At 38.3% G+C, this 115,343-nt stretch carries 122 protein-coding genes and 6 pseudogenes (2 of these 128 only partly in view); 42 read left to right on the top strand and 86 right to left on the bottom strand.

Annotation, left to right across the window (positions count from 1 at the left end; translation table 11 throughout):
• From HUE98_RS03885 to HUE98_RS03845, 9 genes are all read right to left on the bottom strand, one after another.
• On the bottom strand, positions 1-81 hold the 5' end (the start) of the coding sequence (locus HUE98_RS03885) for a hypothetical protein (protein ID WP_241422560.1). The gene continues 384 nt to the left of window position 1, outside the view; the window shows 81 of its 465 coding nt (coding positions 1-81); its start codon is at positions 79-81; its stop codon lies off the left edge, out of view.
• Positions 54-278, bottom strand: a complete 225-nt coding sequence (locus HUE98_RS03880; RefSeq protein ID WP_241422559.1) for a hypothetical protein — start codon at positions 276-278, stop codon at positions 54-56. The genes HUE98_RS03885 and HUE98_RS03880 overlap by 28 nt, the downstream gene beginning before the upstream one ends.
• A gap of 256 nt (positions 279-534) precedes the next feature.
• Entirely contained in the window at positions 535-1,071 is a 537-nt protein-coding gene (locus tag HUE98_RS03875) for a hypothetical protein (RefSeq protein ID WP_241422558.1), read from the bottom strand.
• Between the two features lie 741 nt (positions 1,072-1,812).
• Positions 1,813-2,454 (bottom strand): CPBP family glutamic-type intramembrane protease, encoded by a 642-nt coding sequence (locus HUE98_RS03870; RefSeq protein ID WP_241422557.1) that lies wholly within the window; start codon positions 2,452-2,454, stop codon positions 1,813-1,815.
• Between the two features lie 145 nt (positions 2,455-2,599).
• A complete protein-coding gene (locus tag HUE98_RS03865) occupies positions 2,600-3,559 on the bottom strand; it encodes a tyrosine-type recombinase/integrase (protein WP_241422556.1) in 960 nt (319 codons plus the stop codon).
• Positions 3,560-4,003: 444 nt separating this feature from the next.
• The gene (tnpC, locus tag HUE98_RS03860) at positions 4,004-5,578 is read right to left on the bottom strand and encodes an IS66 family transposase (RefSeq protein WP_241420449.1); all 1,575 of its coding nucleotides are present in this window, start codon (positions 5,576-5,578) and stop codon (positions 4,004-4,006) included.
• Between the two features lie 71 nt (positions 5,579-5,649).
• Positions 5,650-6,006: an IS66 family insertion sequence element accessory protein TnpB gene (gene tnpB, locus HUE98_RS03855; RefSeq protein ID WP_241420450.1), complete on the bottom strand. Its 357-nt coding sequence runs from the start codon at positions 6,004-6,006 to the stop codon at positions 5,650-5,652.
• Complete coding sequence (gene tnpA, locus HUE98_RS03850; protein ID WP_241420451.1) at positions 6,000-6,314, bottom strand: IS66 family insertion sequence element accessory protein TnpA; 315 nt, start codon at positions 6,312-6,314, stop codon at positions 6,000-6,002. The genes tnpB (HUE98_RS03855) and tnpA (HUE98_RS03850) overlap by 7 nt, the downstream gene beginning before the upstream one ends.
• A 263-nt stretch (positions 6,315-6,577) precedes the next feature.
• Positions 6,578-8,212, bottom strand: coding sequence for an IS1634 family transposase (locus HUE98_RS03845; RefSeq protein ID WP_241421052.1), 1,635 nt, complete (start codon positions 8,210-8,212; stop codon positions 6,578-6,580).
• Positions 8,213-8,556: 344 nt separating this feature from the next.
• Between HUE98_RS03845 and HUE98_RS03840 the strand changes: the two genes are divergently transcribed.
• Positions 8,557-9,555, top strand: coding sequence for a type II TA system antitoxin MqsA family protein (locus tag HUE98_RS03840; RefSeq protein WP_241422555.1), 999 nt, complete (start codon positions 8,557-8,559; stop codon positions 9,553-9,555).
• 415 nt (positions 9,556-9,970) lie between these two features.
• Here HUE98_RS03840 and HUE98_RS03835 read toward each other — a convergent pair whose 3' ends face one another.
• The 6 genes from HUE98_RS03835 to HUE98_RS03810 all read right to left on the bottom strand — a co-directional run bounded on the left by HUE98_RS03835 (position 9,971) and on the right by HUE98_RS03810 (position 21,030).
• Positions 9,971-14,191 (bottom strand): nSTAND3 domain-containing NTPase, encoded by a 4,221-nt coding sequence (locus HUE98_RS03835; protein ID WP_241422554.1) that lies wholly within the window; start codon positions 14,189-14,191, stop codon positions 9,971-9,973.
• Positions 14,192-14,415: 224 nt separating this feature from the next.
• Positions 14,416-14,964: a hypothetical protein gene (locus tag HUE98_RS03830; protein WP_241422553.1), complete on the bottom strand. Its 549-nt coding sequence runs from the start codon at positions 14,962-14,964 to the stop codon at positions 14,416-14,418.
• Positions 14,965-15,673: 709 nt separating this feature from the next.
• Positions 15,674-17,488 (bottom strand): ATP-binding protein, encoded by a 1,815-nt coding sequence (locus tag HUE98_RS03825; protein ID WP_241422552.1) that lies wholly within the window; start codon positions 17,486-17,488, stop codon positions 15,674-15,676.
• On the bottom strand, positions 17,485-18,624 hold the full coding sequence (locus HUE98_RS03820; protein ID WP_241422551.1) for an SIR2 family protein: 1,140 nt from the start codon (positions 18,622-18,624) through the stop codon (positions 17,485-17,487). The genes HUE98_RS03825 and HUE98_RS03820 overlap by 4 nt, the downstream gene beginning before the upstream one ends.
• 51 nt (positions 18,625-18,675) lie before the next feature.
• Positions 18,676-19,740 (bottom strand): hypothetical protein, encoded by a 1,065-nt coding sequence (locus HUE98_RS03815; RefSeq protein ID WP_241422550.1) that lies wholly within the window; start codon positions 19,738-19,740, stop codon positions 18,676-18,678.
• A 126-nt stretch (positions 19,741-19,866) separates the two neighbouring features.
• The gene (locus HUE98_RS03810) at positions 19,867-21,030 is read right to left on the bottom strand and encodes a hypothetical protein (RefSeq protein ID WP_241422549.1); all 1,164 of its coding nucleotides are present in this window, start codon (positions 21,028-21,030) and stop codon (positions 19,867-19,869) included.
• A 129-nt stretch (positions 21,031-21,159) separates the two neighbouring features.
• Between HUE98_RS03810 and tnpA (HUE98_RS03805) the strand changes: the two genes are divergently transcribed.
• The 3 genes from tnpA (HUE98_RS03805) (at position 21,160) to tnpC (HUE98_RS03795) (ending at position 23,497) form a co-directional block, all read left to right on the top strand.
• A complete protein-coding gene (gene tnpA / locus HUE98_RS03805; RefSeq protein WP_241420423.1) occupies positions 21,160-21,516 on the top strand; it encodes an IS66 family insertion sequence element accessory protein TnpA in 357 nt (118 codons plus the stop codon).
• Positions 21,506-21,862 (top strand): IS66 family insertion sequence element accessory protein TnpB, encoded by a 357-nt coding sequence (gene tnpB, locus HUE98_RS03800; RefSeq protein WP_241420424.1) that lies wholly within the window; start codon positions 21,506-21,508, stop codon positions 21,860-21,862. The genes tnpA (HUE98_RS03805) and tnpB (HUE98_RS03800) overlap by 11 nt, the downstream gene beginning before the upstream one ends.
• A gap of 96 nt (positions 21,863-21,958) precedes the next feature.
• Positions 21,959-23,497: an IS66 family transposase gene (tnpC, locus tag HUE98_RS03795; protein WP_241422548.1), complete on the top strand. Its 1,539-nt coding sequence runs from the start codon at positions 21,959-21,961 to the stop codon at positions 23,495-23,497.
• A 69-nt stretch (positions 23,498-23,566) separates the two neighbouring features.
• On the opposite strand, the gene HUE98_RS03790 is transcribed toward tnpC (HUE98_RS03795), so the two are convergent.
• From HUE98_RS03790 to HUE98_RS03750, 9 genes are all read right to left on the bottom strand, one after another.
• The gene (locus tag HUE98_RS03790) at positions 23,567-24,247 is read right to left on the bottom strand and encodes a hypothetical protein (protein ID WP_241422547.1); all 681 of its coding nucleotides are present in this window, start codon (positions 24,245-24,247) and stop codon (positions 23,567-23,569) included.
• A gap of 579 nt (positions 24,248-24,826) precedes the next feature.
• On the bottom strand, positions 24,827-25,246 hold the full coding sequence (locus HUE98_RS03785; protein ID WP_241422546.1) for a very short patch repair endonuclease: 420 nt from the start codon (positions 25,244-25,246) through the stop codon (positions 24,827-24,829).
• 65 nt (positions 25,247-25,311) lie between these two features.
• Entirely contained in the window at positions 25,312-26,265 is a 954-nt protein-coding gene (locus HUE98_RS03780; protein ID WP_241422545.1) for a HaeIII family restriction endonuclease, read from the bottom strand.
• A 1-nt stretch (position 26,266) separates the two neighbouring features.
• Positions 26,267-27,229, bottom strand: a complete 963-nt coding sequence (locus tag HUE98_RS03775) for a DNA cytosine methyltransferase (protein WP_241422544.1) — start codon at positions 27,227-27,229, stop codon at positions 26,267-26,269.
• A 202-nt stretch (positions 27,230-27,431) separates the two neighbouring features.
• The gene (locus HUE98_RS03770; protein ID WP_241422543.1) at positions 27,432-28,397 is read right to left on the bottom strand and encodes a PD-(D/E)XK motif protein; all 966 of its coding nucleotides are present in this window, start codon (positions 28,395-28,397) and stop codon (positions 27,432-27,434) included.
• Positions 28,390-30,537: a Z1 domain-containing protein gene (locus HUE98_RS03765; protein ID WP_241422542.1), complete on the bottom strand. Its 2,148-nt coding sequence runs from the start codon at positions 30,535-30,537 to the stop codon at positions 28,390-28,392. The genes HUE98_RS03770 and HUE98_RS03765 overlap by 8 nt, the downstream gene beginning before the upstream one ends.
• Entirely contained in the window at positions 30,530-32,173 is a 1,644-nt protein-coding gene (locus HUE98_RS03760; protein ID WP_241422541.1) for an ATP-binding protein, read from the bottom strand. The genes HUE98_RS03765 and HUE98_RS03760 overlap by 8 nt, the downstream gene beginning before the upstream one ends.
• A gap of 243 nt (positions 32,174-32,416) precedes the next feature.
• Positions 32,417-32,692 carry a phage integrase SAM-like domain-containing protein gene (locus HUE98_RS03755; RefSeq protein ID WP_241422540.1) on the bottom strand — a complete coding sequence of 92 codons (276 nt, stop codon included), beginning with the start codon at positions 32,690-32,692 and terminating at the stop codon, positions 32,417-32,419.
• A 470-nt stretch (positions 32,693-33,162) separates the two neighbouring features.
• On the bottom strand, positions 33,163-33,624 hold the full coding sequence (locus HUE98_RS03750; RefSeq protein WP_241422539.1) for a hypothetical protein: 462 nt from the start codon (positions 33,622-33,624) through the stop codon (positions 33,163-33,165).
• Positions 33,625-33,907: 283 nt separating this feature from the next.
• Here HUE98_RS03750 and HUE98_RS03745 point away from each other — a divergent pair, with 283 nt between their 5' ends.
• Positions 33,908-34,294, top strand: coding sequence for an HIT family protein (locus tag HUE98_RS03745; RefSeq protein ID WP_241422538.1), 387 nt, complete (start codon positions 33,908-33,910; stop codon positions 34,292-34,294).
• A gap of 49 nt (positions 34,295-34,343) precedes the next feature.
• On the opposite strand, the gene HUE98_RS03740 is transcribed toward HUE98_RS03745, so the two are convergent.
• The 5 genes from HUE98_RS03740 to HUE98_RS03720 all read right to left on the bottom strand — a co-directional run bounded on the left by HUE98_RS03740 (position 34,344) and on the right by HUE98_RS03720 (position 38,278).
• Positions 34,344-34,658 (bottom strand): nucleoside triphosphate pyrophosphohydrolase, encoded by a 315-nt coding sequence (locus HUE98_RS03740; RefSeq protein ID WP_241422537.1) that lies wholly within the window; start codon positions 34,656-34,658, stop codon positions 34,344-34,346.
• Positions 34,659-34,706: 48 nt separating this feature from the next.
• The gene (locus HUE98_RS03735; RefSeq protein ID WP_241423494.1) at positions 34,707-36,110 is read right to left on the bottom strand and encodes a DEAD/DEAH box helicase; all 1,404 of its coding nucleotides are present in this window, start codon (positions 36,108-36,110) and stop codon (positions 34,707-34,709) included.
• Between the two features lie 40 nt (positions 36,111-36,150).
• On the bottom strand, positions 36,151-36,822 hold the full coding sequence (locus HUE98_RS03730) for a DEAD/DEAH box helicase family protein (protein WP_407080298.1): 672 nt from the start codon (positions 36,820-36,822) through the stop codon (positions 36,151-36,153).
• 269 nt (positions 36,823-37,091) lie between these two features.
• Complete coding sequence (locus tag HUE98_RS03725) at positions 37,092-37,961, bottom strand: IS3 family transposase (protein WP_407080286.1); 870 nt, start codon at positions 37,959-37,961, stop codon at positions 37,092-37,094.
• Between the two features lie 29 nt (positions 37,962-37,990).
• Positions 37,991-38,278 carry a transposase gene (locus HUE98_RS03720; RefSeq protein WP_241420515.1) on the bottom strand — a complete coding sequence of 96 codons (288 nt, stop codon included), beginning with the start codon at positions 38,276-38,278 and terminating at the stop codon, positions 37,991-37,993.
• 348 nt (positions 38,279-38,626) lie between these two features.
• Here HUE98_RS03720 and istA point away from each other — a divergent pair, with 348 nt between their 5' ends.
• Positions 38,627-39,535 carry an IS21 family transposase gene (gene istA / locus HUE98_RS03715; RefSeq protein WP_241422536.1) on the top strand — a complete coding sequence of 303 codons (909 nt, stop codon included), beginning with the start codon at positions 38,627-38,629 and terminating at the stop codon, positions 39,533-39,535.
• Positions 39,536-39,929: 394 nt separating this feature from the next.
• Here the strand turns inward: istA and HUE98_RS17945 are convergent.
• Positions 39,930-40,240: pseudogene (locus HUE98_RS17945) on the bottom strand (helix-turn-helix domain-containing protein); the annotation flags it as partial.
• Positions 40,241-40,308: 68 nt separating this feature from the next.
• On the opposite strand from HUE98_RS17945, the gene HUE98_RS03705 reads away from it, so the two are divergent.
• Positions 40,309-41,468 (top strand): IS3 family transposase gene (locus HUE98_RS03705; RefSeq protein ID WP_241422524.1). Its coding sequence is split into 2 segments (ribosomal slippage): positions 40,309-40,567 and positions 40,567-41,468, totalling 1,161 coding nucleotides; the frame shifts between segments, so codons are not numbered across the junction.
• A 396-nt stretch (positions 41,469-41,864) separates the two neighbouring features.
• Here HUE98_RS03705 and HUE98_RS17845 read toward each other — a convergent pair.
• The 6 genes from HUE98_RS17845 to HUE98_RS03680 all read right to left on the bottom strand — a co-directional run bounded on the left by HUE98_RS17845 (position 41,865) and on the right by HUE98_RS03680 (position 46,997).
• Positions 41,865-42,476 (bottom strand): phospholipase D-like domain-containing protein, encoded by a 612-nt coding sequence (locus HUE98_RS17845; RefSeq protein WP_320415656.1) that lies wholly within the window; start codon positions 42,474-42,476, stop codon positions 41,865-41,867.
• Positions 42,427-43,884: a TOTE conflict system archaeo-eukaryotic primase domain-containing protein gene (locus HUE98_RS03700; RefSeq protein WP_320415655.1), complete on the bottom strand. Its 1,458-nt coding sequence runs from the start codon at positions 43,882-43,884 to the stop codon at positions 42,427-42,429. The genes HUE98_RS17845 and HUE98_RS03700 overlap by 50 nt, the downstream gene beginning before the upstream one ends.
• A 959-nt stretch (positions 43,885-44,843) precedes the next feature.
• A complete protein-coding gene (locus HUE98_RS03695; protein WP_241422534.1) occupies positions 44,844-45,482 on the bottom strand; it encodes a hypothetical protein in 639 nt (212 codons plus the stop codon).
• A 131-nt stretch (positions 45,483-45,613) separates the two neighbouring features.
• Positions 45,614-46,090: a hypothetical protein gene (locus HUE98_RS03690; RefSeq protein ID WP_241422533.1), complete on the bottom strand. Its 477-nt coding sequence runs from the start codon at positions 46,088-46,090 to the stop codon at positions 45,614-45,616.
• A 222-nt stretch (positions 46,091-46,312) separates the two neighbouring features.
• Entirely contained in the window at positions 46,313-46,738 is a 426-nt protein-coding gene (locus HUE98_RS03685; protein WP_241422532.1) for a PIN domain-containing protein, read from the bottom strand.
• Positions 46,722-46,997 (bottom strand): AbrB/MazE/SpoVT family DNA-binding domain-containing protein, encoded by a 276-nt coding sequence (locus HUE98_RS03680; RefSeq protein WP_241422531.1) that lies wholly within the window; start codon positions 46,995-46,997, stop codon positions 46,722-46,724. The genes HUE98_RS03685 and HUE98_RS03680 overlap by 17 nt, the downstream gene beginning before the upstream one ends.
• A gap of 637 nt (positions 46,998-47,634) precedes the next feature.
• On the opposite strand from HUE98_RS03680, the gene HUE98_RS03675 reads away from it, so the two are divergent.
• From HUE98_RS03675 to HUE98_RS03650, 6 genes are all read left to right on the top strand, one after another.
• Positions 47,635-47,775, top strand: coding sequence for a hypothetical protein (locus HUE98_RS03675; protein WP_241422530.1), 141 nt, complete (start codon positions 47,635-47,637; stop codon positions 47,773-47,775).
• A 21-nt stretch (positions 47,776-47,796) separates the two neighbouring features.
• Entirely contained in the window at positions 47,797-48,585 is a 789-nt protein-coding gene (locus HUE98_RS03670) for a helix-turn-helix domain-containing protein (protein ID WP_241422529.1), read from the top strand.
• 296 nt (positions 48,586-48,881) lie between these two features.
• Entirely contained in the window at positions 48,882-49,976 is a 1,095-nt protein-coding gene (locus HUE98_RS03665; RefSeq protein ID WP_241422528.1) for a plasmid pRiA4b ORF-3 family protein, read from the top strand.
• A gap of 13 nt (positions 49,977-49,989) precedes the next feature.
• Entirely contained in the window at positions 49,990-50,745 is a 756-nt protein-coding gene (locus HUE98_RS03660; RefSeq protein ID WP_241422527.1) for a hypothetical protein, read from the top strand.
• 80 nt (positions 50,746-50,825) lie between these two features.
• Positions 50,826-51,302, top strand: a complete 477-nt coding sequence (locus tag HUE98_RS03655; protein ID WP_241422526.1) for a UPF0158 family protein — start codon at positions 50,826-50,828, stop codon at positions 51,300-51,302.
• 531 nt (positions 51,303-51,833) lie between these two features.
• Positions 51,834-52,424: an alpha/beta fold hydrolase gene (locus HUE98_RS03650; RefSeq protein WP_241422525.1), complete on the top strand. Its 591-nt coding sequence runs from the start codon at positions 51,834-51,836 to the stop codon at positions 52,422-52,424.
• Between the two features lie 192 nt (positions 52,425-52,616).
• Here the strand turns inward: HUE98_RS03650 and HUE98_RS03645 are convergent.
• Positions 52,617-53,776, bottom strand: a protein-coding gene (locus HUE98_RS03645) for an IS3 family transposase (protein ID WP_241422524.1) whose coding sequence is annotated in 2 segments (ribosomal slippage) — positions 52,617-53,518 and positions 53,518-53,776 — 1,161 coding nt in all. Because the reading frame shifts where the segments join, the coding sequence is not laid out codon by codon here.
• Positions 53,777-53,843: 67 nt separating this feature from the next.
• On the opposite strand from HUE98_RS03645, the gene HUE98_RS03640 reads away from it, so the two are divergent.
• Together HUE98_RS03640 and HUE98_RS03635 are read left to right on the top strand one after the other, a co-directional pair.
• Positions 53,844-54,365: a hypothetical protein gene (locus HUE98_RS03640; RefSeq protein ID WP_241422523.1), complete on the top strand. Its 522-nt coding sequence runs from the start codon at positions 53,844-53,846 to the stop codon at positions 54,363-54,365.
• A gap of 30 nt (positions 54,366-54,395) precedes the next feature.
• On the top strand, positions 54,396-54,851 hold the full coding sequence (locus tag HUE98_RS03635) for an ATP-binding cassette domain-containing protein (protein WP_241422522.1): 456 nt from the start codon (positions 54,396-54,398) through the stop codon (positions 54,849-54,851).
• Between the two features lie 373 nt (positions 54,852-55,224).
• Here HUE98_RS03635 and HUE98_RS17560 read toward each other — a convergent pair whose 3' ends face one another.
• From HUE98_RS17560 to HUE98_RS03620, 4 genes are all read right to left on the bottom strand, one after another.
• Positions 55,225-55,356: a hypothetical protein gene (locus HUE98_RS17560; RefSeq protein ID WP_277623703.1), complete on the bottom strand. Its 132-nt coding sequence runs from the start codon at positions 55,354-55,356 to the stop codon at positions 55,225-55,227.
• Positions 55,357-55,792: 436 nt separating this feature from the next.
• On the bottom strand, positions 55,793-56,212 hold the full coding sequence (locus tag HUE98_RS03630) for a VIT domain-containing protein (protein ID WP_241422521.1): 420 nt from the start codon (positions 56,210-56,212) through the stop codon (positions 55,793-55,795).
• A 13-nt stretch (positions 56,213-56,225) separates the two neighbouring features.
• Positions 56,226-56,699, bottom strand: a complete 474-nt coding sequence (locus tag HUE98_RS03625; protein ID WP_241422520.1) for a MerR family transcriptional regulator — start codon at positions 56,697-56,699, stop codon at positions 56,226-56,228.
• A 271-nt stretch (positions 56,700-56,970) separates the two neighbouring features.
• A complete protein-coding gene (locus HUE98_RS03620) occupies positions 56,971-57,198 on the bottom strand; it encodes a hypothetical protein (RefSeq protein ID WP_241422519.1) in 228 nt (75 codons plus the stop codon).
• A gap of 212 nt (positions 57,199-57,410) precedes the next feature.
• Here HUE98_RS03620 and HUE98_RS03615 point away from each other — a divergent pair, with 212 nt between their 5' ends.
• Together HUE98_RS03615 and HUE98_RS03610 are read left to right on the top strand one after the other, a co-directional pair.
• Positions 57,411-58,292, top strand: a complete 882-nt coding sequence (locus tag HUE98_RS03615; RefSeq protein ID WP_241422518.1) for an ABC transporter ATP-binding protein — start codon at positions 57,411-57,413, stop codon at positions 58,290-58,292.
• 1 nt (position 58,293) lies between these two features.
• On the top strand, positions 58,294-59,094 hold the full coding sequence (locus HUE98_RS03610) for an ABC transporter permease subunit (RefSeq protein WP_241422517.1): 801 nt from the start codon (positions 58,294-58,296) through the stop codon (positions 59,092-59,094).
• A 70-nt stretch (positions 59,095-59,164) separates the two neighbouring features.
• Here HUE98_RS03610 and HUE98_RS03605 read toward each other — a convergent pair whose 3' ends face one another.
• On the bottom strand, positions 59,165-59,371 hold the full coding sequence (locus tag HUE98_RS03605) for a Rieske 2Fe-2S domain-containing protein (RefSeq protein ID WP_320415654.1): 207 nt from the start codon (positions 59,369-59,371) through the stop codon (positions 59,165-59,167).
• A gap of 283 nt (positions 59,372-59,654) precedes the next feature.
• Positions 59,655-60,497 carry a CPBP family intramembrane glutamic endopeptidase gene (locus HUE98_RS03600; RefSeq protein ID WP_241422516.1) on the bottom strand — a complete coding sequence of 281 codons (843 nt, stop codon included), beginning with the start codon at positions 60,495-60,497 and terminating at the stop codon, positions 59,655-59,657.
• A 145-nt stretch (positions 60,498-60,642) separates the two neighbouring features.
• On the opposite strand from HUE98_RS03600, the pseudogene HUE98_RS17940 reads away from it, so the two are divergent.
• From HUE98_RS17940 to HUE98_RS03580, 5 genes and pseudogenes are all read left to right on the top strand, one after another.
• Positions 60,643-60,875 (top strand): annotated as a pseudogene (locus tag HUE98_RS17940) (IS6 family transposase); the annotation flags it as partial.
• 42 nt (positions 60,876-60,917) lie between these two features.
• Positions 60,918-61,001: pseudogene (locus HUE98_RS17935) on the top strand (IS6-like element ISPmar1 family transposase); the annotation flags it as partial.
• 905 nt (positions 61,002-61,906) lie between these two features.
• Positions 61,907-62,071 (top strand): hypothetical protein, encoded by a 165-nt coding sequence (locus tag HUE98_RS03590; RefSeq protein ID WP_241422515.1) that lies wholly within the window; start codon positions 61,907-61,909, stop codon positions 62,069-62,071.
• Between the two features lie 128 nt (positions 62,072-62,199).
• On the top strand, positions 62,200-63,120 hold the full coding sequence (locus HUE98_RS03585) for a cation transporter (protein ID WP_241422514.1): 921 nt from the start codon (positions 62,200-62,202) through the stop codon (positions 63,118-63,120).
• A 410-nt stretch (positions 63,121-63,530) separates the two neighbouring features.
• The gene (locus HUE98_RS03580) at positions 63,531-64,103 is read left to right on the top strand and encodes a DUF3795 domain-containing protein (RefSeq protein WP_241422513.1); all 573 of its coding nucleotides are present in this window, start codon (positions 63,531-63,533) and stop codon (positions 64,101-64,103) included.
• A gap of 227 nt (positions 64,104-64,330) precedes the next feature.
• On the opposite strand, the gene HUE98_RS03575 is transcribed toward HUE98_RS03580, so the two are convergent.
• From HUE98_RS03575 to HUE98_RS03545, 7 genes are all read right to left on the bottom strand, one after another.
• On the bottom strand, positions 64,331-65,506 hold the full coding sequence (locus HUE98_RS03575) for a phosphoribosylaminoimidazolecarboxamide formyltransferase (protein WP_241422512.1): 1,176 nt from the start codon (positions 65,504-65,506) through the stop codon (positions 64,331-64,333).
• A gap of 146 nt (positions 65,507-65,652) precedes the next feature.
• Positions 65,653-66,186: a DUF3788 family protein gene (locus HUE98_RS03570; protein WP_241422511.1), complete on the bottom strand. Its 534-nt coding sequence runs from the start codon at positions 66,184-66,186 to the stop codon at positions 65,653-65,655.
• Positions 66,187-66,255: 69 nt separating this feature from the next.
• Positions 66,256-67,140 (bottom strand): SPL family radical SAM protein, encoded by an 885-nt coding sequence (locus HUE98_RS03565; RefSeq protein WP_241422510.1) that lies wholly within the window; start codon positions 67,138-67,140, stop codon positions 66,256-66,258.
• A 181-nt stretch (positions 67,141-67,321) separates the two neighbouring features.
• On the bottom strand, positions 67,322-67,582 hold the full coding sequence (locus HUE98_RS03560; RefSeq protein ID WP_241422509.1) for a GyrI-like domain-containing protein: 261 nt from the start codon (positions 67,580-67,582) through the stop codon (positions 67,322-67,324).
• Positions 67,583-67,767: 185 nt separating this feature from the next.
• The gene (locus tag HUE98_RS03555; protein WP_241422508.1) at positions 67,768-68,574 is read right to left on the bottom strand and encodes an ADP-ribosylglycohydrolase family protein; all 807 of its coding nucleotides are present in this window, start codon (positions 68,572-68,574) and stop codon (positions 67,768-67,770) included.
• 73 nt (positions 68,575-68,647) lie between these two features.
• Entirely contained in the window at positions 68,648-69,067 is a 420-nt protein-coding gene (locus HUE98_RS03550; RefSeq protein ID WP_241422507.1) for a type II toxin-antitoxin system VapC family toxin, read from the bottom strand.
• Complete coding sequence (locus tag HUE98_RS03545; RefSeq protein WP_241422506.1) at positions 69,060-69,299, bottom strand: DUF1778 domain-containing protein; 240 nt, start codon at positions 69,297-69,299, stop codon at positions 69,060-69,062. Before HUE98_RS03545 ends, HUE98_RS03550 begins: the two co-directional genes overlap by 8 nt.
• A 135-nt stretch (positions 69,300-69,434) precedes the next feature.
• On the opposite strand from HUE98_RS03545, the gene HUE98_RS03540 reads away from it, so the two are divergent.
• Entirely contained in the window at positions 69,435-69,575 is a 141-nt protein-coding gene (locus HUE98_RS03540) for a hypothetical protein (protein WP_241422505.1), read from the top strand.
• Complete coding sequence (locus HUE98_RS03535) at positions 69,562-69,939, top strand: hypothetical protein (RefSeq protein ID WP_241422504.1); 378 nt, start codon at positions 69,562-69,564, stop codon at positions 69,937-69,939. Before HUE98_RS03540 ends, HUE98_RS03535 begins: the two co-directional genes overlap by 14 nt.
• A 275-nt stretch (positions 69,940-70,214) precedes the next feature.
• Here the strand turns inward: HUE98_RS03535 and HUE98_RS03530 are convergent.
• The 5 genes and pseudogenes from HUE98_RS03530 to HUE98_RS03510 form a co-directional block, all read right to left on the bottom strand.
• Positions 70,215-70,469: pseudogene (locus tag HUE98_RS03530) on the bottom strand (UDP-N-acetylglucosamine 2-epimerase); the annotation flags it as partial.
• A gap of 38 nt (positions 70,470-70,507) precedes the next feature.
• Positions 70,508-71,377, bottom strand: coding sequence for an EFR1 family ferrodoxin (locus HUE98_RS03525; RefSeq protein ID WP_241422503.1), 870 nt, complete (start codon positions 71,375-71,377; stop codon positions 70,508-70,510).
• A 41-nt stretch (positions 71,378-71,418) separates the two neighbouring features.
• The gene (locus HUE98_RS03520; RefSeq protein WP_241422502.1) at positions 71,419-72,267 is read right to left on the bottom strand and encodes an EFR1 family ferrodoxin; all 849 of its coding nucleotides are present in this window, start codon (positions 72,265-72,267) and stop codon (positions 71,419-71,421) included.
• Between the two features lie 1,241 nt (positions 72,268-73,508).
• On the bottom strand, positions 73,509-73,688 hold the full coding sequence (locus tag HUE98_RS03515) for a M78 family metallopeptidase domain-containing protein (RefSeq protein WP_241422501.1): 180 nt from the start codon (positions 73,686-73,688) through the stop codon (positions 73,509-73,511).
• Positions 73,672-73,824 carry a hypothetical protein gene (locus HUE98_RS03510; protein WP_241422500.1) on the bottom strand — a complete coding sequence of 51 codons (153 nt, stop codon included), beginning with the start codon at positions 73,822-73,824 and terminating at the stop codon, positions 73,672-73,674. The genes HUE98_RS03515 and HUE98_RS03510 overlap by 17 nt, the downstream gene beginning before the upstream one ends.
• 402 nt (positions 73,825-74,226) lie before the next feature.
• Here HUE98_RS03510 and HUE98_RS17930 point away from each other — a divergent pair.
• The 4 genes and pseudogenes from HUE98_RS17930 to HUE98_RS03495 all read left to right on the top strand — a co-directional run.
• Positions 74,227-74,376 (top strand): annotated as a pseudogene (locus HUE98_RS17930) (hypothetical protein); the annotation flags it as partial.
• Positions 74,377-75,028: 652 nt separating this feature from the next.
• Positions 75,029-75,421 carry a hypothetical protein gene (locus HUE98_RS03505; RefSeq protein WP_241422499.1) on the top strand — a complete coding sequence of 131 codons (393 nt, stop codon included), beginning with the start codon at positions 75,029-75,031 and terminating at the stop codon, positions 75,419-75,421.
• Positions 75,422-75,434: 13 nt separating this feature from the next.
• Positions 75,435-76,529: a plasmid pRiA4b ORF-3 family protein gene (locus HUE98_RS03500; protein WP_241422498.1), complete on the top strand. Its 1,095-nt coding sequence runs from the start codon at positions 75,435-75,437 to the stop codon at positions 76,527-76,529.
• 69 nt (positions 76,530-76,598) lie between these two features.
• The gene (locus HUE98_RS03495) at positions 76,599-76,898 is read left to right on the top strand and encodes a hypothetical protein (protein WP_241422497.1); all 300 of its coding nucleotides are present in this window, start codon (positions 76,599-76,601) and stop codon (positions 76,896-76,898) included.
• Positions 76,899-77,136: 238 nt separating this feature from the next.
• Here the strand turns inward: HUE98_RS03495 and HUE98_RS03490 are convergent, their stop codons facing one another.
• From HUE98_RS03490 to HUE98_RS03465, 6 genes are all read right to left on the bottom strand, one after another.
• Positions 77,137-77,844 (bottom strand): permease prefix domain 1-containing protein, encoded by a 708-nt coding sequence (locus HUE98_RS03490; RefSeq protein WP_241422496.1) that lies wholly within the window; start codon positions 77,842-77,844, stop codon positions 77,137-77,139.
• Between the two features lie 231 nt (positions 77,845-78,075).
• Positions 78,076-79,209 carry a hypothetical protein gene (locus tag HUE98_RS03485; RefSeq protein WP_241422495.1) on the bottom strand — a complete coding sequence of 378 codons (1,134 nt, stop codon included), beginning with the start codon at positions 79,207-79,209 and terminating at the stop codon, positions 78,076-78,078.
• The gene (locus tag HUE98_RS03480; RefSeq protein ID WP_241422494.1) at positions 79,206-79,697 is read right to left on the bottom strand and encodes an RNA polymerase sigma factor; all 492 of its coding nucleotides are present in this window, start codon (positions 79,695-79,697) and stop codon (positions 79,206-79,208) included. Before HUE98_RS03480 ends, HUE98_RS03485 begins: the two co-directional genes overlap by 4 nt.
• Positions 79,698-79,972: 275 nt before the next feature.
• Positions 79,973-80,485 (bottom strand): hypothetical protein, encoded by a 513-nt coding sequence (locus HUE98_RS03475; RefSeq protein ID WP_241422493.1) that lies wholly within the window; start codon positions 80,483-80,485, stop codon positions 79,973-79,975.
• A gap of 46 nt (positions 80,486-80,531) precedes the next feature.
• The gene (locus HUE98_RS03470; RefSeq protein ID WP_241422492.1) at positions 80,532-81,161 is read right to left on the bottom strand and encodes a hypothetical protein; all 630 of its coding nucleotides are present in this window, start codon (positions 81,159-81,161) and stop codon (positions 80,532-80,534) included.
• Positions 81,162-82,077: 916 nt separating this feature from the next.
• Positions 82,078-82,305, bottom strand: coding sequence for a hypothetical protein (locus HUE98_RS03465; RefSeq protein ID WP_241422491.1), 228 nt, complete (start codon positions 82,303-82,305; stop codon positions 82,078-82,080).
• A 222-nt stretch (positions 82,306-82,527) separates the two neighbouring features.
• Here HUE98_RS03465 and HUE98_RS17840 point away from each other — a divergent pair.
• The 3 genes and pseudogenes from HUE98_RS17840 to HUE98_RS03455 all read left to right on the top strand — a co-directional run.
• Positions 82,528-82,934 (top strand): annotated as a pseudogene (locus HUE98_RS17840) (ATP-binding cassette domain-containing protein); the annotation flags it as partial.
• Positions 82,908-83,408, top strand: a complete 501-nt coding sequence (locus HUE98_RS03460) for an AAA family ATPase (protein WP_407080297.1) — start codon at positions 82,908-82,910, stop codon at positions 83,406-83,408. The pseudogene HUE98_RS17840 and the gene HUE98_RS03460, both read left to right, overlap by 27 nt.
• Before the next feature lie 104 nt (positions 83,409-83,512).
• Positions 83,513-83,776, top strand: coding sequence for a hypothetical protein (locus HUE98_RS03455; protein WP_241422490.1), 264 nt, complete (start codon positions 83,513-83,515; stop codon positions 83,774-83,776).
• A 44-nt stretch (positions 83,777-83,820) separates the two neighbouring features.
• Here the strand turns inward: HUE98_RS03455 and HUE98_RS03450 are convergent, their stop codons facing one another.
• Positions 83,821-84,192, bottom strand: a complete 372-nt coding sequence (locus HUE98_RS03450) for a 5-methylcytosine-specific restriction endonuclease subunit McrB (protein WP_241422489.1) — start codon at positions 84,190-84,192, stop codon at positions 83,821-83,823.
• A gap of 331 nt (positions 84,193-84,523) precedes the next feature.
• On the opposite strand from HUE98_RS03450, the gene HUE98_RS03445 reads away from it, so the two are divergent.
• The 8 genes from HUE98_RS03445 (at position 84,524) to tnpC (HUE98_RS03410) (ending at position 90,276) form a co-directional block, all read left to right on the top strand.
• Positions 84,524-84,733, top strand: coding sequence for an addiction module protein (locus HUE98_RS03445; RefSeq protein WP_241422488.1), 210 nt, complete (start codon positions 84,524-84,526; stop codon positions 84,731-84,733).
• A gap of 246 nt (positions 84,734-84,979) precedes the next feature.
• Positions 84,980-85,141 (top strand): hypothetical protein, encoded by a 162-nt coding sequence (locus HUE98_RS03440; RefSeq protein WP_241422487.1) that lies wholly within the window; start codon positions 84,980-84,982, stop codon positions 85,139-85,141.
• 449 nt (positions 85,142-85,590) lie between these two features.
• On the top strand, positions 85,591-85,998 hold the full coding sequence (locus HUE98_RS03435) for a carcinine hydrolase/isopenicillin-N N-acyltransferase family protein (RefSeq protein ID WP_318036538.1): 408 nt from the start codon (positions 85,591-85,593) through the stop codon (positions 85,996-85,998).
• 180 nt (positions 85,999-86,178) lie between these two features.
• Complete coding sequence (locus HUE98_RS03430) at positions 86,179-86,727, top strand: RNA polymerase sigma factor (RefSeq protein ID WP_241422486.1); 549 nt, start codon at positions 86,179-86,181, stop codon at positions 86,725-86,727.
• Positions 86,711-87,772 carry a DUF4179 domain-containing protein gene (locus HUE98_RS03425; protein WP_241422485.1) on the top strand — a complete coding sequence of 354 codons (1,062 nt, stop codon included), beginning with the start codon at positions 86,711-86,713 and terminating at the stop codon, positions 87,770-87,772. Before HUE98_RS03430 ends, HUE98_RS03425 begins: the two co-directional genes overlap by 17 nt.
• Before the next feature lie 166 nt (positions 87,773-87,938).
• The gene (gene tnpA / locus HUE98_RS03420) at positions 87,939-88,295 is read left to right on the top strand and encodes an IS66 family insertion sequence element accessory protein TnpA (RefSeq protein WP_241420423.1); all 357 of its coding nucleotides are present in this window, start codon (positions 87,939-87,941) and stop codon (positions 88,293-88,295) included.
• Positions 88,285-88,641: an IS66 family insertion sequence element accessory protein TnpB gene (gene tnpB / locus HUE98_RS03415; RefSeq protein WP_241420424.1), complete on the top strand. Its 357-nt coding sequence runs from the start codon at positions 88,285-88,287 to the stop codon at positions 88,639-88,641. The genes tnpA (HUE98_RS03420) and tnpB (HUE98_RS03415) overlap by 11 nt, the downstream gene beginning before the upstream one ends.
• Before the next feature lie 96 nt (positions 88,642-88,737).
• The gene (tnpC, locus tag HUE98_RS03410; RefSeq protein ID WP_241420425.1) at positions 88,738-90,276 is read left to right on the top strand and encodes an IS66 family transposase; all 1,539 of its coding nucleotides are present in this window, start codon (positions 88,738-88,740) and stop codon (positions 90,274-90,276) included.
• Positions 90,277-90,405: 129 nt separating this feature from the next.
• Here the strand turns inward: tnpC (HUE98_RS03410) and HUE98_RS03405 are convergent, their stop codons facing one another.
• The 3 genes from HUE98_RS03405 to HUE98_RS03395 all read right to left on the bottom strand — a co-directional run bounded on the left by HUE98_RS03405 (position 90,406) and on the right by HUE98_RS03395 (position 92,521).
• A complete protein-coding gene (locus HUE98_RS03405; RefSeq protein WP_241422484.1) occupies positions 90,406-90,954 on the bottom strand; it encodes a hypothetical protein in 549 nt (182 codons plus the stop codon).
• A gap of 710 nt (positions 90,955-91,664) precedes the next feature.
• Positions 91,665-92,291, bottom strand: a complete 627-nt coding sequence (locus tag HUE98_RS03400; RefSeq protein ID WP_241422483.1) for a Fic/DOC family protein — start codon at positions 92,289-92,291, stop codon at positions 91,665-91,667.
• Complete coding sequence (locus HUE98_RS03395; RefSeq protein WP_241422482.1) at positions 92,291-92,521, bottom strand: antitoxin VbhA family protein; 231 nt, start codon at positions 92,519-92,521, stop codon at positions 92,291-92,293. Before HUE98_RS03395 ends, HUE98_RS03400 begins: the two co-directional genes overlap by 1 nt.
• Positions 92,522-92,775: 254 nt before the next feature.
• On the opposite strand from HUE98_RS03395, the gene HUE98_RS03390 reads away from it, so the two are divergent.
• Positions 92,776-94,857: a molybdopterin-containing oxidoreductase family protein gene (locus HUE98_RS03390; protein WP_241422481.1), complete on the top strand. Its 2,082-nt coding sequence runs from the start codon at positions 92,776-92,778 to the stop codon at positions 94,855-94,857.
• 37 nt (positions 94,858-94,894) lie between these two features.
• On the opposite strand, the gene HUE98_RS03385 is transcribed toward HUE98_RS03390, so the two are convergent.
• The 9 genes from HUE98_RS03385 to arr all read right to left on the bottom strand — a co-directional run bounded on the left by HUE98_RS03385 (position 94,895) and on the right by arr (position 103,125).
• On the bottom strand, positions 94,895-95,866 hold the full coding sequence (locus tag HUE98_RS03385; protein ID WP_241422480.1) for an ABC transporter ATP-binding protein: 972 nt from the start codon (positions 95,864-95,866) through the stop codon (positions 94,895-94,897).
• Entirely contained in the window at positions 95,859-96,836 is a 978-nt protein-coding gene (locus HUE98_RS03380) for an ABC transporter ATP-binding protein (protein ID WP_241422479.1), read from the bottom strand. The genes HUE98_RS03385 and HUE98_RS03380 overlap by 8 nt, the downstream gene beginning before the upstream one ends.
• A gap of 30 nt (positions 96,837-96,866) precedes the next feature.
• Positions 96,867-97,616 carry a creatininase family protein gene (locus HUE98_RS03375; protein ID WP_241422478.1) on the bottom strand — a complete coding sequence of 250 codons (750 nt, stop codon included), beginning with the start codon at positions 97,614-97,616 and terminating at the stop codon, positions 96,867-96,869.
• A gap of 21 nt (positions 97,617-97,637) precedes the next feature.
• Positions 97,638-98,507 carry an ABC transporter permease gene (locus HUE98_RS03370; RefSeq protein ID WP_241422477.1) on the bottom strand — a complete coding sequence of 290 codons (870 nt, stop codon included), beginning with the start codon at positions 98,505-98,507 and terminating at the stop codon, positions 97,638-97,640.
• A gap of 6 nt (positions 98,508-98,513) precedes the next feature.
• A complete protein-coding gene (locus HUE98_RS03365; RefSeq protein ID WP_241422476.1) occupies positions 98,514-99,542 on the bottom strand; it encodes an ABC transporter permease in 1,029 nt (342 codons plus the stop codon).
• A gap of 102 nt (positions 99,543-99,644) precedes the next feature.
• Positions 99,645-101,462 carry an ABC transporter substrate-binding protein gene (locus HUE98_RS03360; RefSeq protein ID WP_241422475.1) on the bottom strand — a complete coding sequence of 606 codons (1,818 nt, stop codon included), beginning with the start codon at positions 101,460-101,462 and terminating at the stop codon, positions 99,645-99,647.
• Positions 101,463-101,984: 522 nt separating this feature from the next.
• Positions 101,985-102,188 carry a hypothetical protein gene (locus tag HUE98_RS03355; protein ID WP_241422474.1) on the bottom strand — a complete coding sequence of 68 codons (204 nt, stop codon included), beginning with the start codon at positions 102,186-102,188 and terminating at the stop codon, positions 101,985-101,987.
• 146 nt (positions 102,189-102,334) lie between these two features.
• A complete protein-coding gene (locus HUE98_RS03350) occupies positions 102,335-102,520 on the bottom strand; it encodes a hypothetical protein (protein WP_241422473.1) in 186 nt (61 codons plus the stop codon).
• 188 nt (positions 102,521-102,708) lie between these two features.
• Positions 102,709-103,125, bottom strand: coding sequence for an NAD(+)--rifampin ADP-ribosyltransferase (gene arr / locus HUE98_RS03345; RefSeq protein ID WP_241422472.1), 417 nt, complete (start codon positions 103,123-103,125; stop codon positions 102,709-102,711).
• 755 nt (positions 103,126-103,880) lie between these two features.
• Between arr and HUE98_RS03340 the strand changes: the two genes are divergently transcribed.
• On the top strand, positions 103,881-104,345 hold the full coding sequence (locus tag HUE98_RS03340; protein ID WP_241422471.1) for a 3D domain-containing protein: 465 nt from the start codon (positions 103,881-103,883) through the stop codon (positions 104,343-104,345).
• A 127-nt stretch (positions 104,346-104,472) separates the two neighbouring features.
• On the opposite strand, the gene HUE98_RS03335 is transcribed toward HUE98_RS03340, so the two are convergent.
• From HUE98_RS03335 to HUE98_RS03305, 7 genes are all read right to left on the bottom strand, one after another.
• Positions 104,473-104,949 (bottom strand): MerR family transcriptional regulator, encoded by a 477-nt coding sequence (locus HUE98_RS03335; RefSeq protein WP_241422470.1) that lies wholly within the window; start codon positions 104,947-104,949, stop codon positions 104,473-104,475.
• A gap of 285 nt (positions 104,950-105,234) precedes the next feature.
• Entirely contained in the window at positions 105,235-105,840 is a 606-nt protein-coding gene (locus tag HUE98_RS03330) for a YidC/Oxa1 family membrane protein insertase (protein ID WP_241422469.1), read from the bottom strand.
• Positions 105,841-105,905: 65 nt separating this feature from the next.
• A complete protein-coding gene (locus tag HUE98_RS03325; RefSeq protein WP_241422468.1) occupies positions 105,906-106,139 on the bottom strand; it encodes a hypothetical protein in 234 nt (77 codons plus the stop codon).
• 154 nt (positions 106,140-106,293) lie between these two features.
• The gene (locus HUE98_RS03320; protein ID WP_241422467.1) at positions 106,294-106,941 is read right to left on the bottom strand and encodes a hypothetical protein; all 648 of its coding nucleotides are present in this window, start codon (positions 106,939-106,941) and stop codon (positions 106,294-106,296) included.
• Positions 106,942-107,479: 538 nt separating this feature from the next.
• Complete coding sequence (locus HUE98_RS03315; protein ID WP_241422466.1) at positions 107,480-108,871, bottom strand: amidohydrolase; 1,392 nt, start codon at positions 108,869-108,871, stop codon at positions 107,480-107,482.
• A gap of 384 nt (positions 108,872-109,255) precedes the next feature.
• Positions 109,256-109,438, bottom strand: a complete 183-nt coding sequence (locus tag HUE98_RS03310) for a hypothetical protein (protein ID WP_241422465.1) — start codon at positions 109,436-109,438, stop codon at positions 109,256-109,258.
• On the bottom strand, positions 109,426-109,632 hold the full coding sequence (locus tag HUE98_RS03305; RefSeq protein WP_241422464.1) for an ATP-binding protein: 207 nt from the start codon (positions 109,630-109,632) through the stop codon (positions 109,426-109,428). The genes HUE98_RS03310 and HUE98_RS03305 overlap by 13 nt, the downstream gene beginning before the upstream one ends.
• Positions 109,633-110,086: 454 nt before the next feature.
• Between HUE98_RS03305 and HUE98_RS03300 the strand changes: the two genes are divergently transcribed.
• Positions 110,087-110,926 (top strand): YihY/virulence factor BrkB family protein, encoded by an 840-nt coding sequence (locus HUE98_RS03300; RefSeq protein WP_241422463.1) that lies wholly within the window; start codon positions 110,087-110,089, stop codon positions 110,924-110,926.
• Positions 110,927-111,008: 82 nt separating this feature from the next.
• Here the strand turns inward: HUE98_RS03300 and HUE98_RS03295 are convergent, their stop codons facing one another.
• The 5 genes from HUE98_RS03295 to HUE98_RS03275 all read right to left on the bottom strand — a co-directional run.
• Complete coding sequence (locus tag HUE98_RS03295; RefSeq protein WP_241421316.1) at positions 111,009-112,112, bottom strand: AI-2E family transporter; 1,104 nt, start codon at positions 112,110-112,112, stop codon at positions 111,009-111,011.
• 61 nt (positions 112,113-112,173) lie between these two features.
• Complete coding sequence (locus tag HUE98_RS03290; protein WP_241422462.1) at positions 112,174-112,629, bottom strand: hypothetical protein; 456 nt, start codon at positions 112,627-112,629, stop codon at positions 112,174-112,176.
• 19 nt (positions 112,630-112,648) lie between these two features.
• The gene (locus HUE98_RS03285) at positions 112,649-113,059 is read right to left on the bottom strand and encodes a YtxH domain-containing protein (RefSeq protein ID WP_241422461.1); all 411 of its coding nucleotides are present in this window, start codon (positions 113,057-113,059) and stop codon (positions 112,649-112,651) included.
• Between the two features lie 201 nt (positions 113,060-113,260).
• Positions 113,261-114,442, bottom strand: a complete 1,182-nt coding sequence (locus tag HUE98_RS03280) for an HD domain-containing phosphohydrolase (protein ID WP_241422460.1) — start codon at positions 114,440-114,442, stop codon at positions 113,261-113,263.
• Between the two features lie 192 nt (positions 114,443-114,634).
• A protein-coding gene (locus HUE98_RS03275) for an ice-binding family protein (RefSeq protein ID WP_241422459.1) crosses the window boundary here: on the bottom strand, positions 114,635-115,343 show its 3' portion. It continues 1,880 nt past the right edge of the window; 709 of the gene's 2,589 nt are visible here — the last part of the coding sequence; its start codon lies beyond the right edge, outside the window; it ends in the stop codon at positions 114,635-114,637.

Genomic DNA, 115,343 nt, shown 5'->3' with positions numbered 1-115,343 from the left:
TCCACCATTTATCTTTAAATTTTCTTTTGTATGTAGTGAATTTTCAGGTGTGTTTATGCTATGTCTAAGACACGACGCCATTTGACCAGCACCCCCATCAAAATAGCAGCTGTGGCTCTAATAAGGTAAGGCACTACCATATTATCGGCTTGCAATCTCTGATTGGCTTCCATGAGTTTAATATTAGCAGAAGCCATCAATTGCAATAACAACACCCCTAATAGGAATACTGCTATATAAGCACCAATTTTCTTAAAAGTAGAGTAGTGATGTTTCAAGTTTTCACCCCCCACATTACAATTATAATCTGCAGCTTCCGTACAAAAACTAACTTATCTAATCTCCAAACGTCATATTATAAAGATAATATGTCTCAATTAATTTAGATAATTCTGCTCCATAAAAAGCCAATGGCCCAAATACAAAAAAAAGTTCAATTGGATAAAATATCAAAGTGTTGTTGATGTAATCCCCCTTGATTACCTATTACTTTCAAAAAAATCCCAAAGGACAATAATATTACAAAAGTATTCGTTAATGAAAATGTTCAGTTTTTAAAAATCTCTCCAGTAAGAAATCTTTTAAATCTTGAGAAATCTTTACAGTGGTTACTGTATCAATACTCCAAGGCAACAGAAAACGATTTTCCTGCTGGAATAATATCTCATTGCCTTTTAACTCCAGCAGCACTGATCCACTCTCTAATCGCCTCACCGCTACCATCAATGCTTTATTGTCTTCAGAAGGAAAATCCATATCGTACAGCATTTTAGAAACCTCTATATCACCAATTTTCATATTTTTATTATAATTATTTGGTTTTCCTCTGCTGAATTCTTCCAGTATAAAGTTAACCTCATCTATATCAGCTGACTCAAAAACAGACCAGCCTCCATTATCACGCACGTAATACTCTACCTGCATCGGATGTTTATATCTTTCCACAGGTAATGGCAAAACCTCATTCTCTTTCAGTGCAGGTCTATCTTCATTACAGCCCGCTAAGCAAACAGCTAACAGTAAAGTAAAGCATAGCACTGTTAAAACTATCACTCCTGTTCTTTTTAACATTATTTATCTTTAGTGTGAGTGAGTATTACAAGCTATAAACCCACACTAATCTAACCTCCTTTCAAGCAATGCCCGGAGATTCAGGCTCTTACCTTATTGCAATTTGCAGAATCTCCTAATTGGGTAGCAATCCCCAGTCCCCCACCAATTTAATGTGTTAAAGCGTTATCCGGAAATGTTCCACAATATTAAAACACTAACTTCACGTTTGTTAAAAAAGATAAAACAATTTTAGCTCCGAACTCTTCACTGATTCCAAGTGAATAATTAATAGATAATTATTCTAATTACATCTTATTTCTGCAAACTTGCCGTAATCCCTGTGCAGTAAATTGTCTAGTTTTGTCATTTATTGCCCGAAGATCCGGCCCCTGTCTTCGGTATTTTCAGAATCGCCAACAAAGGGCTATTAAAACAATTTCTTGAAATTGACAAGGGGAAATAGTCGGAAACTTTCGGGCACCAGTTATATGATTAGTAGAAGGTGTTTCCAGGGAGAAACACCTTCCAGCAGGATAAAGCTTTAAAATGTGTGATATACTTATTGGCATTTCTACTCAATCACCCATGATTTTTTATCCTTATTAATAGGTAGTTCATTGGTTCTTGATAATTTCCGAGGCCCAAATATCATTACAATAATCAAGGTATATAGTGCAAAAACAAATACTAGCAATGGAGTTGCTATAGGATCAATCATACTTACCCCAAAATTTAAAAAGAGGTGAAATAAACTGGCGATCAGCATACTGCCTCTGGTATTGTGCAGGCCCAGGTAACCAGTATGGAAAAAGAGATACCGATGATCGTGTAAGCCCAGAACGGAAAAGACTCGTGACCAATTCCGGCAAACCATAAGGGAATATGCCAGAAGGACCAGATCAGTCCCAAAACTATACTGGAAAGCAGAGCACTCATTTTAGTTTGAAGCCAGGGCAGTGCAAAACCCCTCCAACCCAGTTGCTCTCCGGTAGCCCCGGTTAGAATAAGCATTAATAACAGCGGTAACACTAACGTCGGATTTGCAAATACTTCTGTAGTTGGAAAGACACCGTATAATACTCTATAGATGCCAAGGGTGGTTACGCTTAATAAAACGGGTGATAAAGTAACCAGATACCATAGGGGGCTTACTTTCCATTTAGCCCAGCCCAGAATCAGGTGTTTTATACCCTCTCTCCTTCTAACAATTAAGCCCATTACTAAAAATGCTGCAATATTCGGCGTCCAGGATCCAAGAATAATGAATGGTTCTAAGGGTATGTAAAAACGTATTAATCCGTAGTTCTGCACCACCCCAATCGACATAAGCAACCAAGCGAGAATAAAGCTAAGAATGAAGAAATACACCAAGGGTTTATCCCCATCAATTTTAGTTTTCAATTCGCTCGCTCCTCCTACTATACCTTTTTGATTTAAGTCTTATTAAAAAGAGTCTAGCGTGTACACTAGCATGATTACCTGCCATCTTCTGGTCCCGGGCATGTGCTACTTGCCAAGAAGCTTCACTGCAAAGGTAATATATTCATCAACAAACATTGTAAACTTCATAAGCCATCTCTCTAATCAGTTGGCTTTCCGTATCACTATCTATTACTGCTAACGGGTGCTTTTCCATCTGCTTTCGAATATCTTCCCCGGCTACATGAGTGTAAACCTGGGTCGTAGAAATATCCGCATGTCCGGCGATTTCCTGCAAACAGCGGATATCCACACCCTCTTTTAAGAGTAATGTTAGTGAAGTATGCCGAAGCTTGTGGACGCTCAAACCGGGACGGTAAACCCCTGTTTTTTCTGCCATGTCTCGAAAATTTTGCTGGATTCCTCTTTTGGAAATAGGTTTTCCATGGGTGCTTAAAAACAAATAATCTGTTTCTACCTTGGGACGCCTGACATCGAGGTAGCCCTGTAGCGACCGGCAGGTATCCCCTGTTAAAGGCACTATTCTTTCCTTATTTCCCTTTCCTAGAAAGCGTACGGTTTTTTCCTTTAAGTTAAGATCTGATAATTTCATCATCTTTAGTTCCAACAGACGGCAGCCGCTCTGTAAAAACAATAGAAACATAGCATAATCCCTCTCTGGAAAAAGACTTACCTGTTTAATTCCTTTTAAAAATGTTTTACATTCCTCCAGGCTTAAAATCTGTGGAAGCTTGCGGCAGGTTTTAATAGTTGCCAGCTGAATTGCCGGATTATAATCTATCCCATAAATTCTCTCCCGGCAAATAAAGTTGTAAAGAGATTTTATAGTGGATACTTTTCTTTTAACAGTTACCGGTGCATTACCCCTTTCCTTCTTCAGATAAACAAGAAACTGCCTCAAATGCTGTACTGTAATGTCTTCGGCATTCAATGGCAGGTCATTTTGCTTAAGAAAAGATAGGAACAAACCCAGGTCAACCGCATACCCTTCAATAGTATTGGGACTTGAGCCCCGCTCCACTTCTAAGTAATTTAAGAAATCCTCAATGCAATATCCGATCAACATACCTTTTCACCCCTGGAATATTATAACATATGTTGAAACTAAATGCAAACATTTGTTTGTCGCAATAATGTCATAATTTAAAATTTAAAAATATTCACCAGTGATGTATTCTTGATATTATTGCATGCATCAGAGGCAGGTTTGTTGCCTTCATTTCATCAAAAAGTGAATTGCCTGCTTCAAAAAAAGAACTTATTAATGCATAATATTTGACATGATGCATAAAATATAGTATCATTGCATTATATTGAGGTGATGCAATGAGTCAGCATTATAATCAGAACTATACGAGAAAACAGATTTGTTCTGTTTTGGATACTATAAAAGATTGTGTTAGAGAAAATAGATATAGTATTTCAAAAAATCAAAACAGGCAGGAAAATATAGATTTTAAAAATGTAAGCGTAAAATAATCCCCACCTTAATTAAGGCAGGGTATTTAAACTACCTATTTTTTAACCGGCAACTATCAGGTAAAGTATCAGACCATGGTAACAGTTGATCCAGAATATTCTGTTTTTCAATATCTATGTTAGGCAGTTTCTCAAACAAATAGTTCAAGTAATTAAAGGGATTTAATCCATTTTCCTTGGCCGTTTCAACGACACTGTAGATAGTAGCACTGGACTTAGCCCCCCGGGGGGTATTAGCAAATAAGAAGTTTTTTCTTCCGATTACAAAAGGCTTGATGGAGCGCTCAGCACGATTATTATCAATATCCAGGCGACCATCCAGCATAAAAGCTTCAAGCTTATCCCACTGGTTTAGGCAGTAATTAATAGCTTGACCGAAAGAGCTTTTTGGGAGCACCTGCGGTTTTTGTTGATTAAGCCATGCTAAAAAAGCATCCAGCACAGGACGGCTGCGCTCCAGGCGTTTTTCATAACGTTCATCAAAGGTTTTTTCGCTTAAATCACGTTCAATAGCAAATAGGCGGTTGCAAAAGTCCAGGCCTTTCTTTGCTGCTACTTCAGCATTTTTTTTGGACTTAGGCAGAGCCTTAAGCGTCTCATCAAATTTCCGTCTTGCGTGGCTCAAACAACCGACTAGGGTAACGTCCGATAAACCGTTGTAGCCAGCGTAGCCATCAACCTGCAGATAACCTTTGAAACCGGAAAGGAACTTGTGGGGATGGACCTTGGCCCGTGTCTCTTGGTAGTCATAGAGGACGATGGACGGCCCTTCCCGACCGGTTCGATACAACCACATGTATGAAGTTGATTCTGCTGGCCGTTCCGGTTCCTTTAGCACCTGCAAGGTGGTTTCGTCTGCTTGTAGCACTTCATGATTTAGTAGGTGAGTGTGCATACGGTCGTATAGAAGTTTTAACCACTTATCAGCTCCGTAGACCACCCAGTTGGCCAGGGTCTGACGGGATAATTCAATTCCCAGGTACTTAAACTGCTGTTCCTGCCGATAAAGAGGCATGCTATTTAAATACTTTTGGCTCATAACGTAGGCCATGAACGACGGGGAAACCAGGCTCCCCTTTAGCACAGGGTTAGGCATTGGAGCAGTTACTATAGGACTGTTGTTTGTCTCATTTTTTTCACAGTTTCGGCAGGAATAGACATAGCGCACATGCTTTACTACCTTTACCTGAGCGGGAATGATTTTAAGCTCCTGCCTGACCTCCGTGCTCATCTCGTGCAAAGGATGACCACAAGAGCAGATTTGCTCTTCTTCTGGCAGGCGGTACTCTACCGTCTCCACGGGCAGATCTTTTAACATGGCCTCACGGTGGCCCTTCTTTTTCTTACGTCGTTGGTAAGTAATGGTTTCAATTGTAGGCTCAGCCAGAAGGGGCTGTGCTTCTACCTCTGCTTCATCAAAAAGCTGCATTTGATCTGGATTGGTCTTTTCACTGGATGATCCGAATTGCCGCTGTTTGTTGAGCCGAAATTGTTCTAAAAACCAGTTTACCTTGGCATTAAGCTCGGCATTTTCTTTTTCCAGTTCTTCGCAGCGTTTTTGATAGTAATCTATAGAATTGGCGGTATTTTTAGGTTTTGTTTTCATATATTATTAATTCGACTAATATAAGGCTAATTCCTCCTAAAAACAGTGGTTTTTTGTGAAATTGCTATGTTTTATATGACCGTACGAGCTGTTACTGCCGAATGAGCCTGTTGCTGATCTAAGGACAGACCATCCAGTAACCAGCGCAGCTGACGGCAGCTGATTTTTATCGGCTTAAAGCTGGGCTGTTCCGGCCATTGGAATTTGCCTCGCTCCAAACGTCGATAATATAGCCAAAAACCATTGTGTTCCCAATGAAGAATCTTTAGCTTATCTCTCTTTCTGTTGCAAAATACAAATAAACAGGGGGAGAAGGGGTCCAGTTCAAAGCCTTCTTTTACCAGAACTGCCAATCCGTCGATCGCCTTTCTCAAATCCGTGCTTCCGCAGGCCAGGTATACCCGTTCTACGGTATTTTCGTTCAGCATATGTCTGCTAATGTCATTACCAGGTCTGAGAGTAGCTGTTTGTCAAATCCTGGTTTTACTTCTATGGCTGCTTTGCCTATTCTTACTAGCATGGCGTTCCCAGGGTTGGAACCTAAACTGTCTATTTCTATTGACATCCATTGTGCTGGAGCAGCAGAGTTTTCTATGTTTTTATATTTGCGAAGCCAGTAGCGTAACTGATGAAGTTTAATATCATGTGTAGCGCACCATTCTGTGGTGCTCTGCCCACTGACTCTAAAAGCCGATACCCGTGCTTCCCACATTTTTCTCAGTTCTTCTTTTGTCATAAATGCAAATCCTCCTCACTTGGTTTACTTGAGGAAAATTATCGCATATTTTATGGAAGATTACTATGTGGGCACAGTTTGACGCTTACTTAAAAATGAATACAATCTAACCAGTAGGAAACAAAGTGAAATTTTATTAAAAATTGAACCAGAAGATTTTTGTCATACATTACAGAATACTAATTTAGGATTCGAGCATGAAGTTTTATATTAGATATTCAACACCCTGGGACACAAAAATCTTTAGTTAATTTCTGGAATTTCTAGGAATTATCTTTAACATCAAGATAAATATCCGGCTCAAAACCAGCGAGTGCTAATACTCTGGGCACTTTAAAACTTTTAGAAAAAGCACGGCGATCAGGGTTTGAAGTGGTCATTACCAACACATATTCCAGGCTTTGCAGAATCTTTTTACCGGTTGGATTAAATGTTTTCACTTTTCCAGGGATGACGAGTGGTTCCGTTTCTTTTTTTAATGCTTCCCTGACTCGACGTTCCAGGATACCAAATATAAGTAGAGCAATTAACAAAACATAGGCCAATGCTTCTACCCGTTCCGGGTTCTTCAGGTAAATAGGACCGACAAAAAACGGGTCTTTGAGAAACTTAAAAGAAGTTTCCACACTGCTCTGGGCTTTGTATTCTTTTAAAATCTCAGACGATGTATACTCATTCAGGTTGGTAATTAGCACAAAACAACTCAGACGTTCCTTTTCTTTTTGTATCTCTTTTTCATCGGTGGAATACTGAAGCTTAAGAAAATAGACAATTTCTTTGGGGGTATTCTTCCCCGGTCGACCGGGCTTTCGCTTTTCCCGAGCCAAGACTTCACCTGTTACGGGATAAATTGAATCCCCGCACTGTTTTTTAAAGGCTTTTAGAGCAGCTTCGGCATCAGGTGCACAGGCATAGGCATTTTTCTCTAGTTCGTCAATGGCCTTTTCTAGCTCTTTTTGCCTTTTAAGAAGCTTTTTTTCAAGAGACCGGGTTTTACGACCGTCTAGCTTGGATGAATGCATCACCAGAAAACGATAGCTTTTTCCACAGAGCTCCTCTGTAAATTCCTGAACCCGGTAAACAGCTGAATCTTTTTTATCAGAAAAGGTTCCCAGTTCTATAAAGCTATCTTCTTTCCAGGCCCTAGCCTTGATTTCTTTTTCCAGTGAAAAATTGCCCGGGAGTCGGGAAATAAACTTTAGCTTGTGCTTGTCGATTTGCATCAAATTATTCTCAGTAACCAGAGATGAGTCAGCCACGTATATAATGTCTTTTAAAGTATCTGGGTCAAAATTTTCTGCTAGTTTTTCGATAAATTTAAAGTTCCAGGTCTTATCGCTGGTATTTCCGCTTTTTACCTCCGCACAGACCGGTACTTTGTCTTGAGTTACACTAAGGCCAAATAAGAATTGGTTAAGATCGGGCCTCTTGGCTTTGCTGTGTCCTTGCGTAATGATAAAGTCGTCTCCGTCTTCTTCGTTATAAGCACCGTACACAGATACAGATGTTGTGTCATTGTGTAAATACTTTATTTTAATTTGCTCATGACATATGGCCCTAAGGCATAAGGTGGAAAACACCTCCTGGGGCCCTCGATCTGCAAGTTTATCTAAAGAACGGGCCAGGGTATAGTCCGTCAGATCTTTTTTGATTACACCCTTGCCGAAAAGGTTTTCAATATCCAAATTTGCATAAAATTCATCCATTCGATATAGGGGTTTGCGTCCTCCAAACATATTGATGACCAGTGCTTTAATTCTTGTGCCAGGAGAAAGTCGGCACTGTGCCGGATCCCAGTAAACCATTTCATCAATGGTATTGCCAATCTTCAACTGGTCATATAGAGCTGAAATTAGTGCAGCAGGGCCACAATGGTACATTTCAATATCAGCAGTCATGTTCATCCCCTCCTGTTTTTATCATATAACAGAAGGGAAAATAGTACAAGGCAATATCTGTAAATTAACGCTATTTATGAAAATATTTTTCTTAAATGTGATTATCTAGTATAATTAGCTCGAATGGGAAAAATTAGGTTGTTGAATGTCTATTATATGTGTTTTGTCCTCAGGTTATGCTATTTAATTTTAGCGGCAAAGAAGAATTGGTGGATATATACACGAAGTTTAATATTATTGATTTAGCATCAGGAAATCGAGTAGTTGTTATATCATTCCATAAACGTAACAAGCCGATTGATTATCTACTTAGATAATGGTCGGAATTGAAAGGAGGAAACGTTATGATGGAGAAAATGACATTTTGTGAAACATGCAGAAAGGAAGAGCCTTATTTTTTAAAGACTGTAACAATGAAAAACAATTTGAAAGGCGAAGAATATGAATATGCAGGTAATCAGGCATTTTGTTCGAAATGCTATGATGAAGTGTATGTGGCTGAAATTGAAGATGGTAACTTGAAAGCTTTATACGATGCTTATCGACAAAAGAACGGGATAATTTCTCTTGAAAACATTCTTGAAATACCCCAAAAGTATAACATCGGAAAACGACCATTGTCATTACTTTTAAATTGGGGAGAAATGACTTTTTCCCGATATTACGAAGGAGATATGCCTACAAAACAATATTCAGATACTTTGCAAAAGATTTATAATGAGCCTGAGTTTTATATGTCTTTACTTGAGGAAAACAAAGGGAATTTAAAATCATTAACAGCTTATGAAAAGAGTAAAAGAGCTACATTAGAAATACTTGGTCAGTTACAATCATCAAAATCAAAAGTAGATGAGGTTACTGATTACTTGCTATTCAAATGTGAGGATATTACACCATTGGCTTTGCAGAAAGCTCTTTACTATGTTCAGGGTTTATATTACGCATTCATGGGTAATTTTCTTTTTGAGGAAGATTGTGAAGCTTGGGTGCATGGACCCGTTTACAGAGATATCTATAACCGATATTCCAGTTATCGTTTTGACCCTATAGAGGGAGAAAAGGATTTTGATATTTCTGTTTTTACTGATGCAGAGAAAGCAATTATTGACAGTGTCGTTCAGTACTTCTGCTGCTATAGCGGAAAGATACTGGAGTGCTTTACACATTCTGAAATGCCATGGTTAAAAACTCGTGGAAACCTTCCTGTTGAGGCACAGTCCAATCGTATTATCAGCAAAGAGATGATTGCTGAGTATTTCACTGCTGTAAAGCAAAAGTACAATATGCTTGTGCCAGATGATGTTGAAAATTATGCAAAAGTGATGTTTGAAAGAAATGTTTGAAAGAAAATTTAATTGTGTTTATAGGGAAGGATGATTACCCGCTCCTATATAAACCTCAACAGTTCCCTATATTTGAGCAGCAACCCCATACCAACATGAATTAGCGGAAGAAACAGTTCAAGTGTCATTGTATTGTATCCAACAATCAAAAAATACCATATAAAAACTTAGGGCAGGCTATTAAATGAAGCTCAAGAAGAATATATAGCAAACAATTGTTCTCATTAATCACAGTTTTAGTGCAAGTTGATGATGTTACGTTAATCTCTACCTTGGGTATAGTATTTTGGGTTGCATTTTTTACCACCTTATTTTGGTGCTTGTTTTCAAAACGGTTGGCGGTTATACTAATTTCTTTCTAAAGCCTTTTCATAGTTTATTTCCTTCATCTATTTTGCCGAACACACTTCTTACATTATTCGTACCCATTAAAATACCGAATACTTATAACTCCTATGCTATTTGGCATCGTTTTATTAATTGCTTCCAAAATGTTGAATTTACATACTTTTTCCCACTCTTTACCAACAATAAAATCCATAATATAATATAAAGCAGGTGTGAGTCCTTTTAAATCTTTAAATACCTTATTCAGGTCAATACTTGATAGATTCGAATCATTATTTAACCACTCTGTTAATGGTATTTTCCCAAACAATTCTTGATTGTCTTTTATTTTTATTATCAGTTCTAATATTGGATCATTTCCAGATGCCAATTCTTCCATAAATGGAAAACTATTCGTCTTAGTTGCAAGTAATATTACAGCTGCCAGAAATTTTCTATTTTTTGAAATCTTTTTTTCATCAGATTGTATTATCTTTCTTAAAGATTCCCTCCCTAAGTCTCCATAATTTGCTAAAGCAATCATAGCCGGACCCGCTATTCTATCATCCGCATCACTAGTACAAGTCTTTAATTTTTCATATATTTGATTTACTTTTACTCCGACTAAAGCCCAGACTGCAGCAAAACGTCTTATATACCCACTTCCAGTTTCTGTCTTAATATACCAGTCATCAAGGAGCAACCCAGATAAAAAATCAATAACATTTTTATTTCCTGTCCAATTATTTAAACATATAATTACATAAACATGAACATAAATATCCGGCTGTACTTTTTTCCCTGCCGTTAGAAAATCTAATAAAGGTTGTAGTAACAAGTCGCCATAATTACTAAAATTGCTAATTTGCAAAGCTGCTGTCCGTGCCACATGATGATCCGGTAACTCCCACCCTTCACTTCTATCCCTTTTATCTTTTAACAATTTAATTAAGCCACTAATTCCTTCAGACCAGACAAATTCGCCTATTATACTCAGACAGGTTTCACGAATAAGTGCGCTTGGGTCATTGCAAGCCATGTCAATAATTTTTTGTTTTAATATTGGATTATTATTAGCAACAACAGCAATATTTTCTATTGCGAATTTACGACAGCGATAATGGTCGTCCTCAATTGCTTTTTCTAAAGCTTTATTATATTCTTCCGGGTATTGAATAATGGCTTGTAATTTTACTAGTCTATATTCTTTTTCATCACAATTATACCAATGTTTGATTAACGGAAGCACCTGACCATTTTGCCCACATGCAGCAAATATTAGTGCCCTTTTTGAAATTGTAATATCAGTTGCTCTTGCTAAAGATATTACTTTTTCTTGAAGGATTGTGGCAAGATTATCCCATATGCCTGCAATATCATCGAAATTTGTACCACTTTTAGGTAGTATATTAAGTACTTCCTGTTCATCTTCACTAAAGTTAATATTTATTGCCTGATGATACTCTTTAGGACTTATATACTTATCAGGCCCTTCAAAGTTTTTAGATGCTTCATATAGTCTGCATTTTGAAACAAATCTACATTGGTTTGCTTTTTTATTTATTATTGCCCCAAATTTTTCTGCCTCATATAATTTTGCTAAACCCTCTAAAGCACCTCTTACTTCATCAACATGGCTTGCTTCCATTGCATCCAGTAATTTAGGAACCAAGTTGTACAATTTTGCGGTTCCAATAGCACGCCATGCATTTTTTCGAATATACGTCTCATTAGCATGAGAAAAACATTTTTCAAATGATCCCTCATTAAAAACAGTTTCTAAATTATTTTCAAATGCATTAAAACATGAACTGGTTAATTCACTTCGTGAAGCCAAATATTCTAAATACATTGGATCCTTGCGTAAGGCTAATCCAGCAACTAAAATATCTAAAGTTTCTTGGAGTGGGATAAAAATTTCCCCTGGTTCTTCCAAAAGATGTGCTTCATAACCTGCATTAAAAATTCCTTCACCAATTTTTTTGCCATAATCATTTTGCCATTTGTCATACCAAACACTAGCATCATTATATTCCTGAATAACGTATTCAAGGGCTTGTTCCAATTGTAATTCATTGCCCCATAATTTTAACCCTAGTGCAAATACAGGCAATATCATGTCCTTTCTCTTACTATTTAAAATACCTTCTAAACATGCATCAGGAAAACACCAGTCAAATTGATTAAATTTTATGATTACTTCGTCTAGATTAAAACCTGAGTGATGCTCTGGAAAATATCCTCTTATTATCTTTTCTGCTAAAGTCTTAGATTGTGGACATTTCTTAATTGCTTCAATATCTTCTCTAGTTAAATTATCAAAGTCAATTTCTTCAAAAAATGTCTTTTTTCTTTTTGGCCTCTCTTTATTAATTTGTGATGAAAAGAAAATTCTCGCCAGAATTGCCCAGGGCTTATCCTTTACATGCCAATTACCTAGTGCACGTAAAGCCATAGGAAATTCCTTTTGTTCACATGTCAAGGCATTTTCTGTTAGCCAATCATCTAGTGTGCTTAACATTTTATCAGATGGTCGCAGCTTTTGAGTGATGAGCCCTTCTATCATTCGTAAGATGTCAGATACTCTATCGCATTCTAACAAATTATTAAATATTATCTTTATAATATCTTTACACTCATCAGAATATCGATTAAAAAACCCATCAATAGCCTGCTCAATACGTGGATCCCGTAAGCATAATCCTCGATACTCATCAACTTTCAACCATCCTATATTCAAAAGGTATTTAATTGTTGAGGTTACAGGAATCCCTTCCGATAGCCTAATATTGGAATGTGTTATCCACTCTCTAAAAGTTTCGCTATCTTCTTGCCATTTTTCTGGTGAAGTACGAGTAAGAACCCAAGCCAGTATTACTGCCAACTTTTGATTGTAAGGTTTTGAACAGAGTTCATCGACATAAGTTTGAATTAAATTTTCTTGTTTGCATTTCTCTAGAGTTAATTGGAATTCTTTATAATTCTGAGGCACTTGTTCACTAATTCTTTCTATAACAGCTATAATTTCTACCGGATAAGTAAGCGAATCTAAAATATCCCTCAAGTTTTCTCTAATAAATTTTCTATGATTTAAACTGCTATTTGGAAGATATTTTAATCGCCTTTCAATCATTTTAATCCTTTGTTTTTCCGAATAAGAATCCTTATCAATCCTAAACGCTATTCGTTTAAGTTCTATCGGTAAACTGTCCAGGGGATAAACATCTTCTAAAACTGACTCACGAGAAACAATAATTATCCTTCTATCCTCTCTTGTTTGTCTTAATAGGTTTACAATACTATTACACCATTCCACAGCAGTTTGACCAGGAGTTATTCTTCCCCAAGGATCATCCAAATGTGCAATAACCGGCATTCCACTATTAAAAGCATCCAAGATTCCTCTTGGCATGTCCAATTCTGTAACAACCTGAAATGGAATTTCTTGCTTTTTATATTCATAAGCTAAAGCTTCAGCAAAAAGACTTTTTCCCACTCCGGGTTCACCATAAATCAATATAGCATAATATTTATTGAGAATTTTTCTTGCTTGGGTATGTTCATGTGGCATTACATGATAATTTAAAAAAATATTTGGTTGAGGCAATCCCTGAAATTTTTTTATAATATCTTCTATATCTGTTTTAGTTAATCTACGTGAAGATTTTCCTAGTAGCCTTTTCCTTACTGATTCTGCAATCTCTTGCCGGCAATCCACAATAAATTGCATTGGTACATTTCCAAATTTACGTAAAATATCTTCAGATAGTTTATTAGCATAATCCCAGGTGAATTTTGAAAAAATGGTAAAACGATGAGCTAAAATAATATTTTCCACCGTTGGATTAAGTTTTCTTTTAATTGTGCCTGGAAATTCTTTTGCTTTCGAGAAATCTCCAATTTGCGGCACACAAAAAGGTTGCAAATCTTTCGATACATCGGCATCAGTAACTAGAACATAAATACATTCCTCATTTTTTTGCATAAGTGCAATAGGGCTAACTCGTAATAATTTATTTGGTTTTGTATTACTCTTTGACTTTATTAGAATATTAGATACTTCAACAATAGCCCATGGTCCATTTGACTTGCTTTTAACTTGAACTATCAGTTTTTTACCAGGGGTTGTAGCAATTACTTCACTTTTATCTGATTCTATCTTAAATTCAGCTTCTATATCCTCCAGTGAAGCTGGTTCAATTTCAATATATTCTGCTTTTTCTCTCTCGAAAATCAGATGCAAAGCACACCATACACTTACATCAATTTGGTATTCATAACCTCTATAAATTTTATTAATATTATTCATACACTTACAACCCCATTTATTTAAATTTAAAATCAGTTTTTTAGGGTCAGCTTTTTGAACGACATTTGGTGATTATATCATCCTATCTCTATATGATACTTAAGTTACTTAGTTAACCTTTTTTCCCGCTATATAAATGATATTTAGTTTCCAGAACAACTGCAGATTCCTTTTAATACCGTGGCATGGAACAACAATCAATTTCAACGAAAATCACCTGATCCTCAAGGCCAATTGCAGAATCGCTTCGACTTAAACGTGCAGACAACTAGGCTGCATTTGTTAACTGCATCAATGCGAATATCAACTAACTCACAGTTTTCATCTTTACTCAATCCCAAATTGATGTTATCGTTGATGCGATTCAAATATACTTTCCAACGATTGTCGCATCTTGGGATTGGAAAGAGAACAAAACCAACAATCCCATTGGGGGAATTAAGCTTAATTGCGTCATCGATGATAGACTGAATATTTTTCGTAATTGGTCGGACATTAGAATTTACACCTTCAACTCTCCAATTAGTATTTGGCGTCTTTAATTCTACACTGTAAGGTTCCCCACCATAAAAGAATGTTATGTCCGTTCTATCCCGGCGGCGCCAAGCCTTAGACTCAACCTCGACACTTTTCATACCTATTGCTTCGAGGTAATGAGCAAGCTCAAATTTAAGCCAGCCTTCAAACTTGGCTTTCTGACGTATGGGAATTCTTAGTAAATTCTTGTTTCTCCTGAGAATCTGAACGATTCCCTTTCGGATCACCTTGTCCATTACTTAATATCCTCCAGACCAGGGTGCATGTTAAGAGTGAATACGAGTATCAATACATATTCCGCTGTAAAAATTCGGCCCCTGTTTTCGTAATTTTCTAGAATCTCCTAATAAAGGGCTATCGAAACCCTTTGTTCTTATCTTTCCAAAACGGTTTGTCCAATTCTGGTGGAACTGGTGTCCCATTTAGCCGGAATAAGCACAAGAGTATTAAATATTTACAAAAAGAAAAATACTTTAGTGCTTTAAAGTTGTGGGGGGACTGACCCTGAGAGGGAGTTTCTGGAAATTGCCAAGGGGCAAGGGCCGGAAACTCCCGGGCACCAGTGCCGTAAAACGCTATGGTATAAATATAATGATATCGATTAACTGGAAGACCAGGTTAAATAGGTTATTTCGAATGCTTCTCCTTCATGACCCTCTTCCAAAACTGGAAAGCCCATATCATGGTACTGACTTATCAGATAAGCTGTCATGCGGGCTCTGCAGTTCCCTAAAGGGAGTTGCTCGGTCGGAACGGAAGTCACTTCAGAGCCCTTCCATTTCGTCCCAGAAGGGGACTGGGGACTGGGCCCCGTTTAGGAAATTTGGGAAATTGCCCGAGGGGCAAGAGACGGAATTTCCGAACAAAACAAACACAGATTTAGTATAATTTTATATTAGAAACAACCGTATTAAAGTTATGTTTTGTAAGTGCATTCTTTGTTTTTTACTGCCCTGTCCAACGATTTGTTACCTCTTGCAACTTTTCGTTATCATGAAGAGCATTTACCCAACCTTCAATAAATGAAATATCTGCCGAATCCGGTAATTGGTCCTGGTTAAGTTCCCTGATTTTTATTCTGCTTGGTAATGCTGCTGCTTCACCTACAAACACCGCTTCACGTCTTGTTAAAGACGATAAAATTCTTGTAAGCCCAGATAGGCTATCTGGTAAGAATCTCGCAACCTGCTCCTGATCTCTTGAGTTTGTTAATCTTAACACAATCCATGAATTGCATTGGGATAAAACAGTACTTTCTACGTCAGACGGTCTCTGTGAAATAAGCATGAGTCCAATTCCATATTTACGTCCTTCTTTAGCTATTCTCCTGATCGATTCCTGTGCTTCTTTGTATTGTGCTTCACCTTGGTTCGGTACATATTTATGAGCTTCTTCACAAGCTATTAATATAGGATCCATTTTTCTTTCTTCGGGAGTTTGCCACAGTTTATATTGAAAAAGCAATCGAGCAATAACAGCTGTGAGCGGTCCTGAAATTTCATTCGGAAGGCCAGAAATATCAATAATACGTATATTCTTATTCTCACAATCAGGAACCTGCCCAATGAATTGCGCTAATACTTTATTAATTGATGGTGAATCGGTGGAGTATTCTTCCATTAGAAACTTTAATTGCGGATTGGCTTTAAGGACACGTATCTTTTTTAATACAGAGTCGACTCTTTGCCAAATAGAATCGGAAGCTGTTCTTGAATCTTTTTTACCGGTTTTCCTACCTTGAACCTGTTCAATATGCTTGATGAGTTCTCCCATTTTAAAGGCCAATGGTTTATCCCTATCAAAATTTGATCTATCGTCTTCAATTTTTCCTTCAACCAAATCTGGGATTTGGTCACCATCGGGATTATCTAATGACTTGACAACTCCAGCTTGTACCATACGCGCATAAGTAAGCGCCTCATATACAATATTATTTTGCGAGGTTGCTTCATGCTCTGTTTTGCCAATAATTATGGAACGAAATTCATCTCCAGACATCAACCAATAAGGTAACTTCAATTCTGTTGTAGCTTCACCACCAGCAGATGATTCGGAATATGCCCGGTAAACTATCGCATCATTTGGAAATGCTTTTGCATATTCACCATGAGGATCTATAAGTATTATTCTTGGTGAAAGCGATTTGTCAGTCTCATATTTATATTCAATAACAGAATGAAGAATAGCTGCAACTGTCGCTGATTTACCAGATCCTGTTGAACCTAATATCGCACAATGATTTCCAAACAACTTGTCCATATTAGCTCTACAAACTGCTGAATTTGCTCCAACATAAGTACCTATAGAAAGCATTGGGTCAAGATGACTTTCTGCTGCCTTTTCCGCCGACTGATAGATTTTTTCTAATTCATCTTTTGTTGTCAGATAAGCATATTGCAATGGTAAAGGGTAAGTTTCAACACCTCTATTGAAACTTAATTTGCTTTTTGATTCACTCCAGAAAGCTTCACCAAATAAATCTGCTTCCAATATTCGAGAGTCATCCGAGGGGCTTATCTTTTTTTCGTCTATTAAGTCAACCTCCGAGCTCATTCTGAGCATTTTTACAAATCCAAATATTACTTTTCTACCAAAATGGATTTTTATAACACTTGCCATCTGACCAATAGAATAAACTCTACCATCTATAGTTCTGCTCAAGTTACCTAGTTTGTTGTCCAGTTCAACTTTTATTGAATTGCCGTTTACCTCGATTATTTTACCTATTTTTAAATCATTGTGTTCTTTAAACAAAATCATAATGGTTCACCATCCTTTAGGAAATTTATTAATTCGCTAAATTTCCACCAGTTTAACGTATCCTCTTCCCTTTTGTAGATAAGTGTATCAGAACCATGATATATACCTTTTTTAGTTGCTATAAATATTTTATTTGCAATTGTTTGTTCTTTAAGCCAAGTTGATAATACTTCATTTATATCATCAATAAACACAATTAATGTTGTTTTGTTCCCAATAGATTTCAGAGCTATTTCTATTTCTGAATTTATATGATAATCTCCGAAACTATACCCTGCAAATATAGTAACATGCTCTAAAGGGGAATGTAGTTGTTCTCTAAATTTTGTGAAAAGTGCCGCAAACGGATCTTTTTGTGTTTCTATATATTTTGTAGCTTGGGGATAAATTATGACGCATGAAGAGTGATCTAAATAATTTACACCATATCGATTACGGATCATTCCATCTTTTGTATCTTTGATCCAATCAACAGAACCATGAAGCTTAATAATATTAATACCTGGACTCGTATTGAAAGACACTTCCGGATCCCAAAATCCGATAGCGGCGCCATTAAACCCATCATTTACATTAAATTTTTCAAGGGCTAATGCATCTTCCATAAGGGTGTCATAATTTGTGGTAAAGAATGAAATTGAGGAACGGGGAAGTAGATTAGCTTTTGAAGATACAAGTGCTTTTACAAAATTTCTGTGATTTTTAATATCCACAATAGGATTTTCTATCGAACCTATTCTTTCAGGAATTCCATTTGCGGCCTCTGTATAACCATACCTAATTGTTATTCCGATTTGACTTACTAATTCAAAATGCAGGCTAACAAGTTCTTCTGTTGAGTAAGTTTTATTTTTTAATTCAACACTACTATGCTTTGACCTTTCAGATAGCGTTATAAAATCGCCAATATGACTTAAAACATGTTCAATATGGTAATCATCTGGTAGATCGTCTGTAATATTATTATACATTTCTTTTAAGACACCTTCTGGAAGTAAATTTTCAACTCTTTTCGTTAATGTTTTCATTAATGGAATATTTGCTTCATAGCTAATGCCAGCACCAAATATCCAATTCTGATTTTCACAAGCTAAATGCTTATTCAACTCTTCAACTTTTTCCTCGAATAAATCCATTTTGTCCCCCTTTATTAACTTCTAAATAGTACAGATTGATAGATTGATTTACTACACGCGAAAGTTTTCTATAGAAAGAACTGTACCATCTTGCCTCAAATCAAAAGACATATTTCCTTCTTCATAAGTTATTTCGTCCTCTTTAAAACCTAAAATATTTTGAAAATCCTGTTCTATTAATGTCTCAATTAACCTTTGGGTTACAAAAAAGCCAATCCTATAGCTATCTGTTATAACCATACCCCTATCATCAAATTGAGTGGATTTCGGAATAAACGTCCTAAGTTTCACTCCAAAATCTTGATTAATAATCTTAAAAATATCTATTTCCACGCCTATTTTTCTGACTAATTGACTGTCTAAACCTTTTCTATTAAAAGCAAGATAACCTTGATTAGCTTCTTTTTCAATTTCTATTGAACGATAATATAAACGTTCGGCAAGTTGATAAAAACCTGCCCAGTTCATGCAACTTGAATAATATCTAAGTGCATTAACTATACTAGTTCTTTCGTCACTTTTGGTAAAATCCTGTTCAGGATCATCAATAAAACATGTGCAAGCAGATTGCTCATTATACTTAATTTTAGTTATAAATGAATATTTTGGTCTAGGGTAAGTAGCTAATTGTTCTACGCAGCTATTGCGAACCATTTCAATCGATGCATTTTGCCTGCCTTTTACTTCAAATGTTATTTGATTTAAACCAGGACCGATCACTTGAAAATCAGCTATTTTACTAGAATTGATGTGCCTTATTTTATTTAAATTTGCTGGTTTAATTATATCTGAGGATGATAATATTGATTCAACTCCTATCGCAGTTCCCATAAGTAACCCTATATCTTTTCTTTGATCCGTTGAAGGATCTCTTTTAAACTTTAGTCTTGAAGAGTTTTCATAGCAAGATGAAAAGTTTGCCTTTACTATTCTAATTTTTAATTCTTGATCAAGCCCTGAGTAATCTAAATAATGCATTGCACCAGAATGAATTAGTCTTATTCTATTAGTAATTAAACCTATATTGCATAGTTGATTCCATCTGCTACTATTAATCTCTGGCGGTATATCATTAAATACTCTATTACTACCTTTTTGAAATTCTACCAGAATCATCATTATCACCTCGTGCCCGGAGATTCAGGTCCTTGCCCTTTGGCAATTTCCAGAATCTCCTAATTGGGGTCAGTCCCCCACAACTGTCCCCCACAACTTTAAAGTTATGAAAATAATTTTTTTCCTTTATTTCGTAATTCTTAATATTGCATAGGCTCCCTTTCTTTTAACTGCTATAATTTCATAATCTATGTTTTTAACGCATAATTTTTCTAACCTTGCTCTAAGTTGTTTTTTCCCGGTTGTATGACCATTTACTTCATTCTTGGCTTCAACTATAATTGCAAACTTTTCATTGTGATTCTCATTTGGCAAAAAAATTAAACCATCAAATTCAGCATCTTCAGTATTCGAACTATCCAATATTATCTTTGTCGAGCCTACATAGCACATTATAAAACCTTTAACTTTTAATATTTCTAAAATATAAGCCATAAATTGTAATTCATGAAGATAATCATTGTTGGTTATTCCTTTGGCATTTTGGTTTTTTGCGTATTGCTTTACCCATTGACTAGCCTTTAGCGAACCTCTACCTATAAATGTTGGAGGTAGTATTCTAATATTTGGGCTTTCTAGCTTAATTTTTATTGACCAAGAAAATATTGCTTTTAAAACAAATTTTATACAATTTAAATGATTATTTATTATATTATTCTGAACAACAAAATGTCCGTTTAGTGAATTTTCAAAACTTATTATATCTGATAGAATTGAGCACGCAACCTTTAACTTTTTTATATCGGATATTTGTTCATTAATTCCATAAGCAATATTCAAGTATTTTTTTTCAGCATCAAATTGTACTCCAACTCTACAATAACTCTTTCCGATTTTTATCCTCTTTGCCATTTCTAATTTAACGGTATCTCCAATTTGTTTCTCAATCGTATTGGGGTCCAAGAGATATTCTAAATATATTGTAGCTTTTCTATCCCAATCTGGTTCAGGAGACTGCGAAAGTGATTGAATATTAAAAACTTTTTTGATCTTGTAAAGTTTCCCAGGATTTGAGGGTTTCAATAAATTGCATAAATCATTAATATTAGAGCATTCATCTCTAACTTCATATAAATTTTTGACAGTCTTCTCTGTAACTCTTGAAATTTCTAGTAGAGAAGGTGCGCTCATATAAACATTTCTACGCATAACTGAATCAAGTTGTACTAAAGCAGATTGAAAGCCAGCATCGGATTCAAAAATATCTTCAAACACATCGTTAAAACTTAAAATTATTGAAGCTAGGTTTAATGAAAAAGGTACTGGTGCATAATGAGAATCAAGTGCCAAATAAGAAACTCTGTAAGCGCTCAATAAGTCGGTGTATGGTAACTTCCCTAGTAATATGAGACAATTCTCTAAATTAGAATTTGTAGAGTTTTTCGACCAGGTCGAAAAACTCCAAAAGGAGGTTTAGAGTTGAACACCAGGGAAGTTACTAGAAAGTACCGGCTGAATCAATGGACTCAAATTATCCGCGAATGTCGCAGTAGTGGACAAACCGTCAAGGTATGGTGCGCTGACCATGACATCAACCCAAAAACTTACTACTATTGGTTGCGGAAAGTACGTGAGGCGGCATGCGAAGCCATCCCATCTCTTGAAGAAAATAGTTCAATCGTACCAGTAAACATTCCAGCAAATGCAGACGGTCCAGTTTCAGAGTCGACTTCACAAATTATTCTGCGGTTTGGTTCTGTTACATTGGAGCTTCGCAACAATGCATCCACGACGTTAATCGAAAATACCTTAAGGGCACTACAAAATGTTCGGTGATATCTCCAAAGCCGAGAAAATATATATTGCTTGTGGTTATACTGACATGAGAAAGGCAATTGATGGACTTGCTGCTATCGTCCAACAAAACTTTCAGTTAAATCCCTTTCAGAACAGTTTGTTTCTCTTCTGTGGCCGGCGCCGCGATCGAATCAAAGCACTCTACTGGGAAGAAGATGGATTCGTGCTCCTGTACAAGCGATTAGAAAACGGAAAGTTCCAGTGGCCAATGAACGCCGAAGCAGTTCGCTCTATTACAAATCAGGAGCTTCGGTGGCTCTTGGAGGGACTTTCCATTGACCAACCAAAGGCCGTAAAAAAAGTTAAGATAGAGGGTGGTTTTTAACTAAAAAAAGTGCTAAGAATGCCCATAAACACTGGCTTTCTGGACGTTTTTATGCTATACTAAATATAGTAAAAATACCAAAGGAAACCATCATTTATGAGCGCATCCGAGCAGTTGTTAGAAAAATTAGAAAACCGTATATCCCAACTGGAGCAGGAAAACAAAAAGCTCCACGATACAGTCGAGTATCTGACACGTAAACTTTTCGGGAAAAGCTCTGAGAAGACATCGTCCCTACCCACGGGACAGATGTCTCTTTTTGATGAGGCAGAAATAGAAGCGAATCCGAAGGCCCCAGAACCTGACCTTAAGGAAGTGCAGGGTTATCGAAGAAAGAAATTTAAGGGACAGCGAATGGAGCTATTGAAAGATATCCCTCGCGATAAACGCCTCTGCACTCTTGCTGAAGAAGATCGCTTCTGTGAAGAATGTGACACCACTCTTTTATCAGTTGGTGAAGAATTTATCCGCACCGAAGTTGAGTATATTCCTGCCAAAGTCAGGGTCATTGATTATTACCGTGAAACCTTCGAGTGCCGAACCTGTCGTAAAGATGGAAAACCATACATGGAGAAGTCGCCGATGCCTTATCCGGTAATTCAGCATTCCATGGCGTCTCCATCTACAGTGGCTTGGGTTATGCATCAGAAATTCGTCAATGCCCTTCCCCTTTATCGGCAGGAAAAGGAATGGAAGACACTTGGTGTGAACCTAAGCCGCGCTACCATGTCCAATTGGATTCTGGCTGCATCCCGTGACTGGTTGCGTCCTTTGGTGGAGCTGATGCACCAAAAGCTGATGCAGGAGCATTATATACATGCAGATGAAACGCCCGTGCAAGTAATGAACGAAGTGGGGCGCAAGAACACAACAGATTCCTACATGTGGTTATACAGTTCTGGCCAGCATGCCAAACACCCCATCCGGATCTTCGAGTATCAACCGGGAAGGAGTGGCAAGTACCCGCAGGAGTTCCTGAAAGACTATGAAGGGTATCTCCACTCAGATGCATATTCTGGGTACAAGAAGATTCCAGGAATCATAAGATGCCTGTGCTGGGCACATGTCCGAAGGAAGTTTGTCGATGCACTTCCCAAAGATGCCCATCGACCTGAAGCTACCTTTTCAAGCCAAGGCATTGCCTACTGCAACAAACTTTTTGAGACTGAAAAAAATCTCGAGAAGCTACCAAGTGAACAGCGCAAAGTAGAGCGTCTGAAGCAGGAAAAGCCTGTTTTGGAGGCCTTTTGGTCGTGGATTTATTCCACCAAGAAAAAGGTGCTTCCCAAATCTAAATTGAGCGAAGCCTTGAACTATGCCCTAAACCATAAGAAAGAGCTAACGAATTATCTTGAGGATGGCAACTGCTCTATTTCCAACAACCTGGCAGAAAACAGTATCCGTCCCTTTACTATTGGACGAAAGAACTGGCTTTTTAGCGGAAGCCCTAAAGGAGCTGCAGCAAGTGCAGCCGTTTACAGTATCATTGAAAGTGCCAAGGCTAATGACCTAAATCCATACAAGTACCTATATTTCATCTTTAGCGAGCTTCCAGGCGTACAGTTTGGGCAACATCCAGAGTTCCTTGAAGATTATCTTCCATGGAGTCAGGATGTCCAGGAAAACTGCAAGTAAAGAAAAAGAGGCAAAAACTTAGTTTACACTAGTTTTTGCTTTTTTTATATCCACTGACTTATTAGACGCTTACGAAACTCTTCTTACATTTCCATATAATGTCCATATTTTATTTAGTGCTTCTTTAGTTCCATTATCTCGATTTATATAAGCTCTAATTACATTTATCGGATAAGATACATAGTCTTGTCTTTTACCATATCTTTTATATCTTTGTAACAAAAAAAGAGCAACAATATACTGAACAGAATAAATTTGAAATCCGTCTAGAACTTTTTCAAAATAGGGTCTATCTTCTCTAGCAAGTCCTGATTTAAAAATATTACGTATTTCTTTGTTTGAGTGCAAATAGTGCAAAAATGCTCTACTTGCAGTAAATGTTTCAGGTAGGTGTCCAATATTGGCTAAAAGAATAATCGACTGCAATACTTCAGCTCCAGACGGGTATTTGTCTATTCCTGGTAGTCTTCCAAATTCTTTTCTTTTAGCGCTAAGATTTAGATTACCATTACCGGCACCTTTTAATCTTGAAAGTTCCGTTACTAAGACCCACTGAATAAATACATATTCATAACGAGTATGATGAGCGCCAGGTAGCACATTTCTTAAAACTCCAAGTTGGTTAGTGCTATTTAGTCTGATATCATGACCGTAGTAGCTTAAAAAACGATATAAAATTTTGGTATAGGTAAATAAATTTGCATTAAGAGATCCATACCCGGGTAAATTGTAAGAGATATTTTTAGACATATGCACCTCTTATTTCTTAAAAAGTATTGTGTCTAAATACTACGCTTGTCGTATCAAAATATTTCCTGATTCCTTGGCCATCATATACAGAGGCTTACAGGGCAAGTTCGCAAAGTTACCATTTATATTTTCCGTTCGTAATATCTATTTTACTTAGCTTCTGCACTTTCTTAAAAATCACCTAAATGGGGTCAGTCCACCAATTTAATATGTTAAAGCGTTATCCTGAAATGTTCCACAATATTAAAACACTATTCTTCACATTTGTTAAAAGAGATAGAAACTATTTTAGCTCTGCCCTCTTCACTGATTCCAAGTGAATAATTAATGGATAATTATTCTATTTACATCTTATTTCTGCAAACTTGTCGAAATCCCTTTGTAGTAAATTGTCTAGTTTTGTCATTTAATTGCATGGGTTCTTCCAGAACATCCCGTAAGGTGTCTATCCCCCACCGCGATAAAATAGAATACTGGAAAAAAAATGATCCATGCCCTAAACATATTTTTAGTGAATTAGTAGTAACTAAACAAAAATTTTAATGTTATTATATAAGTATATTGGTCGATCGATTAGTTTCACTGGTTTTCAGTTAAATCAATTATTTTCTGTACGCAAGATTGAAGGTCATTCTTTACTTCTTTTTCCCAAAATCTAATTACTACAAAGCCTAATTCTTCTAATTTTTTGGTATTTTCTTTATCACGTTCAATGTTCCTTTCAATTTTTTTAATCCAATAATCCCTATTAGATTTGATTCTGCATTTCTTTTCTTCCCAATTATGTCCATGCCAAAATTCCCCATCTACAAAAATGGCTATTTTATTCTTAGTTATTAAGATATCAGGTTTCCCAGGTAGTTTATTATAGTTTTTCCTATACCTTATCCCCTTTTCCCAAAGGCCTTTTCTAAGCATCACCTCAGGACCGGTATTTATTCCACGTATTTTTTTCATAATGTTTGACCTTTGAGGAGTTGTTTCAAAGTTATATGCCATAATGCCTCACCTTTAGATTATTTAAAATGAATAACGGCATGTACAGGCACATGCCGTTATAATAATTACCATGGTTCATGGTGCCTGTAAAGCGATGGAGGTACACCAATTAATGTAATATCAAATTTTACACTAGGCTCTACTAATGTTCTGGCGTTATGGAGCCTGGCCGATATTGTCCATCCCTCATCACATACAATAAAAATTGTATTATCTGAGCCTGGTTTATAGTCAATTGAGTGAAAGCGACTAGGCAGCCGAACCCTTGGCATCCTTACTTGAGGCCGTATTCCGCCTGCCTGATTATTTAATGTCCCATATAATGAAAAGCCTTGAATTTCAGTAGTTCTAGTACTTTTATGCGCAATAATTTTGTAAAAGTCATACCTTCCCAATAAATAGCTAAGTAACCTTTGTGGTATCATCGCGCCATGCTGCTCATAAATTGATTGTAACTCCCTAATAAAAGCATCTAGTATAGGAATGTAGTATTCTTGTGCTTTATCGGGGACACTGTTCCATTCTGCCCTCTGCTCTCTCAAAACACTGAGCCTAGTAAAATATGGGTTAATTTCTGTGAAATATTGATAACTACAAGGGACCTGCAACCACTTATCCCCAAAATCTATAGTTTGTGATAACCTGGAATGCTTTACTGCGGCATGATTATGTTTTGCTGACAATCCAATTTCCCAATTATTCTGTCTTCGTAGGGCTAAAATATCCCGGACATCGCCAACTTGTCCCTGGCTGTCTGGCTGGATTTCTAAGTAAAGCGGAATATTTTCCATGAAATTTTCAAGCTGGGGTTCAAGGCGGATTAAAACACGAACAGCAGCATCTGCAGCTAAATCCATGCTTTCCCTTAGCCTATTGCTCAGATTAAAATAGGATTGATGAGCCTTTTCTACGCTTGAAGATGCCACAATCTCCACAGGCTGGGTTCCGTTTAAAAAAGTATAGAGTGCTGACAAACAAGCATACTCAAATGCTTTACCTCTTATGTTTTGAGTAGGCATATTATCCGCTCACTTTTGCTAGTTTTTCAGGTTCGTATATTCGATTTAAAGATTTAATTATCTGTTTGCCAATTTCTTCTGCTAACTTTACCGGTACTGCATTACCGATTTGCTTATACTTTGAAGTTAAATCACCCGCAAAATCCATTCCATAAGGGAACGTTTGAATAACTGCCGCTTCTTGCCATGAAAACCTCCGGGTCTTTCCTCTCCCAAATCTCCATTCATCCCTTCCTAACTTAATCATTTCAGGAGATGAAGGATGAAGCGTAACTTGTTTTGCCATAGCTGGAATAGTATAAGAAACCTCATTCCACCCTCTACGCCTATTTCTACTCATATACCTTGAAGAAAAAGGTGCCTCACAAACATCTTTTGACCTAGGTTCCGGCAACATCCCTATAGTTTCAATGAGTTCTGTTTGTTTTACATGTTTTTCCGGAAAATTATAATTCAAACCATACCCTCTCTTCATTCCTACTAAAATAACTCTCCACCTATCTTGGGGTACACTATAATGTGCCGCATTTAATAATTTATATGTAACATCATAATTTTTCGATTTAAAATCAGAAATTATTGCTTCTAATATAGCACCATTGCCAAGAGTTAACAAACCTTTTACATTTTCAGCAACAAATGCATAAGGCTGCATTTCTTCTACTAGTTTTACAAAGTAACGATATAATGTATTCCTTTTATCATTAATTTTTCTTGGACCTGCTAAGCTAAAACCTTGACAGGGAAATCCTCCTACAATTACATCTGATTCAGGTATTTCTTTGAAATTTATTTTTGATATATCGCCTTGATGTACATAAGCATTTGACCAAGATTTATATGTTTCACAAGCATCTTTATCTATATCATTAGCCCAGATCACATCAAAACCCGCATTTTCTAATCCCAAATCCATGCCACCAGCACCTGCAAAAAGAGATACTACTGTAGGCTTAAGTAACAATTTATTAAATACCCCCTTCCGCTTAATAAGTGCTGTAAAATACTATTAATAGAATTAATTCTATATAAATTAATAAAAACCTCCACAATAAGTTGGATTTTTATATAAATTGTGCCATCTATGAAAATTTCGAAATGGACAACTAATTTAGATCTCATTCGAAATTTGTGATCAACGCAATGCGTTTTTGTTTGCCAAATATTTAAGTGTTTAAAAAACCATTAATAAATGTGTCAAGCTCATCGCCTGCGATTTGAGGGGATAAAGAAAGAACTACGTTATAACGAGCACCCGATACGCCTACAGGTTCTGGAAAAGGGAACTTGGGTACATTTTTAGCAAAAAACCAAGCAATATTTTCCAATGCTTCTTCCTTATCGTAAACTGGACCAGTTACTAAAGGGTCATCCATACCAGCAGATTTAATTGCACGCTCAAGTTTTTTTAGGTTTTCAAAGTCACTAGCCACCTCTTGCCTCGCTGCATCAATTAATCCCTTCAAACTTAACCCTGCTTCTTCTGGTCTAAGCATTATAGATGCTATTGCAATTTCATGACCACTGTTACTGTACAGTTGTTGATGGGAAAATGCATGAACCCTATTAATGCCTGTAGTAGTTTTTACTTCTATTCTTTTGTTCCCACTAGAGAAGTCAAATTTTCTGGTAGATTCTTTATGCCAATAACTAATCATTTCCTTTGTTTTGCCCATGGAATACATAACAAACAACTCGCCCCAAAGCCCCTGCCTTTCTTTAAAAAGGTTTGAGGCAGGCTGAGCCCTAAACAATGTGAGCAGGGAATCAAAGAATTGGTATATTGCATCATGAGAGTTTGGTAATTCCGTAAGACTTGAAACAAAAGCTTGGCATAGCAAGATAAAGGTTTCAACGTGCGCTGGCTCTGTTGATTCACATTGCAAAATATCAAATTTCTTGCTTTCAATTGTTTCTCCTTCTATTGATATGGAGCATTTAATGCTTAACTTCAATGAAACTAAATTTGATTTATATCCGGGAGATACATCCCCTTCGGTAGGGACAAGAAGGGCAAGGCAAAGACCTGGCCCTACTGCCAAATAAATTGGTAATCTATCAAATTGAAAGCCAATAAACTGATGGCTCTCATCATAATTATTAATAATATTTTGAAGCTTCTCCCTAAGCATTTCCTCTCACCAACCGCCCTGTAGCTCTTGCTAAATCTTCTGGGATAAACAAAGCCAAAGCTACAAGTGTTATATTGGTGCTTACTCCAGTACTGCATTGCGTAGGCTTAATAAAATGTGTTTGAAGCTGCGGTCGGTTTTCATGTAAATTAGCATCACCAGCATAATAGTGAGGATCACTAGGAATCCTGCTCTGGGAACGTCCTTGATGAAGTCTTCCAATCACACCATCTATAAAAGTCCTTTCCCGTTCAGCATTCGAAGCCATTCTAACGACATCTAACCCGGTAAATTGCCCTGTCCTTATAAGCTTATTAAATAGATCCATTACAAATGGAAGATCCCAATCAGTCACCTCCCAATTTGACATCTTGCCAATCAACTCTTGAAGAACATAATTCGGTTCGCAATTACGCACAAATTTATGCTCAATATTGCCAAATCGAACAACTTCAGCATGGTTTGAATCAAAAAAATTCTCAGCAATCTTAACATTTCCTCTGGCTATGTTTTCATTATTTGCTGGCAGCCTATTTAGCAACCACTTCCTAAGGTTAACCTCCCTCGCAGACGCTACATTCGCTCTAGTAGGCCTAAATTGTGGACTAAGTTGTAATACTGCTGTCCATTCGTCAAGGGAAATATCTTCTTTTTCCATAAGCCTTAGTGACTCCCAAAGCTCATCTTCATGACCCAATAAAGCCTTAAAATCTTGTCTAATATGTGTAGTAGCCCAAATCCTACAAGTGTCTAAATAGTGCTTCTTGTACCCAAACCAGCGTGCCCTTTGTTCAACAGTGTCAGCCTGCTGGATGTTTGCCCTTCTTGTTATATATGTTACAGCTAAACCCGGTAAGGTTACCCCACGTTCAAGCATACTCCCGCCTACGAAAATATTGTTTCTAAATAGCATGTCTTCACGGCTTAATACCTCTGCATCCCTGTCACTATTTACTTTCCAAACTTGGTAGTTAATCAGCTCCCTAACGATAGCACCTGTAACCTCTTCCCAACTAGGGATGTTTTGGACTGTCCGGCAAAGCTCTTCATAGCCGTCCTTCATTACAGTATTGAAATTCACTCGAGCTGGATCTTGGCTGTCTAACTTGACAATTTGGTTCCAACGTTCAAGCCATAATCTTAGCTTTTCGTCTACATTTTGATGATTTCCACGAAGGCGGCTAGTATGAATAAGCATTGAATGGTTCCCATGGTCGCCACGCAATGTACGTATAGCAGCGCCAACGAAAAAGGTTGAAAGGGCACTTTCTAGGCTCTTAGGAATACCCTCCACGCCCACCTCATCAAAACCAATCTCATCATCTGGGACACTTACGTTATATAGCTCCTCATTCTCACCATGGAATTGGGAGCCTCCTGTATAACCACTCCCTGGCTCAATTAATACACAAAATCTAGGACGGATTTCATCCAAGGTGCTAATAAGCAAATTTGCTTGCGGAGTTGCTGTAAAAGCTATATACGAATGGTTTGAAAACCTAAAGCGTAAATTGCTAATACTACTGTAAATAGTTGACCTTTTTCTCTTCCTCGCTTGAGTATTCAAAGAAGCTTGGTCCCCTTCGTCGTCTATTATTATTGTTGGAAGGCACATTAATTCAGGGTTGGAAAACACTTCCGCTATGTGGTCAATATGGTCTTGATGCTTTAATATCGTTATAACAATACTTTTGCCAACAGTAACCAACCTTGAAATACAGTCACTTCTTATACTTTGAATTCGATCTAAAGTTGTCAGTAATGCCACACCACCATTATTGGAGACCCTTAACTGTTCCTTAAGCCTTTCAGTGGTTTGGTTTAATAAAGTTTTCTTACTGCCTGCTAAAATAATGATAACTTTTATACCATTGTCAATTGCCAAAGCACTAAGGGCTATAAAAGAAGAAGTCTTGCCGCTCTGTACTTTGCCCAGCCCTAAACCTATTGAATCCCCTTGAGTTTCATTAGGATTACTGCATTTTGCTAGCATTTTTGCAGCTGTTGCAAAAATTTTTGACCTTTCTTCATCTTCAATACTTAAAAAGCTTCTTTCTAAAATTTCTCTTTGCTGCCCATCAATAGTTACATCCCATGAAGAAGCTTCTTCATCAATATCGAACCCTAAAAATTCAGTCATCAATACTAACCTCCCTTGTGTTCCCTGTCCACCGTAGAATTTTATTCATAAATAACCTAAAGTCAGCGGGGTCAACAAAACCATCATTATGGACAGTTGACAAACGTGATAATTTCTCAGCCAACGCCATAGCCATTAGAAACCTCTGAAGCAGTTCCAATTCTGCTGTACTGTTTATGTGCCCTGCAAAGAATGGGTGGTTTATATTAAGAAATATTTCTATTTCGTTTTCAGATTGAAACCTAAGGCTCATCCAGTTTGCATCTGTCACATCTTGCCAATAAAGCTTAAACACCCAGTCATGCCCTTCTAGTTGGAGTCGGTATTCAAAAGGGCCTTCGCTAACTTGCCTTATCAGGTCATATTCTTCTTGTTCCTCCGGTGTATTAAATGCATCAGGTAAGTTCTCCTTGGAATTATGCTTAGAATTTAAACCTTCAAAATCCTCTTCCTCTTCATAACTTTTCTCACATAAGAAACCTTGGATTTCTTGTTCCACTTGTTCAGTGAACTGTTTGTTTTCAAATATTTTTTTTGTATTTGCTGCAACACGTTCAAATTCTATTCTCGAGAATTTTCTATTTTCTGATGCCCTAAAATCTATTGATTTTTGAACATAATCTTTGGTAACAGATTTTAAAGCAACAATGAACTCTTCTTCAAGCCCATCGTTCCAATCAAAACCATCTTTAGCCTGAGTTACTGGCCAATCGTCCATGCCCAACTCGCCAACTAAACGTTGAGATGGCGCTTGGTTGGGGTTCCCAAAGATCTCATGAGGCTTGTACCCCTGACCTGGACCGCCAAGTATTACCCTCCCCCTTCGTAGCAACACAATTCCTGCGTCTTGGGCTTTTCCGGGGTTACGTATGCCAATCCAACCCTTGACAGACAGTTCTTTATCTTTACGTTCCCATGGCACTGTAAACAAAACGTTTTTTTTCCATACAAAAACGGAACCATCTGCGTTTTGTTCTTCAAGAAATGGTGTTTCCTTAAATTCCAGCAGTTCTCCATTCCAATAAATCTGGATTTCCCCCGACCTAAGGTCTACCCTATATATGCTACTTAATTGCTCTTTAACTCGAGTGGCTGTCCGGCCACGTATAGGTTGCTGAACATCTTCAATCCTAATTAAAGTATAATGTTCATTATCCTCTGCGGGAAGGACCTTAAAGTCCAAATTATCCTGTTGTGTTTTAGCAAGTTTATCAACATCTACTGTTGCAATAAAGCATCTTTCTGAACCTAATCTGGTAGTTTCTACCATCCACCTTTTCCCAAACCAACATGCTGCCGTCTTGAGCCCCATGCCAAACTCACTTCTGCCGCTACGATCGTCAGGTGGGCTATCTAGTATCAAAGCACGAGAAAAATCTCCAAATTCCATACCAAATGCATTGTCAATTATTTCTAAAGATTTATCTTGCGGGTCATATATTACCTCAATTTTGAGCTTTTTACCGCCTTCTTTATGATATTGTTTGATGAGGGCTTCCCTGTTTTGATAATAGCTTTGAGTTGAATTATCGACAAATTCAGCTATAGCAAACCATGGTTTATAACTTAACCTCTGATATGTTGCATAGACACCTACAGTAGGTCTTATAAAAAGCTCTCCAATTTCAATAGCCATTACCAATTCACCCCTAAAATTAACTTCATTTTTTAGAACTTTCTTTATCCAACACAGACTTAGAATATGAATTAATTAATAAATCTACATCCGTTGGGAAATCTTGCACGATTTTTTTCTGTTATATCAAACATTTTTTTACCATTCTCCGTCTTAGCCGCTATGACTGGAAATTCTTTCAGACAATCTATTAAAATTTCAAAAGAGGACTGTCCCTCAGCACTTAGTATTTTTTTACAATTTTTATTTCTTTAAAAACTGAATATAATAAATAAAAGCCCTACTATACATTCTATGCCCACGCTCATCCTTTTCTCTAAACTGTCTTACTGAGAAATATTTGTCCTTAAGTCTTTCCGCTTCTATTGAATCATTAAGTTCATAGAGAGGCTTTTCCATAACCCCTTTTGACAAAAGCTCATTTGACATTGTTTTTATTGCTCCTAAATATTTTGATATACTGTTATAAGAAAGAGTAGTATTCTCATTTAACCATCTACTAAAATAATCACGGTTCATAATATTTCCGCTCCTTGAACATTACTGTAATATTTTTCTAAAAATCATTTTCATTTATATACCTGTAATTAGAATCTTCTATTATTTATAACAGACTTAAGTAAATATAACGAGGGATTCTTTCTATCCTTTGTATCAGGTCTATTGCCAGTGATAATTAATGGATAATTATTCTAATTACTTCTTATTTCTGCAAGCAAGGATGCAATTCCTTTGCGGTAAAATGTCTAGTTTTGTCATTTAATTAATCCAAAAAAGATAATATGCCCGGAAATTCCGCCTATGCCTTAAGCAATTTCCATTATCCCACAGAAAGTCAGTCCCCATACCACTTTAATGTATTAAAAATTTATTGCATTAAATTGTACTTTTTTGATTAGCCTCTCCAGCTACTTTTTAACCTTGTTGTAAGAGCCTGCATTTTTATCATCAGTTTCATCCTGCAAAGATCGCAAAACAAGGTGGCTTTTTTATTTTTCATCAGGCCAAACGGCCGAAACATTGCACAGGTGCCTCCTGCTTTTTGGAGCAACCTCAAGCATTTGCTCACAGGCTTTAACGAAGTTACCGATATCTTCTTCGGTTAAAGAGGTCAAATCATCGTCTGCCAAAATATATCCCTCTACAGTATTAGGAACGCTCCGCCATACATCGCTGGCCACATTGAACCCTTCGGGCAGCCTGTTAGCAAAAACCATATCCAGGCGCACACTACCTTTTTGTCTTTTTATAGCAGCAGGACGATAATTCCCCGCTAAAAAAGTAATCCTTTCCTTACCCATCCTAATTCCACAGCGAAACGGCAATATTATTTTTAACCATTTGATGAGGATCTTAGCAGTATTAACGTTTTTAGGGTTATCCATAAATATAATTCTTATTGACTCGTCTTCAGAAATTGTATCCTCAGATTGAACCCACAGGGGCCTCATATAAACAACATCCTTTCTTCTTATTGCTAGTGGATAGCCCGGGTAAAACGGCGGGTCTTACCTGCCATTGCCTTAGCAATTCCCATAAATCCCCAAAAGGCAACCGAATCCTTCAACACATTCAGTAAATATTTCGAAACAAATAGAATTATAGCTTTTCTGTATCACAAAAAAAAGAAATAATTTTTGAAATCGTTATGGCTAATAACTTCTTTTTATGAAATAATTAATAAAGTTATTCATCAACTTATATTACAGTAAAGTGTCAAAAAGGAGATTCCTGATGGAAAACTGTGTTTTTTGCAAAAAACCTCAATCAGAGATAATATGCGAAAATAAACTGGCTAAAGCATTTTTTGACCAGTATCCCGTTAACCAGGACCATGTTTTAATTACTCCCAAAAGACATGTAGCTACATACTTTGAAGCTTCTTTTGAAGAGCTTTCCGCCATTAATAAACTAACTTTCAACGTCAAAAAAATTCTTGACCAAAAATATAACCAAGATGGATATAATATCGGTGTTAATGTTAGCTTAGCCGGTGGTCAGACTATCTTTCATCTCCACTTCCACATTATTCCTCGCTATTCAGGGGATGTTGAAAACCCCAGGGGTGGAATACGAAAGGTTAAAAAAAGTATTGTACCCTACCCCTCTGAAGAGGGTTAAAATAGTTATTATCGATTATTTTTTTCTCCAATCAGCTCTTAAAGCCTTCTCATTCATCAACACTCACCAACACAATCATATTATTAAACCCACCCCTTGCATTCTTATTTTCCTCTGCCATTTCTGAAAGATCTTTAAAGGATAACCCGTAAATACTCCCCAGAGCAATGACAACTTCCAGAATATCGGGCAACTCCTGTGGGCTGTCGCTATCGAGAAACTCATCTACTTCCTCCACCAGCTTATCTTTTAAGAGACGGAAATATTCTTCTTGATCAGCAATTCGAATATTGGTTTTTTTCTCTTCACCTTCAATGATTTCAGGGATTCTGTCCCGCACTAACTTGTTGTAGAATATTTTCATTACAAAGCTCCTCCAAACCTTGTTTGATTTGTCCAGCTTGTCCTATGGTCAATCCTCTTTATACCGACGTTGAAAAAAGTATTTCTTTCGATATTTTAAAATGTCCTTCACATGATCTGCCAGCTCGGGAGATAAATTAGGTTCTATTGAAGGATCCAAATACATCTGCTGCTTAATTTCATTAAAATTGAAAAACCGGCCTCGAGATAGGAATTTAACTGGATTGTTTTTGGCAAGTTTCGAAAACTGTTTTTCTTCCCAGCTCTGCCATTTACGGTGTGCTTTATTATTCAAATCTTTTTGATGCAGCGGGTAATCACGGTAAAAATGCATCATTTCCTTACCTATTTCATTCAGGTCAACCTTTGATACTATAGTCTCGTTTTTTATAAAAGCCTTTATGGTTGGAACCTTGTAAGCTTTTGTAAATCTTGTTTGTTCAATCTCTAAAAGAAAGTCTTCAGCTGGGGTGTCCAACCATTCCATTTCTATTTCAGTAAGATCCCCTGCCGATTCTAAGAATCTCAGCCATCCCTCTTTTAAGTATTCTCTTAAAGGAATGTCGCTTCCCTCAAACATATCAAATCTGCCGGGCCTTCTTCCTAATTCGTTTTTTATCCTATAATATGTCTCACGCATTCTGACAGGCAGGGGATCTCTTGCGGCAAGTTGAACGAACAGGTCGATTACTCTAAAATCAAAGCTCACAACGCAGCCTTCTGGAAATTCATAATCTTCTAAACGCGAAAAGCTAGAACTTTCAGCAGTCCATGGGTTTTCTCCTGCCAGCAGTAAAGGTATGTAGTTAGCTCTTTTATAATTTCCTATAAAATCAATGACAGTAAGATGATTTTTCTCTTGATATTTTCTAAGTCCCCGGCCCAACTGCTGTAAAAAGATTACGTATGATTCAGTGGGCCGCAGAAACATCACCGTGTCTAATGAAGGGATGTCAACTCCCTCGTTAAATATGTCCACAGCAAAAATAATATCAAGATCTCCTTTTCCCATGGCTTCTAAAGCACTTTTTCTATCCATTGTCTGGGCATTCCCTGGAGGACCACTATGAACTGCAGCCGAAGAGACCCCGTTATTACAAAAATACTCCGCCATATATTCAGCATGACTTATGGACACACAAAACCCCAGCGTACGTTTTCCCGCTAACTTGTGATATTGAGTTAAAATAAGGTCAGCCCTTTCCTTGTAAGACAGATGTTTTTCCAGGTCTTCAACCACAAATCTACCGTTGGAAGTCTTCACCTTGTCATAATCCGTAGGATCGTACATGGCATTATACCTAAAGGGGACCAGCAGATCCCTTTCAATCGCCTGTTTCAGAGATATTTCATAAATAATGTTGTCATCGCAAAGCGAAAAAAGATCCTGATTATCCATGCGGTATGGTGTGGCAGTCAGCCCCAGCAGGAAACTGGGCTCAAAGTGATTCATTACTTTTAAGTAACTTTCCGCAGCTGCATGATGAAATTCATCAAATTACGATATAGTCAAAATAATTTGGATGGAATAACTCTAAGTTTTCCTCACGGGAAAGTGTCTGCACTGTGCTAAAATAAATGTCTGCCCCCTTGTCTTTCTGTTCTCCGGTATAATAACCCAGGTCGGATTTGGGCCTTAATTCTTTAAAAATATCATAAGCCTGGCTCACTATTTCCCCCCGGTGAGCAATAAATAATATTTTTTTGAACTGCAGCGTATCGAAGGCCGCCAGGTGCGTTTTCCCTACTCCAGTAGCAGCTGCCACTAATCCCCTACTTACTCCTTCTAAACGGGCCTGTTTTAAGTAATACAGTGCTTCAATCTGCGCTCCTCGCGGTTCTGGTTTTGGAAGTATTGGGCCTAATTGTTCTTCTGCCTTCACAAGTTTCGGCTTTTTCCATTTTAAAGAATACTCCTTTAGAAGTTCATCAGTAACAGGGTTAGAGCATCTATTAAACAATTCTTCAAATACTTCGGAAAAATGCCGGTAATCATTCAAGTGCTCGCTTTTAGATAATTTGTAGTTCCACTCTACCCCCGAAGTTAACCCGGAGAAAGATAAATTTGATGAACCCACAAATACTTCTGCCTCATCCTCATAATCAAAAATATAAGATTTTGGATGAAAGGACTGTAAGTGATCACTATAGAAACGAATTTGGATCCCTTTGGAGTTGTCAAATTTGGGTTAGCCCCAAAACTCGTAATTTTTGGATTCGTTAATAAATGGATTCCTTTTGGAAATACTATTTACGGCTCTTATCTACAGGCAGAATAGTGCTCTGCTGGAGAGCAACACGAGCGGCCTGTAGAGTTCTGCCAGGGATAGCCAGGGGAATCGTTTAATAAACCCTGGTTGTCTTCTTTTCTATCCCTGGGAGAACCAAAGCGAAAAAACTCCGGGGGTTCGGGGGCAGAGCCCCTGAATACTGTTTACCCTGCCTGGGATAAGTTTTCCTGATAATAGAGCGAACGCTTGACCAAGGGTGGGTAGCCTCCATTTGTAGTGTAAATTCTTTTTCGGTTGTAGTAGATTTCAATAAATCTAAATATGATGCTTTTGACGGTTTCCATTTTCATGGTTTCAGTTTTAAATTTGTAGATGCTTTCTTTTTTCAGTGTGGCAAAAAAAGACTCCATCCGTGCGTTGTCAAAGCATTTACCTGTGTTGCTCATGCTTTGTATTGCTCCATATCGGGCAAGGGTTTGACGGAAAAGTGTGCTAGTGTATTGACTCCCCCTGTCTGAATGGAAAATCATACCATATGCCTGATGTTTTTTGACACCGGCTGTAAAAGCTTCGACGCAAAGCTCAGCGCGCATGTGATTAGCCATTTTTAGTCCGACAATGCTTCCATCAAAACAGTCCATTACGGCGGCTACATAAAGCTTACCGTCAGCCGTTGGAATTTCTGTAATGTCACTCAGCCATTTTTCATTAGGTGATTCAGCTGTAAAGTCTTGCTGGATCAGGTTTTCACTAGCTTGTGCAGCAAGATCAGCCTTGGTTATCCCCTTGCTGTGACGTTTTTTCTTCAGCATTAGATGGTGTTTTTTACAGAGCGCGAGGATTAGATAATAACTGCCCTTATAGTCCTGAAAAAGTTGTAAATGCAGATATATCCTATACGCTCCATAGTCCGGGTTGTCTGCACGAATTTGAAGAATCTTTGCCAAAAGAGCATCATATTTGTAGGGCCTGGACTGTCTTTTTAACCACTTATAAAATCCGTTTTCACTAACCCCTAATACCTCGCACATGGTCTTTATGCTGTGCTTAGATTTTCCTTGGGTTTTTTCCAGGCATATCCACTTAAACAGTTCTCGTGCAGCTACTTCTTTTGGCTCATTGCGAAAAAAGCCAGGGCTCTTTTCAAAATATCATTGGTTGCTTCAAGTTCCTTGAGTTGTTTTTCTAATGCTCTGATTTCAGCGGTTTTTGGATCTACACGCTTATGACCACTGCCGACAATAGCCATATTTCCATAACGATTTGCATTGCTTCGCCATGTGTAAAGAGTAGTGACTGGAATTCCCAGCTTTTCAGCAGCTACTGTCGGACCTACTTCACCGGACAGCTTAATGGCTTCTTCTTTAAATTCTTTATCATATACTCGCATCTGGACACCTCTTTCTTTTTGGGTTATTATTTCCAGAATTACGAGTTTTGTTACTTAACTAAAATGATACCACTCCACTTCCCCCAATTGATCATACAAGTAATATATAGCTGAGGGCTCAGTTACAGAAAGGTAAAGGCCAGTAATAAGCTGAATGGGAACTGCATATTTCGGCGAACATGGACACTCATTCCGGCAACATCAGGACAGCATGTCGGAAACACTTGGACAGTATATCGGAATTATCAGGACAGCACGTCGGAACATTAGGACACCTCGTTTGATAAATGTGGTAATCTTAAATTAATTTATTAATTTAAGGGGGCCACGAAAATGAGGAGGTTTGAAATGTCCAAAGTTCGTGAAATATTAAAATTTAAAAGAAACATGAATTTATCCATCCGTGATATTGCCTCGGCTACCGGCGGAAGCAAATCTGCCGTTGCTGATGTAATAAAACGGGCAAAGGCAACTGGTTTGACAATTGATGAGTTACTGCCCCTTGAGGACAAAGCCCTGGTGGCCAAACTATATCCACCGGCCCCTTTATCCCGGGAAAAGGTTGAACCTAATCTTGAACACATATACCAGGAGCTCAAAAAGCCTAACGTTACTCTCATGCTGCTCTGGGAAGAATACAAGTCAAAGAACCCTGATGGACTCATGTACACCCAGTATTGCCAGCGCTATAGGGACTTTAAGAAGTCTAACCAAATCACCATGCACAAAGAGCATAAAGCAGGCGAAGACATGGAGGTCGATTGGGCCGGCAAGACCTTGACATACAAAGATACCATAACTAAAACAATTAAGAAAGCCTTTATATTCGTCTCAGTGTTACCAGCCAGTTCCTATCCCTTTGTAAGAGCTTATGAAAACATGAAGCTAAAGAATTGGATCGACGCCCATATCCGTGCTTTTGAATTTTACGGAGGAACACCGAAAATTCTAATACCGGACAACACCAAAACGGCGGTTTTGAAAGTAGATCGTTACGACCCGGTTATCAACCGGACCTACAAAGAGATGGCCATGCACTACAATATCGCTATCATTCCTGCTCGTGCCGGAAAACCAAAGGATAAGGGAGCCGACGAAGGCATGGTAAAAATTGTTTCACAACGGATTCTGGCTGCCTTGAGAAACCGGCAATTTTTCAGTCTTGCAGACATAAACACTGCGATATCAGAAGAGCTTGAAAAGCTCATCATGCGACCATTTCAAAAGATCCCTGGGAACCGCCGGGATGCCCGGTGATTCAGGCCCTTGCCTTCGGCAATTTCCAGAATCTCCTAAATGGGGTCAGTCCCCCACCAATTTAATGTGTTAAAGCGTAATTCGGAAATGTTCTACAATAATAAAACACTAACTTCACATTCGTAAAAGAGGTAGAAACTATTTTAGCTCCGCACTCTTCACTTATTCCAAGTGAATCATTAATGGATAATTATTCTAATTACATCTTATTTCTGCAAACTTGTCGTAATCCCTTTGTAGTAAATTGTCTAGTTTTGTCATTTAATTGCCTGAAAATTCGGCCCCTGTTTTCATAATTTTCTAGAATCTCCTAATAAAGGGCTATCGAAACCCCTTGTCCTTACCTTTCCAAAACAGTTTGTCCAATTTCTGACGGAATTGATATACCAATCAGCCGGAATAAGCACCCTGGCTGAACTAATCCTTCCCATTCAAGGATTTGAATTATCTGAGCTACACTGCGGGTTGGCACTTCACGACGCAGTAGGATTGCTGATCCATGACATGTGAAGGTATGGCCTCGCCTAAGGTAGGCCGGCCTTTTCCCTTTGGTTTTAGTCCTGCAAATCCTTCAGCTCGATATGTTGATATATACCGACGTAAAGTGCGTTCAGATATGCCGGACTGGGTACAAATCTGTTTCTTAATAACTGTTTTTTGGGCAGGGTGTAAATCTTCTGCCAACAATGGGGATATAAGCTTCATTCTGACTTATACCCGATTTGTCGGACACACATGAGTTAGGTATAATAAATCATGTGGAGGAGATATAAATGTCAAATTATTCAAATAGGTATAGTTATGAATTTAAGAATGATGCCATCAAACTTGTTAAAGAAGATAAACGGTCCATTCCAAGTGTTGCAAAGGACCTTGGAATCAATCCCCAGACATTGCGAAACTGGATTAACGAACAAAGGCACCGGGAGAAGCCTGAAACTGCAAGGATTTCAGAGCTTGAAGCGGAACTTAAGGCCGAAAAACGCAGAAATGCAGAGCTTGAGGAGGCAGTAGCAATATTAAAAAAAGCGACAGCACTTTTCGTGACAAAAGACCGGAAATAACTTACGCATTTATTAGTAAGCACAGCTCCGAATTTCCGGTTGCGAATATGTGCACAGTACTTGAAGTAACCCGGAGCAGTTATTATGACTGGGAAAATAAAGAACCTAGTAAACGAGATCTTGAAAATCAGGAAATACTTGAAACTGCCCAAGAAAGCTACAATGATAGCGGCGGCATATATGGACTGGATAAATTACTTGAAGATGTTCGAGAAAAATTCCCCAAATGTGGTCGAAACAGATTGTATAGAATCCAAAAAGAGAACAACCTGTATTCAAAACGTAAGAGAAAATTTAAAGCTACCACTGACTCAAACCACCAGCTGCCGGTAGCAGAAAACCTTTTAAACCAGGACTTCACAACCGACAGACCAAATGCCGTATGGGTAACAGATATCAGTTACTTGGACACCTCAGAGGGCTGGCTGTATTTAGCCACCGTTAAAGACATACATACAAAAGATATTGTAGGCTGGGCCACCGCAGATAATATGAAAACATCACTTTGCAAAAGAGCACTGGAAAATGCAATTAACCGGTACATGCCCATAGAGGGACTGATTCATCATTCAGATCGCGGGGTCCAATATTGCAGTAAAGAATACCAGAAACTACTAAATGAACACGGCATGATATGCAGCATGAGCCGTAAAGGGAACTGTTACGATAATGCCTGTGCCGAGACCTTTTTCAGCACCATCAAATGTGAAATGCTCTACCATAATAAATATCAGACCCACGAAGAAGCCCATAAAGACATATTCTGGTACATCGAGATCTTTTATAACCGCAAAAGGAGACACCAGGCCCTGGGCTACATGACGCCAGCAGGATATAGAGAATCTTTTGCAGAGAAATTAGCTGCTTAAAAGCTCAAACTAACTCAGGCTGTCAAGGGCGAGCGCAGCGAGTTCAACGGAGGCGCAGCCGGAGACCCTTTACAGCCAAGACGATTTATCACCCTATAGAAGGGCTGCCAATGCCGCAATTTGGCATTGGAGCATGACTACAAGAAGGGGGTTTTCGAAATAATCAGCAATTGGCTGAATCTAGGAGAATAGCTAACTTAATAGTGTCCGGTTTAACGGGAAAACCTCATTCGTTCTGCAGCAATCTCTTCGGCTTTCTTTTGATCCTTCATGTTAATTCCTCCTCGTAAAGGTCTTAACATGATTTTATAGCCTGTTTCCACCGGAGGATGGTTGATTCGTCTGCTATTACGTCTAGGTTAGTGAATTTCCGGGCACTCATTAAATATATCTTAATCACTCGTAACCATCTATACTTCTTATTAATTCACTTACGATGCTGGGGCTGTCAAGTCGCATTATGCTCTCTTCAGCGCCTCCAAAACTCAATAGATTAATGCTTCCATACCATAAAAGTCTTTGGTCCATTACCGCAAACTTTTGATGAATATTTGGTTTAGTTATTATTCTGATGCCGGCATTTTCCAGTAAATCCAAAGTGTTCTTTAAGGTGTCTTTATCTCTACCCTTATACTCTTCAACAGGCCTTGTCACAACAAATATTCTTACCTTTTTCCCTAAGGCAACCCTCAGATATGTAAGCAGCTGTAAAGTGCGTCTCTTAGTAATGAAGGGGCTTACAATGAGTATTTCTCTTGCGGCATTCACGATATCATTACTGAAAACCGGTAAAAATTTGCTTTTATCGAAAATAATATCTATCGCCTCTGCTCCCACGGAATCACCTTTTACTTTATATCCAATAGATGCATAACCGGAGAGCCTTTTATTGTACATTTTTCCCAGCATTCTTACATGAACATCCACATAATCATATATCTGCACTTCATTTTTGTCTTTAAACAGCCTGTGCAGCCTGCCTGAATATTGATGTAATGTTCCTTTCACCCTTTTTTTTCTTCTGATTTGTTTCCGGTAAAATTTCATTTATATTTAAAAACTCTTCTAAACTGTCTTTCCATTGTGAAAGCATAAATTGAACATCAATATTTCTACCTAAATTGGTTTTGTCTATCCATTGGACATTTATTTCCAATTCTTTAATTATTTCTTTTAAATCAGCTTCGCATCCTCTTGGCAGATATAGATATTCTTCATTTTCATCAGAACAAGAAATAACTCTGGGTTTGTCAAAAGTTGACAATCGCAAAGCCTGGGCTTTATAAAACTCAGGATTATTAAAAGCAGCTAAACGTTTTAGATGGTTTAATGCTCTCTGTGAAATGCCAAACTTATCGATAAAAAGATTATTAGCCTTTACTATCTCCAATTCCATGGGAAAATCATTTTTTACCAGCTTTACTTTTCTTGTTTCCCACGGCTTCTGAGAATCTTCATCATCTTTTTTCAATACTCCCAATTCATTCCCATGACATAGACTTGATGTATGCTTCTCTACTTCTTCTCCAGTAATTTTTTTAATTTCCGCTAAAAACTTCCACTGGTCATTATATGGTCCAAAATGTTCATCAATGAAAACACTGTTATTTTCCTTTCTGGCCGTCTTTTGAAGCGGTAAAGCAATTAAATTTCCTAAGCCACCCTTCGGCATTATATCTTGATTGGGGAAAAACCTATCATAGGACTTAAAATTAATTTCGTGCCTTTTATTCATGGAGTAAGTAATTATAGCGGCACCAAATTTTCTAGCCTGTCTCGCTAAAATAGGCTTTTCAAAAAAAAGCCAAACATGAGCTCCATTACCAGAACGTGAACGCTCAACTGCAATAGGGATATTAAATTTTAGGCATACTCCTCTCAGGACTGAAATGTACTTTTGCCATCCATCACCATCAAAATCGATGGCTAAAAAGTAACATGTTTCATCAAGAAGCATAGGGTATATTCCTACAACTATGTCACCTACCAAATGTTTTTTAATAACATTTTCATCTAACACAGCATAATTCTTTTGAGTACAATTAGCACATTTTATCTCTGGTTTACCACATAATCCAGGCTTCCACTTATTTAGGCATACAGGATAATACCCAGGCTTTCCCTTTTTGTTCTTCACCATTTTTGCGTAAACATCATTTCGGCCCTTAAAGAGAGACATATACAGCATTATTTTTTTCATTGGGTCTGAAAAACTGTTTATGCTTGAATCCGAAGGTTTTTCTATATCATCCGCGTCATAAAATCCTGATGGTAATTTATTCTCACAAATACTATCGGGTATAAATTTCAGTTCTGCTTCACTCAGTTGAGCTTTCAATCTTTTTATTTCATTTTTTAGATTGCTATTTTCAGCCAGTAATGTCTGATATTTTTCAAGCAATTCTTCAAACTTCATGATTTCCACCTTAATTATTATTTTTTGTTTTAATGCCACTATTTCATCTAATTATACTCAATCAATATTGTTTGCAATTTACACATACACTTTAATGCACTATATATATAATGTTGTATATGTTCAATAAACAGTTTGTCCGAATGCTGGCAAAAATACTGTATCATAAACTGCTTACACAACCAAATAAAATATCCTGCCTTAGTTAAGTTGAGCCTAATTTATGGTAATTATATCAACTAAAAAACCACATTCCTGCCTTCTCTTTTGAGAAGAAACGAATCTGGCTTTTTATTTTTTGAGATTATTTATATTGTTTTTCTAGTTGAAAAAAACGGGAACGAATCCCAAAAGGCATTCCAGTTAAAACTTATCTCTTTATATGAGGTTTGCTTCCATAGATGACATTTACTTCTTACACATTATGCTGAATAGATAATTCAACAAATTGTTCAACTTCGTCGTCCTTCCTGCACAAGATGGAGTAATTTCTGCAGGACCCAGTATTCGGAATTGTAAATAGGTCTTTACTTTCTCTTCCATTACTGACTGTTTATTATTTGAAAATTTTATTAAAATATTCAAACAACCACTCCTTTCAATTTTTTTTACTGTTATCCTGTATTTCACTACCTCCCTTATAAATTATTTTGATAACAGCAACTATAATAATTCTAATATATAACTACAAATAGATCAAGTCCTAAATCAAAGTATTTGATAGTATTTTTAAGAATGAGTGAGTTAATTGCATATTATTTATTTTATTATTCTAATAAACCCTTGGATGTGCATAAACTCCCGCTATTCTGAGAATTTGCCTTGTCAAACTACAAAATTTTAAACTTCAGAAATGAGATTTTGATTATTAATTTTAAAATAATCTGGCTTTTTTATCCGAATGCCCGGAGATTCAGGCCCTTGTCCTAAAAGATTTTATAATCTCCAAACAGCGCTCTTTAATTTGCCGTTATTATCTTTAAATAAGATCCTATATCTTTCCATGCTTTTTGGAAGAAAGTGGCAAAGTCAATAAAAATTAATTGAGATTCGGGTTTTATACCTTCGAAATGTGCATCATCAAGGGTTTTGATTAAATGTCGTGCAATATGTTCTTTCTTGCCATTTGATTTAAGCTTTGATAACTCAGAAATTATTATAACATTATCTGAGTGCAACAATATCTGCTTGAAGGATCTCATTGCTTCAAAGTTAGTTCTGTATGTTCTGTATGTTTCCCCTGTTAGTTGTTGACATAGTTGAATTAATGTTTTTTCTTTTGCTTTCAATAAAAATGGCTTCTTCCCCCACCAGTCCACTGCGTTTCTAATTCCATCTTCTGCCTTTATGATTTGTTCTTCATTAAAAACAATTACGAACCCTGAATCTAAATTCTTATCAATATTCATATTTTCATTAAACAAGGTATGTACAAACAGTTTATATTTATTGAAAATGGTATGAAATTGGTGCCAAGCAATCATTTCCGGTTGTTCTCTAAGGTCCATTTCAAAAACCACTGATAAAGCATCCCTTTTATAGTTATCACCGAGTTTTCTTTTTCTGTAATCTTCAAAAGATACAATTTTATCATTCATATATTTTAATCCTCCTTACCTCCATGTTTAATTCATTTGGCTGTACGAAGTTTTTGTAAATGTTTCTTTCTCAATCACGATACTTTATTATTCTTTTAGAATACCCCTGCTTCCCGCATCAGCCTGGCTGCCTAAAGAAAAGCGTTGTTATATATAATGTCATCTTTTAAATGCTCTAATGAAGCTACCTGCCTGATCCTATCGTTTACAGCATCATGGCTGATCAGGCTTACCGGCAGATTTTCTTTAGCTGCAGCCTCTACCGCATCTATCACCCTGTTGTTTGGAGGTATAAAACACCATATTTCATATAATGCTTTGTATTCAATATTATGCTGAATTACTGCAAATTCTGCATATCGCAGCATCTGTTCTGTTTTATTACGTATCCAGCGAACTCTGGTTGAAGGCTTTACCTTCTCAGCAAATTGATAGGTGCTGGAAAAGTCCATTGCATAAATTTCACTTGTTTTATGTGCAAACGCTACTACAGGGATTATGTTTTCATCCGGAATATCCATACTAACTTGACAATCCTTTACTAATCGGTAGTAGGCATAAATTAAAGCTCTTTCTACATCAGCTTTAAGTAGTTTTGGAACCCTCATCATAACCACCTTTCAAAAGAAAATTACATATAACCTTCAAAATTTTTATAACACAAAATGTGTAACAGCTTTCTATCCATATTTTTTTAGAAGGTAATTATTGAATGTCCTGCATTACTAAGTGTTTTTATTTTTCTTCACCATCTGATAATGCTGCCCGGAGATTCCGGCCCTTGCCTTCGGCAATTTCCAGAATCAATGGGGTCAATCCCCCGCCAATGACTATGAATCAGGAAACACCGCATCCTTCGTAAGCCGGCTGAAATGTTTCTTGTCCAAAGTAAAAATGGTAGGTATATCTGAAGATGCTGCATGGGAGGCTAGATAAGCGTCTATATAATCTACATTAGCATCCAGGTAGAGAATCAGGGCATTTTGAACTGTTTCTTTTTCCGAAACCTCGATGCCTTCTGCATTAATAAATCTTGTAAGAACATTTACAATTTCCTCTTTTTTATATTCATAAAAACTTTCTAAAGTCCATACAAGTTCAGCAATGGTAATAGAGTGAATATATAAGAATAACTCACCTTTTTCAGCTTTTAAAAAAAGACGCCTTACTGCTTGAAACATTTTTTCGTTGTCTTTAATCAAATATCGTAATATAACATTTGTATCGAGCCAACCTTTGTTAATTTCTTTCTTCATTATACTTACCAGCCTTTTCTGCAACTTTTTCTCTAGTTCTTCTCTCCTCTGTTTCAATTCCAGCAAATTTTTTCTTTACCGGTAAAATCCCTGCCAATTCTGATAAGCTTTGTTTTTTTACCAGTTTCACAACAATTTCACCATTATTCTTTTGTTTGAAAATTAGTTCATCTCCTATTTCAGCGCCAATTATTCTGCGAATTTTTGCAGGTAGCTGCATCTGTCCTTTTCCGGTTATGCGACTTTTACCTATTATCATCTATATGACCTCCTTAATTTTCCCCTAATTTTAATTTTATCATGATATTGTGATATTTTCAATGATATTTAGTGCGCAGCATCCTTAGTTTTTGTAATTATATTCTATCCCTGGCAGTAAACACCCCCCACCTACACTTTCAGTTTAGATGTAGGGAGTAAAGACATCCTAAGCTAAGTATAAGAGTATTTAGGTTTATCTTAGAATCCGGAGAGGAAGAAGTCCTTGTAACTAACCTATTTGATAAAAGCCTGGGAATTCAGGAGTTCAAAGAACTATATTTTAAGCGTTTAAACCTGTTTGAAAGGTTTGTGAAAATCTTGTGTGTTTCTTATTTATGTAATACATGATAAATTTTGAGCGTAAACAAGTGTTAAACAAAAAGGTTGAAAGGCGGTACATTTAAACAATGACGGAAATAATGGGGCAAGAAATAATCTGTCTGGCAAAGGAAGTCTGCCTGCGCAAAGAGTTTTTTGGTGGGCTGATATTTAACCGGAACAACGGGCTTTCAAAGGTAGTATGACCAAAATAATGACATGTACTGTTAAAAACTGATTTAACAGGAATTAAATGCTTTGTGAAGAATAACGAAATGACCAAGCTTTTTTAATACGTCTATGGGGGAGCAATTTTAATGGAAAAAAATTATCATAGGCCAAAAGAAATTAATACTAAGGAATTCCAAGGGAAAGAAGTTAACCTGTTCGTCTACGGCACTCTGATGAAAAAAAAAAACGAAAAGGACAGGCGTATGTGGATGATGCAAAATATCTAGGAGAATGTACATTGAAAGGGTATGCCCTGTAAGGTAAAAATTGATTATGAGCATCAGCCGTGGGTTGAAGGCATAACAAAACAAATGGACCTTAAAAATCTTGTCTGGTATGCATCCTATGGGTCCAACGTTAACAAAGAGCGGTTCATGAGGTATATCGTAAACTGCAAAGATAAAACTCCGCCAAAAGATGAGAGGCCATTAATCCTGGAGCATCCAATATATTTCTCAAATCGTAGTTCCACCTGGAATAATCAAGGAGTAGCCTTTCTGGACGTACAAAAAGAAGGAAAAGCTTATGGAAAAATGTATTTGATTACGAAGCAGCAGTTCATGGATATTCATAAACTAGAAGGAAGTTCAAAGAACTGGTATAACGAAGTAGTGGAATTAGGTAATGAAAATGAGATACCAATTTTTACATTTACCCATACACCACACAAAATGAAAGATGTGATTCCAAGCATGGATTATGTTGATGTGATAAAAAAAGGCATTCAGGAAACTTATCCGGAATTAAGTGAAGAGGATATTGATTTATACTTGATGGAAAGATACCTGACTGCAGATATGATTAAGCTTTTAAGATACCTGAGGGGACAGGAACATGGAGTTAAAATATCTAAAATATGTGAGGCTTTTCATAACAATCGATCGCTGGTTATTCATTTAATTTATACCCTGAAGAAGTTGGGGTTAATTAAACAGGACGGCAGGACGGTCAGAGCAGGTATAAATCGGGATTCGAATGATGCAGTCTATTATACTGTGCCTGATAAGAGAACATTCATTGCTAAATTAGTAAATTAGAGAACATAAGGTTATATTTTTAGTGCTACGATTAATATTATATTGGGACAACTATTCATTATTGGCGTCATTTACCCATTTTTTTACCTTTGGGAATCGTGTTTTATTGAGAAAAGACAAACTGCTCAAAAACGGGACATTGTTTCGTGGCTCTGGAAGAAGAGGAAATATATAATGTAGAAACCTGAGTGAATCAGATTTTGGAATAGTGACCGGTTAGTTAAGTTGGCATCCCGCTTGTGTTTTACTCATCCTGTTCGCGGGTTTCGAAGAGATACTGTAACGGAGGCGGAAATATGCAAATATGTCTGACAAAAAAGCTGCAGAGTGAACTGGGAGTTGCTGTTGAAAACGGGTCTGAGGACAATGACTTTTTTTGCTGGAGTGCAAATCTGATTAACGTTAACAGAAGAAAGACTGTTGTTGTGGTAAATGACAGCAACAGGTTCGGTTTTGTGCTGCAGGGTTTAAAAGCAAAGGATTTTAAGATTTTCCGTGAGTTGGTGACTGAAGGGATTAAAAAGTGTCTGCGGGATGAAAAGATTAAGGAAGAAACCATTGAAAGATATATTCAGTCTACCGGGGAGCCGGTATTTACAAAGACCAGGGGCCGCAGTTATGTTGCACGGCTTAACAAGGCCTGTGAATATGTAGGATATTTTGGTGATCTGTTTGACCCAGATATTCCTTATCAAAAGAGGGTTTCAGATAAGATGAATAATGACTATATAACAGTGCGCGAAAAGAAAGACTATGAACATCCGCACATCCTCTTGCTTAATGATTTTGAGAAATTTGCAGGTGATCCGGTTATCAGTTGTGAGGCGGTTGATTTAATGGTTAAGCTTAATCTGAACAGCAATACGGCATGGCGAAGAATTGTTACCCCGGTGGATATTACTTTTAACCAACTGCATGAAATACTGCAGGTTGCTTTTGACTGGAACAGTTCTCACCTGTATAATTTTAGAATCACTGATGAGTCGGGGCAGTGTGTTGTCGAGGTAGTCAGCGAGTATGAGGATATGGATGGATCATTCCAGGATTGTGAGACGCTTTTGGATTATGATGTAAGCTTGAGAGACTATCTCGGGGAGCAGTATAAAATAGTTTATCTGTATGATTACGGTGACAGCTGGGAGCATGAAATAAAAGAACAGCGGGTTATTGCCGGCCATGACAATAATTATCCTGTCTGCATTATGGGTGAGGGCAATGCCCCTCCTGAAGATGTGGGTGGTGTGCATGGTTATGAGGAGTTTTTAAAGATTATAGCTGATCCGCAGCATGAAGAACATAAAAGCACCCTTGCATGGGCCAGAAGTCAGTGGCACAGGGATTTTGATATAGATATTGTAAACAGAAGGCTAAGAAATGTCCTGAGACAATAACGGGGGGCTGTTTTTGCATATTTTGCTGGCGGATAAGACAGCGAAGGATATGGATGTGAACGCAGTGGATCTGGAAAAAAATTGCTCTAGTTGCAGCAACTTTTTTATGGAAGTGGGTGTGGAAAATCTAGGTGTATGTATGAAGGATGAAGCGTTTTTACCGTTTGTAGATGAGATTTATGATAGCAGGGGCTTTGACTGTTGTTATGAGTTGTACCTGGAAAAAAGATTTGACTGTAACCGGGAAGTGTGTTCCCAGTACGTAGAAGCTGAGATTATTGAGATTTTTGAAGAAAAAGATGAGGATGAGTTGTTAGAGAGCTTAAGGACCCGGCCAATGGATGATATTCTCACTATGCTATCCGATCCAGACCGTAACAATATTAATAGGGCGGTAAAAACTTTGTATAACTATATTTGCTTTAATAACGCGAGTGCCTATTTGGGGTTGCTGGATTTCTACAACCGGTTGCCGGCGGCAGAAGAGCTTGAAGATGTTCATACCCGAGTAAAAATAGTTGCTGCAATATCACACGTTCATGATGCAGAAACCGTCAAGGCATTGGTATATGAGTTAAAGCGTTCGACTTCTAATAATGTGACCAGGCAGCTGTACACAGCGATTCTAAAAAAGCTTAGGAGTTTCCCCATGGAGCTTATAAGTGAGCCGGTTGAAAACCTTTTGGCGGAGAAGGAGTTTAGTTATAAGATTAAGAAAAGAATCGAGGAACTGCTTGAGCCGGAATATGATAACTTTTGGCGTTTGTAAGGATGGTGAAAATCTGTAGGATTATTTTATTTCGTGCTCGGAAAGAAGAAATTGAAAGGGCTTTATAGGGAGGTACAGTAATGAAGCCGGTTAAAATTCAGGATTTGGTGGATGTGTTTGATTGCCGGACTCAGGAGACGCAGTATTATCTAAACATAAAAACCGGTGGGATAGTTGCGGTTGAAGATGAATATATGCGGATTGTCTGGGATGAGGAAGAAGATAATTACTATCGGGAATTTCAGGAATGGGAAAAGGAGTGTATCAGACAAGCCGGACTCATTGTGGAGAATGAAGATGACTTTGTAAGTTTGCCGGAGGAATTTGAGATTAATGAATATCAGATTATGGAACAATTTTGCTTCTCGGTTGAAGATGAGAGACTTTCGGCAAAACTGTGTGACTTAATTCAGGGTAGAGGTGCATTCCGACGTTTTAAAGATGCGATTTATCGTTATGGAGTTGCAGATCAGTGGTATGAGTTTAAAGAAAAGGAATTAAGAAAGATAGCTCGTGACTGGTGTAAGGAAAACGAAATCCCCTATGAGGATGTTTAATAAACAGAGCGCAGAATTATTAATGCTGCGTTCTGTTTATTTTATAAAAGCTGATGGCACGGGTATGGCTAGAAGTATTTGACAATATAGGTAATATAAGCTAAAATTATAGGTATATTATAAGTATAATTATCAGGATGGTGAGAGCATGCGCCGTGATGGTTCAGCTATTCCTTTCACGTGGGACTCTTTCATTCCCTTCTCTATGCCGGTTTATCCCGGCGCTTCGGACTGACCCTGAAAGGGAGTTTCTGGAAATTGCCAGAGGGCAAGATCCGGAAACTCCCGGGCAACAGCACATAATAGAAATCAAACTCTGCTTAGAGATAATTACGGTAAAATAATTGGCAACCTAGAAAGATAAATGATTGTAACAGCAATACTTTTAAATGTTTATGAGCTAATTATAGGTATAATCGCTATCAAATCTATAGGAAGGTATAAGGAGCTAGATGAAGGTAAGATAGGTAATATTCACGACATCACGACGGTAATAAGAAGTTGTGCGAAATTCAGGAGGGAAACTAATTTATGACTAGCAGAAAGATGGTAATAGCAAAGATGACTATTATAATAATAATGATAATATTGTCTGTTATACTTGTTTTAGGTAATGTAGTAAACTTTTTATCAAAAGATAGGTCTGTTGACCGATTAATTACAAAAAAAATAGAAATTAACGGATCAATGCAATGGATATCATTAAGCGAAGAGCTTCTTAGTAATGACAAGCCTGTTGTTTTATTTCTTCACGGTGGACCAGGAAGTGCGAATCTTTCTTTGCTGAATCAAGTTTCTCCAGGTTTAAATGATCATGCTATTATAGTGAACTGGGATCAACGTAATGCAGGAAAATCATTTAGTATTTTTCAGCCTAAGACTTCTTTAAACTTTGAACAAAATATTGAGGATGCACATGTACTTACTCAATACCTGAAAGACAAGTTTGATGTAGACAGGATAAGCTTGATCGGATTTTCAGCGGGGACAGCTCTTGGTATTATGCTTATTGACAGGTATCCTGATGATTATAATCTCTTTATTAGTGTTGCTCAGATGATTGATGGACAGCGTGGAGAGCTGTTTGAGGTTTTCCCGTTAAACCGGACACTATTAAGTTAGCTATTCTCCTAGATTCAGCCAATTGCTGATTATTTCGAAAACCCCCTTCTTGTAGTCATGCTCCAATGCCAAATTGCGGCATTGGCAGCCCTTCTATAGGGTGATAAATCGTCTTGGCTGTAAAGGGTCTCCGGCTGCGCCTCCGTTGAACTCGCTGCGCTCGCCCTTGACAGCCTGAGTTAGTTTGAGCTTTTAAGCAGCTAATTTCTCTGCAAAAGATTCTCTATATCCTGCTGGCGTCATGTAGCCCAGGGCCTGGTGTCTCCTTTTGCGGTTATAAAAGATCTCGATGTACCAGAATATGTCTTTATGGGCTTCTTCGTGGGTCTGATATTTATTATGGTAGAGCATTTCACATTTGATGGTGCTGAAAAAGGTCTCGGCACAGGCATTATCGTAACAGTTCCCTTTACGGCTCATGCTGCATATCATGCCGTGTTCATTTAGTAGTTTCTGGTATTCTTTACTGCAATATTGGACCCCGCGATCTGAATGATGAATCAGTCCCTCTATGGGCATGTACCGGTTAATTGCATTTTCCAGTGCTCTTTTGCAAAGTGATGTTTTCATATTATCTGCGGTGGCCCAGCCTACAATATCTTTTGTATGTATGTCTTTAACGGTGGCTAAATACAGCCAGCCCTCTGAGGTGTCCAAGTAACTGATATCTGTTACCCATACGGCATTTGGTCTGTCGGTTGTGAAGTCCTGGTTTAAAAGGTTTTCTGCTACCGGCAGCTGGTGGTTTGAGTCAGTGGTAGCTTTAAATTTTCTCTTACGTTTTGAATACAGGTTGTTCTCTTTTTGGATTCTATACAATCTGTTTCGACCACATTTGGGGAATTTTTCTCGAACATCTTCAAGTAATTTATCCAGTCCATATATGCCGCCGCTATCATTGTAGCTTTCTTGGGCAGTTTCAAGTATTTCCTGATTTTCAAGATCTCGTTTACTAGGTTCTTTATTTTCCCAGTCATAATAACTGCTCCGGGTTACTTCAAGTACTGTGCACATATTCGCAACCGGAAATTCGGAGCTGTGCTTACTAATAAATGCGTAAGTTATTTCCGGTCTTTTGTCACGAAAAGTGCTGTCGCTTTTTTTAATATTGCTACTGCCTCCTCAAGCTCTGCATTTCTGCGTTTTTCGGCCTTAAGTTCCGCTTCAAGCTCTGAAATCCTTGCAGTTTCAGGCTTCTCCCGGTGCCTTTGTTCGTTAATCCAGTTTCGCAATGTCTGGGGATTGATTCCAAGGTCCTTTGCAACACTTGGAATGGACCGTTTATCTTCTTTAACAAGTTTGATGGCATCATTCTTAAATTCATAACTATACCTATTTGAATAATTTGACATTTATATCTCCTCCACATGATTTATTATACCTAACTCATGTGTGTCCGACAAATCGGGTATAAGTCAGTTGTCTCTTGACTACACTCTTAGACAAGCACGAGAACTCAATGATGCGAAAGCAATAAGCGAGCTTAAAAAAATGGAAGTCGACTTTTTCAATCCTCAAGAAATATTGAAAAATACTCAAAAGCAGAGGAAATATTTACTTAAGTACGGAGGAGTATATCATAATTTCGATAGCTATAATCATGAAGCTAAAATTCTTTGGATATCAAGGGAATATACTTTTTTAGATTTTATTTTTTGGCCGATTGCTTCATCGACTTCATTAAATGCCATGTGGGATGAGGTAGTCTTGTTGAAGATAGATGAATTAGTGCCTGCAGTTAATATTCCTATTGTATTTTTCTGTGGTAAATATGATATGAATAACCCTACTTTATTAGTTAAGGAGTATTATGAAGAGTTAGCTGCGCCTGAAGGCAAAGAATTTATAATGTTTGAACATTCTGCACATGGTGTTTTCTGGGATGAACCAGGAAGATTCGAAGCTGAGATCATTAAGGCTTTGGAGAAATATACTAGATAGACATTGAACACCAGGAGTCAAGGGGACGCTTTGTTTGACTTGCTCCATATTTCTATAATACAGCCACCATGTCTTTTACTATGGAATAGGAAGTATAATCATCTGATAAATGATGTAAATATTGCTTTTCCCGAGAATAAAATCACAGCACTCATCGGCCCCTCCGGGTGTGGTAAAACCACATTGCTAAAATCCTTAAATCGTTTATTAGATGAAGAAGTAAGTGCCCAAACCCAGGGCGAAATCACTTTCAAAGATCGATCTATTAAAGATTTTAACTGCGAAACCTTGCGGCAAAAAATAGGGATTGTGTTTCAAACCCCCACTCCGTTTCCCTTTTCCATTGAAAAAAATATGGCTTATGCTTTAGATTATCATTTTACTATGGATCGTCAGAACAAAAAAACCCTGATTTCTGAAAAACTTAAGCTGGCTGGCCTTTATGATGAAGTGAAGGATCGTATGGATTTTATAGAAAAAAAATGATGACAGAAAACACAACTGAAAAGTTGTGTTTTTACTTCTTTGGTAAGTAACTACCCCTTATGGGACAAACTTTCCTTCGCTTTTTCTATCTACTGCAATATATGCAAAACTGCCTTCTAACTGTTTTTTTTTGATAAATTAAATACAAGTTAACGGACCGTTGCCCGGAGAATCTACGATTTTTTCAAAATTCTAGCAGTAAAATAATGTTTTAGCAGGGTCCGATGCAGCTTGCAGCATACCCATAATCGGGACACTCTCCAATGAGATTTCTATTCTTTCATGAATATCTTCACAAAAGAACGTATTTAATTATCTTCTTAAAAAATTCCTTTTCACTTTAACATACTGAGAGTTTGTCCTCGAGCTCATGTTACACTTTTGCCTTGTTTTTTTGGATTTCATTAAGCCATCGGTCTGCATTATATTTGCTTTGCTTGTAATGAAAATACCCTATTATAAACATATAAACCAAGAAGAATATGGCCGTCATTAAGTCCAGCATAATAAACAGCCTCCTTTTTGTTTAATTTACGTGCTTTAAGTGATGGTAATATCCTGTGAATACTATTTAATATAATTTTACTACTGCAACTTCAATTTATTGTAAACACAACGTTAAGTTCAGGTAAAATTACTTGTTAGGCCAATTACCGTTTCTGACAAAAAATAAAACAGCCTGTTGGAGTTCCGTGAATCGAACTCTAACAAGCTGTTTCAAAGTATTAACGTATATCGTATTCATTTTGGTAGCTTATATAAATTTTTTGCTAATGTGCTAATGGATATACAGTAAAAGTCACCCCATCATCTGCTGTCATTTCCAGTCCTGTATTTTTTTATTCTCTATTCTTTTAGTGCTTATTATCTTTTTCAAAACTATCACCTCTATTAGGATTATACTCAAATATAAGTTATAAAACAATTAGGTTTAGGACTATTTAATACGTTCTCGCTTCTACCATATACTCAATTTCAAGTATTATGATGGAGACCTTTACTTCTTCACCGGGAAGAATCTGCCCCAGAGATATCTGAAAAATATTTGGCCTGAACTGTTCCAGCAGGAAAGCGCTGTCCCCATTTCTTACCGCCTTTTCATAGATTTCAAAGGCCTCGTCTTTTTCCCGAACTTCAGACTTAATTACCCTGTCGCCAATACTGGCCGTAAACCCGGTTACCACCGAGGTGTCCGGCAGGGGAAAAGTGTAAATCACTTCAATGCTGTCCCAACTGTCATTGATGTATGTTTGAAATACTGTAAACTCACCATGGAATCCACAAATATTCCCACTTATTTTTACGTGTTTCAGGGGAATATCAACACTGCTGCCATTAGCAAAAACTAATCCCGTTTGCATTATTTCCCTCCTTTTATTCTTCTTTAATCATTTTTTTGGCATACATTACCAGGATGTTAATCAAACCTGGTTTTTCTGCCTCCAGTTTTTTTGGATAGTGCAGTTCCACCCCTGACCCCAATATTACCTTGATATATTCTGTGCTGTCCTCTAAAGTGTGTGGTGCAAGGGACTGCCTGATTACATAATCTGACCGTATCTCGTGCTTTATAAAGTCATGCTCCCCCTCTTCTACAGTGTCCAGCTGCTCAATTACTTCATCCAAAGAAAGCCGGGTGATTATTTCTTTTATCTTTTCAAGGGGTAAATACTTATCCTGCAGCTTTTTGATTAAAAGAATCCTGTATAAGTGTTCGTCGCTGTAGTAACTGCTGACCCCCGCACCTTCAGCCGGAGGCAGTAATCCTTTACTGATATAATAGTGTATCGTCCTCCTGGTAACATTTGCTTTTTGGGACAGCTCTCCGATTCTGTACTGTTCACTCATAAAAATCACCTCGCAATTCTATTATGTCATGATTACGTTATGGTGTCAAGTTTAAAAGAAAAAAAACAATCTATCCATTTCCAATTTTTATAGTTATAACTGGGGATACCGTCATGTTCACCGTAAATCGGCTGAACATACTTTTCCTGAAGGATTCTTGAACTGTTTAAAATCGCCGGTAAAACCTGCTATAAGAATTTACCCACTTCTCATAAAAAAAAGCGGGCAATAAAAACCCGCTTCTTAGCCGTGCAATATTATTATATTCCAGTTATTCCGCTTCTTCCTCTTCGTCATAATCTTCCGCTACTACCTCATCAGTCTCGTCCTCTTCATCATCTTCAACTTCTTCAGTATCTTCTACATCTTCAATTACATCTTCCACCGTATCTTCAACATTGTCTAACTGATCTTCAACCTGTTCCCCACATCCTGCAAAAAGACAACCAATAGTAAACAGCAGGATAAGGCTGATTATTAAGTACTTCTTTTTGAACATTAACTCTTCAACCCCCTATTCATTTTGCACGGTTCCATTCAAAATATGCGGGGGCTTGTAAAAATATAACAAGTTATATTAAATTATTATTTGGCTTGTTGCATAAATCTCCGCATAAAGCCCAGCGCTTTAGCTACGACTGGACTAAAGATTATTATGGTGATAATATAAAATAACAGTTTCTCATTTCAAAACTAAGGGGAGGAGATCATATGATTGAGGTTAAAGATCTTACCATGACCTATAAAAATGGAAAAGGAATCTTTGATCTTTCTTTTTCTGTTGAGGAAGGGGAAGTATTCGGCTACCTTGGGCCTAATGGTTCGGGGAAAACCACCACCATCCGCCAGCTGCTGGGATTTACTAATGCTGATAAAGGAAGCTGTACCATTAACGGACTTGACTGCCGAACTCAGGCAAAGGAAATTCAAAAGTTCTTAGGGTATCTGCCGGGGGAAATTGCTTTTTTCAGCGATATGACCGGCACACAGTTTTTAAAATTCATGAATGAAATGCGGCGATGTAAGGATAAAACCCGTACCAACAATCTCATCCAACGGTTTGAACTGGAAACCGGCGGCAGGATTCGCAAAATGTCTAAAGGTATGAAGCAGAAACTGGGCATTATCACAGCTTTCATGCACGACCCTGAAGTCTATATATTGGATGAACCCACCAGCGGCCTTGACCCGCTGATGCAGCGCTATTTCATTGATTTAATTATGGAGGAAAAGTCCCGGGGGAAAACCATCTTGATGTCTTCCCATAACTTTGGGGAAATTGACCGCACCAGTGACCGGGCCGGGATCATACGGGAGGGCCGGCTTGTAGATGTGGAAGACGTACATTCCCTGAAGGCATCACAACGCAAGGCTTTTGTAGTAACCGTTGCCTCTTTAGAAGATGTTAAACAGCTTCAAAACAGCGGACTGGATCTTGGAAGTATAACGGACAATCATGTTGAAGTCTATGTAAGTTCTAATTATGACCGCTTTATTGAAACGCTGGCTAAATGCAAAGTGCTGGAGATGAATATCCCATCACAAAGCCTGGAACAGGTGTTTATGAAATATTATGGACAGGGGGTACAGTAATATGAATTTCACCTTGTTTAAGGCTACCACAAAATCAAACTGGATTACTCTTGCCATTTTTTTTGTAATTATGATAATGTACATGGGAATAATCATATCCATGTTTGACCCGGAGAGTATTGACAGCCTTATAGCTATGCTGGAAACCATGCCCAAGGAATTGGTTGCCGCTATGGGCTTCGAAGAAATCGGAACAACCCTTACCACTTTCATTGCCAGTTACTATTACGGCTTTCTTATCATTATGTTCCCCATGATTTACTGCATAATCGTTGGGAACCGGTTGGTGGCAAAACATGTGGACAGCGGTTCCATGGCCTACCTTCTGTCAACCCCCAACTCCCGTGTTACCATTGTAACCACCCAAGCCCTTTATTTGATAACCAGTGTCACTGTACTGCTGGGACTGATTGCATTATCAGGAATCGCTTTTAGTGAATCAATGTTTCCTGGGGAGCTTGATATAAGCAGTTTTCTCATACTAAACCTGACCACACTGTTCGCTTTCTATGCCATAAGTGGGATCTGCTTTTTCTTTTCCTGTATCTTTAACGATACCAAGAACTCCCTGGCTTTTGGTGCGGGAGTGCCTATCGCGTTTTTCGTACTGAACATGCTGGCCAATGTAGGAGAAAAATACGCATGGTTGGGTAATCTTTCCCTATTCACCCTGCTGGATCCTTTAAAATTATTAGACGGAAATTCCTTTACCATTACTGCCAACGTAATCTTTTTAATTGTCGCGGCAGTAATGTACGGCGGCGGGATTCTATTCTTCAGTCGCAAAAACCTTCCCATTTAGGTAATATAAATATTTTTTTCTACCGTGTATACAAAGAAAAGCCGCTCAGGCTGTACTGAACGGCTTCTCTTTATGGATTAAATTTGAAACTGTCATCGGTTCTAAGAGATTTTAGCGCCGGGCCTTCTATTATATCGCCCTCGTAAGTAAATCTTGAACCATGGCATGGACAGTCCCATGAAAGTTCTGCTGCATTCCAGGCAAGGTCACATCCCATGTGAGTGCAGGTAACATTTACAGCATGAATCTTATTCTTTTTTTCCTTATATATTCCCACCTTCTCACCATCATGTACAACTATTTTTGCTTCCCGGTGAGATATTAATATCCTTAGACGCAGGTTTAAGTTTATCCACGAGATTTAGAACCTTGTCACTCAACCCTTTGCAACCTGGCTGACTCAAAATTTCATTATCTTTTCCAACAAAGTTTGTTCAGTTTTACCCCACTATTATAGAGCAGCTGCGGCGGTTCCCTTGATTCATTAATTGAACAAGGCAAACGTTAATGGCTAGCGGCCAAAAAATGGCCTAAGATCGATTCGATCCCAAGGAGCGTAGTCACATCCGTGAAGCCATATCAGTTTTTTTGGACCTTGTGAATATACATGTAAACACCACCGCAGCGACCATGCCTGTTGTGATAATCAATCCCATGGTATGAGGCCAGTGGATCGTAATCAATCCCGGAACGGCGTCAGAAATACCAGGATTTTTCTTGGCACCAAAGAGCAAGCTTTGTCCCAAGACATTATACATCGCGTGCATCAGAACTGAAGGAAGAAGATTGCCGTTCAGATAAAATAGATAGCTGTAAGCGAAGGCACCAACCGCCACATTGATTACCCCTACCGCCGTGAGAAATATCGGATTGCCAAGACCTGCTTCACTGTAAAGAAATAAATAAGAAGGAATATGCCAAATCCCCCAAACCAGACCTAAAATAAACGTCCCCCACAATCTGCCGTGTTTTTCGGTCAGCGCAGGCAGTAGGTATCCGCGCCAGCCGTACTCTTCACCAAAAACAGATATGAGCATAGAACCCAGCATCATGAGAAAGAATAGTAAAAAAACGGGAGTGAATATCTGCGAAGCAAAATCAGGGTCAAATTCGCCCAACCCTGTCAAAATCGCAATAATGGTAACTATGCCAAGCCAAAGCACCGGATAGCCTATTGCAAAAATCCACGGCCAAAAACCTGTACGCCGAGTAAAGAGACTCGTTTGCGACTTCACAGTTTGTTTTGAGAACAAAAAGAACAAAAAGGCAACAACCATCGGGACGAACATATAAAGCCCGGTTTCTACTTTAGGTAAAGCCCCTGAGAACAATAAATACTGGATAATCCAACTTACCGGCAGCACGACTATGATAAACCACCAGCCCCTACCAATTTTTTTCATTGCGTTCCTCCTTAAAACTTAGGATCTCATTCGAAAACTCGAATGGCTTTATTTCCAGGGTTCTGGTGCAAAAAATTTTCTTCTGCAACAATTCCCTACTTTCTGATAAAATAATACCACGTTTAACTCCGGAAAAGAATCGCTTATGCAAGAAGTTTTGTTTAAGTGGAAGCATTTGGAATTTGAAATCATCATCCTCTGCGTCCGTTGGAAACTTAAACATCCTCTGTCTTATCGAAACCTTCAAGAAATAATGCTTGAGTAAGGTATGGAAGTATCCCACACAACAATCATGCGGCTGCAGAGTATCCTCCAGTACTGAGTGTAAAAATCAGAAAACATCTCAAACCAACAAACGACTCCTGGAGAATGGAAGAAATCTAATACGGTGTTCTGTCATGCAAGGTTCAGCACAGAATGGTGCAGTATTTGAACAGCATTGTCGAACAGGACCATCGTTTTATTAAGAGAATGATCAAACCGATGCTGGGATTCAAAAACTTCTAATCAGCCTGCCGTATTATCCCCGGAATCGAATCAATTGTCAGGTGTTAAAACTTCAATTCTATATTTATAAAAATTGAAGATATGCATTATGATAAAAAAGGCCAAGCCGGTACTAAAAATGTCCTTGAGGAGATCGAGCTGATCAACAGGCTTTTTGTATTGCCTGAAAATAAGCGGTAAAGGTATAGTTCTGTATATTTTTAGATTCAGTAGGATTTACAGAATTATTTGCAACAGAACCTTTTCCTTGACTCATTACCCGGAGATTCCGGTCCTTGCCTTCGGCAATTAAAGTTGTGGGGGACTAAAGTTGTGGGGGACTGGCCCTGAGAGGGAGTTTCTGGAAATTGCCAAGGGCAAGGGCCGGTACCAGGAATCAACTTCTTGCATAAATACCTGTATCAGACCTGCGCTTTACTTTTTATACAAATTTATGATAACAGAAAATTTTTGTTGAAAGAGTAGACATTGCATGTTAAAATTTACAGGATTACTTGAATTTTTCAAGAAGCGCTGAATAAAGAAAATTAATAGTGACGTGAAAATTAGTTTAAAATAATATAAAAATTTTCACCCTATTTGAAAGAGCGCCGTAGTCAGAAGACAGCATGCCGGTGATAGTGGAACCCTGTTTTTCCCCCTTGAGGGCAGAACTTGGAAAATCATTTTTCTTCAACCATAACCAGGGGATTCACAGAGGATGCGGTTCCGGAAGAAATGGAGCCGCACTCGACGTGGACGGCAACTGGATCTCCTGCCGCCACCTGATGACGCCGGAGCCTTACCGCATGAAAAATGTTATTGAAAACCTTTCTACAAACTGCCACAGAAGAACAAATACAACAGCTGGGTCAGTGTGAGTCTGCAGAAGCCGTCATCGCTTTGGCGAATTCCTTCGACGTGTGAACCTGACAGCGAAGGAAACACAGAAATTGGAAGAAATCTTTACAAATGATTCTGCAGATGAACTGGATGAAGGGGATTTAGACTCGGTTGCCGGTGGTTATGGGATGTCAATACCTTTTGATATACATGATCTTATAGAGCAAATGATTCAGCAATCTTAGTGCAGCTTCGTTGAAAACCGGCTTGAAGCTTGGAATAATGATCAATGCCTGGAAAGGGGCCCTGAGTCTGTCGGGGCTCCCTTTAGCGGGTAGTGACCGGTTTATATTCAAAGGAGTGATTGATTATTTTGCAAAATCAAAAGGAAAAACGAGCGTTGCTTTTAGGGGCTGCAGCCAATTTGATTATGGCAGTTGTTTCCTGGATTACGTACTATTATTCGAATTCTGAGGCGGTTCTTTTAGACGGTAATTATAGTTTTATAATATTTTTGGGTGTATTAGTGGCCCTGAAAATTGCAGCAATAAAAACGCATAAAACGAAAACCTTTCCACTCGGAAAATTTTTCTACGAATCTCTATACAGCTTCATTAAAGGCTTGATGATCCTGGGAATTCTGTTAATGTCTGTGGCAACGGCCGTCATCCATATCGTTATGTTCTTTACAGGACATACAGAAAACATTCCGATGCTTATCTTTAAGCCCATTGTTTTTTACGGTGTGGTTTGCATGGTTCTCAGTTACGGGCTTGCCTTTTTTTACCGACAACAAAATCGGTCCATGAGTAATATGAGCATTCTTTTAAACACAGAGCAAAAGTCTTCTTTTGTTGATGGCACTTTGTCTCTGGGCGTTGTTGTTGTGGCCTTATTCTTAACAATGGGGGGAGCCGAACTGGGCGGTGATTTTGTTCCGTATTTAGCAGACTCCATATTTGTCCTGTTTCTTACCTCTATGCTGATTATGGAGCCTGTGACAATTATCAGGGATTCATTAATCGAAATGGCCGGAGGGACTTTGCAGGATCAAGAAAAACGTAAATATTTTGAAGAAGTAGTTTCTTCAAATATGCCTAAAGGACTAATCATTGAAGATGTATTTATAAGTAAAAATGGCAGCCAATATATCATTCTGATCTATATTTCCACCAAAGAACCCAGTTACTTCAAGAAAGATATTATTGACACTAAAAATAAAATTACCCAAATCCTGCAAAAAAATCATCCCCATCTGTCGTTGGAAATGATACCTGAAGGCAAAGCGGTTTGAAAATAATAAGCAGAAGATTACCGCTCGGGCATTTATGGAAGGGAATCCTTCCATAAATGCCCAAAAGGGGTCTGTCCCCGTTCCCGTTCGGAAAGAAATCCTAACAATTCTTTTTATCGGGGCCAAAGATGGTCTGAGTCACTCTTCTTATATAAACAGGCCGGCAGTAATTCTAAAAGGAGCATCTAATTACATCATATTTCTGCAAAATTGTCGGAATCCCTTTGTAGCAAATTGTCTAGTTTTATCATTTATTGCCCGAATATCCAGACCCTGCCTTCGTTATTTTCCACAATACCCTAATATTAGATGATAAAACTGTTAGGCGCAAAAGGAAATTCAACGGAGGCGTGGAAATATATTGTAAGTGTTTTTGTAGCAAACATCAGATCAAATGTGAGGTGAAAGCCGTGATTATCAAATATCCTGAGATTGGAATTTGCGGGCTTTCCTGCAGACTGTGCCCCAGGTACAATACGGAGGCCAAAAGCCGGTGTTTGGGCTGCAAGAGCGAAGACAGGATGGCTGCCGGCTGTCCTTTTATTACCTGTGCGGTCAAGAAAAAAGGGGTTGAGTTTTGCTGGGATTGCACAGAAAATAATTCCTGCGAAAAGTGGAGGCATCACAGGGATCTTGGCAGTAAGCATGATTCATTTAAGTGTTATCAGAAACTGGAAAATAACATCGCTTTTATTCAAAAGTATGGAGCAAATGAGTTTATGAAGTTACAAATAATCAGGGAACAATTACTAAAAGAGATGCTTCAGGAGTATAATGAAGGGCGCTCAAAAAATTATTACTGCATCGCTGCGGAAGTTATGGAGATTGATGAATTAAAAGAATCATTGGACAGGGCAAAAAAAGAGTCTGAGGGATTACAGATGAAAGAGAAATCGAAACTGCTTCATTCAATACTGGACAAGGTTGCTGCTGAAAAAAAATATCTCTTAAAATTGAGAAAAAAGGCATTTTGGCGCAGCTGAGAAAGTTACCACACTTTCGCCTTGTTTTTTGGATCTCATTGAGCCATCTATCTGCGTTATTTTTGCTTTGTTTATAGTAAAAATATCCAATTATGAACGAACATATATGCCAGGAAGAATATGGCCACCAAAAAGTTTAGCATATATAAACAGCTTGTTGGAGTTCCATGAATCGAACTCTAACAAGCTGTTTCAAGGTATTAAAGAGTGCCGGAGCTTGCCAGTAATTAATGATGAAACAGCCTCATTCCCGTGGTGACCATGACCATGTCGTATTCGTTGCAGGCGTCGATAACAAGGTCGTCCCGCAGGGATCCCCCTGTCTGAACCACGTATTTGACACCGCTCTTGTACGCCCGGTCAATATTATCTCTGAAAGGAAAAAAGGCATCGGAGCCGATGGTAACGTTCTGCAAACCCTTGAGCCATTCTTCCCGCTCGGCTTCACTGAGTCTTGGCGGAATCTCTTCCAGCACGGCGGCCAGCGTTTTCAGTTCATAGTCTGTTGTATCTTGCCTGACAAACAAGTCCATGGCATTGTCACGCTCCGCCTTGCCCACTTTGGCTTTGAATTGGAAGCCCAATACCCTGGGATGCTGCTTCAGATACCAGATATCAGCCTTATCGCCTGCCAGGCGAGTGCAGTGAATTCTTGACTGCTGGCCCGCGCCCACTCCGATAACCTGGCCATTGGAAACATAGCAAACAGAGTTGGATTGGGTGTATTTGAGGGTGATCATGGCCAGCACCATGTCCCTACGAGCTTCCATGGGCAGCTCTTTATCGGCGGTCACGATATTCTGCAGGTCATCAAAAGCTGGAATGTGCGTATTTCTTTTTTGCATAAATTCAATGCCGCCGATTAACCTGGTCTCCAGTTCGGGAGGTTCGTAGGTAGGATCTATCTTAATGACGTTGTACTTGCCGCCCCTTTTCTTTTTGAGAATTTCCAGGGCTTCAGGGGAATACCCGGGGGCAATAACCCCGTCGGAAACTTCCCCCTTTAGCACTTCTGCAGTGTCCTGATCCACGGGGTCGCTGAGGGCTGCCCAATCACCGAACGATGACAGCCGATCGGCTCCCCGCGCCCGGATATAAGCACAGGCCAGGGGGGATAATGAGGCAGCTTTCACCCCGTAGGCCTTTTTCTCATCCTCAGAGAGGGGCAGTCCCAGGGCGGCACCCGCAGGGCTGACGTGCTTAAAGGAAGCGGCAGCGGGCATTTCCAGAGCAGCTTTTAATTCTTTCACCAGCTGCCAGGAGTTCATGGCGTCCATGAAATTGATGTAACCAGGGTTGCCGCTGAGCACCTCAAGGGGTAGTTCACCGTCTGCTGCCCGTACTTCTGCAGGTTTCTGATTAGGGTTACAGCCATACTTTAACGTTACTGATTGCATTAACATCCTCCTTAGTTTTAATTAAATAAGTATTTAATGCAGTACCTCAATTTTCCTTTAAAACGTCAACCAGGGGGAAGACTCAGGATAGACAGCCCACTGCTCTGGATATCCTTGGCACACCTACATTATAAAACCAGTTCTCTCCACAGTCAATAAGTATCTGATATATAGATGGTGAAAGGAGTTATCACTTTTTTTTTGGGTTTATACTTTAAAACAAGAAGGTCCTTTACATTCTCCAGCGCCCTGCTGTTTTTTACCGGAATCATAAGCCAAAAGGTCCCATTAAATGGCTGAGCAGATGTAATCACATCAACGACTTCTTTTTCAAAGTCAGGGTACATGGCTTCTACCATTGGGAGAGAATCCTGTAAAATGACAATCAACGCTACAAAACCGTCCTTTTCTGGATAAAGGGTACAAAGGGACTTTCCAGATTTTTTATATTTACTGTTCCACCCCGGTTTCCCGGAGCATTTACTGTAGGCCAACTTGGGAGATGTCATATATTTCTCCTCCACATCCATTAAGTGTCCACCAGGTATTCCCCGTCCCAGAAAAATAGAATATTGCTCGGGAGTATCTTCGCTGACCACCATATTTCCTTCCTTTAAAACTCCCTCCAGCAAGATACTGCATGAATTGTCAGCCTGATCATTTCCCTTAAAAAAATAACTGTTCACCGTGGTATCCCTTGAACGACAAAAAGCCCTGGTTTTGCAGGACACTTTTAATAAAAGGAAGAACAGGGTCTAAAACAGAGACAGCTGCCTGTGTATGACTCTCTTTTCCGCCCCTTTTATTATCTCAGCCATTTTATATATAATGCCAAGACGGACACATTCATTACGAAATACCTTCCATAAATATTTACTGTTGGGGGAATTACAGTGATATGCATGCCCAAAGAACGACTGGTATTTCTCCCCCATCCCGGAAAAAAGCTCCTCCAATTTTTTTAAAAAATACTCCCGCTGTCCGCTCCGCATAGTAATTCCAAACCAGGGATAAATGAAGGATGCACCCCTCTCGGCCGCCGCATGAATAATAGAAACTATGTTTTCCTCGGTATCTCCTATAAAAGGAAGAATGGGCATCATTAATATGCCCACATAAAATCCTTTATTGGCCAAACACTTAAGGGTATCCAGCCGTCTGGAAACTGCCGGTGCTGAAGGTTCTATTTTCGAAGACAGGACATCATCAATTACCGTAATAGTAAAAGCAGCGCTTACCGGAGAATGTTTCAACATCTCTAATAAAATGTCACAGTCCCTGGATATTAAAATCCCTTTTGTGGGAATATGTACGCCAAATTTATACTTATTCATCAGCTCCAGGGCATTCCTGGTAAGCTTCAATCTGCTCTCACAAGGATTATATGAATCGCTCATTGCGCCCAACCCAATGATGCTCTTTTTTCTTTTAGACCTCAGCTCTTTCTCCAGAATATTTAAGGCATTCTTTTTTACTGCTGTCTGGTCAAAATTATCAACCCGGTAACAGTCACTTCGGGAGTCGCAGTAAATACAGCCGTGGCTGCAGCCCCTGTAAAGATTCAGGTTGTATTGTACACCAAACCAGTGGTTACAATCCTTTACCCGGGATAACATGGTTTTAACCTGCAGGTATTTCATCCTGGCTGACCCCCTGAAATTCTAAACTTATCATATCACAGCAAACCCTACATGAATAATATGTCAGGTTTGCCTTGAAATAGTTCTACAATAAAGAGATGCCGGATTGCTATATTTTAATGAGAAAAAGTTTTCTGCTGTTTTCGTAACGGTTGAAGACAGTTCTTTCAATCCTGACACGCTATTTTAAAGGAAATACTACTTTAGTCAACAGCTCACTTTCAGGTACATCGTTGGGAGAATTGTAGTAGAATTCATACGCGACACCCGTTGGGGTAAGGCCCTTCTCCTCCATCCACTGCATCATGGCGTTATATACCGGCTCCATTTGGGCATACGGGCCTTTATGCAGACACGACACCTGCTTACCTGCCGGGTTTTCCCCTGCGAATATTGCACCTCTACCGGGAACCGGTTTGGAGAGACAAAATCCTATCTCCACCTCCAAGATTCAAACTAGAATTACAACCCTTTGTGCTAATAACTGATTGGAAAATTACAACTGAGGAAACTATAGAATACCAAAAACATTTTTTGAACATATTACGCAACCGGACGTAATGTATGATTATTACGGACATGATGTTATTGCTTAATCTTTATGATGCTTATATAATTATCTTGAAATTAAGCCAATAACAGTGGGTTTATTAGAAATCCAAACTCTTCTACTATATTTGTCAAATCCCTGGGAAGGTAGGCAGAAGCTTTTTTCTTGAGATAGCTCGGTACTCCATAGAAGGCATCCCCTATGCTGCCTGCGATGGCTCCGATTGTATCGCTGTCCCCACCGATTGAGATAGCGTTTCTAATAGTGCCTTCAAAGTCCTCAGAATCCAAAAATGATACGATAGCCTGGGGCACAGAACCTTGACATGACACATCGAAGGTATAGGTGTCCCTGATATCATCTAACGAAAAAGACAAATCATAGAACTCCTTTTCAATGTATCCCTTGATTTCTTCCTTGCTTTTACCTATCCGGGCCAGGGAGATGGCACCGGCAACAGATTGTGCACCCTTTATTCCCTCTGGATGATTGTGACTGACCTCTGCAGATTTTTTTGCCAGATCCAAAGCCTCCTCCAGGCTTTCTGCCACCCATCCAACAGGAGACACCCTCATGGCAGATCCGTTTCCGCAGCTTCCGTATGGCAGTGGATTACCTGACATAATCCACTGCCGGAAGTTTCTACCGTAACCTGCGTTAAGGTATTTTCTACCTAGATTTTGCATTTCATTTACAAATATCTGATGAAGGTCTATACTTTTGCTTGACTTTTTCCAGATCATGAGGGCTGAAGCCACAGCGCAGGTCATGACTGTGTCGTCTGTAAAGCAGCATCCTTTTCCGAACAGGTCAAAATCTTTTCTCTTTATATTGTTTCCTTCATATATGGACCCAACGATATCTCCGATTATTGCTCCGTACATCTCAGCACCCCCATCATCAAATGGTTGCTCTCAGTCTATCTTAAGAAAAGCACCGATCTAGCTTATAATGGAGCTATAGTTCTGGTTCAACAAAAACATTTAGGTTTTTAGCTGCTTTTACAAGGCCTTTATCAATTGTCCAGAGAGTTGCATTATAAATTTTAGCAACACTCAAGTAGGCAGAGTCATAGACAGCAATATTTTGGGTAAAAGAGATAGAAATAATAACAGTAGGATCTGTTGCAGCTGTATCAATTCTAAAGTCCAGCAGCGCTCTAAGGCCTTCTATCGCCTCTGATTGAACGATTCTTTTTCTTTTAACAGCGACCCAAAGGACATTTGCCACTTCATACCAAAATATTGTTGGGACAAGTAATTTAACATCGCCATTCTCTACTGCATAGTCACGTAACAGTATTGTTTTATTTGTTTTTTCCCCTGGTAATATCCAAGACAAGGCGACCGACGCATCTACAATTACAGTGCTATTCATTCTGCCTGCCCAAGTTGCGCATTTTTCTTAATTCCTCTGAAGAAACGTACCCCTTAACTGATTCACGGATATGGTTCATTTTTGAAGCTGATTCTTGTCTGCCAGGTGAGTGTAGAGCGTTAAGCGCAGCATCTACCATAAATTGAGATAGAGACTTACCCCTTAAACTTGCTTCAGCCTTAAGCGCCCGATGGAGTTCCTTATCTATATAAACACTAATTTTTTCTGCCATTACATCACCTCCAAATATATTTTTATTATAACTCTTTAACTCTTTAACGTCAAATAAGTCTATAAACTCAAAGACATATCTTCTCGTGTGGCGGCTAGAGCAGAACCTGCAAAAGATTTTATGGATGCTAATTTATTGTGCAGGAAATTAAACGTAACTACTCGGGAAAAACTGATGGAAATCGTATTAAAGTATATTCCAGCAACCTTAATTGGAGAAAGACAATTCAATTTTATAAAATACCTGGGAGAGGATCTGGGCTATGATTGGGAATAATTATTTACAAGCCTTATTTGATTATCCGGATGAAGATACAAGTATAAATCAGTTATTAGAACTATTAAAAACAAAGGATAGCGAATTTCTGATTAGCCTGTCTGAAGACTTAAAATTAGATTTATGTAATGAAGAGGAAATTAAGTTTTTAACTAAAGTTTCTGCGCTAATTGACTACTCGTTACAAAAGTTAAACCTAGATGTGCCTGAGTGGTTACGGGATGATATATTAAGTTTTGATGAACCTTACTATTATTCTAAAAGAATAAGCGATATTGATAAAATACGCCTGCTATCTTCCTGTCCGGCTCCCTTCAGGTTAAGAAATGTGTATTTTGATATGAAGAGCATAAAGAGGGTATAGTAGTCGGATCATCCTCCGTCCAAACACCCCAGGCCTTCCCGTAAATACCGATTGAATAAAGCGCATGGCCGGGCTGCGAAATATTATTGTGCATGAGTATAAGGTCAGTCCCGCACCTCTTTACCCCTCGTTCTTTTTGCTCATAAAATAAAACATCCTTTAATCTATTTTTGTAGCCTTATCTTTCCTCTCTTCTACTGCCACAAAAAAGGTATGGGAGGAATTGATCCTATATTTTGCTGTCTTCGCCTCCAAAGGCAACCATCTCCACGGCTGACTGTCCCTGCCTCAACAGCTTCCGGCCTCTCAGTTTCTGTTCTCAATACAAGAACTGGTTTCCCTAGAGCCGGAGCTTCTTCTTGAATGCCACCGGAATCAGACAATACTAAATAAGATCTTGCCATTAAATTTGCGAAGGGAGCATAATCTAAGGGTTCAATTAAATGAACCCGGGGAGTCCTTCCGAGAATTTCATATGCTAAATTTTTAACAACTGGATTCAAATGAACTGGAAATACCAGTTCCGTATCTGTATATGCATTAACGAAAGCTCCAGGGGAACACATATCTATTTATGATTACCCCAAGCCATTTTTTGTTTTGCTATATCGTTGGCACTCGCATAGGGGTGCGGATATCTTCCATTATCGGTAGTATAGGATCGACCATTATACCATTTTGATCCCCCCTGTAACGATTCAACAGGGCAAAAGTTTAAGCATGCATAACATCCAAAACAGGTTTTTTTACAATCGAATACAGGCCTGCCATCTATGATAGCAATGCGATCTGCCGGACATACTTTCTTGCATATTGTACAGCCATTACATTTTGAATCGGCATAAAAAGCACCTTTCAATACTGAAGAAGGGTGCTTTTCCACAAGGTAAAATATCAGCGGGCGTAATACTTTATCTATCCATAGAGGAAACGGAGCAGGTCGAGCATCTTTCTCATTATACGTATCCCTATTGATGATTATTTCTTTGATATGATCGAGCTTTGCCTGCACCTGATCTTCACATCTCTTAAATTCTTCTTTACAGGGAATTCTATAATCCTTAGTCACTATAGCATGATTGTCAGGCATGATCAGATTAAAATGTGCACTAAGCCTGCAACTCTTTTTTCTCAGAATTTTATCTATATCTTCAGGAGCAAAGCTTTTCGAGAAAGCACTATTACATAGAGCAAAAAGGTATTCATCTCCTTCCAGATGAAGTTTTTTAATAAGCATTTTCATTGGGATCGGCAGATGACCTGCATGATTTGGGAAACAAAATCCAATGGTTTTACTTTCTGAGTATATCCAACCATCAACATTTAATAGTGATGCTACAGGTATCATTCTGATTTCAGGAATGTGTTCTTTCAACTTATTTACTATGTATAATGTATTGCCTGTACCTGAGAAGTAATATATATCTATATTTCCCATTTTTCATTTTCTCCTTCTGGGAAAACTTGTTCCAATCTCCCTTATTCCCTTGAACTATCCATAATTAAATCCACAGCTTTTACTTTTGGATGATGGTAGTGTTTCATACATATTCCTTTAAAACCATATTTACCGATACGAATTGCAGACTTAGGACACCATTGCAGGCATGCAAAACAACCGGTACAATCTTTTCCAAAATCTGGTTTTCCATTAACCCATTCGATGTTATTTACCGGACAAATCTTTTTACATTGATAACAGCTTATACAGTCACCTGTTACAGTAAACTCTAAGGATTTTGGACCTTTAAAAAGCAGTATAAACAGGAGCTTAATGATGTGTGGAAATTGTTTTAAAATGGTCATGTTTTCAAAAATAGATGTTTTTTCAATATCTCCGACAGTTCTTGCTTGAATGTTCCCTACTATATCACATATCTTTTTATCTGCCCTTAAAATTCTTGTGTAATTTTCTTCATCAGTAAAACCTATTGAACCAACCGCATTATGGGGTAATTTGATGCCATAGCCTCTAGAAAGAATAACACCTTTTTGATTTAAAGATTTTTTAAAATAATTCAATGTCGAAGATAATGCTACTCCATATGTACCTATAGCTATAGTATAATTTGCGCTTATTTTTGATAGGTTCTCAACAATTTCAGTAACCTTCTTAGGTGGCTTAAAATCATAAACAGGAAAAATAAAACACAGTATGTCGGCTTCAATGACATCTCCTTTCTTTAGTGATACTATTGGTTTTAATACCGCACCTATACTATCAGCAATTGTTTTGGCAACATAATATGAATTACCTGTTCCTGAGAAATAGTAGATACTTTTTGTAACAGGTAGTTGATTTTCAGTTTCATGTGCTATATTTGCCATGCAATATAATCCTCCAATTTCAATATATACCTTAACCATAATTTGGTTAGCATTAAAAAAGATTTTCTGTAGCGCTTTACGTTTGCAATTTAACCAACTGAGACAAAAGTCCTCAGCCTTTGTGAAGAAATTATCTCTTAGTAAAAGACACTTTAGATAATCACCGATTAGACTAAAGACTCATCTCTACACATTAGATAAGCTTAAATCCTGGGGTATCAACTTCTCATTGTTTTTAACAACGGTACTCTATCTCATTTTTTTGCCTAGCAATGTCCTCGATACTGGCGTATGGCGGTTTGAACCTTGGATTGTTTTTTGTCTTTGAACCTGCCCACTTTATACTTGGCCTTACCTGGACGGCTCCAGCAGGACAAAAGGCAAGACAAGCATGGCAGATGCACCTTCGAGTCCCACTCCGGACGCCTATTATGGAGTTTTATCCGATCTGTCAAACAGACCCGCTCACAAATTCCACACCCAGTGCACCCCAAATCAGCATAAAAGTAATTCTTAAACAAAGCGGGATAACTTGCATAAATATTCAAGACAAATGGTGCAAGATATTTCTCAATAATCACCGGCTATTGAAAGGACGACGCATCTAAATCGCTTCGCTGCCCGGAGATTCTGGCTCTTGCCTTCGGCAATTTCCAGAATCTCCTAAATGGGGTCAGTCCCCCACCAATTTAATGTTTTAAAACGTAATTCGTAAATTTTCTACAATAATAAAATACTAACTTGACATAAAAATTATTTTACATCCGAACTCTTCACTTATTCCAAGTGAATCATTAATGGATAATTATTCTAATTACATCTTACTTCTGCAAACTTGTCGTAATCCCTTTGTGGCAAATTGTCTAACTATGTCATTTAATGGTCCGATAATTCGGTCCCTGTTTTCGTCATTTTCTAGAATCTCTAATAAAGGGATATCAAAATACCTTGTCATTATCTTTCCAAAAACAGTTTATCCAATTGCTGCTGGAACTGGTGTCCCATTTAGCCGGAATAAGGTATTAAATAATTACAAAAAAAAATATTTTAGTTCTTTAAAGTTGTGGGGGACTGGCCTGAAAGGTAGTTTATGGAAATTTTGCCAAGGGGCAAGGGCCGGAAACTACCGGGCATAAACTGAATTCTTTAGTGTCTGTATGAATCCTTTGAGTTGCAATATACCCGTTAGTAATCAAGTGTGTGACTCTTCTTTTAATGTGGAGCATACTTGGATTTGATAATTAATCGAAGACTTCATGAGGCAATACTATTCTCCCTGGATAAAGTTTTAATAAAAGGTTCTCTTCTTTAACCCAAAGAAAAGAAGAGACACAGTCATTATCAATTTGATTCTTACATTCTTTCAATGCCTCATAGGGAGCCAAATAATAAGAGGCAAACATATCAGCTTCTTTTTCCATAGAGTCCTTGTCTTTTCAAGGTCTTTTGAGCAGACAATGCTTTTACTGTTTCTCTAACCAGTTCATAGGACACATCATGCTTATCTGGATAAATTTCTGCTTTTTTCTCAATATGTTTAATAAGACGTTCAGCCAAACTATTCCATCCTTCCATGTTGTCACAAACAATCCCAAAGCTGAGCTAATACTTTATAGTTCTGTAATTCCTGACCCTTCGTTAACATTGGTTATCAAATGCCAGGCTAAAAGACTTTATTTTTTTAAAAACTTGCTGCCGGACCTTGTTTTTGGGAATAAAAAAGCAAAGGGAGATTCTTTCAAAGGTAGTATGACCAAAATAATGACATGTACTGTTAAAGACTGATTTAACAGGAATTAAATACTTTGTGAAGAATAACGAAATGACCAAGTTTTTTTAATACGTCCATGGAGGAACAATTTTAATGGAAAAAAGTTATCATAGGCCAAAAGAAACATGGATAAACTTCCTGATATTGATAGGTATGAAGGGGAGGGGAATCTATATAAAAGAAAATTAGTCCAGGTTTATAGTGAAGACAATAGGGTGTTTGATTCTTATGTCTACGTTTATAATCATTCTACTGCTGGTAAGGTAAAAATTGATTATGAGCATCAGCCGTTGTTTGAAGGCATAACAAAACAAATGGACCTTAAAAATCTTGTCTGATATGCATCCTATGGGTCCAACGTTAACAAAGAGCGGTTCATGAGGTATATCGAATTAAACAGGACGGCAGGACGGTCAGAGCAGGTATAAATTGGGATTCGAATGATGCAGTCTATTATACTGTGCCTGATAAGAGAACATTCATTGCTAAATTAGTAAATTAGAGAACATAAGGTTATATTTTTAGTGCTACGATTATTATTATACCGGGACAACTATTCATTATTGGCCTCATTTACCCATTTTTTTATCTTTGGGAATCGTGTTTTATTGAGAAAAGACAAACTGCTCAAAAACGGGACATTGTTTCGCGGCTCTGAAAGAAGAGGAAATACATGATGTCTTTGTTGCTTTAAAAATTATGATAAAACATACTTCCATAACGTTCAGGCTGCCCGCTATCTGCGGGAACTGCGGAACGTGTGGCTGTTATTGGGTAAAGAAAAGGCCTGGACTAAAAATTACGGGAACCTGATGGAAGAATACAAAAAGTTCCGTGCCCTGAAGGAGGAAATTGCCCGGGTGCTGTAAGCTCAGGCTGCGCAGTCGTGGAGAGCTGAAGTGGGATGCACAGTGGCGGTGGTGACTTTGAAAAAAAACACAGGGAATCATATAATATGAACAAGCACGGGAGTTTAGTACAGGAGGAGAAATGAGTAAGCAGAAGATTTATGAGCGGGTATATCGTTGTGCAGGGGAATTGCTTGATGAAAAGGGGTATGTAAGTCCGGTTGAACTGTTGGTGCGAATGGATAGGCTAAAGGCCAAACAGGTGGAGGACTGGCGGTTTCGAAGGCTTCCCTACTTGGAGCGGGTGACCGTGGGTGGTTTGGGGAAAATGAACACCATCTTGTCGGCTTTGCGTGATTTTGCCAAAGCGGCCGGGTTGAAACCCTCCCGTACCACTTATATGTCATGGGGGAAAGGGCCGAAACAGCGGCTGCGGTTTTCCAAGTACGGGGCGCCCCGCACAGAAGAGATGTACTCGACACACTATATACGACAAAAAGACAGTAAACCTGAATCAAATTTAGAGATACTGTAACGGAGGCGGAAATATGCAAATATGTCTGACAAAAAAGCTGCAGAGTGAACTGGGAGTTGCTGTTGAAAACGGGTCTGAAGACAATGACTTTTTTTGCTGGAGTGCAAATCTGATTACCGTTAACAGAAGAAAGACTGTTGTTGTGGTGAATGACAGCAACAGGTTCGGTTTTGTGCTGCAGGGTTTAAAGGCAAAGGATTTTAAGATTTTCCGTGAGTTGGTGACTGAAGGGATTAAAAAGTGTCTGCGGGATGAAAAGATTAAGGAAGAAACCATTGAAAGATATATTCAGTCTGCCGGGGATCCGGTATTTACAAAGACCAGGGGCCGCAGTTATGTTGCACGGCTTAACAAGGCCTGTGAATATGCAGGATATTTTGGTGATCTGTTTGACCCGGATATTCCTTATCAGAAGAGGGTTTCAGATAAGATGAATAATGACTATATAACAGTGCGCGAAAAGAAAGAATATGAACATCCGCACATCCTCTTGCTTAATGATTTTGAGAAATTTGCAGGTGATCCGGTTATCAGTTGTGAGGCGGTTGATTTAATGGTTAAGCTTAATCTAAACAGCAGTACGGCATGGCGAAGAATTGTTACCCCGGTGGATATTACTTTTAACCAACTGCATGAAATATTGCAGGTTGCTTTTGACTGGAACAGTTCTCACCTGTATAATTTCAGAATCACTGATGAGTCGGGGCAGTGTGTTGTCGAGGTAGTCAGCGAATATGAGGATATGGATGGATCATTCCAGGATTGTGAGACGCTTTTGGATTATGATGTAAGCTTGAGAGACTATCTCGGGGAGCAGTATAAAATAGTTTATCTGTATGATTACGGTGACAATTGGGAGCATGAAATAAAAGAACAGCGGGTTATTGCCGGCCATGACAATAATTATCCTGTCTGCATTATGGGTGAGGGCAATGCCCCTCCTGAAGATGTGGGTGGTGTGCATGGTTATGAGGAGTTTTTAAAGATTATAGCTGATCCACAGCATGAAGAACATAAAAGCACCCTTACATGGGCCAGAAGTCAGTGGCACAGGGATTTTGATATAGATATTGTAAATAGAAGGCTAAGAATTGTCCTGAGACAATAGAGGGGGACTGTTTTTGCATATTTTGCTGGCTGATAAGACAGCGAAGGATATAGAGGTGAACGCAGGCGGTTGCCGGCGGCAGAAGAGCTTGAAGATGTTCATACCCGGGTAAAAATAGTTGCTGCACTATCCCACGTTCATGATGCAGAAACCGTCAAGGCATTGGGATATGAGTTAAAGCGTTCGATTTCTAATAATGTGACCAGGCAGCTGTACACAACGATTCTAAAAGAGCTTAGGAGTTTCCCCATGGAGCTTATAAGTGAGCCGGTTGAAAACCTTTTGGCGGAGAAGGATTTTAGTTATAAGATTAAGAAAAGAATCGAGGAACTGCTTGAGCCGGAATATGATAACTTTTGGCGTTTGTAAGGATGGTGAAAATCTAGATATTCATATTTCCGTTTTTCTCATAGATAAGATGAGTAAAGTTAATAACTCTATCATCAAGCCTGACCTACTCATTCACATCAATTTTATAAACTATATTAGAGCTTGGAATTGTATTGATAAAATTACTACTAACAAAGGTGCCTGCCATAGGAAATGCAAGTGCTATCATAAAGATGCTGCATATTACAGATAAAAAGACCAGTGCGCTGGTTATCTGCTATACCCAGCCAATTATAGGGTTGTGCTGTTTATTAAGTTCAGCACCAATTACCACAGCATCACCCATATCCCTTACAGATAACTCTTCCGCCTGGGCTTCATCATATCCCTGATCAGTATAAAATTCTATTTTATCCAATATGTGACTTTCAAGCTCAGATTTAATATCATCTCTGTCAAAAGGAAATTTTATCAGCATTTTTAAATAGCTTTCCGAGGGAGCTGTATATCCTTCAAATTTCCTTGCAGTAGTAAAGGTAAATATAGGGAACCCTTCCCTTTCCCCCAAGTGAACAACTCTGCCGTATAATGAATCTATTAAGTCCTTTTTTCCCTCTTCCACTACCTGTTCCCAGGGAATTATAACAGGGAAACTAACACTGTTCTCCTGGGCTACCACGTCACCAAACTGTTCCTGTTTTATAAGGTACATTCTTACCAGGGTTGAGCTTTTGGGGTTGACATGTTTGTCTTCCCGACTGCCAATGAAGGCAACACCGCCTCCCCACCTGCGAGAATATCCCGCAAAGTACAGGGGATGCTCTATGAAAAGGTGCTTATCTTCTGCAGGCAGGGTTCTGTCCCGGCACCCACATTCGTAAGCATTCGACCCTTGAGGGGTTCCACCCTGTATATAACATAAAAAACGGTCCCGGCATAAGTTCGAACCATAACTGGCATACCAAACAAGTGATTTATCTAACATAATTGAGTTTCTTCTCCCTACCTTTCCACTTAATTATCTTCTAAATATACACCTTTCCCATATCCTTTTAACTGTTATTCATAATATTTTCTGCTGGCACCTCTGCTCCCTGTAGATAAGTTATGGTTTAAGGTTTATGTCCTGTATTACATTTCTTTTCTGTCTGCCGGGCTTATGCCCGGAGATTCCGACCCTTGAACTTCGGGAATTTCCAGAATCTCCTATATGGGGTCAGTTCCCCACCAATTTATTTAAAAAGTCGGCAAAAGCATCATTAACTTCATGTCTTGATATGAAGTTAATGTTTGGAAAATATTCTGCTTCATGATATAAACCATTATGATTATAGATTCTGATTGTGACGGAATCGCTTAATGCCCCGGCGGCAGAGCCCATTGAACCATCAATACTTGTGCTGCCGGAGATTGTTTCTTGGTCTGAGGTTGAACTTTTGTCGCTTGATTTAATTTCTGCCGGTGTGTCCTCAGCATAATGAACTGTGCCTTCATCAGCTTGATTCTCCGGTAATGTATCTTCTAGATAGTCGGGCGGCACTTCAATTTTATCCGAGACTGGGGCTTGGACTTCGTTATTTTTGTCATTATAATTAAACAACCTATCAAAATACTTGTCGCTTGCATTTTTCATTACAGAATAGTGCCGATAAAACTCCTCAATTTCATCGCCGGCGGTAATTTCATTTATTATATCCAATCTCCGTTCAATTTTGCTCTGCTCGCTGTACCGTATAAACAAAATTTTTGCGATATCTTCTGAACTGTTCATTCCATATAGTTCAAGATAAGCTCTGACATCCTCGTCTTGATTGTGAATATAGCTCTCAAAAACGAAGAACTTGAAAAGGACGTATTCATTGTCTTTTTTTACTGCAACCACTGCTTCCCCTTTGGCAGGGAAATATTCATAAACATCCAATCCAATCAGGCTTTCATCTACACTTGTTGTAATGGTTGTAATCATGCTGCCAATATCCTGTTCATCGATTATTTCCGGTAATGAAAATTCTGATTTTTGTGCCTCCGATAAAATGATATAATGTTTATTGTCAATTTGAAATTGATCTTTAATCTCATGGATTAAGAGTTGATCAGATTCATTTATTCTGTTGTCAGCAGCATAATTGTTATTTTCGTTATTAAACAGCAAGCCATTGATCAGCAGAGCCCCAACCACAACAAACACTAATGCTAAGGCCGGGACAACCGACCTTTTATTAATAAACTTCATATTATTATCCCTCTTTCTATCTTCTAAAAGATGTAAAACATTGTTTAACATTCTTTGTTTTGCCTCATCAGTTGGCTGTATCTTATCAAGTGATTCTATTATTTCTTCTTTCTTCATTTTAAATCACTCTCCAGGTCGATTTTTAATATTTTTCTTCCGGTTGCCAATTGACTTCTAATTGTAGATTCATTTATATTTAGCATCTTAGCTATTTCTTTTGTGCGGTAACCCTCGTAATAATACAAGTAAACTATTGTCTTGTATTTGGGGGGAAGTTCCATCACTTTTTTTAAAGTATCATCATCAGCAAAAGGCTCGTCTGCTGCCACTTCTGCCATGGTATCTATGTTTACGATTTTCCTCCACCAGTTTTTAAAAAAATCTTTGCAAAGATTAGTGGCAGTCCTAATTAACCATGCTTTTTCGTGTTCTTCGCTTTCAAAATGTGTTTTATCTTTCATAAGCCTAATAAAGGTGTTTTGCACCATATCCTCGGTATCGTGCCGGTTTTTCATATACACGGCACAAACGCGATACACAGTTTTTACATGGCGATTATATATCTGTGACAGTTCTTCATTCGTACGCAATAAAGAACTCTGCACTTCACTCCACCCTTTGCTTTATATACGATTGAACGCAGCAAAATGTTGAATAGATAATGAAAATTTAATTGCCCGAAAATTCGGCCCCTGTTTTCGTCATTTTCTAGAATCTCATAATAAAGGGCTATCGAACCCCTTGTACTTATCTTTCCAAAACGGTTTGTCCAATTCTGCTGGAACTGGTGTCCCCTTTAGCCGGAATAAGCACAAGAGTATTAAATATATTGTAATTGTAAATGTTCACTACTTACTTCCCGAATTGAACAGACCATGTGTTATAAAATCTTTGTAAATGGCAAAAATGACCTATCCTTAGTAACGACATTTTGGGAAATTACCTTACCCTCATTATCTATGTGTATATTTTCTTTTCTAGATAAAACCAGCCAAAGCATACATTTAAGTTCTTTCGCTTTTTCACAAGCATATTTAATAGCTTCCTCTTCAGATTGTATCTCTGCGGGAATGTTACAATGGCCGTATACTGACGCCATCCATCTTATTGTTAAATGCATCTTAATTGGTGTGTTGACCCATTTTTGAAATTCTCTCTCCCGCTGTTCTTTATCCTGCCGGATAAGTTTATCAATCATCTCTTGGTCAAGATTTAGGGCGTGTATCATCTTTTTCAAAACCTCAGGATGAACAATTCCTTCCCGTTCAAGTTCTATAATCCTTCTCATTCCCCGGTTGACGTTTTTATAGCCCATTAAATGAGCCAATGTGAGATAATTTAACCCTTTTTTCAGTCTTTCTTCTCTTATATAGTTAGCAAGGTTTTTTAACATTGCAATAACCTCTTTCTTGATATAAATGATCCTTACATTATTGTCCTTACTGCTGCTCATGGCAGGTTAAAGCAAGGCAGGACAAAGCCAAATCCATGGCATCAATATATTCCTTTTCAAAATCAAACTCCTTCAACCGTTCTTCCAGTTCTAAATTTAGCGTTTTAAATATCTCCCTTACAACATTTATGCCGGGCACATTTTGCTCAAAAAACAGAGATGTTTTTTCCTGATTATAACCGGAGAATAATTTGTGGGTTAACCTGTCTGCCTCTATTTTCAATTTTCCCCTGATTAATTCACTGCCTTCCAGCAATTTTAAGGATAGCGCTACCAGGGAATGAACCTGTTTATATTCTTTTGAAACCGGTTCGACAGTATATTCCCCTTCATTATCTAAAAGATATTTAATTGATCTTAACAGCTGTTTTTTATATAATCTTATTTCATCTGGAGCAAGCAGAAAGGATGACAAACTGAGGGCCGTGATTTTTAATTTCTTATACAGTTTATCTTCGGGACTGTCTGCAAAAGAACCATCGGCCTGCTGTTTTAAAGCCAAATAACGCAGTGATTTTTTAATTGTTCTTTCAGAATTCCTGCTTCGTCTTTCTAGTGATGGTATTATGAAGTTGACAGTTGATTCATCAATATGAACAGCATCATCAAAACTCATAAAGTCACAGGTATCCTCAAGGGTATTTTCTCTTACACGCCTCAAAGAATGATAGCAAGAAACTGTTATACTTGCATCTGAATCTCTTAATAACTGCCAGTTTGCCGGGGGAGATACGGGAACTACTATGGTTTCGGGGAGTCCGGTAATTTTATCTGTCCTTTCTTCTACGGCTACGAAGGAGGTATATAAGATAGGCCTCCTAAAAAAGGTATCTCAAATAATCTTTTAAACCAACTTGTTTTTATTAATTCAAGATATAATTGATCGGACAGAAATTCATAAATATAAGTATTTATATTTGGGAGCTCAAACCCTCTTTGAAGGTCTTCTATTAAAGATTTTAAATATAAATCGTCAGTCATAAGTTAATCAAGCTCCTATCTGCAGCAGTATAATAAAAAATAAAAAAATAATAACAATAAACATTTTGAACAATTTTACCATCTATAATTTATTTTATTATGTCAATGTTATTCTGGTGAATTTAATTATATATACTCTTTGATATGGAGTAATAGTAGGATTTTCAATTATAATTCTGGAGACATGCTTATCTTGTATATTTTTTTATATAATTCCACCTAATTCCTGCTTATGTTTATATTTTCCAAGTGAATAATTAATGGATAATTATTCTAATTACATCTTATTCCTGCAAACTTGCCGTAATCCCTTTGTAGCAAATTGTTTAGTTTTGTCGTATTATTGCCCGAATATCCGCCCCGTGCTTTCGGTATTTTCAAAATCCGCCATAAAGGGCTATCGAAACCCCTTGTCCTTACCTTTCCAAAACAAATACATTTTAGCATATTTCCGGACATAATGCCTGCTGCTAAGAATGTACCCACTTCTCATAAAAAAAAGCGGGCAATAAAAACCCGCTTCTTAGCCGTGCAATATTTTTTTATTCCAGTTATTCCGCTTCTTCCTCTTCGTCATCCTCTTCCGCTACTACCTCATCAGTCTCGTCCTCTTCATCATCTTCAACTTCTTCAGTATCTTCTACATCTTCAATTACATCTTCCACCGTATCTTCAACATTGTCTAACTGATCTTCAACCTGTTCCCCACATCCTGCAAAAAGACAACCCATAGTAAACAGCAGGATAAGGCTGATTATTAAGTACTTCTTTTTGAACATTAACTCTTCAACCCCCTATTCATTTTTGCACGGTTCCGTTCAAAATATGCGGGGGCTTGTAAAAATATAACAAGTTATATCAAATCAAATTATTATTTGGCTTGTTGCATAAATCTCCGCATAAAGCCCAGCGCTTTAGCTACGACTGGAACTAAAAATTATTATGGTGATAATATGAAATATAACAGTCTCTCATTTCAAAACTAAGGGGAGGAGATTTATATGATTGAGGTCAAAGATCTTACCATGACCTATAAAAATGGAAAAGGAATCTTTGATCTTTCTTTTTCTGTTGAGGAAGGGGAGGTATTCGGCTACCTTGGGCCTAATGGTTCGGGGAAAACCACCACCATCCGCCAGCTGCTGGATTTACTAATGCTGATAAAGGACGCTGCACCATTAACGGACTTGACTGCCGAACTCAGGCAAAGGAAATTCAAAAGTTCTTGGGGTATCTGCCGGGGGAAATTGCTTTTTTCAGCGATATGACCGGCACACAGTTTTTAAAATTCATGAATGAAATGCGGCGATGTAAGGATAAAACCCGTACCAACAATCTCATCCAACGGTTTGAACTGGAAACCGGCGGCAGGATTCGCAAAATGTCTAAAGGTATGAAGCAGAAACTGGGCATTATCACAGCTTTCATGCACGACCCTGAAGTCTATATTTTGGATGAACCCACCAGCGGCCTTGACCCGCTGATGCAGCGCTATTTCATAGATTTAATTATGGAGGAAAAGTCCCGGGGGAAAACCATCTTGATGTCTTCCCATAACTTTGGGGAAATTGACCGTACCAATGACCGGGCCGGGATCATACGGGAGGGCCGGCTTGTAGATGTGGAAGACGTACATTCCCTGAAGGCATCACAACGCAAGGCTTTTTTAGTAACCGTTGCCTCTTTAGAAGATGTTAAGCAGCTTCAAAACAGCGGACTGGATCTTGGAAGTATAACGGACAATCATGTTGAAGTCTATGTAAGTTCTAATTATGACCGCTTTATTGAAACGCTGGCTAAATGCAAAGTGCTGGAGATGAATATCCCATCACAAAGCCTGGAACAGGTGTTTATGAAATATTATGGACAGGGGGTACAGTAATATGAATTTCACCTTGTTTAAGGCTACCACAAAATCAAACTGGATTACTCTTGCCATTTTTTTTGTAATTATGATAATGTACATGGGAATAATCATATCCATGTTTGACCCGGAGAGTATTGACAGCGAACTCCCTGGCTTTTGGTGCGGGAGTGCCTATCGCGTTTTTCGTACTGAACATGCTGGCCAATGTAGGAGAAAAATACGCATGGTTGGGGAATCTTTCCCTATTCACCCTGCTGGATCCTTTAAAATTATTAGACGGAAATTCCTTTACCATTACTGCCAACGTAATCTTTTTAATTGTCGCGACAGTAATGTACGGCGGCGGGATTCTATTCTTCAGTCGCAAAAACCTGCCCATTTAGGTAATATAAATATTTTTAGAAATATTTCCTTCACCAAAAGGTTCCTAGTTTATCATCTGATGTTTTACGTCAACAATGCCGCTTCCAAGAATTTTTGACATTGTACCATAATCTCCATAGCAATACTCTTCAATCAGCGGAATAACATCCTCTTTTACTATCATTCCGAATCTATCAGCACTGGTGACAGCCTTCTCTTTTTCAAGGAAATAAGAATGTCCAATCTGTAAGTTGCGAGCGTCCTGTCCTATGTTTTCACATATGCGCTTGTTAAGTTCTTTAAGCCATTCTCCAAGGGGCATCCCCTCAAAAGATACGCCTTGAAACAGGCTGTAATCCGGCATTAATTCAACAAAACCAAACCGACGCCTGAGTGCAACATCCAGCAGTGCAATAGAACGATCTGCCGTGTTCATAGTACCCACAATGTAAACATTTTCATAATACTACTATGTTTCAAGTTGAGAGAACTTATTTCTTTTATTCTACAAATATATCCAATTTCCTTGTAATATTTTAACATTACTCTTGTCCGGAGCCAGCTCATTGACATTATGATTATCCTTACCTTTAAGCTTAATACATTTGGCCGTACGAAGTTTTTGGGAGGTATAAAACACCATATCTCATATAATGATGAGATGATGAAGAGCTAAAAATTCGCTACTACCAGATATAAACTTTACTCACCACATGTTATAATAAAAATACTAAATAGTCTAAAAATTATTTTGGAGGTGCGTAGGTATGAGTGTTGATGAAATACTAAAGCAAGCACTTAAGCTGAAACCTGAAGAGAGGTTTATACTTGTGGAAGGTTTGATTAAGAGTATTGATGAGCCAGATAAGAAGATCGATGATTTATGGATAGAGGAATCAGAAAAAAGGCTTAAAGCGTATAGAGAAGGAAAATTAGAAGCTTTCCCTATGGAAGAGATATTTAAGGAAGAGTTATGAGAGTAATATTTTCTAAGTATGCTAAGCTAGAACTTGAGGATGCAGTTAGATTTTATGAACTTCAACATTTTAGACTTGGCAAGAGATTTAAGGAAGAAGTAAGTAAGGCAGCTTTGCGAATTGTTGAGTACCCCACAGCGTGGTCGATTGAAAGTGGTGAAGTACGAAAGTGCCTCTTCATAAGTTTCCGTATCAACTATTATACTCAATAGAAAGTGACCATATTTTTATAAAGGAAAAGAAGAGTTGTTTTTTTCAGTTTATGAAGACCTTGCCCACGAGTATGTTAACTTGATGGAGGAAATCATGGATGGTGCAGAGACTATGGACACGGAAGATAAGCTTTACCATATTTTCCAGGAGTATATTACTTACTACATGAAAACAGATCAGTTACAGCCCAGTTAGTCGTAAATATTACTGGCAACATTAAAGAACATTTATTTCAAGTGGGCAATACCTACCTATATGAGGTCTGTCACCCACAACACTAAAGTGATTGTAAAAATAATCGAAAAGACCAGAACATTTTTCTGGGGCAATCATCCCTGAACAAACCCTTTTCTATTCCTTCCGCAAAGAGTATCCTGACAAATATGGAACATTTTCACCGCACTTCTAAAAATTTTATCCCTGTCTCAATTAAAAATTAATACCTTTTTGTAATTGTTCTGTTAAAATGTCACTATTACAAAAAACCATAAATATACAAAAAACCATAAATAAAGAAATTGTCAGGAAAGCTAGGGAAGGGATTCTAAACTGGATGATGATTTTGCCGGAAATGAGGAAGGAAAAATTTGTTAAAGACTTATGGAGAGACCTGTGGCTGGGAGTGAAAAAACAATAGTAATTATCTGGCAGATGCCAGTGAGGAAATATTTGGGCTGGAAAGCATACATAACGACCGGGAGGTCCTAAAACCCCGCGACAATATTATTGTCCATACCAATCATTATCTTACTGAACGGCTTAAAACGGGAGATATGGCAGCTCAAATTTTCCCTGACAGTTTTAAACGTATAGAAAGAATAAGATATTTAATGGATGAGCATTATGATAAGATAACCCCTAAAGTTATGATAGATATACTTTCCGACCACGAAAACTATCCTTATTCCATCTGTCGTCATGTAGACAGTTCTGTGCCACCTCAGTATCAATCTTCTACCCTGGCTTCTTTTATAATGGTTCCTGAAGACGGCGTAATGTATGCAGCGGCCGGGAACCCCTGCAGTTTCCAGTTCGCTGAGTATATGATTTAAGATAAGATACGCTTCGTCGTCAGAATGATGCTTAAAAATAATCAGTATCAAAAGTTAAATAACCCGTAATTCCTTATATGATTAAAGGGATTGCGGGTTATTATTCATAATTTAATCAAGATTAATGCAACCATTTAAATTACTTTTCTATCTAATATAGTATAAGACATATTATTGGGGGTGGCTAATATTGCGGATCAACTAAGCATTCTAGTAAAAAAAGCAAAAAAGGGCGATGGAGAGGCCTTTGTTAAAGCCATAAAACTGTATGAGGGTGTTTTATACGGCGTTGCAAAAAGGCTTCTAGATTGTGATGAAGATATTGCCGACGCAATGCAAGAAGCAATAATGAAAGCGTTTGAAAACATCAATACCCTGCAAAATGAACAGTACTTTAAAACGTGGGTCTGCAAAATCTTAATTAATAAGTGCAACGAGATCTTGCGTAAGAACAAAAAGCTTATATGTGTTGATGAAGTTCTACCCAATAAAGTTAGTGGCAATGAATTTCTCCGGATTGAATTAAACGATGCCATCAATAGTTTAAATCATGATTATAAATTAGTAGTTATTCTGTATTACATAGTTGGACTAAACACAAGAGAAATTGGGAATTTTTTAAAGGAGCCTGAAGGAACCGTAAAATCTAGACTTTCAAGGGCAAGAGCAACCTTAAAAAAGAAGTATTACAGTGAGGAGGGGTGTTCTGAGTATGGAAAAAAACTTTGAGAAAAAAATAAACAAAATTCTGCAGGAAGATAGCGAAATACCAAAAAGTGTTAGAACAGCACTTGACAATACTTATAGTGAAATAAAAAAATATGGAAAGAAGGAGAAGATAAACATGTTTTGGAAAAAAGGTATAGTTGCTGCTGTTTGTATTCTCATTCTAGGAGTGCTAGCAACAAATAGCTCAGTAATCGCAAACATTAAAGGTTTCTTAGGGTTTAATGATTCGGGCATTGAAAGAACAGTAGATGAAGGACTTCTACAGCCAATCGACAGTATGGTATCTAACCAAAACATAACTATTTCCCTTGATAGTTACCTTTACGATTCTTACAAAATGGCGTTTATTATGACTGCCAAATTTGAGGAGGCTGATCTGCTAAAAGGAATAGATGATGTGGTCTTAGACTTTAGAGTCAAAAATGTCGACGGTATATATATTGTTGAAAATATTCCAGATACAAAACCATTAAAAGCAGATAATCTACCTCATATCATCAATGCTTTTTCAGTGCATAGTTATATTGATGATACAAAACCGGAAGTTCAGTTTTATTTTGTAATCGAATCAATAAAAGGCCAAATTCCAAAAATTGAGAATGCAGTCGTTGAAGTAGAAACCATTAGACTTTTCTCCTCAAACAATTTATTAAAAGAAATTGACGGTCAATGGGATTTAGCACTAAATGAAGACGGTTACCTTGAAAGAGAGATCGTTAAATATACTGCACAAAAGCAATCTTCAGATATAGAGATTCTGTCTGCCGTATCAACTCCCACCTCTTTTAATGTCAGCTTTGTTCTTAACACAGTAATTGAAGGTTCGGGAGGTTTGTTTCAAATGAAGCTCATTAGCGAAAATGGAGAGGAATTTGAAGGACAGGGCTTTGTGATGGAAGAAAATGAGGGTAAAACTATCATCACTACAAACTTTCGAGCTAGTGCTTTTCATAATTCAAGTAAATATACATTACGAGTATTCTTGATTGGCCCTCCTGAAAAACAGCTCCTGGAAGACCAAACAGTCGAATTAATTACACATTAGCAAACAATACTTTAAACTGTCCTATAACAAAAACCCCTTACCTTTTAAGGTAAGCGCCCAATAAGTCGGTGTATGGTAACTTCCCTAGTAATATGAGACAATTCTCTAAATTAGAATTTGTAGAGTTTTTCGACCAGGTCGAAAAACTCCAAAAGGAGGTTTAGAGTTGAACACCAGGGAAGTTACTAGAAAGTACCGGCTGAATCAATGGACTCAAATTATCCGCGAATGTCGCAGCAGTGGACAAACCGTCAAGGTATGGTGCGCTGACCATGACATCAACCCAAAAACTTACTACTATTGGTTGCGGAAAGTACGTGAGGCGGCATGCGAAGCCATCCCATCTCTTGAAGAAAATAGTTCAATCGTACCAGTAAACATTCCAGCAAATGCAGACGGTCCAGTTTCAGAGTCGACTTCACAAATTATTCTGCGGTTTGGTTCTGTTACATTGGAGCTTCGCAACAATGCATCCACGACGTTAATCGAAAATACCTTAAGGGCACTACAAAATGTTCGGTGATATCTCCAAAGCCGAGAAAATATATATTGCTTGTGGTTATACTGACATGAGAAAGGCAATTGATGGACTTGCTGCTATCGTCCAACAAAACTTTCAGTTAAATCCCTTTCAGAACAGTTTGTTTCTCTTCTGTGGCCGGCGCCGCGATCGAATCAAAGCACTCTACTGGGAAGAAGATGGATTCGTGCTCCTGTACAAGCGATTAGAAAACGGAAAGTTCCAGTGGCCAATGAACGCCGAAGCAGTTCGTTCTATTACAAATCAGGAGCTTCGGTGGCTCTTGGAGGGACTTTCCATTGACCAACCAAAGGCCGTAAAAAAAGTTAAGATAGAGGGTGGTTTTTAACTAAAAAAAGTGCTAAGAATGCCCATAAACACTGGCTTTCTGGACGTTTTTATGCTATACTAAATATAGTAAAAATACCAAAGGAAACCATCATTTATGAGCGCATCCGAGCAGTTGTTAGAAAAATTAGAAAACCGTATATCCCAACTGGAGCAGGAAAACAAAAAGCTCCACGATACAGTCGAGTATCTGACACGTAAACTTTTCGGGAAAAGCTCTGAGAAGACATCGTCCCTACCCACGGGACAGATGTCTCTTTTTGATGAGGCAGAAATAGAAGCGAATCCGAAGGCCCCAGAACCTGACCTTAAGGAAGTGCAGGGTTATCGAAGAAAGAAATTTAAGGGACAGCGAATGGAGCTATTGAAAGATATCCCTCGCGATAAACGCCTCTGCACTCTTGCTGAAGAAGATCGCTTCTGTGAAGAATGTGACACCACTCTTTTATCAGTTGGTGAAGAATTTATCCGCACCGAAGTTGAGTATATTCCTGCCAAAGTCAGGGTCATTGATTATTACCGTGAAACCTTCGAGTGCCGAACCTGTCGTAAAGATGGAAAACCATACATGGAGAAGTCGCCGATGCCTTATCCGGTAATTCAGCATTCCATGGCGTCTCCATCTACAGTGGCTTGGGTTATGCATCAGAAATTCGTCAATGCCCTTCCCCTTTATCGGCAGGAAAAGGAATGGAAGACACTTGGTGTGAACCTAAGCCGCGCTACCATGTCCAATTGGATTCTGGCTGCATCCCGTGACTGGTTGCGTCCTTTGGTGGAGCTGATGCACCAAAAGCTGATGCAGGAGCATTATATACATGCAGATGAAACGCCCGTGCAAGTAATGAACGAAGTGGGGCGCAAGAACACAACAGATTCCTACATGTGGTTATACAGTTCTGGCCAGCATGCCAAACACCCCATCCGGATCTTCGAGTATCAACCGGGAAGGAGCGGCAAGTACCCGCAGGAGTTCCTGAAAGACTATGAAGGGTATCTCCACTCGGATGCATACTCTGGGTACAAAAAGATTCCAGGAATCATAAGATGCCTGTGCTGGGCACATGTCAGAAGGAAGTTTGTCGATGCACTTCCCAAAGATGCCCATCGACCTGAAGCTACCTTTTCAAGCCAAGGCATTGCCTACTGCAACAAACTTTTTGAGATTGAAAAAAATCTCGAGAAGCTACCAAGTGAACAGCGCAAAGTAGAGCGTCTGAAGCAGGAAAAGCCTGTTTTGGAGGCCTTTTGGGCGTGGATTTATTCCACAAAGAAAAAGGTGCTTCCCAAATCCAAATTGAGCGAAGCCTTGAACTATGCCCTAAACCATAAGAAGGAGCTAACGAATTATCTTAAGGATGGTAGCTGCTCTATTTCCAACAACCTGGCAGAAAACAGTATCCGTCCCTTCACTATTGGACGAAAGAACTGGCTTTTCAGCGGAAGCCCTAAAGGAGCTGCAGCAAGTGCAGCCGTTTACAGTATCATTGAAAGTGCCAAGGCTAATGGCCTAAATCCATACAAATACCTATATTTCATCTTTAGCGAGCTTCCAGGCGTACAGTTTGGGCAACATCCAGAGTTCCTTGAAGATTATCTTCCATGGAGTCAGGATGTCCAGGAAAACTGCAAGTAAAGAAAAAGAGGCAAAAACTTAGTTTACACTAGTTTTTGCTTTTTTTATATCCACTGACTTATTAGACGCTTACCTTTTAAGTAAATAAAGGAACCGGGGGTTTTGTTATATTGCTTCGCGAATTTTTTTCTAAAATTCATCCGCTTTCATTTTAACTTTTTTTAAATTTCCATCTTGCTGATCAATAAGTTGTAAGGTATAGCCAAAAACTTGTTGTCCTGAGATGGTAAAATTAAACCTTTCATCAGCTTTTTCATAATTTGTTCTAGAACCAAACAGATGCTCCTCTCCATGCCACGTCTTACCTGAAGCAAATCTTATTTCATAAGAGCCTATGGGCATCAAAAGATCAACATCCTGGCCTGAGTGAATAAATATTGTTAATACGGGGCGCTTTGAATCCCATTCAACTACTTTAATAAAATAGAACAGCTCTTGTGGCTTGGTTATTATTTTAAAAGGAGCAATCGCTTCCTCCTCAGAGTACTCTACTGTTGTTCCATGCTTAGGTAATGGTTGAATTGGTTCATTAAATAGCGGCTGCACTATTTCTGGGTACGTAGTAACAGGCTCAGCAGCTTGTTGCTCATGCTGAGCATTATTATATATAGAAATCCCTAACACAATAATAAGTATCCAGGCTAAAGCTACCCATGTTTGATCTGATTCACTGCTCATAAAGTTAAATGTTTCCCTTATTAGATTTTTAACTGCTTTACTTAGGACTGCAAGCTTTCATTAATACAAAGACCTCTTAAAATAATGAATTACTTATTATCTCAGCCATCTTCAATAATTTGAAGTCACAGTTATTGGATAATTATTCTATTTACTTTTTATTTCTGCAAAAATAGTGCAATTCCTTTGTAGTAAAATGTCTAGTTTTGTCATACGGCTGGAAAAATAGAGACCCAGTAAGCGAGACCTTGAAAACCAGGAAATACTTGAAGCTGCTAAGAAAAGCTACAATGAAAGTGGCGGCATATATTATTCATTTGGTTAACATTTTTTCAGCTCTGTGTACTTAAGCACAATAAACTTCTAATAGAGGGGTAAATATCCGAGGCCAGGTATGCAAGTCAAACAAAACGTCCCCTTGACTTTCCTTGACTTTCTTGACTTTCTATCGAGAATTTGTGGAAGGAATACATCCGAATTACCGAGTACTTCAAACTTATGGCGAATATCATCTATAACCCTTTAACCCTATCTTACTAACCACGGGGTTAAGTATAAAAGGTAATACCATTTTGTTAATTCCGGAAAATAAAAAAAGACGAGGACACTCAACTGCAGGATGATCAATGTAAGGATAAGTGGATGGTTTTGAGGGTTATTCAAGTTATCAATCTCAATCTGTTATGACACCTATAACTATAAAAATGTATTTACTTGTTTTCTATGACTTCAAAAATACAATCAGCCAATGGTCTATAATTACTATCAGCTGCAGCAGTAATGGTTGCCTTTAACAGTGCTTCCGACCCAATTAAAGACCAGTTAATAATATAGCCACATTTTAACGCTAATTGACGTATAAACTCCCTTATGCCTCGGCCATTCCCTTCTCTAAACGGGTGAATTATATTTATTTCAGACATGTAATAGGCTGCCTTTTCAGAAAATTTTTCCGCACTCAATCCTATTAAAAACCTGTCCCTTTTCAGTTCATTAAGTAGACTATCTAGATTTTCTTCTATATACTGGCTTTTACAAAATTCTGTTAGGCCCTTGCGAATGTTTTCAGTTCTAAATTTACCAGAAAAAGGATAAATGTCTTGAAATATATACCGGTGTATCCTCTTAATATGAGTAATCCCAAATCTTCCTCTAACAGGTTGTTCTTCTTCAAGTTCGTATTGCCGAATTAGCGTTATGTCAGCTTCATATTTTGCTAAAGCTTTTTCATCCCTAATATTCTCTTTATTTATTAAGATTTCAGTATCTTTATAACAATATTTAGATTGGTCATTTTGTTTACGGTCATATCTAGAAAAACCGCTCCTGCTGTTCATTATTTATCCCTAAAGCTAGATGCGTGTTTTGCTTTAACTTTAGCAATAGCCTCACTACTACTAATTTTACCTTCCAAATACCGTTTTCCAACTACCTGTGCATGCATACTTGGTTTTAAACCTTCAAATGCTAATGAAGCTCCTACACTTGCAATTACTCTCTTTGTGTTTAATCTTTTGGGCCTTATTTTTTTAGTCTCTATTCTTTTAGTCCTTATTATTTTTTTCAAGATTATCACCTCTATTAGCATTATACTCAAATATAAGTTATAAAACAATTAAGGTTAGGACTATTTATTACGTTCTCGCTTCTACCAGGTGCTGGATTTCAAGTATTATTCGCTCCTTATCAACGTGTTTATAAAATAATTCCTAATTATTAGCTTTTCCTCTATCTATATAACCTAATGGAATATAAGTTTAAAAGGTTTTAAATGTTAATTAGAGGAATTTATATACTAATAATAAAAAAAAGGAGAAAAAAATGGAATCAGTCAAAAAAACCAGAAAAATAGATAAAATAAATAACATTACTACTGTATGTGGAATCTGTACTGCCCACTGCGGATTAATTCTAAGCATTAAGGGCAACAAAATTATAGAGGTCAATGGACAAAAAAATCACCCCGTCAGCAAAGGTTATCTTTGTTCAAAAGGAAAAGCGTTAGCTTCTATCATACATGCTCCCGACCGATTGAGATATCCCCTTAAAAAAAACAAGGGGGGAAGCTGGTCGAAAATTTCTTGGGATAGTGCTTTGGACTTTTTGGCAGATCAGCTAAAAAAAATTAAGGCCCAATATGGGCCCCAGGCTCTGGCAGTACACGTAGGATATCCGGGAGTAGGCAGAGAATTTACTTCATATTATAATCTTTTCTGCCAGGCCTTTGGAACTCCCAACTTTTCCACACCCGGAAGTCACTGTCACTTCTCTAAGTTTCTGGCCGCATCAGTTACTATAGGGACTCTTCCAGTCCCGGATTTTGGAAACAGTCGCTGCATCGTGTTGTGGGGGTCTAATCCATCAGTAACATCCCCTCTTGCTGCTAACCTTATAACCAAGGCTCGAAGAAACGGAGGAAAACTGATAGTAATTGACCCTAGAGAAACATTTATGGCAAAAAAAGCCGATCTACACCTGCAGCCTCGTCCCGGAACCGACGGAGCACTGGCTCTGGGGTTCATCCAGGTAATCCTAAAAGAGAAACTATATAATAGCAATTTCGTAAACAACTGGATTATCGGCCTGGACTACCTGGTGGAGTATTTAAAAAGTTATCCCCTAGAAAAAATCGAGAAAATCACAGGGATTCCCCAAAGGAAAATAGAAAAAGCTGCGAAACTCTATGGAAGTAATTCTCCGGCTTGTATTTCACCAGGCATTGCCCTGGAGCTGCAGTCTAATGGTTTCCAAGGATTGCGGGCTATCTACTTGCTGCAGTCATTATGTGGAAACCTGGACATAAGGGGAGGCAGCCTCTTTCCACAGCCCAACCCTATGGTTTCGCTGCTTTCAGAATTGCCTAAAAAAGAGAAACCCCCGGCTGTAGGAGAAAAAGAATTCCCCCTTTTTTATAAATGGTTTCAAAACGCACAAGCAGGACGCTATATTGATGCCATACTGGAGGAGAAACCATATTCTATAAAAGCCATGCTGATAGCAGCAGGAAATCCAATGTTAACCTGGCCAAACAGCAATCGGGTTAAAAGTGCTTTAGGAAAACTAGAGTTCGTGGGAGTAATAGACCATTTTTTAACGGAAACAGCGAAACAAGCCGACCTGGTATTACCCGCCGCATCGTTCCTGGGGCGTTTAGACCTTTTTAGCAGCAATGGAATAACAGGATTTCAAAAAGTATACCCGGTGAAAAAGATATTGAAAGAAGATATTCCCTCTGATTGGAAAATTTGTCGCCAACTGATGAAGAGGCTGAATATGGAGCATTACTTTCCCTGGAATAGTGAAGAAGACGTTATAAACCACCGTTTGAATTCTTTAGGTATTACCTTCGAAGAGCTCTGTGAAAAGGGAAGTTTAGAATGGAATTATCATGAAAAGAAATACATTAAGAATGGTTTTCTTACACCTTCGGGAAAGGTAGAAGTCTACTGCAAACAGCTGGAGAAACTTGGGTACGACCCTCTCCCGATTTATAAAGAAACTGCGGAAAGTCCAGTTTCTACTCCTGAATTAAAACAAGATTATCCTCTAATTCTTACCACAGGTACCAGAGATATGCCTTATATCCATTCCCGTTTTCATAATATTCCACCCCTTCGACAGCTTTCACCGGAACCTCTGCTGGAAATCCACAGAGAGACAGCAGAAAAAATGGCACTTAAAAATAATGATAAGGTAATGCTGGAATCTCCCCGGGGAAGACTGCAAGTGCTCATAAAGACCTCCCTGGACATTCTTCCAGGAGTTATTTCACTTTCGCACGGCTGGGAAGAGGCCAATGCAAACCTTTTAGTAGATGACAAAAACCTTGATCCAGTTTCCGGGTTTCCTCCATGCAGGGCTCTCCTGGCAAGAATAGAAAAAATAGCTGATTTAGATGAATGAGCTATGGTTGAGAAATCACCAAAACCAGGAATAAAAATCATTGGCTGCTGTAAAGATGACACGCAACAAAATGTCCCGGCATGTATTCCTGAAGGGTAGGTTCTACCTTGATACATATACCTTTTTTTTCATCACACCGACTGCTGAAACCACAACCTCCAGGGGCATTAATAAAACTCGGTATATCTCCTTTAAGTATTTTTCTTTTTGATGTTTCTTCAGGAAATACTATGGGAATAGCAGATAATAATACCTGTGTATAAGGATGCAAGGGGTTCCGGTATAAATTTTCGCTATCCGTAATTTCTACAATTTTCCCCAGATACATTACCCCTACCCGGTCTGAAATATACTGCACAACACTTAAATCATGAGCAATAAACAAGTATGTCAGATTCAATTCTTTTTGCAGATCAAGAAGTAAGTTAAGAATCTGTGCTTGAATAGATACATCCAATGCTGAAACAGGCTCATCGGCTACAATGAACTCTGGGTTTAGGGCTAATGCTCTGGCAATGGCAATTCGTTGTCTCTGCCCTCCGCTGAATTCATGAGGAAACCTGTTAACAAAAGTATAACTTAAGCCAACAAAATCAAGTAGTTCCCTGATTCTTTTTTTCCGTTTGGTTGAGTGAAAACCATGAATTATTAATGGTTCTTCAAGAATATCTTGTAATGACATCCTGGTATTTAGTGATCCATAAGGATTTTGAAACACCATTTGGAAATTACGCCTCATGACCAGAAGCTCTTTTGAGGATTTATTAATTAAATTTTCACCTTTAAAAAACACATTTCCTGAAGTTGTATCTAAAAGACGCAAAATAAGTTTTCCCATGGTAGATTTACCACATCCGGATTCACCAACAATACCTAAGGTTTCTCCTTTTTCAATAGAAAAAGTTACATCGTCTACAGCTTTAACTACATTTTTGTTCTTCGCAAAAAATCCGCTTCTTAAGAAAAAGTGTTTTTTTAAACCTTCAACCCTTACCAATTCGTTATTCACAATCCGTTCCTCCTTCCTGAAAACAACGAACAAAATGACCTGGAGAAACTTCAGAAAACCTGGGTTTTTCCCATTTGCACTTAGTAATACTGACTGGACATTTAAGATAAAAAGGACAACCCTGGTATTGTGAATGAAAATCAATTGACTGTTGATATTGTATAGGAGTTAACCTTTCTTTTTTCCCAAGAACCGGTATAGAATTTAGTAATCCCTGCGTGTAAGGATGTAATGGATTTTTAAAAATATTTTTTACATTTGTTTTTTCAACAATTAACCCTTCCAGCATCACCGCAACTGAATGGCACAACTCTGCAACAACACCCAAATTATGTGTGACAAGTATTATGGATGTATTAGTTTTAGAATGAAGCTCCCGGAGCAAATCTAATATTTGGGCCTGGATGGTAACATCAAGGGCTGTCGTGGGCTCATCAGCAATTAACAGCTCAGGATTAGCAGACAATGCCATAGCAATCATTACCCTTTGACGCATTCCGCCACTGAACTGGTGGGGAAATTGTTTGGCCTTTGAATAAGCAGAGGGAATTCCCACTTTCCTTAACATCTCCACAGCCCGGGCCCAAGCCTTTTTCTTAACTGCTTTATCATGAATCAAAGATACTTCTGCCACCTGATCTCCCACTGTATACACAGGATTGAGGGAAGTCATAGGATCTTGAAAAATCATTGCCATTTTACTTCCCCTCAATTTGCGAAATTCTTCTTTTGTTTTTTTAAGTAAATTCTCTCCATTTAAAAAGATTTTTCCTTGAACATCACAACTGCCAGAATTGCCCAATAAGCCTAAAATAGATAATGACGTTACAGTCTTCCCAGAACCAGATTCGCCCACCAATCCCAAGATTTCTCCTTTTTTTACAGAAAAGTTCACATTGTCTACTGCCCGTATATCTCCAGATTCAGTTTTAAATGTTATGGTTAAATTTTTAATTTCAAGTAAATTCAATTATCGATTCCCCATTCTAGAGGTATTGTTTCAAATTTTCACTCTTTTGAAATAATCAATAAAAGTTATAATATCATTAGTTTGAGCTGCCAATATTTTTTCTCCTTTTTCTACAGTTGCCAGGGAAGCATTACCACTAATGCCGCTTTTACTAGTAACTTTACGCCCTAGAAATACTTTTTGACCACCATTTTTACTACAGCTCCCCGTAGCTTTGTGTGAATATTCTTCCACAGCATAATTCATTTTTACCGTATTCCGATTAATGGACAGCATGCTGGATGTCTCTACTTCATCTGCATGTCCTCCCCATTCCTGTTCACATACCTCATCCTTTACCTCTTTTCCAATTTCTAAGATATTTGTAACAGCTACAAGAATACCTAACTCATTATGTAGATCGGAAGATAAAATTTTTAGAGGGTGCTGAGTAGAAACCCCTCCATCAAGAATTAAAAATTTCCTTATGCCATGCTTTACAAAAGATTTTATTATATCTCCAATAAAACCCATAAAATAATCAGCTTTTATAGATACACTGCCCGGCCAATCTATAAATGCTGGATAATAAGCATATGGAACGGTAGGAAGCAGAATAACAGGGCAGGCATCAACCACCCGGGCTGCTAATTCTTCTATAATGAAATAATCTGTACCACAGGGTAAATGAACTCCATGCTCTTTTGTTCCAGCTCCTATAGGAAGCATAACTATAGAATAGGTTTCATAAGCATTCTGTGCTTCTTCCCAGGTTAACTGTGATAGTATTACACCTTTCAATTATTTTCATCCCTTCCATCACTAAATGTTAATTTTCGGATCATAAATATCTCTCAACGCATCGCCAAATAAAGTCCATCCTAGAACAAAGGATACCATGGCAATAGATGGATAAGTATAGGTGTACCAATAAAAAAAGGGGTCTCCGGGCACACCAGAGATCCAACGACGAGCAAAATTAAGCATCTGACCCCAATCTGCAAAGCCAGGCTCTGCTCCAACCCCAACAAAACTTAAAGCCGCAGCAACTAGTGTCATCCTACCAATGTTGATTGATACAAGTACTATTATTGGGTAGATGGCATTTGGAATAATATGGCGAAAAAAAATACGACTGGAAGAAGCCCCAAGACTTTTTGCAGCCAGGACAAACTCCTCTTCTTTTAAAGCCAGTACTTCACTTCGCATAATACGGGCATAGCCACGCCACCCAAAAATTATTAAAGCAATGATAATTTTATCCAGCCCTTTACCCATAACTGTAGTCATAACTATAACAGCAATTAAAAAAGGTATGCTCATGAATAAATCTACAATTCGCATAGCTATATTATCCAGTATTCCACCCCAAAATGCCCCCAACCCACCAATTAAGACTCCAATAAAGGATGAACAAAGAACTGTAATAAGGCCAACAAGAAATGCAGTTCTGCTGCCCCAAATAATTCCATAAAAAATATCATAACCTCCGCTAGTGGTACCAAATAATGCTTCTTCATCAGGAGAACTGGGAAGGGATGAAAAACTATGCCGCATAATTGAATATGGATTTTGTGAATCAGCCGGTGGAGCAAGTATTGGAGCAAATGCAGCAACAATCATCCAAAAAATAATGATACATAGACCAAATAAACCCATGGGATTTTTAATTATTTTTTTAAATAAGGACATAAAATATCACTCCAGACTTATTAACGGGTTCAACACTGCATACAAAAGATCAATAATTAAATTACTAACAATGATAATAACACCAATAGCCAGGCTTGATCCAAGTATGGCAGGAAAGTCCAGTCCTCTCGCGGCAGTTACAATAAAAGTGCCCATTCCGGGATAATTAAAAACTGTCTCAATAATTACAGCTCCACCCAGCAGTGTAGGTATTTCCATGCCCATGAACGTAATAAAAGGAAGAAGTGCATTGCGAAGCACATGTTTATTCATGACCCTCTTTTCCGTTAGCCCCTTGACTCGTGCTGTATTTACATAATCTTTGCGCAAATTTTCCAATATAGATGAACGAATTAAGCGCACAGCTGCCGCTAAAGAACCTAAAGAATAAGCAATAGAAGGAAGTATTATATGACGTAATGAATCAAAAAAAACATCCAACCTCCTATTGAAGAGAGAGTCGATGAGATACATCCCTGTATAGGTGGTAAATTCCTGTGAAGAAACTACATCAAGTGAAGTTAAACTTAAACGTCCAGGGGGAAATATATCAAGCTTTACATAAAAAATTATTAATAGTACTAGTCCAAGAATAAACCCAGGAATTGATATACCGAAAATAGTTGTTATCCTGATGAAATAATCAGCAGTTCTATTGTGTTTTATGGCAGCTAAAGTACCTAAAAATATACCCCCAATAAAAATAATAAATTGGCCCAGTAAAAGTAATTCTACTGTGGCGGGAATACGCAAAGCTAAAGCTTTAGCCACCGGCATTCTAGCTGAAGTTGACCAGCCCAGATCTCCTTTAATGACTTTCTTGAACCAGTTCTTATATTGAATATAGAAAGGCTCATCAAGGCCATAACGGTTTATAAGTTCATCAAGAGATACATTTTGCAAAGCATCCGGGCTACTTACAAAAACAGCGACCCGCTCTGATGGGCTTAGAAAAAAAGCCAGTGAAAATATTATTATTGACAATATAAGCATAATAACAGGTATAGTTATTAATCGTTTCAGTATATACTGCATAAAAAAGATTCCCCCGGATAAGCTGAGATAAATTAAGTTCAGACGAGAAAAAAACTCTCGTCTGAACCAATCGGTATTATTATTTTAAAATTAATTATTCTACTATTCTTTTGATATGCTATGGTAATTGATAATAAACGGGAAAGGACTTTCTTCATACCCTTGAACCCAATCCCTCATGGCAACATTTCCGATAACTTGATAATGAAAAATTGAAAGGGCATCTTCAGAAGAACGTCTTTGCAGTTCATGAGAGATTTCTTTTACCCTCTCATCATCAAAAGACCTGCCCAGCTCTTCTACTAATTCATCATATCTCTCTTCAGCTAATTCAACATATCCTTTAATAGGAGCATAATAACCTCTTGAATACATATGATAAGCTAGTGAGAAATGTGGATGCTCATACCTGGGTAGTATGCCAAACTGTGAAAGGGGCATCTCCCTGTCATTAATCTCTCCGACATATGCAGGCCAAGGTAAGGATGTTATTTCTAATTGAAAATTTGGGTTGATTTGCTTTAAATTCAACTGGAGAATTTCAAGAGCACGCTGCCGCTGATTAGAACCCTCATTGAAAGGTACCGTAAGTTTAAAACCTTTGTCCCATAATTCTCCATTAAATGCTTTTTTGAAATGTTTTTCAGCTTTCTCTAAATCAAAATCATATTGAAGGTTATCAGGATTAGCGGTTAGATGTCCCACCAAAACCGGTCCATAAGGCTTAATTCCCGCTCCCAGTAATACTTCATCAATAAATGTATCGTAATCAAAAGCATATGAGAAAGCTTTTCTTACATCGATATCACTGAAAAAATCTCTAGGGATACCGTTTGGTCCTAATTCTCCGCTCCCCACATATTTACTTCCATGTATGTCAAAGTTAAAATTTATTTTAATTAATTGTGAGGTAGGCATTTCCTTAATAACTTTTATACCTTCATATCCTTCTACTTGTTGAAGGTCCGGAAGTTCGAGATTAATAAAGTCAATGTCTCCTTTTTGTAATAGGAGAATTGCAGTGTTGGTATCTGAGACTACCTGTCTGATTGCACGATTTATTTTAGCTGGACCCTGCCAGTAATCCTCAAACCTTTCCAAGATAACTCTTTCTCCAATTTCCCAAGTTTTAAATTCAAAGGGCCCCGTTCCCATCATTTTATCATGTAACGAATTTTCTTCTAAAGTAATGGAAATAAAATCATCTACTGTTTCTTTCGTGCCGGACCAGGCTCCATGTTCAATGCACCAACTTTTATTTAATATTCCAAAATGCGCACCATTATCAGCCATTAAATCCAGGAAAGGGCCGTAAGGTTCATCTAAAAGAAAAATTACTGAATCATCATTTATGCTGATACTAGAATCAAGCTTATTAAAAGCTTCATCAGAGCCAACCTTTTCAACTAAATCCTTATAAGATCCTTCCCCAAGCAAAGCTATTGTTAAGTTAGAAAGAGAACCCACAATAATACCACGCATGAATGTGTATTTAACATCTTCCGGTGTAAGAATTTCCCCGTTATGAAACTTAACACCTTCCCTGATAGGAAATTCTATGGTCGTTTTTCCATCATTTTGAACATTAATTAGGTTGTTTTCTGTGCTGGGAACAATAGTAGATAATGACGGCTCTAAATCTTCCCCTTTCTTACTCGCTAACAGTGAATCGTAAACATTAAGAGAAATTCCGCTGGTTGCTGCACTGGACATAAAATGAAGATCCAACGTTTCGGCGCCGCTTAGAGTAGCCTGAATAAATGTATCAGGATTTTTAATATCATCCCTTGGAACACCTGCTTGTTCCTCTTGAGTGTCCTTTTGTCCTTCCGGTGTTTCGCCCGGTGAACAACCTGTCACTATAAAACTAAATAACAGTACTACGATTAACAATGCTTGAAAACACTTTTTAATTTTCATCAATACCCCTCCTACTAATTCTCTATTATTTAATCACTGATAAAATTGTTAACGAAAAATATTTCTACATTAACACACGCTATCCTTTATTTTTAGTATTCTGTTATGTTATGCTTTTCGAGTTTTTCTGGTAATTTTTATTATAATGAATTCAACACCCTACTAAACACAAATGTTTTTGTTATTTATGGTAATTTATACAGTCCATCACGGATATTCCGAATGTCATTGAATTTCTAAGCCACTTGCCTGCTCCTGAGTCTATTTCTAGTTTTTCGGCATGAAAAAAGCACCTGCTTTTAACAGATGCTAATCCAAGCCTATCATGAATGTATCACCGCTTGCTGTTTTCCGTTTTTTCAAGAACGTGAATTCGAATACCCGGAGATTCAGGCCCTTGCCTTCGGCAATTTCCAGAATCTCCTAAAACCCTCATGCCGTGACCGGCACAATCTATATAGGGTCAGTCCCCAGGCCACGTTTAGGATATTATGGAAATTGGTAGGATCGAAAACTTTTTTGTCATATTTTTTCCAGGGGACCGGCAAACCATTGAATGTTTCCACAGGAAACACACGTAAGTGTATGGACTGACCTGTTTGCCCAGTCAAGATTAAAAAAAGTTGCGACGGCAGTATTTAACTGTGCCTTGCCCTCTTGAAATACCTCTTCTTTGCAGTGGGGACAAACTACCTTTATACCACCAGCTTTATATTCAGCGGCCACATTTTCACCACCTTTTTCCTTTTAAATTTTTTTCTTCCCTTTTTATTTCTCAAAATAAACGTACCTAAAAAGCAGCTCTCAGATTCTATTTAAAAAGCTCAAGTTTAACAAAAGCTGTTTCAGACTTTTTCAAGCAGGATGCAGCATCACAGGTTTCTACCAGCATTACTTAACCAGCTCCCGCAATCGTCCCTGATTATAATTATCTTTAACACCAGGCTTGTACGCCAGGTAACCCCACACCTGTTCCGGTGAAAAAATGTAACTGGAGAACTAACACTGTTCTCCTGGGCTACCACGTCACCAAACTGTTCCTGTCTTATAAGGTACATTCTTACCAAAATATTCCTCTAAGCCAGTGGTGCAAGTTCATTAACTGAGCTTAAAATCCAAAACCCGATTTCCGGATGCCGTTTGATTTCAGACCATTCAGCATCTGTGAGAGAACCGGGCTAGATCTTCCATAATGGCGTGACTGCTTATTATGCAATCGCACCCAGTTAAAAAGTTCCTTTCACGATTAATCGTATATTATAGCTTTTCCTTGTTCCCGTAGCTTTTTTAAAGATGTAAGCATATGATTTATTTCCTCATCGGAATGTCTTTCCCATGAACCTAATTCAGCTATTATTTTCAAAGGAGATTTAGACCTATAAGAACGTGTAGGGTTTCCAGGAAATCTCTTGTCAGTTAAGTTCGGATCATTTTCAAAATTACCTAATGGTTCTACAATATAAATTCTTTCCTTTGATTTAGATGTTGCTAATTCAGCACCCCATTTAGCGGCATCTAATGTTGCAGTAAAATATATATAGTTAGATTTTTTATCTTGATAATTTGATAAGTGTTGTGGTTTTAATAAATCCCCAATTTTTAGTTCTGCTTTAGTACCATGAAAAAATGGCCCCTTATCTAAGACATCATGTTTGTTATTCATACTGATTCACCTCTTATATTTCTAGATTTATTAATAACATTATAGTGTTGAAATTATAAAAAAAGTAGTCTATAAATAATATATAAATAATCGTATAATGTAAGTAGAGAGAGTGTTGTCGAACAACAACTACCTATTCCTTAATATTAATGGCTGCGGTAAGGTCATCCGGAGGAAAATCTTGAGTATATTGCTATGTGCTAGTATTTTGCAAATAAAATAAATTAAGGCTTTTCGCTATTTAGTGTGGAAAACGGCATTAACATTAATTAACATATTTAGCATTTATGGAGCCCTAAATTTATCTCAGCTAAGACATTTGTGCCCGATAAGAGAATTTCTATTGATTGCTGTTTTAAGATTCATCTTGGAAAGGGATTCAAGGGCTTATAGCATCAAATTAAGCCTCCAAGCAAAGATAAAACTCCGAATTGTTGTCCGGAAGTTTCCGGTCCTTGTCCCTTAGCAATTTCCAGAATCCCCTAAATGGGGCCAGTCCCCACCAATTTAATAACATAAAGGACCAACGTCACTTTCCCGGGCATAAGAAAAACGCTCCCGCAGCTGCTGGGAGCGTTTTTTCTTATGCAGCAATTTTACAGCCAAGCTTATAGTAATCTTTATTTCTGAAAATAATAGAAATATAAACTTTCCCAGTAACCAATTGTAACATGGCATACGGGATGAACATTAAATCATAGTTAGAGAGTGCCATGTTTCCAACTAACTCTAATATACAAGGAGATTTATGTGCCATGACCAAAAAGCATCATTTTTTAACAGCTGCATTTTGGGCCCTATTTGTTTTACAAGCTTTAGTAATCTATAACCTTACGCAAGAAGTTAAAATAACAAAACAAGAAGTCGTCGATGCGAGGGATATGGCTTTAAAATCGGAACAGTATAAAGTTCAATTGATGAATATCACCATGTATGCCCCTTTAAGCGACGGTGCAGTAGAAGGCATAGACTATTCAGGAGATCCTTCTCTTTCGGCCAGCGATAATAAAGTAGTCCCTGGAGAAACAGCAGCTGCCGGCTCTAATATTCCTTTTGGTACCAAAATTTACGTGGAAGGCTTAGGTTGGCGAATTGTTAATGACCGCGGCAGGTTAATCGGGGCTAATGATATAGATATAGCTGTGCGGACTAAAGAAGAATCCCTTAAATTTGGGAAACAAGAACGTCTTGTTATTATTAATAATCCAAAAAAGCAATAAGTTTGAAAAATATTAAACTCACCATGGAACCCACAAACATTTCCGCTAATTTTAACGCGTTTCAGCGGTATATCAATATTCTTTCCATGGGATATACTAATCCTGCTTGCATTATTTTCCCTCCCTTTTATTCTTCCTTGATCATTTTTTTGGCGTATGATACTAAGCTTTTGATTAATCCCGGTCTTTCTACCTCCAGTTTTTTTGGATAGTGTAATTCCACTCCTGACCCTAACAGTATTTTGATATATTCTGTGCTGTCCTCTAAAGACTGAAACTCAATCTGGGGCTGTTTGAGTGAATGAGCTATTAGATATTTGTTCTGTATAAAATCATCCTGCTCTTCTTCAACAGTATCAAGATGTTCAATTACTTCATTTAAGGAAAGTTGGGTTATTATTTCTTTTATCTTTTCAAGGGGTAAATACTTATCCTGCAGTTTTTTGATTAAGAGAATCCTATTTAAGTGTTCATCGCTGTAATAACTGCCGACCCCCGCACCTTCAGCCGGAGGCAATAATCCTTTACTAATATAATAGTGGATTGTTCTTCTGGTAACCTTGGCTTTTTTGGCCAGTTCTCCGATTCTATATTGTTCACTCAAAAAAATCACCTCCTGACTTAATTATGCCATGGTTACGTTATGGTGTCAAGTTAAGCTTAAAAAAATATAAACTTTGAATATTCATAGATAATCACCCGGTCTTTTTTTTATAATTTGAATTGTCTGATTGAGGGCTTCATTATCCTTAATTAACATTTTCCAATGGAACAGGCAACAAAGATTTTTATGCGGATAAATTTAAATATGTCAAAGACAAAGATATTTACCTTTCTGAGACAAATCAAATTTTTCATCTGCACCAAGAGAGGAGTATATCAGGTTTGTTTATACTTTAATAAATATTTGCTCCACTGCCGTGGTCAATGCGCTTGTTACAAAATAAATTCCCATGCCTGCCGGAAGGTTTGTAATAAACAGCAATGTAATCACAAGTGGTGCCGCTATTGCAGATTTTGTGAGCTTAGGAATGGATGTATTTTTAATTAAATCAAAATGAATCAGTATATTGGGCATCAACTGAATCGTTATATAAAGAAACGGCAAGATGTAAAATGGATCTGGAACAGATATGCTTGTAATCCAGGGCAATACCACTGTTTCCGCATCAACGATATGATTTGAGAACAATTGATACATCATCACAAATATGGGCATCTGCAGAAAAAGTAAAACAATTCCTGACACTGCCCCTGATTTTTCACTGTATATTTTTTGAATTTCTTCATTCAGTTTTTCAGAGTTGTTTTTATATTTTTCTTTCAATGCATCCACTTGAAGCGTCAACGCCCGCATTTCCATCATTGATCTCTTCTGCTTGATTGTCAGTGGCAGCATTAGCAGTTTTACAAATAAGGTAAATCCAATAATTGCCATACCGTAATCATTGGTCATCGAAAACAACCATTCAAAAACATGAACTAATACATTCATATTAATCTCTCCTTTTTTTGTCCTTAGGTGTAGGTAGTTTTTTCTACATAGAGATTAATAGAATATCAATATTGATTATATAATTTCCATATTTCACACTTGCTGTATGTTTGATAATTAAGTACTGAAAGTTCCTTTTCCAATTCGATGTTAATCAAGGGAATAAAGACAGCGCTGCTGACACCAACAACATTCACAAAACTTTTTAAACAATTAATGATACAAACAAGATTGACAGCAAAAACGGGGATAAACACCAGCATTAACACGATATTTATGGCATTGAGATCAAAGCTCACGGCATATTCCTCCCCGTTTAAATTAAATATTAAGGAAAAACTATTTGTTCATTATATCATAATCACTGAATTCTGCCAATATTGACAAAATCTCATAATCAAACATTACTCTCTAATAACCCAGACTTTTTCAAGCAGGCTGCATCACAGGTTTCTACCAGCATGACTTAACCAGCTCCCGCAGTCTTCCCTGATTATAATTATCTTTAACACCAGGCTTGTCCGCCAGGTAACCCCACACCTGTTCCGGTGAAAAACTATAACTGTGAGCTTCTTTTAATCCATTTATCAGCATTTTTAAATAGCTTTCCGAGGGAGCTGTATATCCTTCAAATTTCCTTGCAGTAGTAAAGGTAAATATAGGGAACCCTTCCCTTTCCCCCAAGTGAACAACTCTGCCGTATAATGAATCTATTAAGTCCTTTTTTCCCTCTTCCACTACCTGTTCCCAGGGAATTATAACAGGGAAACTAACACTGTTCTCCTGGGCTACCACGTCACCAAACTGTTCCTGTTTTATAAGGTACATTCTTACCAGGGTTGAGCTTTTGGGGTTGACATGTTTGTCTTCCCGACTGCCAATGAAGGCAACACCGCCTCCCCACCTGCGAGAATATCCCGCAAAGTACAGGGGATGCTCTATGAAAAGGTGCTTATCTTCTGCAGGCAGGGTTCTGTCCCGGCACCCACATTCGTAAGCATTTGACCCTTGAGGAGTTCCACCCTGTATATAACATAAAAAACGGTCCCGGCATAAGTTGGAACCATAACTGGCATACCAAACAAGTGATTTTTCTAACATAATTGAGTTTCACCGAGTTTTCTTTTTCTGTAATCTTCAAAAGATACAATTTTATCATTCATATATTTTAATCCTCCTTACCTCCATGTTTAATTCATTTGGCTGTACGAAATTTTTGTAAATATTTCTTTCTCAATCCCGATATTTTATTATTCATTTAGAATGCCCCCGCTTCCCGCATCTGCCTGGCTGCCCAAAGAAAAGCATTATTATATATTATGTCATCTTAATAAGTTCGTATGAAAAAAAGATAAAAAACTTAACTCATAAAGTTCTTTTTCCTCCTGCCTGATGGTATGCTCCATAGTTTTTTTTTATATATCATTGAAAGTATAAACTCTTTATCCCTTCGCTTGCTGCCCGAAGATTCCGGCTCTTGCCCTTGGTAATTTCCAAAACGGTTTGTCCAATTTATGACGGAATTGATATGCCCATCAGCCGGAATAAGCACAAGTCTTTAATATTGCTGGATTTACTGCCATCTTTCCCATTTGCCCTGCCCGGGATGATGCATTTAAGCTCTTTGATTCAGTAATTGTCACATATCTGTCCCAATTTGTTCTGCAACCTCCTGGACTTTTTGATTTAACTGCTCTTCATCAATGTATAGCATCTTTTTATTTTCCATAACCAGGCTGCCGTCAATTATTACTGTTTGCACATCAGAGCTTTTCAAGCTGTACACCAGGTGGGAGTAGACATTATATAATGGTAAAGCATGGGGTTGGGTCAGATCAAGTAATATCATGTCGGCTTTTTTGCCAACTTCCAGAGACCCAATCTCATTTTCCATGCCTAACACTTTAGCTCCACCTATGGTGGCAATCTCCACTATAGTTTTAGCATCCATTACAGTGGGGTCAATCCGGGTGATTTTATGCAGAAGTGCAGCCATTCTCATTTCAGTAAACATATCCTGATTATTGTTGCTGGCCGCTCCATCGGTACCCAAACCCACCTTTACTCCTGCTTCCAGCAGTTGAGGAACGGGGGAAACTCCACTGGTAAGCTTCATATTGCTTACCGGGTTATGTGCCACCGAAACACCATGCCTGGCAAGAATTTTAATATCATCTTTCGTCAGATGCACCCCGTGGGCTGCTATTACATTGCTGCTTAAAACTCCAAGATTTTCCAGATGCCCAACCGGGGTAAACCCGTACTTCTCTAAAATCTGCTCCACCTCTACTCCAGTTTCAGCCAGGTGAGTGTTGAAAGGTACCTGGTATTTATCAGCAAGGGCTTTGACCTTTTGAATCAGTTCCGGAGAACAGGTATAAGGTGCATGAGCCGCAAAGCCAATGGTAATACGGGGATGAGAGTTCCATTTATTAAACGTCTCCTCTGCTATACGCAGGCCGTCCTCTGGCGTAGGACTGTTTGGAACAGGAAAGTCAATAATACTTTTGGACAAAACTGCACGAATACCGGTTTCCTCCACTATGTGAGCCATATCATCAATGAAGTAGTACATGTCATTAAAGGTAGTTATTCCGCCCCTCAGCATTTCCGCAACGGCCAGTTCCGTCCCGATACGCACATTATACGCCGTAACATATTCAGCTTCAAGGGGAAAAATATTATCATATAACCACTCCTGCAGGGGTAAATCATCTGCATATCCCCTGAAAAGCGTCATGGGAACGTGGGTATGAGTGTTGACAAGCCCGGGCATTAACAGTTGATTGGCGCCGTCAATAATTTTGAGGGCACTATATTTATTCAGGATATCTTCTGTTTCTCCAATGGCCAATATCCGGTCATCTTTTATAACCAGCGATCCATTCTCAATTATGGTAGAATTGGCATCCATTGTTAATATAGTAGTATTGGTTATTATGATATCGGTATCAGGCAGTGCCAATGTAGGAACACAACCGGCTAAAGCTAAAAGATATAATAAAATAAATGTTATTACTTTTTTGAACATTACATTCAACCTCCCTGGTGAGTACTAACAATTACCTTAAATTTATCATCTTAGCGAGAAGACCCCTTCCTCTAAGCAAAGCGAAGATAAGGGATGAATCGCTTTTCTTTTTAAAAAACACTAGACAAACATATGTTCTGCAATGTATAATATTACTATATAAACCTCGAAGAGGTTAAGTGGGAGTAGTTCAATATTACATTAGACCCGTACCCTTGTGCTAAAAAACTCAAAATTAACAACAAGGAACTGCAGGTAAAATGCAGAACTATTTTTAAAATACTACAAATATTTAGTTACTATGCTCAATACCGCTGTTATCACCGCCGGCTTTTTACTCTTTGCTACTGTCATAAGTATAAAGCTCACTGTTAAATATATCGATCACATTCTTATATTTACAAACTTTAAAACATCTGTGAAGAACAACCCCTTCTCTACAGGCTTTTCCCCGGTAATTATCTCAAAGCAGCGGGAGTACATTTCCAGCTGTGGTGAGTAGTAGGAGATAAGTTCTTGAAGATGCTCATGGTGCTCTTGGGAACGAAGCAGTTCTAATGCCTGCATAATATACCCGGCCCTACCTTTTCCAAATCCTGAGATAAAGTAAAGAGGATAATCCCCAACTCCTTGACTATTTTTTCTAATGCAGATGAAGGGGGAAGCTCTTTAGACCATCTATAAAAACGTTTTAGCGCATCAAAAGCATTGTTTATTAAATTAAAGACATCCTGTTTTAAATGAGTTGGGACTGATGTCATAAAATTTAACCTGCTTTTAGCTCTGAGCTTTATAACTTCCTGCCGCCCGTTAATTTAAAAATTATAACTATTTTCACGCAGGCTCTCTATAAAGCACAGCCTGTAAAAATCATAATACTACTATGTTTCAAGTTAAGAGAACTTATTTCTTCTATTCTACAAATATATCCAATTTCCTTGTAATATTTTAACAATACTATTATTTAGAGCAGCTCATTGCTGATATAACTGTATTTTTTATTATATCTATTAAAGAGACACAGAAGTGTCTCTGAGAATAACCATCGACTTTTTTACGGTCAGTTACACTACTAACTACTTTGGACCTATAAGTATCAATTCCTCTATTCCCGAAAGTTAGTAATCTAAAATAAGTATGTCAATATATTTGTTTTACCATTTAGCGATTTTGTTCAATTTAATATATAAGGTCTCGTAATGGAGGTGTACAAGTATGATTCGAATGAAGGAATACCTCATGCTGCTGTATACAAGAGTTCAGGAAAATGAAACCACTGCCAGGGGAGCACAGCTGAGCTATTTTTTTATCCTGTCGATTTTTCCTTTTATGATATTTTTGATTACCCTTATTGACTATACCCCTTTAACACAGCAGGATACATTACACCAGCTTTCCCTGTTACTTCCTGACGCGGCCTTTGCCATTATTGAACAAATTGTCTCAGAAGTGGCGGCAGCAGATAACTTCACATTACTGTCTCTGAGCATCCTGTCTACGATTTGGACCGCAAGCAGAGGTATATCCGCTCTAGTCAAAAGCATAAACCAGACCTATAACATAAATGAACACAGATCTTTTCTTAAACTGAATGCCATCGGAATCTTTGCCACATTTGCTATGGCGCTGGTTATCTTGTTTACACTAAGCTTTTTAGTCTTTGGTAGAGTCATAGGTGAACTGGCCTTTCAGTATCTAGGCCTTGCAGCAATCTTTAGTGTTTTATGGTCGGTATTGCGTTATGCCATACCCTTCTTTATTATCTTTGTAAGTTTCACGCTGTTGTTTCTATATTCTCCTAATCGCCAATTACAGTTTAAAAATGTTTACCCGGGAGCAATTTTTTCGACTTTGGCCTGGATTACCGCCTCTCAGGCTTTTGCCTTTTACGTAAACAACTTCGGTAATTTCTCCCGAACCTACGGCAGTATCGGCGGAATTATCGTATTTATGATCTGGATCTATATAAGTAATGTGGTGGTGTTATTGGGAGGAGAAATAAACGCCACATTGTATTACCTGCTTCATGAATCAAATAATAATATTTCAGCATAAAAAAAGCTTTTCCTTTCGGTCCCCTTTAGGAAGCTTTTCTTATTCTGTATTTATTAGCCATTTACCAGTGTAAAGATGAAGACTACCGGCTGCTTTTAGCAGCCGGTAGTCTTTTGCGCAAAAAACCATATATGTGGGCAGAAATAATCTTTAGAATAACAAAAGTGGGTACTGCGAAAATTAGCCCTAAAAGACCGGCCATACTGCCAGCCAACAACAAAAGAATAATAATGGTCAGTGGATGAATATAAAGCTTTTTGCCCATGACCTGCGGAGTGATAAACAGGCTTTCAATTTGTTGCACTACCACAATCACAATAAGCACTAGAAATGCCATTAAAGGGGATGTAAAAAAACCAACAATTACAGCGGGAATTGTAGCAATAAACGGGCCCAAATAAGGAATAAAATTGGTAACAACTGCAAAAAGGGCCAGAATTAGTGCATGTTGGATGCCAATTATTAAAAACCCAATATACATGAGGACGCCCACGGACACACTGACAATTATTTGTCCCTGTATAAAAGAGGAAAGCCCACGGTCAATTTCCCTAAAAGTATTGACTGTTTCTTCTCTGTAGCGCTCTGGAATCTGCTTCATCAGATAACCTGCAAATTTGTCACCGTCTTTTAAAAGATAAAATAGAAAAATAGGCAAGAGAACAAAGATGAGACCTGCATTAGCTAGAATGCTCATTACAGCAGATACACTGTCCTGCAGATTGGGCAGGGCATTGAGCAGCACATCGGACACTGATTCCGTAATAGTCTCTAGGGAAATCCTTTCATCTGCCTGAAAACGCTTAAATATGGCACCATCTTCCAAAGATGCCACCGTATTGATTGTTTGGTCCATATAAGTGGGGAAGGCCTCAATTAACTCTAACAACTGATTATAAGCTACTATCCCTACGGTTAAAACCATAAACAAAGCTAATAAAACAAGTACTGCATAAAGCATAACAATGGCCAGAGGCCTGGCAATTTTTCGATTCTCCAACCAGTTAACAATAGGGCTAAAAAGATAGTATAGGATAAGTGCCAAAAATGTAGGTAAAAACAATAGCCTTACCACTACTACTAATGGAATAAAAATGAAAGAAACTTCTCTGCCAATATAAACAATGCTAAAAATTAGAAGAATCCAGACAGCTGCTCTAAATGACTTGGCATTTATAAAGTCCATATACGCATCATTCCTTTAGGTAATTTAAGGATAGAGCGCTTGCTCTATCCTTAAATTACCTTCACTGTTTTTTACTAAACATCTCCAAAAATATCCTCAGGCCTTCACTGACAATTCTTACATAACTAAGAATATCCTCCGTATTCTCCTGTACGGTACTGGCTGTCTCCATTAAGCTGGCGTTCACCATATCAACGGAATCATCTACTTTTTCACTGGTATGTTTAAGGGTGGTGGACAGGCTATAAATATTGTTGATTGTTCCGGGTATCTGCACATCAAGAAGGTCTTTGTTCATATATAGCGAACTGCTGATCTCATTAATGTTCTTCATGGAGCTAGTTACGTTATCAATGGTATCCTGAATATTTTTTTCATTGTCAACAATACGCTTATTTATACCGGACACAACTTTGTTGATGTTGCTTAACGTGATAATAGCATAAATCCCGGCTATGAATATCACCAGCAGTACAAGGAAAATACCTAGCTCCTGAAGCGCAAATGATATCGTCATTTTCTTATTTCACCTTCTTTTACATTGCTTTTTTATCTACCTTTTCTTTTGACTCCTGCAGCTCTTTCTTCGCTTCCTTCGCTGCATCTTTGATTTCATCTTTAGCCTCGGCAACTGCTTCTTCAATAATTTCTTTTTCTTGTTTCTTTTCTTCAACTTTTCTGGTCACGGTATCCCTCACACCTTCAACCTTCTCCGCAATATTTTCTTTAATCTCTTGAAGCTGCTCTTTACTTTTGTTTAATGTATCGGCTGCTTTTCCCCTAATTTCATTTCGGGTTTCTTCTCCTGCTTTTGGTGCAAAAAGTATCCCGCTCGTTAAACCCACTGCAGCCCCCACAGCGAAACCCCCAGCCACCTTAGCCGCAGCCTCTTTACGCTCCTGCTTTTCTTTTTCGGCCTTAACCTTTTGCAAATAATCTTTTAACATAATCTTACTCCTCCTTTTTTTAATACTGAAAAATAAAATAAGCTATCAAGTATTTAATTTTTTTGATTGTCAAGCTCCATGTACTCAGTCCTTTCAAAACAGCTGCCACTAAGGTGGCATTTTTTTTCACGATGATCCATTATTTTTCACCTCTTTTAAAAACATCTCCAACAACTGTGGATCAAAGTGCTTGCCACTTTTCTAACGGATATATTCAAGGGCTTCTTCCCTGGTCCAGGCCTTGCGGTAGGGACGGTCGCTGGTGAGGGCGTCATAAACATCCACCACGGCAGAGATGCGCGCCGCCAGGGGGATTTCCTCTCTCTTGAGCCCCCGGGGATAACCTGTGCCGTCCCATTTTTCGTGGTGGCAGTAGGGGATATCCAAGGCAAGGCGCAGGTATTCGATAGGTGAGAGCATCTCAAAAGCGTGAATGGGATGTTTGTGCATAATTGCCCATTCTTCATCTGTTAATTGACCAGGCTTGAGTAAAATAGCATCGGACACGCCCATCTTGCCGATGTCGTGCAGCAGTGCACCTCGCCGGACATGAGCCAGCTCTTCCTGACTCATGCCCATCTCCCGGGCAATAATAACGGTCATCTCTGTAACTCGCTGGCTGTGATCTTCCGTTTCTTTATCTCTTAAGTCCAGGGCATGCGCCCAACCTTTAATAGTTTTGTCATAGGCTTGAATCAGTTTGAAGTTCGTGTTCGCCATATTATGAACCAGTTCTGCATTATCGATGCCTATAGCTGTCTGCCCGGCCAGGGTCTCCAGAAATTCCAGCCATTCTTCACTTGCATCCAAGGGTTCCCGGTGGAAGATCTCCAGCACTCCTTCAACCCGGCCTTTGTTAATCAGGGGTACGGCATAATAAATATGAGCATTTTCCTTCTCCATAAGCGGACCCTGGACTGGATCCCCCTCAATCTCGCTCAGGCTTGCTACTCGAATAGATTTCCTCTCCATAGCCGCTTGGCCGGCTAGCCCTTCGCCTATGCACAAGTTGAGTTTTGCAGGATTTGTGATGCGAAAGCCGCGCCAGGCTTCATATTTCAGCATTCCGGTGTGCGGATCAAGGCGTAAAATGGCAGCGGCATCCACGTTTAACAGCCTGGTGACTTCGTCCAGGATGACTCTGAATGTGACGCGCAGATCCAGGCTGCCGGAAATAGCCATATCTATGTTACGCAAAGCCTGCACTTGTTCCAGGTGACGGATGTTTTTTTCAAAGAGACCTATCCGGTGGATAGCTGTCCCGGCCATCTCGGTCAGGGAAGTGAGCAGCTTTAGCTCTTCGGAGGTAATTTCCCGCGGCAGCGGTACAGAAACAAATAAGGTTCCCACAACATCCGCATCGGCCTGTAAGGGAAGGCACACTCCCCCCCATCCCTCGGCAATATATTATAATCCTTCTTTTGCTAAAATTACTTTTAAAATCTTATTTTTATACAGTCCGCCCGGTTCGACTCGTTGAGATGAGCCCCAAACCGAAACCGAAGTAGACGACCTCATCAACCCCGAAAGTGCCTCTTTAGAAAAAAACTGATAACGTTGATGTTGGAATTCGTTCTATTTCCGTTTCCGCCGCATCAATAAGCCTGTTCCGAATAAAATTAATCCCCAGTAGGTCGTCAATAGGGCATTCCCGCCGGTTTTAGGCAATTTTGCTTCATGATTTATATCCTTGACAATCTCTTTTTCATAACCATTGGTGATGGTTGTCATTGCAGTCTGATCTGCTGTCACCTGTACGGTGCCTTCCCCGCTAACCGTCCATTCGCTGCTCAACCCGTCCTGGTTCTCGGTTACGGTGTATACGCCGGGGACAAGGTTTTCCCAGGTAAAGGATTTCCCGTCTACGAATGTCCTGGTCGCTAAGAAACCCTCCGGCCACGTGACCGTGATCTCAAATGACGGCAATGTCATGTCACCGGTATCACCGCTGACAACCTTGGTTACTGTTAAGGAACCGGTGGCCGGGGCATCGGACACGTAGCCCCAATAATGGGCAGCGTCTGTATCACTGTAGGTCACCCCTTCGTGGTCTCCCGTAGCAGTAGCCGTGTTTTGATGCTGCCCCTCCTCGGCCGTCTCTTCCAGGATATACTTGAAGTCGCCGCCGACCGGCAGCGGGTCGGTCAGGGCTGCACCGCTAAGATCATAAACGTTATCGCTAAGCGTGATATCGGTTAAAGTCACATTGCCGGTGTTGGTAACAACAAACTTAAAGAGCACCTCGCTGCCTACCTCGACAGAAGGACCGGGTGCGGACTGAGCA

The sequence above is a fragment of the Candidatus Contubernalis alkalaceticus genome (assembly GCF_022558445.1).
Lineage (GTDB): Bacteria > Bacillota > Dethiobacteria > SKNC01 > SKNC01 > Contubernalis > Contubernalis alkaliaceticus.
This window is presented reverse-complemented; position numbering and strand designations above follow the sequence as displayed.

Excerpts from the sequence above, each read along its gene's own strand:
- HUE98_RS03875 (WP_241422558.1), bottom strand. The coding sequence starts at position 1,071 with ATGTTAAAAAGAACAGGAGTGATAGTTTTAACAGTGCTATGCTTTACT.
- HUE98_RS03865 (WP_241422556.1), bottom strand. The coding sequence starts at position 3,559 with ATGTTGATCGGATATTGCATTGAGGATTTCTTAAATTACTTAGAAGTG.
- tnpC (WP_241420449.1), bottom strand. The coding sequence starts at position 5,578 with ATGAAAACAAAACCTAAAAATACCGCCAATTCTATAGATTACTATCAA.
- tnpB (WP_241420450.1), bottom strand. The coding sequence starts at position 6,006 with ATGCTGAACGAAAATACCGTAGAACGGGTATACCTGGCCTGCGGAAGC.
- tnpA (WP_241420451.1), bottom strand. The coding sequence starts at position 6,314 with ATGACAAAAGAAGAACTGAGAAAAATGTGGGAAGCACGGGTATCGGCT.
- HUE98_RS03845 (WP_241421052.1), bottom strand. The coding sequence starts at position 8,212 with ATGACTGCTGATATTGAAATGTACCATTGTGGCCCTGCTGCACTAATT.
- HUE98_RS03840 (WP_241422555.1), top strand. The coding sequence starts at position 8,557 with ATGATGGAGAAAATGACATTTTGTGAAACATGCAGAAAGGAAGAGCCT.
- HUE98_RS03835 (WP_241422554.1), bottom strand. The coding sequence starts at position 14,191 with ATGAATAATATTAATAAAATTTATAGAGGTTATGAATACCAAATTGAT.
- HUE98_RS03830 (WP_241422553.1), bottom strand. The coding sequence starts at position 14,964 with ATGGACAAGGTGATCCGAAAGGGAATCGTTCAGATTCTCAGGAGAAAC.
- HUE98_RS03825 (WP_241422552.1), bottom strand. The coding sequence starts at position 17,488 with ATGATTTTGTTTAAAGAACACAATGATTTAAAAATAGGTAAAATAATC.
- HUE98_RS03820 (WP_241422551.1), bottom strand. The coding sequence starts at position 18,624 with ATGGATTTATTCGAGGAAAAAGTTGAAGAGTTGAATAAGCATTTAGCT.
- HUE98_RS03815 (WP_241422550.1), bottom strand. The coding sequence starts at position 19,740 with ATGATTCTGGTAGAATTTCAAAAAGGTAGTAATAGAGTATTTAATGAT.
- tnpB (WP_241420424.1), top strand. The coding sequence starts at position 21,506 with ATGTTCGGTGATATCTCCAAAGCCGAGAAAATATATATTGCTTGTGGT.
- tnpC (WP_241422548.1), top strand. The coding sequence starts at position 21,959 with ATGAGCGCATCCGAGCAGTTGTTAGAAAAATTAGAAAACCGTATATCC.
- HUE98_RS03790 (WP_241422547.1), bottom strand. The coding sequence starts at position 24,247 with ATGTCTAAAAATATCTCTTACAATTTACCCGGGTATGGATCTCTTAAT.
- HUE98_RS03785 (WP_241422546.1), bottom strand. The coding sequence starts at position 25,246 with ATGGCATATAACTTTGAAACAACTCCTCAAAGGTCAAACATTATGAAA.
- HUE98_RS03780 (WP_241422545.1), bottom strand. The coding sequence starts at position 26,265 with ATGCCTACTCAAAACATAAGAGGTAAAGCATTTGAGTATGCTTGTTTG.
- HUE98_RS03770 (WP_241422543.1), bottom strand. The coding sequence starts at position 28,397 with ATGCTTAGGGAGAAGCTTCAAAATATTATTAATAATTATGATGAGAGC.
- HUE98_RS03765 (WP_241422542.1), bottom strand. The coding sequence starts at position 30,537 with ATGACTGAATTTTTAGGGTTCGATATTGATGAAGAAGCTTCTTCATGG.
- HUE98_RS03760 (WP_241422541.1), bottom strand. The coding sequence starts at position 32,173 with ATGGCTATTGAAATTGGAGAGCTTTTTATAAGACCTACTGTAGGTGTC.
- HUE98_RS03755 (WP_241422540.1), bottom strand. The coding sequence starts at position 32,692 with ATGAACCGTGATTATTTTAGTAGATGGTTAAATGAGAATACTACTCTT.
- HUE98_RS03750 (WP_241422539.1), bottom strand. The coding sequence starts at position 33,624 with ATGAGGCCCCTGTGGGTTCAATCTGAGGATACAATTTCTGAAGACGAG.
- HUE98_RS03745 (WP_241422538.1), top strand. The coding sequence starts at position 33,908 with ATGGAAAACTGTGTTTTTTGCAAAAAACCTCAATCAGAGATAATATGC.
- HUE98_RS03740 (WP_241422537.1), bottom strand. The coding sequence starts at position 34,658 with ATGAAAATATTCTACAACAAGTTAGTGCGGGACAGAATCCCTGAAATC.
- HUE98_RS03735 (WP_241423494.1), bottom strand. The coding sequence starts at position 36,110 with ATGAATCACTTTGAGCCCAGTTTCCTGCTGGGGCTGACTGCCACACCA.
- HUE98_RS03720 (WP_241420515.1), bottom strand. The coding sequence starts at position 38,278 with ATGCGAGTATATGATAAAGAATTTAAAGAAGAAGCCATTAAGCTGTCC.
- istA (WP_241422536.1), top strand. The coding sequence starts at position 38,627 with ATGTCCAAAGTTCGTGAAATATTAAAATTTAAAAGAAACATGAATTTA.
- HUE98_RS03700 (WP_320415655.1), bottom strand. The coding sequence starts at position 43,884 with ATGAAGTTTGAAGAATTGCTTGAAAAATATCAGACATTACTGGCTGAA.
- HUE98_RS03695 (WP_241422534.1), bottom strand. The coding sequence starts at position 45,482 with ATGAATGATAAAATTGTATCTTTTGAAGATTACAGAAAAAGAAAACTC.
- HUE98_RS03690 (WP_241422533.1), bottom strand. The coding sequence starts at position 46,090 with ATGAGGGTTCCAAAACTACTTAAAGCTGATGTAGAAAGAGCTTTAATT.
- HUE98_RS03685 (WP_241422532.1), bottom strand. The coding sequence starts at position 46,738 with ATGAAGAAAGAAATTAACAAAGGTTGGCTCGATACAAATGTTATATTA.
- HUE98_RS03680 (WP_241422531.1), bottom strand. The coding sequence starts at position 46,997 with ATGATAATAGGTAAAAGTCGCATAACCGGAAAAGGACAGATGCAGCTA.
- HUE98_RS03675 (WP_241422530.1), top strand. The coding sequence starts at position 47,635 with ATGGAAAAAAATTATCATAGGCCAAAAGAAATTAATACTAAGGAATTC.
- HUE98_RS03670 (WP_241422529.1), top strand. The coding sequence starts at position 47,797 with ATGCCCTGTAAGGTAAAAATTGATTATGAGCATCAGCCGTGGGTTGAA.
- HUE98_RS03665 (WP_241422528.1), top strand. The coding sequence starts at position 48,882 with ATGCAAATATGTCTGACAAAAAAGCTGCAGAGTGAACTGGGAGTTGCT.
- HUE98_RS03655 (WP_241422526.1), top strand. The coding sequence starts at position 50,826 with ATGAAGCCGGTTAAAATTCAGGATTTGGTGGATGTGTTTGATTGCCGG.
- HUE98_RS03650 (WP_241422525.1), top strand. The coding sequence starts at position 51,834 with ATGACTAGCAGAAAGATGGTAATAGCAAAGATGACTATTATAATAATA.
- HUE98_RS17560 (WP_277623703.1), bottom strand. The coding sequence starts at position 55,356 with ATGCTGGACTTAATGACGGCCATATTCTTCTTGGTTTATATGTTTATA.
- HUE98_RS03630 (WP_241422521.1), bottom strand. The coding sequence starts at position 56,212 with ATGCAAACGGGATTAGTTTTTGCTAATGGCAGCAGTGTTGATATTCCC.
- HUE98_RS03625 (WP_241422520.1), bottom strand. The coding sequence starts at position 56,699 with ATGAGTGAACAGTACAGAATCGGAGAGCTGTCCCAAAAAGCAAATGTT.
- HUE98_RS03620 (WP_241422519.1), bottom strand. The coding sequence starts at position 57,198 with ATGTTCAAAAAGAAGTACTTAATAATCAGCCTTATCCTGCTGTTTACT.
- HUE98_RS03615 (WP_241422518.1), top strand. The coding sequence starts at position 57,411 with ATGATTGAGGTTAAAGATCTTACCATGACCTATAAAAATGGAAAAGGA.
- HUE98_RS03610 (WP_241422517.1), top strand. The coding sequence starts at position 58,294 with ATGAATTTCACCTTGTTTAAGGCTACCACAAAATCAAACTGGATTACT.
- HUE98_RS03600 (WP_241422516.1), bottom strand. The coding sequence starts at position 60,497 with ATGAAAAAAATTGGTAGGGGCTGGTGGTTTATCATAGTCGTGCTGCCG.
- HUE98_RS03575 (WP_241422512.1), bottom strand. The coding sequence starts at position 65,506 with ATGTTAATGCAATCAGTAACGTTAAAGTATGGCTGTAACCCTAATCAG.
- HUE98_RS03565 (WP_241422510.1), bottom strand. The coding sequence starts at position 67,140 with ATGAAATACCTGCAGGTTAAAACCATGTTATCCCGGGTAAAGGATTGT.
- HUE98_RS03555 (WP_241422508.1), bottom strand. The coding sequence starts at position 68,574 with ATGTACGGAGCAATAATCGGAGATATCGTTGGGTCCATATATGAAGGA.
- HUE98_RS03550 (WP_241422507.1), bottom strand. The coding sequence starts at position 69,067 with ATGAATAGCACTGTAATTGTAGATGCGTCGGTCGCCTTGTCTTGGATA.
- HUE98_RS03545 (WP_241422506.1), bottom strand. The coding sequence starts at position 69,299 with ATGGCAGAAAAAATTAGTGTTTATATAGATAAGGAACTCCATCGGGCG.
- HUE98_RS03535 (WP_241422504.1), top strand. The coding sequence starts at position 69,562 with ATGATTGGGAATAATTATTTACAAGCCTTATTTGATTATCCGGATGAA.
- HUE98_RS03525 (WP_241422503.1), bottom strand. The coding sequence starts at position 71,377 with ATGGGAAATATAGATATATATTACTTCTCAGGTACAGGCAATACATTA.
- HUE98_RS03520 (WP_241422502.1), bottom strand. The coding sequence starts at position 72,267 with ATGGCAAATATAGCACATGAAACTGAAAATCAACTACCTGTTACAAAA.
- HUE98_RS03515 (WP_241422501.1), bottom strand. The coding sequence starts at position 73,688 with ATGGAAAAAGAAGCTGATATGTTTGCCTCTTATTATTTGGCTCCCTAT.
- HUE98_RS03505 (WP_241422499.1), top strand. The coding sequence starts at position 75,029 with ATGAGTAAGCAGAAGATTTATGAGCGGGTATATCGTTGTGCAGGGGAA.
- HUE98_RS03500 (WP_241422498.1), top strand. The coding sequence starts at position 75,435 with ATGCAAATATGTCTGACAAAAAAGCTGCAGAGTGAACTGGGAGTTGCT.
- HUE98_RS03490 (WP_241422496.1), bottom strand. The coding sequence starts at position 77,844 with ATGTTAGATAAATCACTTGTTTGGTATGCCAGTTATGGTTCGAACTTA.
- HUE98_RS03485 (WP_241422495.1), bottom strand. The coding sequence starts at position 79,209 with ATGAAGAAAGAAGAAATAATAGAATCACTTGATAAGATACAGCCAACT.
- HUE98_RS03475 (WP_241422493.1), bottom strand. The coding sequence starts at position 80,485 with ATGTTAAAAAACCTTGCTAACTATATAAGAGAAGAAAGACTGAAAAAA.
- HUE98_RS03470 (WP_241422492.1), bottom strand. The coding sequence starts at position 81,161 with ATGAGTTTTGATGATGCTGTTCATATTGATGAATCAACTGTCAACTTC.
- HUE98_RS03465 (WP_241422491.1), bottom strand. The coding sequence starts at position 82,305 with ATGTTCAAAAAGAAGTACTTAATAATCAGCCTTATCCTGCTGTTTACT.
- HUE98_RS03460 (WP_407080297.1), top strand. The coding sequence starts at position 82,908 with ATGTCTAAAGGTATGAAGCAGAAACTGGGCATTATCACAGCTTTCATG.
- HUE98_RS03450 (WP_241422489.1), bottom strand. The coding sequence starts at position 84,192 with ATGAACACGGCAGATCGTTCTATTGCACTGCTGGATGTTGCACTCAGG.
- HUE98_RS03445 (WP_241422488.1), top strand. The coding sequence starts at position 84,524 with ATGAGTGTTGATGAAATACTAAAGCAAGCACTTAAGCTGAAACCTGAA.
- HUE98_RS03425 (WP_241422485.1), top strand. The coding sequence starts at position 86,711 with ATGGAAAAAAACTTTGAGAAAAAAATAAACAAAATTCTGCAGGAAGAT.
- tnpB (WP_241420424.1), top strand. The coding sequence starts at position 88,285 with ATGTTCGGTGATATCTCCAAAGCCGAGAAAATATATATTGCTTGTGGT.
- tnpC (WP_241420425.1), top strand. The coding sequence starts at position 88,738 with ATGAGCGCATCCGAGCAGTTGTTAGAAAAATTAGAAAACCGTATATCC.
- HUE98_RS03405 (WP_241422484.1), bottom strand. The coding sequence starts at position 90,954 with ATGAGCAGTGAATCAGATCAAACATGGGTAGCTTTAGCCTGGATACTT.
- HUE98_RS03400 (WP_241422483.1), bottom strand. The coding sequence starts at position 92,291 with ATGAACAGCAGGAGCGGTTTTTCTAGATATGACCGTAAACAAAATGAC.
- HUE98_RS03390 (WP_241422481.1), top strand. The coding sequence starts at position 92,776 with ATGGAATCAGTCAAAAAAACCAGAAAAATAGATAAAATAAATAACATT.
- HUE98_RS03370 (WP_241422477.1), bottom strand. The coding sequence starts at position 98,507 with ATGTCCTTATTTAAAAAAATAATTAAAAATCCCATGGGTTTATTTGGT.
- HUE98_RS03365 (WP_241422476.1), bottom strand. The coding sequence starts at position 99,542 with ATGCAGTATATACTGAAACGATTAATAACTATACCTGTTATTATGCTT.
- HUE98_RS03360 (WP_241422475.1), bottom strand. The coding sequence starts at position 101,462 with ATGAAAATTAAAAAGTGTTTTCAAGCATTGTTAATCGTAGTACTGTTA.
- HUE98_RS03350 (WP_241422473.1), bottom strand. The coding sequence starts at position 102,520 with ATGTACCTTATAAGACAGGAACAGTTTGGTGACGTGGTAGCCCAGGAG.
- arr (WP_241422472.1), bottom strand. The coding sequence starts at position 103,125 with ATGAATAACAAACATGATGTCTTAGATAAGGGGCCATTTTTTCATGGT.
- HUE98_RS03340 (WP_241422471.1), top strand. The coding sequence starts at position 103,881 with ATGACCAAAAAGCATCATTTTTTAACAGCTGCATTTTGGGCCCTATTT.
- HUE98_RS03330 (WP_241422469.1), bottom strand. The coding sequence starts at position 105,840 with ATGAATGTATTAGTTCATGTTTTTGAATGGTTGTTTTCGATGACCAAT.
- HUE98_RS03320 (WP_241422467.1), bottom strand. The coding sequence starts at position 106,941 with ATGTTAGAAAAATCACTTGTTTGGTATGCCAGTTATGGTTCCAACTTA.
- HUE98_RS03315 (WP_241422466.1), bottom strand. The coding sequence starts at position 108,871 with ATGTTCAAAAAAGTAATAACATTTATTTTATTATATCTTTTAGCTTTA.
- HUE98_RS03310 (WP_241422465.1), bottom strand. The coding sequence starts at position 109,438 with ATGCAGGCATTAGAACTGCTTCGTTCCCAAGAGCACCATGAGCATCTT.
- HUE98_RS03305 (WP_241422464.1), bottom strand. The coding sequence starts at position 109,632 with ATGACATCAGTCCCAACTCATTTAAAACAGGATGTCTTTAATTTAATA.
- HUE98_RS03300 (WP_241422463.1), top strand. The coding sequence starts at position 110,087 with ATGATTCGAATGAAGGAATACCTCATGCTGCTGTATACAAGAGTTCAG.
- HUE98_RS03295 (WP_241421316.1), bottom strand. The coding sequence starts at position 112,112 with ATGGACTTTATAAATGCCAAGTCATTTAGAGCAGCTGTCTGGATTCTT.
- HUE98_RS03290 (WP_241422462.1), bottom strand. The coding sequence starts at position 112,629 with ATGACGATATCATTTGCGCTTCAGGAGCTAGGTATTTTCCTTGTACTG.
- HUE98_RS03285 (WP_241422461.1), bottom strand. The coding sequence starts at position 113,059 with ATGTTAAAAGATTATTTGCAAAAGGTTAAGGCCGAAAAAGAAAAGCAG.